The sequence below is a fragment of the Auritidibacter sp. NML100628 genome (assembly GCF_003185985.1).
Taxonomy (GTDB): Bacteria; Actinomycetota; Actinomycetes; order Actinomycetales; family Micrococcaceae; genus Auritidibacter; species Auritidibacter ignavus.
On the sequence record NZ_QHLP01000003.1, the window covers coordinates 56960 to 172302 of the forward strand.

General features: G+C 58.5%; 93 protein-coding genes, 2 tRNA genes and 1 other RNA gene (2 of these 96 running past the window's edge). 62 read left to right on the forward strand and 34 right to left on the reverse strand.

What is annotated here, in order from left to right; translation table 11 throughout:
• Together DCC24_RS03660 and DCC24_RS03665 are read left to right on the forward strand one after the other, a co-directional pair.
• A protein-coding gene (locus DCC24_RS03660) for an ATP-dependent DNA helicase (RefSeq protein ID WP_158524585.1) crosses the window boundary here: on the forward strand, positions 1-246 show its 3' portion. It extends 3135 nt beyond the left edge of the window; only the last 246 of its 3381 coding nucleotides appear in the window; its start codon lies off the left edge, out of view; it ends in the stop codon at positions 244-246.
• Positions 234-3818, forward strand: a complete 3585-nt coding sequence (locus DCC24_RS03665; RefSeq protein WP_110098573.1) for an ATP-dependent DNA helicase — start codon at positions 234-236, stop codon at positions 3816-3818. Before DCC24_RS03660 ends, DCC24_RS03665 begins: the two co-directional genes overlap by 13 nt.
• A gap of 50 nt (positions 3819-3868) precedes the next feature.
• On the opposite strand, the gene DCC24_RS03670 is transcribed toward DCC24_RS03665, so the two are convergent.
• Positions 3869-5239, reverse strand: coding sequence for a phosphotransferase (locus tag DCC24_RS03670; RefSeq protein WP_146206272.1), 1371 nt, complete (start codon positions 5237-5239; stop codon positions 3869-3871).
• 157 nt (positions 5240-5396) lie between these two features.
• On the opposite strand from DCC24_RS03670, the gene nudC reads away from it, so the two are divergent.
• Positions 5397-6407, forward strand: a complete 1011-nt coding sequence (nudC, locus tag DCC24_RS03675; protein WP_110098575.1) for an NAD(+) diphosphatase — start codon at positions 5397-5399, stop codon at positions 6405-6407.
• Between the two features lie 97 nt (positions 6408-6504).
• The gene (locus DCC24_RS03680) at positions 6505-8685 is read left to right on the forward strand and encodes an ATP-dependent DNA helicase UvrD2 (RefSeq protein ID WP_110098576.1); all 2181 of its coding nucleotides are present in this window, start codon (positions 6505-6507) and stop codon (positions 8683-8685) included.
• 7 nt (positions 8686-8692) lie between these two features.
• Here the strand turns inward: DCC24_RS03680 and DCC24_RS03685 are convergent, their stop codons facing one another.
• Positions 8693-9805, reverse strand: a complete 1113-nt coding sequence (locus DCC24_RS03685) for a ThiF family adenylyltransferase (RefSeq protein WP_110098577.1) — start codon at positions 9803-9805, stop codon at positions 8693-8695.
• Positions 9806-9992: 187 nt separating this feature from the next.
• On the opposite strand from DCC24_RS03685, the gene DCC24_RS03690 reads away from it, so the two are divergent.
• On the forward strand, positions 9993-10667 hold the full coding sequence (locus tag DCC24_RS03690) for a SprT-like domain-containing protein (RefSeq protein WP_158524586.1): 675 nt from the start codon (positions 9993-9995) through the stop codon (positions 10665-10667).
• Here the strand turns inward: DCC24_RS03690 and DCC24_RS03695 are convergent.
• Positions 10664-12088 carry a zinc-dependent metalloprotease gene (locus tag DCC24_RS03695; RefSeq protein ID WP_110098579.1) on the reverse strand — a complete coding sequence of 475 codons (1425 nt, stop codon included), beginning with the start codon at positions 12086-12088 and terminating at the stop codon, positions 10664-10666. The two genes, DCC24_RS03690 and DCC24_RS03695, sit on opposite strands and share 4 nt — an antisense overlap.
• A gap of 205 nt (positions 12089-12293) precedes the next feature.
• Between DCC24_RS03695 and DCC24_RS03700 the strand changes: the two genes are divergently transcribed.
• The 8 genes from DCC24_RS03700 to DCC24_RS03735 all read left to right on the forward strand — a co-directional run bounded on the left by DCC24_RS03700 (position 12294) and on the right by DCC24_RS03735 (position 24614).
• Complete coding sequence (locus DCC24_RS03700; protein ID WP_110098580.1) at positions 12294-13421, forward strand: PDZ domain-containing protein; 1128 nt, start codon at positions 12294-12296, stop codon at positions 13419-13421.
• A gap of 72 nt (positions 13422-13493) precedes the next feature.
• The gene (locus DCC24_RS03705; RefSeq protein WP_334228145.1) at positions 13494-16652 is read left to right on the forward strand and encodes a UPF0182 family protein; all 3159 of its coding nucleotides are present in this window, start codon (positions 13494-13496) and stop codon (positions 16650-16652) included.
• Positions 16653-16734: 82 nt separating this feature from the next.
• A tRNA-Met gene (locus DCC24_RS03710) sits at positions 16735-16808 on the forward strand.
• A gap of 529 nt (positions 16809-17337) precedes the next feature.
• Complete coding sequence (locus DCC24_RS03715) at positions 17338-20244, forward strand: TIGR03773 family transporter-associated surface protein (protein ID WP_110098581.1); 2907 nt, start codon at positions 17338-17340, stop codon at positions 20242-20244.
• Positions 20231-21790 (forward strand): anchored repeat ABC transporter, substrate-binding protein, encoded by a 1560-nt coding sequence (locus DCC24_RS03720; RefSeq protein WP_110098582.1) that lies wholly within the window; start codon positions 20231-20233, stop codon positions 21788-21790. The genes DCC24_RS03715 and DCC24_RS03720 overlap by 14 nt, the downstream gene beginning before the upstream one ends.
• Positions 21791-21827: 37 nt before the next feature.
• Complete coding sequence (locus DCC24_RS03725; protein ID WP_110098583.1) at positions 21828-22880, forward strand: choice-of-anchor M domain-containing protein; 1053 nt, start codon at positions 21828-21830, stop codon at positions 22878-22880.
• Positions 22877-23677 carry an anchored repeat-type ABC transporter ATP-binding subunit gene (locus DCC24_RS03730; RefSeq protein WP_110098584.1) on the forward strand — a complete coding sequence of 267 codons (801 nt, stop codon included), beginning with the start codon at positions 22877-22879 and terminating at the stop codon, positions 23675-23677. The genes DCC24_RS03725 and DCC24_RS03730 overlap by 4 nt, the downstream gene beginning before the upstream one ends.
• Positions 23678-23705: 28 nt before the next feature.
• Positions 23706-24614, forward strand: a complete 909-nt coding sequence (locus tag DCC24_RS03735) for an anchored repeat-type ABC transporter permease subunit (RefSeq protein ID WP_110098585.1) — start codon at positions 23706-23708, stop codon at positions 24612-24614.
• Between the two features lie 130 nt (positions 24615-24744).
• Here the strand turns inward: DCC24_RS03735 and DCC24_RS03740 are convergent, their stop codons facing one another.
• Together DCC24_RS03740 and DCC24_RS03745 are read right to left on the reverse strand one after the other, a co-directional pair.
• Positions 24745-25554 carry a PspA/IM30 family protein gene (locus DCC24_RS03740; protein ID WP_110098586.1) on the reverse strand — a complete coding sequence of 270 codons (810 nt, stop codon included), beginning with the start codon at positions 25552-25554 and terminating at the stop codon, positions 24745-24747.
• A gap of 117 nt (positions 25555-25671) precedes the next feature.
• The gene (locus tag DCC24_RS03745; RefSeq protein WP_146206273.1) at positions 25672-27162 is read right to left on the reverse strand and encodes a hypothetical protein; all 1491 of its coding nucleotides are present in this window, start codon (positions 27160-27162) and stop codon (positions 25672-25674) included.
• A gap of 241 nt (positions 27163-27403) precedes the next feature.
• On the opposite strand from DCC24_RS03745, the gene DCC24_RS03750 reads away from it, so the two are divergent.
• Together DCC24_RS03750 and DCC24_RS03755 are read left to right on the forward strand one after the other, a co-directional pair.
• Positions 27404-28966 (forward strand): S1C family serine protease, encoded by a 1563-nt coding sequence (locus DCC24_RS03750; protein ID WP_110098588.1) that lies wholly within the window; start codon positions 27404-27406, stop codon positions 28964-28966.
• Positions 28967-29027: 61 nt separating this feature from the next.
• Positions 29028-29795 (forward strand): PIG-L deacetylase family protein, encoded by a 768-nt coding sequence (locus DCC24_RS03755; protein ID WP_233491969.1) that lies wholly within the window; start codon positions 29028-29030, stop codon positions 29793-29795.
• Between the two features lie 6 nt (positions 29796-29801).
• Here DCC24_RS03755 and DCC24_RS03760 read toward each other — a convergent pair whose 3' ends face one another.
• The 3 genes from DCC24_RS03760 to DCC24_RS03770 all read right to left on the reverse strand — a co-directional run bounded on the left by DCC24_RS03760 (position 29802) and on the right by DCC24_RS03770 (position 32924).
• Positions 29802-31184, reverse strand: a complete 1383-nt coding sequence (locus DCC24_RS03760) for an anti-sigma factor domain-containing protein (protein ID WP_158524587.1) — start codon at positions 31182-31184, stop codon at positions 29802-29804.
• 76 nt (positions 31185-31260) lie between these two features.
• Positions 31261-31797 carry a tRNA (cytidine(34)-2'-O)-methyltransferase gene (locus DCC24_RS03765; protein WP_110098590.1) on the reverse strand — a complete coding sequence of 179 codons (537 nt, stop codon included), beginning with the start codon at positions 31795-31797 and terminating at the stop codon, positions 31261-31263.
• Between the two features lie 68 nt (positions 31798-31865).
• Complete coding sequence (locus DCC24_RS03770) at positions 31866-32924, reverse strand: J domain-containing protein (protein WP_158524588.1); 1059 nt, start codon at positions 32922-32924, stop codon at positions 31866-31868.
• 101 nt (positions 32925-33025) lie between these two features.
• Between DCC24_RS03770 and DCC24_RS03775 the strand changes: the two genes are divergently transcribed.
• The 4 genes from DCC24_RS03775 to DCC24_RS03790 all read left to right on the forward strand — a co-directional run bounded on the left by DCC24_RS03775 (position 33026) and on the right by DCC24_RS03790 (position 37073).
• Positions 33026-34288, forward strand: coding sequence for a cysteine desulfurase family protein (locus DCC24_RS03775; RefSeq protein WP_110098592.1), 1263 nt, complete (start codon positions 33026-33028; stop codon positions 34286-34288).
• A gap of 115 nt (positions 34289-34403) precedes the next feature.
• Complete coding sequence (mnmA, locus tag DCC24_RS03780) at positions 34404-35546, forward strand: tRNA 2-thiouridine(34) synthase MnmA (protein WP_110098593.1); 1143 nt, start codon at positions 34404-34406, stop codon at positions 35544-35546.
• Between the two features lie 44 nt (positions 35547-35590).
• On the forward strand, positions 35591-35965 hold the full coding sequence (locus DCC24_RS03785) for a chorismate mutase (RefSeq protein WP_110098594.1): 375 nt from the start codon (positions 35591-35593) through the stop codon (positions 35963-35965).
• Positions 35966-35972: 7 nt separating this feature from the next.
• The gene (locus DCC24_RS03790) at positions 35973-37073 is read left to right on the forward strand and encodes a hypothetical protein (RefSeq protein WP_110098595.1); all 1101 of its coding nucleotides are present in this window, start codon (positions 35973-35975) and stop codon (positions 37071-37073) included.
• A gap of 5 nt (positions 37074-37078) precedes the next feature.
• Here the strand turns inward: DCC24_RS03790 and DCC24_RS03795 are convergent, their stop codons facing one another.
• The 5 genes from DCC24_RS03795 to DCC24_RS03815 all read right to left on the reverse strand — a co-directional run bounded on the left by DCC24_RS03795 (position 37079) and on the right by DCC24_RS03815 (position 42715).
• A complete protein-coding gene (locus DCC24_RS03795; RefSeq protein ID WP_110098596.1) occupies positions 37079-38371 on the reverse strand; it encodes a DUF58 domain-containing protein in 1293 nt (430 codons plus the stop codon).
• A 63-nt stretch (positions 38372-38434) separates the two neighbouring features.
• Positions 38435-39466 (reverse strand): MoxR family ATPase, encoded by a 1032-nt coding sequence (locus tag DCC24_RS03800; RefSeq protein WP_110098597.1) that lies wholly within the window; start codon positions 39464-39466, stop codon positions 38435-38437.
• The gene (locus tag DCC24_RS03805) at positions 39466-40758 is read right to left on the reverse strand and encodes a DUF4350 domain-containing protein (RefSeq protein ID WP_110098598.1); all 1293 of its coding nucleotides are present in this window, start codon (positions 40756-40758) and stop codon (positions 39466-39468) included. Before DCC24_RS03805 ends, DCC24_RS03800 begins: the two co-directional genes overlap by 1 nt.
• Complete coding sequence (locus DCC24_RS03810; RefSeq protein ID WP_110098599.1) at positions 40755-41435, reverse strand: hypothetical protein; 681 nt, start codon at positions 41433-41435, stop codon at positions 40755-40757. Before DCC24_RS03810 ends, DCC24_RS03805 begins: the two co-directional genes overlap by 4 nt.
• Positions 41426-42715: a hypothetical protein gene (locus tag DCC24_RS03815; protein WP_110098600.1), complete on the reverse strand. Its 1290-nt coding sequence runs from the start codon at positions 42713-42715 to the stop codon at positions 41426-41428. The genes DCC24_RS03810 and DCC24_RS03815 overlap by 10 nt, the downstream gene beginning before the upstream one ends.
• Before the next feature lie 183 nt (positions 42716-42898).
• Between DCC24_RS03815 and mtrA the strand changes: the two genes are divergently transcribed.
• From mtrA to secA, 6 genes are all read left to right on the forward strand, one after another.
• A complete protein-coding gene (gene mtrA, locus DCC24_RS03820) occupies positions 42899-43579 on the forward strand; it encodes an MtrAB system response regulator MtrA (RefSeq protein ID WP_255410730.1) in 681 nt (226 codons plus the stop codon).
• A gap of 8 nt (positions 43580-43587) precedes the next feature.
• Positions 43588-45375: an MtrAB system histidine kinase MtrB gene (gene mtrB, locus DCC24_RS03825; RefSeq protein ID WP_233491971.1), complete on the forward strand. Its 1788-nt coding sequence runs from the start codon at positions 43588-43590 to the stop codon at positions 45373-45375.
• Positions 45368-47119 (forward strand): LpqB family beta-propeller domain-containing protein, encoded by a 1752-nt coding sequence (locus DCC24_RS03830; RefSeq protein WP_158524589.1) that lies wholly within the window; start codon positions 45368-45370, stop codon positions 47117-47119. The genes mtrB and DCC24_RS03830 overlap by 8 nt, the downstream gene beginning before the upstream one ends.
• A 169-nt stretch (positions 47120-47288) precedes the next feature.
• Entirely contained in the window at positions 47289-48056 is a 768-nt protein-coding gene (locus DCC24_RS03835; RefSeq protein WP_158524590.1) for a ComF family protein, read from the forward strand.
• Between the two features lie 125 nt (positions 48057-48181).
• Positions 48182-48880: a ribosome hibernation-promoting factor, HPF/YfiA family gene (hpf, locus tag DCC24_RS03840; RefSeq protein WP_110098603.1), complete on the forward strand. Its 699-nt coding sequence runs from the start codon at positions 48182-48184 to the stop codon at positions 48878-48880.
• Positions 48881-49116: 236 nt separating this feature from the next.
• A complete protein-coding gene (gene secA, locus DCC24_RS03845; RefSeq protein WP_110098604.1) occupies positions 49117-51879 on the forward strand; it encodes a preprotein translocase subunit SecA in 2763 nt (920 codons plus the stop codon).
• 139 nt (positions 51880-52018) lie between these two features.
• Here the strand turns inward: secA and DCC24_RS03850 are convergent, their stop codons facing one another.
• The 4 genes from DCC24_RS03850 to DCC24_RS03865 form a co-directional block, all read right to left on the reverse strand.
• On the reverse strand, positions 52019-52729 hold the full coding sequence (locus DCC24_RS03850; protein WP_110098605.1) for an Rv3235 family protein: 711 nt from the start codon (positions 52727-52729) through the stop codon (positions 52019-52021).
• A 65-nt stretch (positions 52730-52794) separates the two neighbouring features.
• Positions 52795-53583, reverse strand: a complete 789-nt coding sequence (locus DCC24_RS03855) for a LysM peptidoglycan-binding domain-containing protein (RefSeq protein WP_110098606.1) — start codon at positions 53581-53583, stop codon at positions 52795-52797.
• 46 nt (positions 53584-53629) lie between these two features.
• Positions 53630-53815 (reverse strand): hypothetical protein, encoded by a 186-nt coding sequence (locus tag DCC24_RS03860; protein ID WP_110098607.1) that lies wholly within the window; start codon positions 53813-53815, stop codon positions 53630-53632.
• Between the two features lie 504 nt (positions 53816-54319).
• Entirely contained in the window at positions 54320-54538 is a 219-nt protein-coding gene (locus tag DCC24_RS03865) for a helix-turn-helix domain-containing protein (protein ID WP_110098608.1), read from the reverse strand.
• Between the two features lie 270 nt (positions 54539-54808).
• Here DCC24_RS03865 and DCC24_RS03870 point away from each other — a divergent pair, with 270 nt between their 5' ends.
• From DCC24_RS03870 to DCC24_RS03885, 4 genes are all read left to right on the forward strand, one after another.
• Positions 54809-55456 carry a hypothetical protein gene (locus tag DCC24_RS03870; RefSeq protein ID WP_110098609.1) on the forward strand — a complete coding sequence of 216 codons (648 nt, stop codon included), beginning with the start codon at positions 54809-54811 and terminating at the stop codon, positions 55454-55456.
• Positions 55457-55463: 7 nt separating this feature from the next.
• A complete protein-coding gene (locus DCC24_RS03875) occupies positions 55464-57002 on the forward strand; it encodes a P-loop NTPase (protein WP_158524591.1) in 1539 nt (512 codons plus the stop codon).
• Positions 57003-57159: 157 nt separating this feature from the next.
• Complete coding sequence (locus DCC24_RS03880) at positions 57160-62070, forward strand: NAD-glutamate dehydrogenase (RefSeq protein ID WP_110098611.1); 4911 nt, start codon at positions 57160-57162, stop codon at positions 62068-62070.
• Positions 62071-62203: 133 nt separating this feature from the next.
• Positions 62204-63814 carry a sensor histidine kinase gene (locus DCC24_RS03885; RefSeq protein WP_110098612.1) on the forward strand — a complete coding sequence of 537 codons (1611 nt, stop codon included), beginning with the start codon at positions 62204-62206 and terminating at the stop codon, positions 63812-63814.
• 200 nt (positions 63815-64014) lie between these two features.
• On the opposite strand, the gene DCC24_RS03890 is transcribed toward DCC24_RS03885, so the two are convergent.
• Entirely contained in the window at positions 64015-64263 is a 249-nt protein-coding gene (locus DCC24_RS03890; RefSeq protein ID WP_110098613.1) for a WhiB family transcriptional regulator, read from the reverse strand.
• A gap of 443 nt (positions 64264-64706) precedes the next feature.
• Between DCC24_RS03890 and DCC24_RS03895 the strand changes: the two genes are divergently transcribed.
• Positions 64707-65093, forward strand: coding sequence for a hypothetical protein (locus DCC24_RS03895; RefSeq protein WP_146206275.1), 387 nt, complete (start codon positions 64707-64709; stop codon positions 65091-65093).
• A gap of 84 nt (positions 65094-65177) precedes the next feature.
• Here the strand turns inward: DCC24_RS03895 and DCC24_RS03900 are convergent, their stop codons facing one another.
• A complete protein-coding gene (locus DCC24_RS03900; RefSeq protein WP_110123387.1) occupies positions 65178-65573 on the reverse strand; it encodes a DUF1844 domain-containing protein in 396 nt (131 codons plus the stop codon).
• A 374-nt stretch (positions 65574-65947) separates the two neighbouring features.
• On the opposite strand from DCC24_RS03900, the gene infC reads away from it, so the two are divergent.
• From infC to DCC24_RS03920, 4 genes are all read left to right on the forward strand, one after another.
• Positions 65948-66664, forward strand: a complete 717-nt coding sequence (infC, locus tag DCC24_RS03905; protein WP_233491972.1) for a translation initiation factor IF-3 — start codon at positions 65948-65950, stop codon at positions 66662-66664.
• 129 nt (positions 66665-66793) lie between these two features.
• Entirely contained in the window at positions 66794-66988 is a 195-nt protein-coding gene (rpmI, locus tag DCC24_RS03910) for a 50S ribosomal protein L35 (RefSeq protein WP_110098615.1), read from the forward strand.
• A gap of 80 nt (positions 66989-67068) precedes the next feature.
• Positions 67069-67452, forward strand: a complete 384-nt coding sequence (rplT, locus tag DCC24_RS03915) for a 50S ribosomal protein L20 (RefSeq protein ID WP_110098616.1) — start codon at positions 67069-67071, stop codon at positions 67450-67452.
• 41 nt (positions 67453-67493) lie between these two features.
• A complete protein-coding gene (locus DCC24_RS03920) occupies positions 67494-68396 on the forward strand; it encodes an RNA methyltransferase (protein ID WP_110098617.1) in 903 nt (300 codons plus the stop codon).
• Here the strand turns inward: DCC24_RS03920 and DCC24_RS03925 are convergent.
• On the reverse strand, positions 68381-70903 hold the full coding sequence (locus tag DCC24_RS03925) for an FtsK/SpoIIIE domain-containing protein (protein WP_158524592.1): 2523 nt from the start codon (positions 70901-70903) through the stop codon (positions 68381-68383). The two genes, DCC24_RS03920 and DCC24_RS03925, sit on opposite strands and share 16 nt — an antisense overlap.
• Positions 70904-71131: 228 nt before the next feature.
• Between DCC24_RS03925 and DCC24_RS12025 the strand changes: the two genes are divergently transcribed.
• From DCC24_RS12025 to smpB, 13 genes are all read left to right on the forward strand, one after another.
• Entirely contained in the window at positions 71132-71443 is a 312-nt protein-coding gene (locus DCC24_RS12025) for a hypothetical protein (protein WP_158524593.1), read from the forward strand.
• 337 nt (positions 71444-71780) lie between these two features.
• A complete protein-coding gene (locus DCC24_RS03930) occupies positions 71781-73007 on the forward strand; it encodes a CpaF family protein (protein WP_110098619.1) in 1227 nt (408 codons plus the stop codon).
• Positions 73004-73858: a type II secretion system F family protein gene (locus tag DCC24_RS03935; protein WP_110098620.1), complete on the forward strand. Its 855-nt coding sequence runs from the start codon at positions 73004-73006 to the stop codon at positions 73856-73858. Before DCC24_RS03930 ends, DCC24_RS03935 begins: the two co-directional genes overlap by 4 nt.
• On the forward strand, positions 73855-74790 hold the full coding sequence (locus tag DCC24_RS03940; protein WP_110098621.1) for a type II secretion system F family protein: 936 nt from the start codon (positions 73855-73857) through the stop codon (positions 74788-74790). The genes DCC24_RS03935 and DCC24_RS03940 overlap by 4 nt, the downstream gene beginning before the upstream one ends.
• A 91-nt stretch (positions 74791-74881) precedes the next feature.
• Positions 74882-75079, forward strand: a complete 198-nt coding sequence (locus DCC24_RS03945; protein WP_110098622.1) for a hypothetical protein — start codon at positions 74882-74884, stop codon at positions 75077-75079.
• A gap of 1 nt (position 75080) precedes the next feature.
• Complete coding sequence (locus DCC24_RS03950) at positions 75081-75485, forward strand: TadE family protein (RefSeq protein ID WP_110098623.1); 405 nt, start codon at positions 75081-75083, stop codon at positions 75483-75485.
• Entirely contained in the window at positions 75463-75909 is a 447-nt protein-coding gene (locus tag DCC24_RS03955; protein WP_146206276.1) for a TadE/TadG family type IV pilus assembly protein, read from the forward strand. Before DCC24_RS03950 ends, DCC24_RS03955 begins: the two co-directional genes overlap by 23 nt.
• Positions 75910-75934: 25 nt before the next feature.
• Positions 75935-76384 (forward strand): hypothetical protein, encoded by a 450-nt coding sequence (locus DCC24_RS03960; RefSeq protein WP_110098625.1) that lies wholly within the window; start codon positions 75935-75937, stop codon positions 76382-76384.
• 45 nt (positions 76385-76429) lie between these two features.
• On the forward strand, positions 76430-77554 hold the full coding sequence (prfB, locus tag DCC24_RS03965) for a peptide chain release factor 2 (RefSeq protein WP_110098626.1): 1125 nt from the start codon (positions 76430-76432) through the stop codon (positions 77552-77554).
• Positions 77555-77698: 144 nt separating this feature from the next.
• Complete coding sequence (ftsE, locus tag DCC24_RS03970) at positions 77699-78502, forward strand: cell division ATP-binding protein FtsE (RefSeq protein ID WP_110098627.1); 804 nt, start codon at positions 77699-77701, stop codon at positions 78500-78502.
• Entirely contained in the window at positions 78499-79413 is a 915-nt protein-coding gene (gene ftsX / locus DCC24_RS03975) for a permease-like cell division protein FtsX (RefSeq protein WP_110098628.1), read from the forward strand. The genes ftsE and ftsX overlap by 4 nt, the downstream gene beginning before the upstream one ends.
• A 59-nt stretch (positions 79414-79472) precedes the next feature.
• Positions 79473-81083, forward strand: coding sequence for a M23 family metallopeptidase (locus tag DCC24_RS03980; RefSeq protein WP_110098629.1), 1611 nt, complete (start codon positions 79473-79475; stop codon positions 81081-81083).
• A gap of 133 nt (positions 81084-81216) precedes the next feature.
• Positions 81217-81732, forward strand: coding sequence for an SsrA-binding protein SmpB (smpB, locus tag DCC24_RS03985; protein ID WP_110098630.1), 516 nt, complete (start codon positions 81217-81219; stop codon positions 81730-81732).
• 120 nt (positions 81733-81852) lie between these two features.
• Here the strand turns inward: smpB and DCC24_RS03990 are convergent, their stop codons facing one another.
• The gene (locus DCC24_RS03990) at positions 81853-83121 is read right to left on the reverse strand and encodes a transposase family protein (protein ID WP_233491973.1); all 1269 of its coding nucleotides are present in this window, start codon (positions 83119-83121) and stop codon (positions 81853-81855) included.
• 195 nt (positions 83122-83316) lie between these two features.
• Between DCC24_RS03990 and ssrA the strand changes: the two genes are divergently transcribed.
• Positions 83317-83686, forward strand: a transfer-messenger RNA (tmRNA) gene (gene ssrA / locus DCC24_RS03995).
• 214 nt (positions 83687-83900) lie between these two features.
• Here ssrA and brnQ read toward each other — a convergent pair.
• A complete protein-coding gene (gene brnQ / locus DCC24_RS04000; protein WP_183145568.1) occupies positions 83901-85328 on the reverse strand; it encodes a branched-chain amino acid transport system II carrier protein in 1428 nt (475 codons plus the stop codon).
• Positions 85329-85614: 286 nt separating this feature from the next.
• Here brnQ and DCC24_RS04005 point away from each other — a divergent pair, with 286 nt between their 5' ends.
• The 3 genes from DCC24_RS04005 (at position 85615) to DCC24_RS04015 (ending at position 89060) form a co-directional block, all read left to right on the forward strand.
• Complete coding sequence (locus tag DCC24_RS04005) at positions 85615-86901, forward strand: helix-turn-helix domain-containing protein (RefSeq protein WP_110098633.1); 1287 nt, start codon at positions 85615-85617, stop codon at positions 86899-86901.
• Between the two features lie 69 nt (positions 86902-86970).
• Entirely contained in the window at positions 86971-88494 is a 1524-nt protein-coding gene (locus tag DCC24_RS04010; RefSeq protein WP_110098634.1) for an aldehyde dehydrogenase family protein, read from the forward strand.
• A 104-nt stretch (positions 88495-88598) separates the two neighbouring features.
• Entirely contained in the window at positions 88599-89060 is a 462-nt protein-coding gene (locus tag DCC24_RS04015; protein ID WP_110098635.1) for a DUF779 domain-containing protein, read from the forward strand.
• A 36-nt stretch (positions 89061-89096) separates the two neighbouring features.
• Here the strand turns inward: DCC24_RS04015 and DCC24_RS12030 are convergent, their stop codons facing one another.
• Genes DCC24_RS12030 through aroA form a run of 5 tightly spaced genes read right to left on the reverse strand, consistent with a single transcriptional unit; the run spans position 89097 to position 93357 of the window.
• Positions 89097-89453 carry a CrcB family protein gene (locus DCC24_RS12030; protein ID WP_158524594.1) on the reverse strand — a complete coding sequence of 119 codons (357 nt, stop codon included), beginning with the start codon at positions 89451-89453 and terminating at the stop codon, positions 89097-89099.
• Positions 89450-90013, reverse strand: coding sequence for a CrcB family protein (locus tag DCC24_RS04025; protein WP_110098637.1), 564 nt, complete (start codon positions 90011-90013; stop codon positions 89450-89452). The genes DCC24_RS12030 and DCC24_RS04025 overlap by 4 nt, the downstream gene beginning before the upstream one ends.
• Positions 90010-90837: a histidinol-phosphatase gene (hisN, locus tag DCC24_RS04030; protein ID WP_110098638.1), complete on the reverse strand. Its 828-nt coding sequence runs from the start codon at positions 90835-90837 to the stop codon at positions 90010-90012. The genes DCC24_RS04025 and hisN overlap by 4 nt, the downstream gene beginning before the upstream one ends.
• 10 nt (positions 90838-90847) lie before the next feature.
• Entirely contained in the window at positions 90848-91966 is a 1119-nt protein-coding gene (gene rsgA / locus DCC24_RS04035; RefSeq protein ID WP_110098639.1) for a ribosome small subunit-dependent GTPase A, read from the reverse strand.
• Positions 91963-93357, reverse strand: coding sequence for a 3-phosphoshikimate 1-carboxyvinyltransferase (aroA, locus tag DCC24_RS04040; protein WP_110098640.1), 1395 nt, complete (start codon positions 93355-93357; stop codon positions 91963-91965). Before aroA ends, rsgA begins: the two co-directional genes overlap by 4 nt.
• A 268-nt stretch (positions 93358-93625) precedes the next feature.
• On the opposite strand from aroA, the gene DCC24_RS04045 reads away from it, so the two are divergent.
• Together DCC24_RS04045 and rsrA are read left to right on the forward strand one after the other, a co-directional pair.
• Entirely contained in the window at positions 93626-94294 is a 669-nt protein-coding gene (locus tag DCC24_RS04045; RefSeq protein WP_199446191.1) for a sigma-70 family RNA polymerase sigma factor, read from the forward strand.
• A 49-nt stretch (positions 94295-94343) separates the two neighbouring features.
• Complete coding sequence (gene rsrA / locus DCC24_RS04050; protein WP_110098691.1) at positions 94344-94607, forward strand: mycothiol system anti-sigma-R factor; 264 nt, start codon at positions 94344-94346, stop codon at positions 94605-94607.
• A 75-nt stretch (positions 94608-94682) separates the two neighbouring features.
• Here rsrA and DCC24_RS12605 read toward each other — a convergent pair whose 3' ends face one another.
• The 4 genes from DCC24_RS12605 to DCC24_RS04065 form a co-directional block, all read right to left on the reverse strand.
• Positions 94683-94760, reverse strand: coding sequence for a 50S ribosomal protein bL37 (locus DCC24_RS12605; RefSeq protein ID WP_369859877.1), 78 nt, complete (start codon positions 94758-94760; stop codon positions 94683-94685).
• Positions 94761-94847: 87 nt separating this feature from the next.
• Positions 94848-95459 carry a GDSL-type esterase/lipase family protein gene (locus tag DCC24_RS04055; protein WP_110098642.1) on the reverse strand — a complete coding sequence of 204 codons (612 nt, stop codon included), beginning with the start codon at positions 95457-95459 and terminating at the stop codon, positions 94848-94850.
• 91 nt (positions 95460-95550) lie between these two features.
• A complete protein-coding gene (locus DCC24_RS04060) occupies positions 95551-96645 on the reverse strand; it encodes a nitronate monooxygenase family protein (RefSeq protein WP_110098643.1) in 1095 nt (364 codons plus the stop codon).
• Between the two features lie 118 nt (positions 96646-96763).
• Positions 96764-100543 carry a multifunctional oxoglutarate decarboxylase/oxoglutarate dehydrogenase thiamine pyrophosphate-binding subunit/dihydrolipoyllysine-residue succinyltransferase subunit gene (locus tag DCC24_RS04065; protein WP_110098644.1) on the reverse strand — a complete coding sequence of 1260 codons (3780 nt, stop codon included), beginning with the start codon at positions 100541-100543 and terminating at the stop codon, positions 96764-96766.
• Between the two features lie 370 nt (positions 100544-100913).
• Between DCC24_RS04065 and DCC24_RS04070 the strand changes: the two genes are divergently transcribed.
• The 6 genes from DCC24_RS04070 (at position 100914) to DCC24_RS04095 (ending at position 108241) form a co-directional block, all read left to right on the forward strand.
• Entirely contained in the window at positions 100914-102383 is a 1470-nt protein-coding gene (locus DCC24_RS04070; RefSeq protein WP_110098645.1) for a GuaB1 family IMP dehydrogenase-related protein, read from the forward strand.
• Positions 102384-102596: 213 nt separating this feature from the next.
• A complete protein-coding gene (locus DCC24_RS04075; protein ID WP_110098646.1) occupies positions 102597-103961 on the forward strand; it encodes a hemolysin family protein in 1365 nt (454 codons plus the stop codon).
• Between the two features lie 2 nt (positions 103962-103963).
• Positions 103964-105034: a hemolysin family protein gene (locus DCC24_RS04080; protein WP_110098647.1), complete on the forward strand. Its 1071-nt coding sequence runs from the start codon at positions 103964-103966 to the stop codon at positions 105032-105034.
• Between the two features lie 144 nt (positions 105035-105178).
• Positions 105179-106354 (forward strand): metal ABC transporter substrate-binding protein, encoded by a 1176-nt coding sequence (locus tag DCC24_RS04085; protein ID WP_110098648.1) that lies wholly within the window; start codon positions 105179-105181, stop codon positions 106352-106354.
• 61 nt (positions 106355-106415) lie between these two features.
• Positions 106416-107378, forward strand: coding sequence for a metal ABC transporter permease (locus DCC24_RS04090; RefSeq protein WP_110098692.1), 963 nt, complete (start codon positions 106416-106418; stop codon positions 107376-107378).
• On the forward strand, positions 107375-108241 hold the full coding sequence (locus DCC24_RS04095; protein ID WP_110098649.1) for a metal ABC transporter ATP-binding protein: 867 nt from the start codon (positions 107375-107377) through the stop codon (positions 108239-108241). Before DCC24_RS04090 ends, DCC24_RS04095 begins: the two co-directional genes overlap by 4 nt.
• A 2-nt stretch (positions 108242-108243) precedes the next feature.
• Here the strand turns inward: DCC24_RS04095 and DCC24_RS04100 are convergent, their stop codons facing one another.
• The gene (locus tag DCC24_RS04100; protein ID WP_110098650.1) at positions 108244-108693 is read right to left on the reverse strand and encodes a Fur family transcriptional regulator; all 450 of its coding nucleotides are present in this window, start codon (positions 108691-108693) and stop codon (positions 108244-108246) included.
• Between the two features lie 163 nt (positions 108694-108856).
• Between DCC24_RS04100 and DCC24_RS04105 the strand changes: the two genes are divergently transcribed.
• The 3 genes from DCC24_RS04105 to DCC24_RS04115 all read left to right on the forward strand — a co-directional run bounded on the left by DCC24_RS04105 (position 108857) and on the right by DCC24_RS04115 (position 111040).
• Positions 108857-109531, forward strand: a complete 675-nt coding sequence (locus DCC24_RS04105) for an MBL fold metallo-hydrolase (protein WP_110098651.1) — start codon at positions 108857-108859, stop codon at positions 109529-109531.
• Positions 109528-110487, forward strand: a complete 960-nt coding sequence (locus tag DCC24_RS04110; protein WP_110098693.1) for a sulfurtransferase — start codon at positions 109528-109530, stop codon at positions 110485-110487. The genes DCC24_RS04105 and DCC24_RS04110 overlap by 4 nt, the downstream gene beginning before the upstream one ends.
• 124 nt (positions 110488-110611) lie before the next feature.
• Complete coding sequence (locus tag DCC24_RS04115; RefSeq protein WP_110098652.1) at positions 110612-111040, forward strand: HIT family protein; 429 nt, start codon at positions 110612-110614, stop codon at positions 111038-111040.
• 45 nt (positions 111041-111085) lie between these two features.
• Here DCC24_RS04115 and hrpA read toward each other — a convergent pair whose 3' ends face one another.
• On the reverse strand, positions 111086-115219 hold the full coding sequence (gene hrpA / locus DCC24_RS04120; protein ID WP_110098653.1) for an ATP-dependent RNA helicase HrpA: 4134 nt from the start codon (positions 115217-115219) through the stop codon (positions 111086-111088).
• Positions 115220-115318: 99 nt separating this feature from the next.
• Positions 115319-115343: transfer RNA gene (locus DCC24_RS04125), tRNA-Arg, on the reverse strand; it runs 51 nt beyond the window's last position.

Here is a 115343-nt window from a genome sequence, read left to right on the forward strand (position 1 = left end):
ATGCTAGTCCAGCTGGGCACCACCAACCAGAACCTAAAAGTCCAACACCAACAGCCGGTTGTTCCCGAGGATCCCAAGCACCCGGAAGAAAACTGGGCTAGCCAACAGATCCGGGACGCGGCGCGACGCGTCTCTGGAGCGAGCTATCTGACCTGGTGGGACCCTGGGGAGTTCCAGAAATCGTCCTACCAGATCCTCTCACCCATCACACGGCAAGGAAGGCAGATCACAGAGTGGAACCTTTAGCAGCTCAACCGCAACGAAACACCTGGGGAGACGTTCGGTTTAGCGCTGAAGAACTGGCCGATATCCTTCAGTCCGCGAAGCCACCCCAACAGCGGATGTATCCCACGAAACAACAGCGCGCCGTCATCGAATACGGTCCAGACCCCCTCCTGGTGGTCGCTGGTGCTGGCTCGGGCAAAACGCGCACCATGACAGACCGAGTCATCTGGCTGATTGCCAACGGTTTTGTGCGTCCCGAAGAAATTCTTGGCGTCACTTTTACTCGCAAAGCCGCTGGTGAATTAGCAGCACGCGTGAACGCCGCCATTGAAAACCTCGCGAGCCACGAGTCACTAGGCTTGACTCTCGACCGCCACGACCCGGGACAAGCCAGCGTTTCCACCTACCACTCCTATGCGAATGCGCTGGTAGCAGACTACGGGCTACGCATTGGTGTCGAACCCGATTCAGAAATGATCGGAGAGGCCCGATCATTCCAGATCATCGCCGAGATCGTGGCAAACTGGGAAGCTGATGTGTCCGAACTGGACTTTACCGAGAGTTCGTTGATCTCGGCGGTCAAAAAACTCGCCGCGGAAGCCAACGAACATCTTGTGAAACCACACGAGATCAAAGAGCACGTGATCGAAATTTTGGAGTCCGGCCAGCGTCTAGACACCGGGGCAAAACGGCCCAAATACGCCACGGAGATCTTTAACAGCCTCCGCGTGAAAATGACCATGGCCGATATCGTTGCACGTTACGCCCAGGTGAAAAAGGACCATAACCTCATGGATTATGGGGACCTGGTTTATTATGCCCAACTGATCGCCTCCACGATTCCCGAAGCTGCCGCCAGCGAACGCGAGAAGTATAAGGTCGTCCTCCTCGACGAATTCCAAGACACCTCGCACGCCCAAATGATGCTGTTCTCTTCGCTGTTCGGCCCCCAATCCTCCCAGGGAGCAGGTCACTGTGTCACAGCTGTGGGGGACCCCAACCAGTCGATCTATGGATTCCGAGGTGCCTCCGCCGGTCAGCTGGGTCTTTTTCCCGAATATTTCCCAGCCGTTAGGCGTGCCGATGACGACCGTGTTGACACACGGGCTCCAGCCGATATCTTGCCCCTGAGCGTGGCATGGCGAAATAGAGAGCGCATTTTGCGCGGTGCCAATGCCATTATCGGGCAACTGGATGGAGAACCGACCACCGGCAGGCCCGTCCCGGTCCAAGAACTCTCGGCAGGAGTGACCGGTGAACCCGGACGCGTGGTTATCAATTGGTTCAAAGACTCCGAAGACGAAGCACGCACGCTGGCCGACACCGTCGCAGACTGCCTGGGGATTACCGATCCCGGCTCGAACCAGCCACATCACACCGAGAAGTCGGCTGCCATTCTTTGTCGTCGCAAGGCAGACTTCCTGCCTCTGGTTGAAGCACTCGAAGCGCGAGGAGTCCCCTATGAAATCCTGGGGATGACGGGGCTTGTCGAGGTTCCCGCCGTCGTCGAGGTGCTGTCGTTAGCTCGTGTGGTTGCCGCTCCGCAGGAAAACGAAGCTCTAGTACGTATCTTGAGTAATGCGCGCTGGAGAATCGGAACAGCCGACTTGTGGGCACTTAACCGTTATGCCCGAGGACTCGTGCGTCATGGACGTGACGCTCAACCTCCGTCGGAACTCCGGTCTGATGACCCAGAACAGATCTGGAATGCTGAGAAGCTCGCCGAGGCACTCGTCTCCGAAGACGCTGAAGAAGTGTCACTGATCGAAGCACTGTATAAGTTACCGCCGATTGAGGAGGCAGCCCATTACGGATTCACCGAGGAAGGGCTCCAACGACTGCACCGTGTTGCGGACCTATTAGTCTCGCTCCAAGAGTTGCGTTCACTGGATCTTCCGGAATTCTTCCGGATGATTGCCCGCCGTAGTGGGATTGAGGCAGAAGTTCTGGCACATCCAGGAACCGAACTCTCCGAGGCACTGCAACACCTGGAAGCCCTTTACGATGTCGTCGACGAGTTCTCACAAGGGTTGAACGGCTCCCTGACGTCTGATTTGTCGGGCTTTCTGGCATGGATAGAAACTGCTGAGGCAGAAGAAAAAGGGCTGGCACTACCCGCCGTTCAACCACGCCCCGGAGCCGTCCAGTTGCTCACCGTCCATTCTTCCAAAGGATTGGAGTGGGACGCCGTGTTCGTTCCCGGACTGAGCGCAGGAAAATTCCCGTCGGAGAAACCCGAGAGATGGACTTCCACCTCCAGCGGGGCATTACCCTGGGGGCTTCGCCACGATATTCCAGACGAGTATCAGTGGCCTTTCGACCAGGCCGAAACCCTAAAAGAGTGGAGTGCAGGAGCAGGCAACACCACGTTCTCCACGAAAGATCAGGATCGGGTGACCTATCATCGGTTGTCTGAGAACGTGAAGATCCGCAATGGATTCGAAGAAAAACGACTAGCTTATGTTGCCTTCACCCGCCCCAAGCACTTGTTGTGGCTCTCAGGAAGCCACTGGGTGGGAACAAAGAAGAAAGCCGTTGAACAGTCCGAGTTCTTGACCATTTTTCAGGGACTAGACGGGGTCGAAACTGGACACTGGGTTGATTCAACAGACCCCGAAGTCGTCGGAGATAAGAACCCGCGGGCTGAGAAGATCCTGGTCTCCACCTGGCCTGTCGATCCTCTCGATGGCGCATCGATTTACCAAATCAATGCAACGGACTTCTATGACGGCGTTTACTGGATCGATGACCGGGCCGGAAAACCTCTGGTTCGCCACTACCCACGTCGCCAAGCGGTGACACAAGCGGCACAATGGGTGACCGATGCGCGTGAAACATCTGTCACGGATATTGAAGACCACGAGCTGGCTCAACGCGTGCAGTGGGCCCAACCCGACGAAGATATGACGCAGAGCAGTGAGGTTCACTTGCCAAGTCACCTCTCGGCCTCAGCATTTATAAGTTTGGTAGACGACCCGCACACCGTAGCGAAGTCACTGAAACGTCCGATGCCACGTCGACCGATCAAAGCAGCCCGAACAGGTACGCTCGTCCACCAATGGATTGAGGAACATTTCGCCAGTCAGCGTTCTGGCATCACGGGCATGCTCGACTTCGAGGACCCGGTCGAGGATGCCGACCAGGTCTGGGACGAACAAACCGGTGTGACGACCCTGCGAGAGAACTTCCTGAACACCAGATGGGCGCAACGCTCACCAGCGTTCATCGAAGCCGGGGTGGAAACGACAGTCGGGTCGGTGACCATTCGTGGCCGTATTGACGCTGTTTTTCGGAACGGGGGAGACCACCCGGATCAGGAATTCGACCCCACCGCGCAGTGGGAGCTCGTTGACTGGAAAACGGGTATGGTGCCGTCGACCCCAGACGACTTGGAACATAAAGGACTTCAGCTGGCGCTGTACCGTTTGGCCTGGTCACGGCTACATGATATTCCCCTGGCGAATATCTCGGGACGTTTTGTGTACCTTGCACATGGCGAAGAACGAACTCCGGTCAACCTTGCTGACGCCGAGCAACTGGAAGCGTTGCTGGCTCAAGTGCTGGAAGCCACCGAACCCCACGGAGCAGATTGAGTGGCTATCGTCGCGGTGATAGGGAACACTGCCAATGCGACGGAGGAGGACTAGTTGCGAGATGATGAATCCTCGGCCTGCGACGCGGAGTCTGACTCGCGGTCCTCTGTCATCTGACGAATGGCGTCTAACGACACCGGTTCGGTGACAACGCCGGCATCGTCATCGACCTGATCACCGTCGTCTGCGTTGTCTGCTTCCGGTGGCGAGGCCTCAGATGCTTTGGGATCATCTCGGACTGGATTCTCGTCTTCGGTCGCGTCATCGTCGTCAGCATCGACATCGGCGTCGGTCACCACGGCACCATCCTCAGCGTTGAGGTTAGCGTTGATGGTGCTGATAGGGGCAGTGACCTCTTCTGGCTCGTTGACCTGCTGGACCTGTTCAGCAGAGGTGCCGTCGTCCGCTTTGGCCGTGGAATGTGCCGGATTAGTTTCATCGGGCGCCGCGACCGAGGAGTGATGAGGCTTTGACAGCTCCGAGCCCACGTCCTGGCCACCGGTTTCTGCAACGTCGGCGGCCAAATCGTCCAGCATCGACACCGCATCATCGATCATACGCTGATCATGACTGTTGATGCCACGCATCAGCCATTGGGCCAGAGCAAATTCAGCGCTCAATGATGCCCGTCGCATCAGGTGGAAATCCCGCTCATCGGCGGCAGCGCCCAGATATCGGTAATAGGCATCGATGATCTGTTCACCGAAGACTGGATCCTCGACTGAAGCTAACCAGGAAAAATCGACCGCAGGATCCCCAATATGAAGGTCAGTCCAGCCGATCAAACCCACTGCTCGACCACGGTCGAACAACAAGTGTTCTTCGTGCAGATCTCCGTGAACAACCGTGGGAGTGAACCCCCACATTTGGGTTTCTTCCAGAGCATTTTCCCACCGTCGCAAGAGTATCGAGGGGATTTTTCCGGTCAGCGCGACTTGGTCCAATTCGTTGAGACGACGGGTTCTATGTTCCTCAGCGGTATACACCGGCAGATCGGCAATTTCCACAACCGAACGTGGTAATTCGTGGATTGCTGCGGTGATCCGTCCGAGGTCATCCCGAACGATATCGGGCAGGCAGACAATGGTGTCGAGGTCCAGTTCCTCGCCGGGGATCTGGTGATAGACAAAAGTTCGACGACGATCCAGTTGCACAGCTCCGGCAACAGAAGGCACGCGGAAAGGTAACTTCGCCCGAATCGTGGGAGTAAAACCAGACAGCACCTCCAATTCGGTTTCCAACCTCATGCCGGCTTGGTCAGTGCGCGGCGAGCGGACCCGCCAGATGGTGTTATCTCGGTCGGTCACCAGGGCATTGTCGAACTCTGGGGATTGTTCGCCGGTGGAAGCTACACCCACAATATCTAGTCCCGGCATAGCTGCGGAGGCGAGGGCGGCGAGTTCCATGGGTGTGCGTTTCACAGCATCCAGCCTACTGAATATCCACCTTTACCGGCCCGCTTGTGATTTGGCGAGTCCACAATTTGGCTGGAATACTCAGCCAGCGTTCAGCGACGCACCGTTATGCCCTGAGGAATGACTCCCCAGAAGCGAGCGCGTTTCCAGTACCGTAGAAACCATGAGCAATCAGCAGACTTTCCCTCCTCTTGGTGCTTTGCCACTAGCTCGTGAAGACCTGGACCGAGGGTGCCTGCAACGGGAGGACCCTGCCTGGTTGCCAACCCTCTGGTCAGCTCCTGAAACCAAAGTCCTCAGACTTCACGCCCGTCAGGTTCCGGTCTATCGGGGCGCACTCGTGTTCGACCACCCCCAAGGCCCGCTTCCAGAAGAAGCGGTCTATCTGGGACGCGGTGAACGAGTAGTAGACCTGTCCCCCGAGGACCTAGACGGGATCAGCCCCAACGACATTGTCCTGGTGCCTTCCGGGTCAAAAGATACTGCACCACAGTTACTCAACCCGCACCGCTGGGATGGGGCGGAGGTTAATCCGGCGCGAGTGCAATGGCTCTCGGTTCGAGAAGTCGCAGCGGGGCTTTCTGGCAAAGAAGCCGGCCTTTTCGTGGAGGCGGTGGCGATTGCCAACTGGCACTCCCGGACCCGGTTCTGCTCGCATTGTGGACACCGGCTGGTCACTGAGCAATCCGGCTGGGTTAAAACCTGCCCCGCTGAAGGAATTGAGCACTTCCCCCGCACCGATCCGGCCATCATCGTGGCCATCACCGATGACGATGACAGAATACTGCTGGGAAATAATACGGCATGGGCCCCGAACCGGTACTCCACACTGGCGGGGTTCGTTGAGCCCGGAGAATCCCTCGAGGCAGCGGTGATCCGAGAAGTCTACGAAGAAGCCGGGGCGCACGTGGCTGACCCACAGTATCTCGGTTCGCAACCGTGGCCGTTCCCGCAATCGTTAATGCTAGGTTTTCGGGCGCGTGCCACCAACGTGGAGACAATTCGAGCGGATAACAAGGAGATGCGGTCGGTGACGTGGTTTACCAAAGCCGAGATGTGGTCTCAGGCTGAGCGTGGCGAGATCTACCTACCCGGGTCCGCATCGATCGCACGAATGCTGATCGAGCACTGGTATGGCGGGCCTCTTCCGGACCCACACGTACTGCAAAACTGAGCGCCTTAGCGTGCTACGTTTCTGAGGTGACCGCTGAAGCCACGTAGCGACGTTGGGCCGGACGTTGCACAATCTATCGAGTCAAGGAGGTGCCACGGTGAGTTTACCCGAGGAGATACTTGAAGGCCTCGACGTGGAGCAACGCCGGGCAGCCACCGCCTTGCACGGACCCGTGTGCATTCTGGCCGGGGCCGGGACCGGGAAAACTCGAGCCATTACCCACCGGATTGCTTACGGAGTGGCCACCGGAGCCTATAGTCCGTTTCACACGTTGGCGCTGACCTTCACCAGCAAAGCCGCTGCGGAAATGCGAGCTCGTCTCCGGGTGCTAGGCGCTGGGGGAGTACAAGCACGCACATTTCACGCCGCGGCGTTGAAGCAGCTGAGTTATTTCTGGCCCCAAGCAATTGGTGGACCAATGTTTGGGCTATTAGAGCATAAGATCCGACTGATTATTGATGCGGCTAACCGGCTGCGGATGAGTACCGATCGAGCCACGGTCCGAGATCTTGCCGGAGAAATCGAATGGGCCAAGATCTCGATGCTCACCCCGGAGACTTACCAACATCAGGCAGGTCACCGCCCGTTGCCTAGCGGGTGGGACCCGTTGTTGTTCTCTCGGCTCTTTCAAGCCTATGAAGATCTCAAAGCCGACCAGCGATTGATGGACTTCCACGATGTGTTGCTGTTGATGGTTGGGATCCTCGAATCTGAGCCAGCTATTGCAGCCGAAGTACGTCGTCAGTACCGGGTCTTTATCGTCGATGAGTATCAGGACGTCTCCCCGCTCCAACAGCGGTTGCTAGAGGCCTGGCTGGGCGACAGCCATGAATTATGCGTGGTGGGTGATGCCTCGCAGACCATCTACTCTTTTACCGGGGCCACGTCACGGTTCTTGTTGGAGTTCACAACGACCTATCCGCAGGCTCAACGTATCGAGCTGATCCGGGATTATCGGTCCACCCCGCACATTGTGGCCTTGGCCAATCGACTCTTGGAACAACGGACCCAACAGGGCCAACAAGCCGGAGGAAGAATGCCTCCCTGGCCTCGTCCGCTCGAGTTGGTCTCTCAGCGAGATAATGGTCCGGCGCCGGTGTTTTGGGAATGTGAGGATGAACAGACCGAAGCAGACCAGATCGCCAGCCATATCCATCAGCAAATCACCGACGGAAAACTCCCGGAAAATATTGCGGTACTGTTCCGTACCAACGCCCAATCGGTGCATTTCGAACAGGCTCTGACCCGACACAGCGTTCCCTACCAGCTCCGAGGCGCCGAAGGGTTCTTCCAACGCACTGAAGTTCGGGAAGCTGTCTTGCAACTACGCTCCGCCGCTCAGGCCTCACCTGCGGTGCGGGCCGAACAGGTGGTGGAGCTGATGGAAGCGATCCTGACCTCATTGGGATACAGCACTGATCCGCCCCAAGCCACCGGTGCAGTGCGACAGAAGTGGGAGTCCCTTGACGCACTAATTACCTTGGGTCGCCGAATGCTGGATGATCACGGTGCACAGCTCAGTCTCGACCAGGTGGTCCAGGAACTACAGCACCGAGACACCGATGAGCATCCGCCCACCGTTTCGGGGGTGACCTTGGCGTCGTTGCACTCAGCTAAAGGATTGGAATGGGACGCGGTTTACTTGGCCGGACTCACCGAGGGAATGGTCCCGATTGGTTTTGCTCAAACCCAGAGCGAGATTGATGAAGAACGACGACTGTTCTATGTGGGTATTACGCGTGCACGGAATGAAATTTTTTTCAGCTGGCCGCGTCACCGCAACGGAAGAACTGGCAACAAGTCCAAGCCCTCACGGTTCCTCTCGGCCCTGATCCCGCAAGCGTCATCGACGCAGACGATTCCTTCACCGCACACGGGTGTGTCGGCATCGAACCAGGCCCAGCGGTCCTCTCCGGGTGACTTCCACGGTAAGCGTCGCGGGCGCTCACAGGTGGCACAGTGTCGGGTCTGTGGCCAGCCACTGGAAACACCGGTGGCCCGGAAACTGGGCCGCTGTCAAAACTGTCCAGCCACCTATGACCAGCACCTTCTGGACACACTCAAAGAGTGGCGCTCCACCACCGCCAAGTCAGAAAAGTTGCCGGCGATGATGGTGTTTACAGACGCGACCTTGGTGGCCATCGCTGAAAAGGTGCCACAGACAGCGAGCGCATTACGCCAGGTCCCCGGAATCGGGGATGCCAAATTGTCGAAATACGGGGATGCGGTGCTCCACCTCGTCAGTTCCGCCCCCAGGGAGGAAGACCAGAATGGCTAGCTGCGTGTCAGGAGTAGGCGACCGCGCCACAACAGCGGGGATGCTCACTGATCGTGAAGCTTGATACGGCACCGGTTCGGGCCGAGACGCTGAGTACTTGACCGGGTACAGCGCCGGGGACTTCGCCGGCATCGGTCAGCGTCAGGACATCTCGAAGCGGTGTGGCATCGATCCAATTCAGCACTTGAATGCCCACTAATCCAGCGACAGCGTAGGCCAAACCTAGAGGTTCACGACCTGCTGCTTGCGCTCGCAACGCATGCTGTCGATCCGCGTAAGAGGGATCGAGCTCCGCTTCGCGTGCCATCCAGCAGTGAGGGCACGGCGAGGTTTGGGGCAAAAGCCAGGGGCCGATGACGACGCGATCGTCGTGAAGGGTGACTGGTAGCACTGGTTGAGCTCGACGTTGGGCCTGGGCGAGAAACTCCGTGGCCAGTCCGCCTCGTGTGATGCAGACAGACAGGTCACCGCACGGTTGGGGCGCGACGGGGTGTGACTGGGGCAAAATCTCGATGTCAGGAAACTGGTGACGTAACTGTTCGGCGGTGGCGACACCCCGGCACCGTGAAAGATCTTCGGGCAGGAACCCGGTGCCGAGATCACTGACTGTGACAGGTTGGGGATCCCACACCCACATCCTTGCGACGCCGGCGTTGGCAAGCAGGAGTGCCAAGGCGCGCCCACTGCGACCAGTCCCCAGTATCTGCACGGAGGACTGAGCGCGTCGAGTGTGCAAAGTGGGTGCATCAACTGGACAAACCTGCACCGAAGTCTTCTCGTCAGCGTCATGCTGCGAGCTGGGCTCCACGGTTACCGCCTGCAGGGTGGCCGTGGCCGTGGCAACGTCACAGTCGGTGCTTGGTTCTGGGGACGGCTCGGCCGGGGAGTTCAACAAGACTGGGTCGAGGGTTGAGATCAGTCGCCAGGTTTCCTGAGTGCTGAGCCCGGCCTGTTTGCCGTGACGTGGTTCGCTACCATCCGGAATTCCGCGACGCAGTTTCTCCAGTAGCGCGGTGATTTGCGGTGTGGCGCCAGAGATCTGCAGAGATCGTTCACCTGAACCGATTTGGACCAGGCCAGCTGAAATTTTCACGAAAGACAGGCCGGGGTTGATTTGCATGAAGTAGCTCCTGGGACGACGATGATTCGGGCCAGTACCGGCTGACCGGAAGGGTCCGGACTGCCATCATCGCAAAGACCGTGAGCTCGTGCAGACGGTTGTCCACAACTGGTTTGCTCAGGTGTTGTTGTCCACAGTCCAACACGCCTTGTTGGGGTAGGGTTGCCGTGACCGAAGAATGGACACCATGACATCACTACCACAGCACAGCACCCAGCATTCGCCCTCAACATTACACGGCTTTCGGCACCTAGACGGTCCCTTCCGGTTGGGTCGTGGCCGCGTCGCCGAAGTCTATGAGTATCACGGTCGAACCGTACGAATTATTCGTTCGCTCCGGCGCACGAGAAGCTTCCAAGCCTCTTACGAAGACGGAATGCTGCACATCGGTGCACCGGGCCGGCTGAGTCAGGAAGCAATCTTTCATGCCAGCGCTGACCTGATCCAGCGTCTGGAGAAAAAACGCGACAACCGCATGAAAACCAGCGACCAGGACCTCTACGACCGGGCGGTGTTTTTAGCCAAAACATGGTTGAATTCCGAGGTTGTGCCGGCGAGTGTCAGGTGGTCGAGCCGGCAGACCAAAGTCTGGGGGTCGTGCACCTCGGCTACCGGAGAGATTCGGTTGTCCACCCAGCTGAAAGGTATGCCTCAGTGGGTCATTGACGGTGTGCTGGTCCACGAATTGGTTCATTTAGCCCACGGCGGTCATGACGCAGATTTTCACCGGATGGCTGCTCGCTATTCTCGGATGGATGAAGCGATGGCCTATCTGGAGGGTTTCAGCCATGCACGACGTTTCGCAAGTGCGTGCTCACCGCAACTGGGTTGGACGACTGGGGACGACGGTGACGAGGATTAACGATCCTTTCCCGGTGTTTGGCCGTCGTCGTTGAAGCCACCATCGAGTAGCTTGCGGAGCTCCTCATCCATCTGTTCGGTCTGCTCGGCCTGAGCCTGGCGACGTGCTTCGTATCCGTCGGGATCGTCAAGATCTTCAGCGGTCGGAATCCACAGCTGTTCTTCCCAGATCGAATCGCGGTATTCCGTGCCCTTCTCGTCGGTAATCTTCTGCCAGAATGCAGCAGCCTCCCGCAATCGACGAGGACGAAGGTCCAGGCCGACCAACGAGCCAAAAGCATGTTCTGCTGGCCCACCGGTGGCACGGCGACGATTAATCATCTCGCGCAGTGCAGCTTCTGATTCCAGTGCCTGAGCTGCCTGAGTGGTGACGACATCGACCCAACCCTCGATGACGGCCAAGGTGGTTTCCAGCTGTTCCAGGGCAGCCTTCTGGGTCCCGGTGGGTTCAGGGACCAACATTCGGCCGGAGAAGACCTCTTGCATAGACTCGGGGTTCATGGGGTCAACCGACTGGGCAGCATCTTCAATGGAGCTCAAATCAATGGTTAAACCGGCCGCGTACTGTTGCACGGCGGCCATCAAATCACGCTCCAGCCACGGTGAATGGACAAACAGACGCATTCGGGCCGCTTCCCGCAAGGCGAGATAAATTCGGATTTGATCTTCTGGAACCTGCAGGCCATCACCGAATTCTTCGACGTTGACCGGAAGCATGACCAGCCGGTGGCCGGCCACCGGGAAACCGGAATCGGTTCCCGAAAGAACTTCGCGGGAGAGCTCGCCCAAGGCTTGGCCGAGTTGCAGACCGAAGATGGTGCCACCCATGTTCTTCATCATCGGACCGATGTCGCCCATGGCAGCTCGCATCTCTTCGGGAAGCTGGCCGGGAAGCTGTTCGGACAAAGCCCGAGACAGGGCCTGTGAGACCGAGGTGGCAACCGGCTCAGTCATCTCTTTCCACTGGTCAAGAGTCTTCTCGACCCATTCGGCTCGGGACCACGCCACGCCGGAATATCCGGTGGATTCCATAGTGGTGGCCTGATCCAACCATAGCTCCGCCAGGCGCAAGGCATCTTCGATTTCCCGTCGTGCGAAGGTGCCCACCGATGGGTCGTCGCCGGCGGCAGCCTGCCGGGCGGTTTGGCGTACCAGCGCCCAGTTCACCGGTTCATCAGAATTACCCGAGGACATCATGGCCTGGAATTGCGACATCATCTGTTGCATCATGGCGGGGTTAAACATGGCCGGATCCAACGGCATCGCGGACTGGTCGGACATCTGTTGCATGGCTCGACGAATTTCTTCGGGGTTAGGAGCCTGCTCGCCAAACATGCGACGCAACATCTCGGAAAACGGATCGTTATTGTCCGATCCGTCGTCGCCGTGGTCATTCCGTGGTCCATCCGGGGGAGTAGTCATGAGTTATAGACTACCGATTCCGGTCGCACCATGACAGCTTCGCGCGGTAGTTGCCGTTGAGGTTCGCTGAAGGCACACCGGTGTCTCGTGCCGATGTCACGACGCTCAACGCTGTCGTACAGATGTTATTTCTTCTTCTAGAATAGAAGGGATTGGGAGACCTCTCTTCTCCGCCAGCGCGCACTGTCAGGAAGGCTCGGACAACATGTCTTTATCACCGGATGATCTCACCCCCTTGCGGGTGAATGACTCAGCCGACGTGCGCCCTGAATCGCCACGCGAGGTGAAGCGACGCCGCATGGTGTGGATTTCAGGTCTTCTGCTGGCTGCAGCACTGTTGGCTGGGGTCGTATTTCCGGTGTCCTACGTTGCCGAACACCCCGGCCCGACCGTCAACACCATCGGGGACGTTGATCTTGGTGAGGGGGAAGAACCGGTTTTGTCGATTGAGGGTACCGAGACTTATCCCGTCGACGGTGCGCTGGATATGACAACCGTGTCGGTTCAAGGTCCGCCCACCGGAGCGACTTTTGCTATCGACGTGTTGTTTGGCTGGATGTTCCCCCACGTTTCTCTGACTCCTTCGGCCACAGTTTATCCCTCGAACGTGTCATCCTCTGAGGTTCAAGAGACCAACACGGTGGCGATGAATACTTCTCAGTCGTGGGCGATGGCTGCGGCGTTGGAGTATCTGGAGATCGATTACACCCAGCATCTGTTCGTCCACGACTTTGCAGAAGGCGCTGAGGCCACTGACCTGTTGCGTCGAGGAGATCAGGTGATTGCTGCCAACGGTCACCCCATTACCGGTCTGCAAGGACTCAAGGATGCTGTTGACGACTCCGCGCCGGAGCCGGTGACGCTCACCATTGAGCGGGACGGCGAGCAACACAAGATCGACGTACCCGTCACTGAGGCTGAGGACGGTAGCTACCAGATCGGGATCTACTTAGATTCCGAGTTCGACTTCCCCTACGACTTTGAAGTGTCCCTCGGTGATGTTGGCGGTGCCAGCGCGGGGATGATGTTTGCGCTGGGCATTATTGAAAAACTCACCGAGGAGAACCTGGTCGACGGTGACCATATTGCCGGCACCGGTACCATCGACCCCGATGGTACTGTCGGCCCCATTGGCGGAATTCTCCAAAAAGTCTATGGTGCTCAACGCTCTGGAGCCACCGTGTTTCTGGCCCCAGAGGCTAACTGTCCAGAACTTGACGATAAGGTCCCCGACGGGATCACCGTGTATTCGGTGTCGAGCCTGGAACAGGCTGTGGAGATCGTGAAATCTCACGACACACCAGAGGCAGAAAACGTCACCACCTGCGGATAGCAGGACTACTCAACACATCACCCAACATTCGACACAAGTCGGGCGTCCAACGCCTGCAGATAAGGAACAAACGTGAGTTTCGGGCAAAGTTTTGGCGACCTGTTCTCAGGCCGTTCCTCGGGCTCGGGTTCATCCGGTGGCTCGTCGGGGAATAACAATTCCTCCTCGGGTTCTTCGGGTGGACCGGGTGGCTCGTCGAACCGACAGCAACAGAACAATTCACGTCGTCCCGGTGCGCTGATCATTACGATCATTATTCTCGCTGCCCTGGTGGCGCTGTTCGTACTGTTTGCGATGATCTACACCGAAGTGCTGTGGTTCAGCCAGCTCGATTTCACCTCGGTGTTTTGGATCGAACACCTGACGCGCGGTGTACTATTTGTCATCGCCGGGGGTGTGATGGCATTCGTCACCTGGCTGGCAATGTGGCTTGCCTGGCGGAAGCGCCCCGATGCGGACGCAACCTCGATGCGCGATGGCGTCTACCAGTTTCGAAAGCAGATTGAATCGGTCCGCCGGCTCGTGCTCATCGGTGTTCCGCTCTTGATTGGTTTCTTCGCCGGAGCGGCGGCGATGAACTCCTGGCAACAAGTCCTATTGTTCCTCAACCAAGAGCCGTATGGTGAAACTGATCCAGAGTTCGGCCTGGATCTGACCTTCTATATGGCCACTCTGCCGATGCTCGGCACGATTGTCAGCTTTGCGACGTCGGTGGTCTTGGTGGCTGGCATTGTCGGACTGGTGGTGCACTACCTCTTCGGTGCGATCACCATCCAAGAACGCGGTGGTATTCAGATCTCGCGCACCGCACGCTGGCACATCGTGATCTTCGCGTCGCTGTTTATGCTCTTGCAGGGTGTCAACTACTGGCTGGATCGGTACCGCACTTTGCAGAACCAAGAAGGCAACTGGGCCGGTGCGATGTACACCGATGTCAACGCGGTGATTCCGACCTCTACCATTTTGGCTGTGGCTGCCGTTTTGGTGATCGCGCTGTTCATTCTTACCGGGCTACGCGGTCGGTGGCGGTTCGGCATCATTGGTGCAGCCGCGTTCATTGTGGCGGCTCTGGTGGCCGGGGTGGCCTACCCCTACCTGATCCAGCAGTATCGGGTGCAACCGACCGAGCGGGCCTTGGAAAGCGAGTTCATTGAGCGCAACATCAACTACACCCGTGAGGCCTATGGGCTCTCCGATATGGAATACACCAACTATGCCGGTGAGACCGAAGCGAGCGCGGGAGCGCTGGCTGGCGAATCGGCCACCACGGCCAATATTCGTTTGATGGACCCAAACCTGCTGTCCCGGACCTTCGGACAGTTGCAACAGTTCCGTCCGTACTATTCGTTCCCCAATACGTTGCACGTGGACCGTTATGAGGTTGACGGCGAAGTGCGCGACACCATCATTGCACCCCGTGAGGTCAACGTGAACCCGGACTCCTCCTGGGTGAACCAGCACATTACCTATACCCACGGGTATGGCCTCACCGCCGCGGACAGTTCGGAGGTAGGAGGCGGTGGACGCCCGGCTTTCTTGCTCTCGGGTATTCCCACCGACGGTGAGCTGGCATCTGACCAGGATTACGAGCCACGCATTTACTTCGGGATGAACTCACCGCAGTACTCCATCGTGGGTAAGGAAGATGGCGATCCGGACCAGGAACTGGACCGTCCCCAGGATGCCGAATCGGAAGAAGACACTACCTACACCTTCTCCGGTGATGGTGGCCCCTCGGTGGGTAATATCTTCAATCGGTTATCGTATGCGATCCGCTTCGGTTCCACCGAAATCATGTTCTCGCAGAACGTGACCTCGAATTCCCAGATCCTCTACGACCGCCACCCAGTCGATCGTGTGGAGAAGGTTGCCCCGTACCTGGAGGTTGACTCCAACGCGTTCCCGGCCATTGTGAACGGGAGGGTCAAGTGGATTGTCGATGCCTACACCACCTCGGATGCCTTCCCGTACTCAGATTCTCAGGACTTCGACTCGGTGACCGTCGACTCGCTGAACACCAACCCGAATACCAACCCATCGGGACAGGTGAACTACATTCGCAACTCAGTCAAGGCCACCGTGGACGCCTATGACGGTTCGGTCGACCTCTATGCATGGGAGCCCGAGGACCCGTTGCTTCAGGCCTGGCAGAAGGTCTACGGCGGTCACATCAAGCCATACTCTGACATGAGTGCGGAATTGATGGATCACGTGCGTTACCCCTCGGATATGTTCAAGGTTCAGCGTGAGCTGTTGGGTCGCTACCATGTGACCGACCCGGATGACTTCTACGAAAACAACGACGCCTGGTCGGTGCCGGTCGACCCCACGATCTCGACTAACGCTGAGAATAACGATCAGCAGACGGGTGCTCAGGATGTTTCCATCCCGCCGTATTACATGTCGATGCAGCTGCCGGGCAAGGAAGAACCCGCCTTCCAACTGACTACACCGTTCATCCCGCAGGTCACCGAAGGTGCCGCACAGCGCAACGTGCTGTATGGCTTCTTGGCAGCCAACGGTGATGCCGGTACTGGCGAGGATGGCCAGAAGGCCGAGGACTACGGTCACCTCCAGTTGCTGGAGTTGCCACGTCAAACCACGACACCGGGTCCCGGTCAAGCCCAGGCTAACTTCGACTCCAATGACACCGTGTCGCAGGAGCTGAACCTGCTCCGTCAGGGTGCTTCGGATGTGATCAACGGCAATATGATCACCCTGCCTGCTGCGGACGGTATCCTGTACGTCCAGCCGGTCTACGTTCAGTCCACCGGTGAAACCTCCTACCCGGTCTTGCGGAAGGTCCTGGTGGCCTTCGGTGACGAGGTTGGCTTCGCCGATACCTTGGCTGAAGCGCTCGACCAGATCTTCGGTGGAGATTCCGGCGCTGAAACCTCTGCGGAAGGTCAGGCCGGTGCCGGAGATACTCCGCCACCTGAAGCCGGTGATGAAGAAGGAACCGAACCTTCCGACCAGCCACAGCCACCTGAAGCAACCAGCCCGCAACAGCAGTTAGAAAAGGCCCTGCAAGACGCACGGGATGCGATGCAGGCTTCAGAAGAGGCTATGGCGGATGGTGACTGGGCTGCCTACGGCGAAGCACAGGACCAGCTCAACGACGCATTGAGCCGGGCTCTAGAGGCTGAAGGCGTGGATTCGGATTCCAACGCCGACGATGCTGAGGACTCGGATGAGAACACCGCAGAGGAGGACAACTCCGAGGCAGAGTAAGCATCACACCACCGTGTGGTGAACGGTACACCACGCTAATTTGAACTGCTCCACCCTCCGGCGTATAGTAGATACCTGTCGCCGCGGGGTGGAGCAGTTCGGTAGCTCGCCGGGCTCATAACCCGGAGGTCACAGGTTCAAATCCTGTCCCCGCAACGAGAAAACGGCACCTGACTAGGCACTATCCTAGGCAGGTGCCGTTTGTGTATCCACGCAAAGACGGCCATGCGGTGAGTGGCCGGCCGGTACGGTGAGCTTTTGCGAGCCTCCCGTCGCAATGGGCGTTATTCTTCGTGTTGTTTTTTCGGTAGAAGGCGAACACCGCCTGTGTCTGTTGGTCTGGCGGTATTGGCCAGAATGGGGCGACGCCGGTCAACTGATCTCTACCAGGCAGTTTCCTGGCTACAGGGAGTCCAACCCTCAGGACAGGTAGTACGGTCCGATTCAAACGGGGATGAAATCCACGACATACCTGCGCACAACGTACCTGCATGTGGCGCCCTGTGAGCCCTTCCACTGTATTCAGTTCGTGCTCCAAGTGACGTGATTTGTGCGGCTGGGGACCACACCTTGGGGCGTGAGGATGTCATGTATCAGTCATAATGAATGGTAATGATTCGCATTAGCTATACTGACAGAGTACTCATGATCACCGAGGCGTTTAACGCTAGAAAAGAATGAGACTATGCAAAATCACTCATTACAGGCTCGGCCCCAGGCCGGGCGCTCGCACCGAGCACTCACGACAACCGCCGTTGTGAGCGTGCTAGGTCTGTTGATGGCGCTGCTGGGACTCACCAGTCTCCCGGTTTCGGCAGCGACCGCTGCTCCCTCACAGCCTGAGGAAACATCTCGTCCAGTCGTGCTCGATAAAGGGCACGTGGACGCGTTCTATCTCCACGCCAAAGATGGCAAACCCACACTCTCGTTGAAAGAAGACGTGACCGGTCATGGCGTGATGCATGACCCGGAGACAGTCCAGTTGGACGTTGTGGAACAGGCGAAGATGACTCTCCCCGCCGTTCCAGCTGTGCCGGAGGCCCTCCATGAAGCCGAGGTGTACTACCTGCCGTTGAACCAGAACCCCCAGATTGTATGGCCGGGCTGGGACAACCAAGGGCTGCGCGGAACGGGCTACGACCAGTCTGATATCGAAATTCTCGACGTGTCGGGACCCGGCGAGGTTTACCTGTGGACCCAAAAAGGCCTGGGCGAACTGGATTCGTTACTGACCGACGATGGGTATAAACTTCCCGGTACCATTCACCAGGACTATCACGCCCACGTGCATGCGAACTGGGCGTTCACCGAGGCTGGCTACTATGACTTGACGGTCCGCGGCGTTGCGATCAACTCCGAGACTGGCGAGCGGGCCCCCACCGAGGAAAAAACCTACCGTTTCCGCGTCGGGGACTTCCAGGAGTCTACCCCTGAACCAACCCCTGAACCGGAAAACACCGCCACGGTGGAACCGACGACCCAGGCGCCTACTCAGCCGGAAACACCGTCGCAACCTACAGACTCGCAGACTCCGGGCGATGACGGTACCCCCGGCCAGGACACCTCCCCATCGCAACAGCCGAGCGAGTCACAGCAGCCCTCACCGTCTGCATCGGACAAACCCAAGCCCTCACCGAGTCAGGGTAAGCCCGCTGACGACGATATCTGCTGGGATGGACTCAAACTGGACCACGGCCACGTCGATATGTTCAATTTGGAAATGATCGACAAGAAGCCGACCTTGACGCTGAAAGAAGATGTCACTGGGTCGGGTGTGATCCATGACCCAGCAGATGTCGAACTCAACGTCAAGGACAAGGCTCAGACCACCTTGCCCAAGTCTGATGGCATCCCCGCTGAACTTGCCGGCAAATCCGGATACTACCTGCCTCTTCTTCAGGACGATTCGTTGATCTGGCCCGGCTGGGATAGCCAAGGGCTCAATGGTACCGACTACAGCTCAGTGGACTTCAAGATTGAACAGGTCACCGGTCCTGGCGAGGTTTACTTGTGGAGCTCGGGGGGCCTGGGAGGAGTCCAGTCGCTTCTGACCGGGGATTCCTACAAGCTGCCGGGTACGATCCACCAGGATTACCTTGCGCACGTTCACGCCAATTGGTTCTTTACCAAGCCCGGGGCCTACTTCCTCCGCGTCTCAGCTGAGGCCCACAACGAAAAAACTGGTCAGTCCGAAAAGACCAATGCCGCTACCTATCTGGTGACCGTTGGCGCGGACCTTCCGGAGGGTTATAACAAGTGCCCGAAGCACCGTGACGACAAGGTGGGTACCACTCCTGACAACAAGCCGGCAGACCAGGGCAACGACAGCTCGAAGAAGCCCGGAAACGGTTCCGGCGGCGGCTCCGGAGAGGATTCCGGCCCAGCCGGAGGTAGCGACGGTGACCATGGTGGCTCCAACGGGGCTGGCTCTGGCGATGCCGGCGAGCAGGACTCTTCCGGAACCGGTGCTGACGGCGCCGGAACCGGTACTGGCGGTGGAGCTAGTGCCGGTAACGGTGGAGGATCGGGCGGTGCTGGGGCAGGTTCGGCCCAGCAACAGGCTCCTCAGTGCTTGCCGGTTGACGAATGGAACCGCCAATACGGTCAGGGCCGCGAGGTCGTGCCTCCGGGTAGTGCCAGTGGCAGTCAGGATGGCACTGCGAAGGACGGTGCTACCAGGGCCGAACAGGGTGAGCAGGCTACTGGTCTGAGCGCCGGCGAAGGACACTTCGATCTGGGCCCGGTTGTCGAAGATGGCAAGTTTGTTGCCAAGATGAAGGACGATCGGACGGCTCCGCCGGTATGGCGCAATGCTGAGGACCTCACGTTTGTTCTCGGTGATGCTGCGTTGCGTTCAGCTGATAGTCTTCCGGGCGATCTGGAATATGTGGCAGAGTCTGGCAAGGACGTCTACATGATTCAGCAGGTTCAAGAACCCGGCGTGCCGTGGGTGGGATGGAATACTCAGCACGAATCTGTGGTCAATGGTCCTGGCTCTCAGGGTGTGACCATGAGTTTGGAGAATGTGGAGGGCCCTGGTGAGCTGGCGGTGTTCCTAAACGGGAACTTCGGGCAGCTGGTTGGTGAGAAGGTGTTCGACACTGTTGGTGGCCCCAAGAGCTACCAGATTCCGGCCAACACCCACCAACATGGCAACTGGGTGTTCACCGAACCGGGTACCTATAAGGTCTCGCTGAAATTCGAGGCCAATGGCCAGTCTGCTACCGGCACCTACACCTTCCAGGTGGGAGCTGAGACCGCTCGCAGTGCGTCGGTAGCTACCCCGAAGGACGAGAATACCGACCAGGATCTCGCCCAGGGTGACCAACAGGACGCCGAGCAGAAGAGCGACGAGAGCTCCGCGCCGGCTACCTCTGTGGCTCCTAACGGTCAGGAATTGACCGCCGGTCAGGGGCTGACTCCGGAGGGAACTCCGTGCACCTTGGCGAAGACTGGTGCTGACGAACAGGTATTGAGCATGGTCGGGATCGGTGCGGGTGTTGTGGCACTCGGAACCGCCGCGTTGCTCTACGCGCGTCGACGCGCAACACTGAACGCTGTCGGTACCGTGGACGAGCATGCCCAGAGCTAAAGCCTGGGTTGCCACGGCGATCACCGCCGCACTCGCACTGACCGGGTGCGGCGGTGTATCGACCGGCAGTTTGTCCACGCCCGAAAAGCCTTCGGTTGTGACCACGACCGGTATCCTGGCTGATCTGACCCGCAATGTGGTCGGTGACCGGATGGATGTGGAACAAATCGTGCCTGAAGGTGCCGATCCGCATAGCTACGAGCCCACGCTACGAGACGTGCGTCAGATTGCCTACGCTGATGTGGCGTTTTCGAACTACATGTTGCTTGAGGACCAATCGGTGATCCGCACCTTGGACGCCACGATCCGAGAGGATGTCCCGAACGTGGCCCTGGCAGAATCGGCGATCAAATATTCCGCAGAGGTTATTCCGCTGGTGGAAAATGTCTCCTTGGACACCATCTGGCTGGGCATGCGCGCTCAAGGCGACGGCTTACAGAACTCCGAGCTGTCCGGGGTGACGCGCAGTTCCACTGTCGAACTAACGGCCACCGATTTCTCAGGACCAGGAGATCTCGTTGCCTATCTGACAGAGTCTTTCGGCAACCCGCGGTTTTACATCGACACCTCCGATGGAATTGACCACCAGGATCACGCCCAGCTTCCTCTCGATGCCCACACGCATATGTCGTGGGCGTTCAACGAGCCTGGCGTGTACCAGCTCACCGTCAACGCTACGGTGAACATCGACGACTCATCTGAGGCACAGCCCCTGGCGGAGGACAAGACCGTCACTTTTGCTGTCGGCGTCAATCCGCACGAGGTCGATGACAGCGCGCAGGTGTTGGACGAGGGACACGCTGATATATCCGCCAATGTCGACACCGGCGAGATTGAGGTGCTCTACGACCCCAGTGGGGGAGGCGAGCACGTACAACAAGCCTATGACCCCGAAGACGTGGTCATCAGTGTTCCCACTCAAGCGCTGGAAGAAATTCCACCGGACCCCTCCTTCCGATTCCTGGGGCGGACCGGAGAACAGATCTACCAGTTGCCCCAAGCCGTCCTGGGTGCTCACGTCCACGGTGAGATTGATCCGCACCTGTGGCATGACGTGTCCAACGCCATCGCCTACGTCAAGGTCATTCGCGATACCGTGGTCGAGATCGATCCGGACAACGCTGAGTACTATCGCGCTCACGCCGCAGAGTACATTGCCGAGCTCGAAGAGCTTGACGAACAGGTAGCAACCACGATCGAGGAGATCCCGGAAGCTCAACGTCATCTGGTGACCACACACGACGCGTTCGGATACCTCGGACATGCCTATGACGTAGACATCGCGGGATTTGTCACCCCTCAGCCCTCGACCGAGCCTTCTATTCAGCAACGTCGCCGGCTGGTGGAAACCATCCAGAACCTTCAAATTCCGGCGGTATTCCTCGAGCCCGGCCTCATTTCACGGTCCAACGTGCTGGTCCAAACAGCGCATGAGTTGGATGTGGAGATCTGCACGATCTACGGTGACGCCTTCGACGAGGAAGTGAACACCTACGTGGACATGATGCGCTTCAACGCCCACTCACTGAAAGACTGCCTGGGCTAAACCGGGCTCCACCGCACGAGACGAAAGAACACGACCAGTGATAACCCTTCCGACCCCTGCTAGCCCGCACGACGGGAACCTCACTTTTTCTCATGCCCTCCACGCGGTCCGTGGCATCAGCCGATCCCTGGCGACAGTGGTGCTGGGATTGTGCACCCTGGTGTCTTTCGGTGCAGTACCGGCTGTCCCGGCGCATGGGGCCACCGAAGATGCGGCGTTGGAACAGCATGTGGACGCCGATGAAAATATTGGCGAGGACCAAACCGTCATCACCTCCGGCCACGTGGACGTCGGCCCCCGGGTGATCGATGGGCAGTGGCAGTTGATGGCCCGTGACGATACCGCCCAACCGGCCACCTGGCGGTACTTCGACGATATCGTCTATCACCTCCCAGACGACGCAAGGCAACCGGCGCCCGAGGACGAGAACTATAGCTTCGTCCCCGCAGAGCCCGGCCAAGATGTATACCTGATTCCTCAAACCGAGAACCACCAGGTGCCCTGGCTGGGCTGGAACACCCAAGATCCGGCGGCCGTGGCACAGATGGCCCGTGGCATGACCTTGCGACTGACCGGTGTGGAGGGTCCCGGGGATTTCGTCTTGTTCCTGCAGAACGGTAATTTCGATCCACCGCAGAAGCTATGGGACTCCACCACGATTGGCGAGGAAGAACAAGAGATCTGGGCCGATACCAATACCCACGTGCATGCCAACTGGGTCTTCACTGAGCCCGGCGTCTACCTGTTGCACGCTGAGATTGACGTCCCCTTAACCGACGGAGAGACCGTGACCACCGCAGGAACGTTGCGCTTCGCTGTCGGCAGTCAGACCAATCCCCAAGAGGCCTTTGATGCCCAGCCAGCGACCACATCTGACGGTGAGGGTCAGCAGGCAGCAGAACAGTCCGAAGCCGATGGGGAGACTGCCGCCGGCGCTCATGCCTCCGAGGAGGGTAAGGGTGATCAGACCACACTTATTGCCATCGTGGTTGGCGTGGTGGTGTTGGTGCTGATCGTAACCATCATCCTCACCGTCGTTCGCACCTCCCGGGCACGGCGCCAGGCTGAGCGACAGGACGCTGAGGCATGACCGAGGCAAAACAGAAGGCTGACGCAACGCGACTCACCGTCGAGAATCTTTGGGTGGATCTCGGTTCACGTTCGGTGTTGAACAACATCTCGATGCGTGTCGAGGGCGGGGAGCAGGTCGGTCTCATTGGCCCCAACGGGGCCGGTAAGACCACCCTGATGCGCTCGATCCTCGGCCTGGTTCCCACACGCCAAGGGCAGGTGAACTACACCGACTCACACGGCAACACGACACTGCGCAACCGGGTGGGGTATGTGCCACAACGTCATGAATTTTCCTGGGACTTCCCGCTGAGCATTCAGGACGTGGTGCTGTCCGGACGAGTCGGGACCATCGGGTGGTTCAAACGCCCCACAGTCAACGATTTTCGGGCGGTCAACCGGGCTATCGCCCGGGTTGATCTTAGCGATCTGGCCCACCGCCCCGTCGGAGCGCTCTCGGGCGGTCAACGACAGCGCGTGCTAGTGGCCAGAGCTCTCGCGCTGGAACCCGAGCTGTTGTTATTGGATGAGCCCTTCACCGGCCTGGACATCCCCACTCAGGAACTCCTCCTGGACTTGTTTAGCGAGCTCGCCCAAGAAGGCAGAGCGTTGTTGATGACCACCCACGACCTCGCGAGCGCATTGCATACGTTTGATCGTCTCTACCTGATTAACCGCACGGTGACCGCCTCGGGTACTCCGGCACAGCTCAGGGATGAGAACATCTGGCGCTGCACGTTCGGGTTCAGCGAGAATTCGCAATTGCTGCAAGCCCTCGGCCTCAACTCCGAGGCCTCTGCCCGTTTTGCCGTGTAGCACACCGTCTTGAAGGACCCTTCATCATATGGACTTTCTCAGCTTTCCGGAGTTTCTACAGGACCTCACCAACCCCCTGTTGTCATTTCTTCCCAAAGCCCTACTCGTCGCGGTTCTCTCCGCGCTGGTCTGTGGGATTGTCGGGAACTACGTGGTGTTACGTGGCATGGTCTTTATCGGGCACGCCGTGGCTCACTCGGTGTTCCCCGGACTGGCCATCGCCTTTATCCTGCAGGGATCACTGGTCTTGGGAGGCATGATCGCTGCGGTGATCACCGCGATCCTGGTGGCCGTGTTCTCACAGAACCGGCGGTTGAAAGAAGATTCGGTGATCGGTATCTTTTTCGTGGCCGCTTTCGCCCTGGGGATTGTGATCATCTCGTTCTCACCGGCGTACTCGGGCTCCCTGGAATCATTCCTCTTTGGCTCGATTACCGGTATCCCGACTTCTGATATCTACGTGGTCGCCGGAGCCGCCGTGCTGATTCTGGGTACCCTATTCCTCTTGCATAAAGAATTGGTCGCGGTATCCCTAGACCGGGAAATGGCTGCGGCAGCAGGCTTGCCTGTGCTGGTACTCGACGTGATTCTCTATGTGCTGGTCTCGGTTGCTGTGGTGGTCTCAGTCCAGGTGATCGGCAATATTCTCGTGGTCGCTCTGCTCGTGATCCCGGCCGCCAGCTCACGACTGGTGACCGACCGTCTCGTGGTGATGATGGTGCTTTCCCCGGTGATCGGGGCAGTCTGTGCCTTTCTGGGACTCTATCTGTCCTGGGCCGCCGATTTGCCTACCGGGGGAACGATCGTCTTGGTGGCCACCGCCGTCTTCCTCTTGCTGTGGCTCGTGGCTCCACACCATGGACTACTGGGCCGATTGCTGGCCTCTCGTAAGCCCACAGCACGCAGTGTCGAATCCAGCACTGCTGCCACGGTTTAAGAGCACGACCCAGGCGTGCTTCGGAGTCGGGCTCAGTTCCTGAGCTCGCCACGCCACGGCCCCGAGAACAGTACCAGCGCTGTTCTCGGGGCCGAAGCGTGAGAAAAGGATGAGATCAGATAAGAGAACCTTAGGCGTTCTTCGTCTCTGAGTCCGGGGTGTATTCCAACTGAGCGAAGAGTTCCTCTTCGGATTCCCCACCCTGCAACGCCTGAGAACCATTGGAGGACTGACCGGCCTTCAACGCTGCCAGCCGGGCTTCCACCTCGCTCTTCTCACCTAAATCCTCCAAGGCTTCAAACTGGGCGTCCAGACTGGAGGAATTCAGTTCCTCCATGCCTCGTACGCGGGCTTCTTCGCGCCGGATCTTCTCTTCGAAGCGATCCACCTCACTGGTGGCATCATAGGAGCTCAGCGAACCAATGGCTTCCTGGACCTTGGACTGGGCCTGCGCCGACTTCGCACGAGCCACCAGCTCATCACGCTTGGAGGTGATCTCGCTGAGCTTCTTATTCATCTGCTGCAGACCGGACTTGAGCCGATCAACGACTTCACGCTGAGACTCAATAGCCGGCTCCGAGCGTTTGGCCGCTTTCTCAGCGTGCATCTGACGTTCCAGAGCGATCTTGGCGAGGTCATCGAATTTATCCGCTGAGGAGCCATCGCTGTCTTGACGGAACTGATCAGCTCGTTGCGAGGCAGCCAGTGCCTTCTGTCCCCAGGATTTTGCCTGCTCAATCTCTTCCCGGTGGTCATCTTCCAGCATCCGCAGGTTGCCGATGGTCTGGGCCACGGCGGCTTCAGCTTCTTTAATGGAGGCGGTGTAGTCACGCACCATCTGGTCCAACATCTTTTGCGGGTCCTCTGCTCGGTCGAGTAACGCATTGATGTTAGCCTTCGCTAGGGTCGCGATACGGCCGAAAATTGATTGCTGTGCCACAGGAAACCTCTCTAGGGTATCGGGGTCAGGGATACGATATTGATGATTGCTTTAACTCTACGAAGCCAGACGACAAAGGACCAGAACCAATCTCGTGGTTTAGCTGAGGGCCTCAGCCTAGCGACGACGTCGCGACGCTCGACGACTCCGTGAACCCGCCCGATGTTTCATGGGGAAGGGGATGCCACGGCTGATAGACCCGGTGGAGCTTCGGTCCCATCTCGTGCGCCCCATCCCGATCGGGTACCTAGGACCGAAGCCATCATCGGGCTCGTGGTGAGCGATCTCGGCGGCCTGATCAGCTAATTGAGAAGCGCGGCGGGCGTTGTTCAAGGCATCGATGGGATCTGTCTCGGCCCGTTGCTCGGCGGTTTGGAGTGCGGACTGGGCTTCATTGAATTTGGCACGAGCGCTATAGCCGATATATCGACCACGCCTGCCAATGTAGTCAGAGCTACCGCGCACTTTGGCTCGAGCTTGTTGCAACTCTTTACCCAGCGCGGTCCGGGCGCGGGCCAGTTTATCGTGGTAGTTCTGGATAAGCTCGAGTCGCTCAGCGAGCCGCTGGTGGGCCTGGGACAACCGGTCCAAGAGCTTCTCCGGATCGATCTTGTCCTGCTGGAGCCCAGCTTTCACTTCATCGATCGCCTGACGTAGGTCTGTCGTCGGGGGGCGCAAATTGCTGTAGTCGCCCTGCTCCATCAGCGCCTCAGCAGCCAAGATATCTTGTTCTGAGTCGACAAGTCCGGCGTTGAGATTCTCCACCGCGGTGGAAAGTTGGACCTCTTTGTGCAGGATCCCTTCGGCAAGCGAACGGAGATTCACGGCACGGTCCCAGCCCTGCCGAATAGCCAGTGTTGCTTGAGACCGATCCCCGGCGTTCAACAATTCGGCGGCCTGATCGATCGTGCCACGCAGTTCAGCGATCCCGCTGATGAGATGACGATGATTATTGGAGACCTCTTCTAAACTCGGCCCCTGATACTGCTCGGTCAGTCGCTCTAATACCAGGCGCCCTGGTTCAATCTTCAGGTCAATATCGTCGGCCTCGTAGCGGAGCTTGCGTAGCCCCTCTTCGGCAGAATCCTCTAGACCCCGCAACTTGTCGAAGAACGCCTCTTGCTGTTCCAAGACCTCATCAACTCGGTTGGCGGTGGCCAGAACTTCTTCGAGTTGCTGACGGGCTTGGTGCTCTGGCATCTCCGTGAGCTGATGTTCCACCTGTTGACTGGTCCGAAACGCTTGCAAGAGTGATTCTTTGGCCTGTTGGACCTTCAGATGGAATTCCTCGACCGCCTCTTCACCATAGGAAGCCATCGCGAAACCGACCTCTTCTTCAGCACGATGGATATTGTGATCGGCCTCGAGTAGCTCGAGATTGGCCTGCTGAAAAAGGTCGTCTAGTGGGATCCGAGCTTTACTCTCTGGGCGAGTGCGCTCATGCGACCGCTGGCCGGATCTAGCCTGGCCGAAACGTTGATCCGACCACAATTTCGGGCGGCGAAGGATTCGCACCAAGCCTCCCACCACGACGATCAGAAATACCGCCACAACGATCAGGCTAAACATCGACACGGTGAAGGAAGCCAGGGGCATTACTGGAGTCACATTACTCACTCCTTCGGACCGGACAGGTTACCTGACGTCACCTGGCCTACTGTGACATCAGGGTGGACTGGTGACCCTTTAGAGTGTACGGGGTAGCGCTGTTAAAGTGCACGCTCCACGGTATCGAGACAGCATCCAGCTAACGTCCAGTTGCTACTCTCAGAACCTCCAGAGACGTAGGGGAGAATGATCTCCAGCTCACCTGAGTCAAGGCCCTGAAATGGAAGGACATCAACAACCCATGAGCGAGTCTGGCAATCTGAATAACTCTCAGAACCCGGAAAACAGTTCCTCCCAGCCTGGTGGCAACATGCCACCGTTTCCGTCGCAACGACCTGCGGGTGCCCCGGCCACGCCATCCGAGGCCGATGAATCCACCGGCCCGGTCTTTCCACCGGCTGGTGCTGAGCAGAACGCTCAGTCCCCGGGACAGCTACCGTATGCGACTGCACCCCTCGACGGGGCTTCGGCGCTTGGCCCATCCGACCAGACTGGCTCAGCTCAACACGGTCACGACGCGCCCGAGCAACAGCACAAAAAAAGTTTCGGTTTGCCGGCAGTGCTGACCATTGCGTTACTGGCCGGCTTACTCGGCGGCGGGATCGGCGCAGGCGCACTGTACGGGTTTTCTGCGCTCAACGATGATTCCTCAGGCGTGTTTAGCGCTGAGGACCGCAGCGGGGATCGCTCCGGGAACACCGGCGGGGTCAACCGTGAAGAAAACACCACTCTGGTCACGGACGCGGCAGCGACGGCATCGCCTTCGGTGGTGACGATTTCGGCGTCGTCTTCCTCCGGGTCGGGGAGTGGCTCCGGGGTGATATTGGATGATCAAGGCCATATTCTGACCAATACCCACGTGGTCACCCTCGGGGGTGCCACCGGTGATGCCGAGCTCAGTGTGCAAACCGCAGACTCCCGTGTTTACACCGCAGAAGTCGTGGGCACCGACCCGCTCAGCGACCTGGCTGTCATCAAGATCGATGCTGAGGGACTCACGCCGATTGAGATGGGATCCTCCTCCGATCTCAACGTCGGAGATCAAACCATCGCGATCGGTGCTCCGCTGGGTCTTTCGGGGACCGTCACTGATGGTATCGTCTCCCAAATGGATCGCACCATCGCGGTCCAGTCTTCGGCGGCTCCGGAACCAGACAGTGGGCCGGGATCCGGAGGTGACGACGATGGGCTGTTCGAGTTCCATTTTCCTGGACAGCAAGAACAGTCGCAGTCCTCGGGCGTCATCCACATCAACGTGATTCAGTCCGATGCTGCCATTAACCCGGGTAACTCCGGTGGCGCGCTGGTGGATTCTCAAGGACGGTTGATCGGTATTAACGTCGCCATCGCCTCGGCCGGTGGCTCATCCGGTGGTGAACAAGGCAATATCGGTTTGGGCTTTGCTATTCCGGTCGATTACGCCCAGCGTGTGGCCGGTGAACTGATCGAAAACGGTGAAGCCACTCACGGTGCCCTCGGTGTGTCGGTCACCCCTGAGGCTGCACGCACCGACGGGTCAGAATCCGCCGGTCCGTTGGCCCCCGGATCTGGCGGTGGGGGAGCCTTCGCCGCTGGCGCTCGCGTGGTGGATGTCGCCGACGGATCGCCGGCCGATGAAGCCGGTATTCAAGAAGGTGATGTCATTACCTCCGCCGACGGTAAACCCACCGCGGATTCTCAGGCGCTGACTGCCACGGTTCGTGAGCACGCCGCCGGGTCGGAAATTACCTTGGGTGTTACCCGTGACGGCGAACAGCAAGAAGTTCAGGTGACCCTCGGTGATGAATCCCAGCTGGGCAACTAAGCTAGTCTGAGATCTGCGCTGAGACGGCGCACCGGAACACACGAGTAGAAGACAGGCCACTGTGAGCGCAGATTTGTTGACACTTGATCCCGCCACGTTCGTGCAACAGCACACGATTAGATCGGTGTTGGCCATTGGAGCTCATCCCGACGACCTGGATTTCGGGGCAGCCGGAACCCTAGCGGGTTTGGTAGCCTGCGGGGTCCAGGTTCGTTATGGGATTGTCACCGACGGCGACGCCGGGGGCTTCCACGACCAGGAACGCAGTGCCCTGGCAACTCAACGCCAACACGAACAACGAGTGGCTGCCGAGACGATCGGGGTCAGCACGGTGGACTATTTAGGGTATCGGGACGGGGCAGTGGTCCCGGGCCCGGACCTGGAAGAAGATCTGGTGCATCTGATGCGTGAGATGAGACCGGATCTGGTGCTGGCCCCGCACCCGGAGCGCGACTGGTCGTCCCTGCAGAAGTCTCATCCGGATCATCTGGCCACCGGAGAAGCGGTCACTCGTGCCATCTATCCGGCGGTCGAAAACCCCTTCGCATTTCCGCGTTTGGCTCAGCAGGGGTGGGACACGGTCAAGATCCGTTATCTCATGCTCTACGGTGCACCCGCTACACGACATACCGTGCGCATGGATGTCACCGATTTTGTGGGGCAAAAATTGGCGGCCTTGGACTGCCACGCATCACAGCATCCGGATCCGGAGTGGATGCATCAGCGGGTCGCCGACCAACTCCAGGCAAATCACCCAAGTCCGTCGCGAGCCGCTGAACTCTTTCACCTGGTGACCGTCAATGGGGAGCTGACCTTCGCTGGCTTTTAGCGACTACTAATGCAAATCGATCTGGACCAGTGGCTCGGTGGTGGGGTAGTCTGAGCCGTTCTCAGGCTCAATGGTGACCCAGAGCTGCTCGTAGCCGTTGACCCCACGGAATTGGACATGGCGGTCTTCCATTTGGGTGGCATCGTACTGGCCGAGCGAAGAGGGAGAGTCGCCGGCAGATGCAAAGAGCCAGACCTGATAGGTTTGGTCAGCTCCCAGATCTGGCACCGAGGAGAAGGACAGGTATGCCACGTCTTCATCCCGGGAGAGGTGGGCTTGCACGGTACCGCCGGCGTTGAGATCTTGAGGCGAGGTCAGCTGGGTATCGTGGGCGTCATCGACGGTGGAAACGATATCGTCGCTGGAGGCCAGAAGCGTCGAGATGGCAATGACGGCAGCCAGCAAGAGGGCAATGACCACCGCCCAGATGATTTTACGCTTAGTACCGCTGGCCGGCTCAGGTTCGGGTTCGTGCGTATCAAACTGCTCGACGAAGCCGACCCCAAGATTCTGCTCTGGCAAGGATTCCAGTAGCTGATCGAGCATCCAAGACTCCGGTTCGGTAGTCAGTCGGCGGAACCCCCACGCTAGGCTGCGTTGCAAAAGGCTGATGCGTAGTTGCCACTGTTCTTTTTTTTCCCGGCCCAGCCGGTGAACGTGGCTATCAATGGCGATGCGCTCGTCTTCATCGATTGAGTTGGTGGCCACCAGAGCAGCCAATTCGTCGACCAGGCCAGACTCCAAATCGGTGGTAATCGATTGTGAAAAGGTGGGACTCTGGCCGGTGCGTGCGGTGACCTCCGGGGTAACCGGTTTTGCCAGAATCGGATCTTGAGTGGTGTCAGAGACCCCGGTGACCGCTGCAATATAGCGTTGTGACAACCGCGAACAGGTATCGCGTAACCGTGATTTTAGGGTGGGAACTCCCACTCCTAGCTCCCGAGCTGCTTCCGGGTAGGAGCGGGCTCCTAGCCAGATGATGGTCAACGCGCGCAACTGGGCCTCAGACAGTCCGTGCAACTCCGGCAGTTCGGCGGCCAGGGGGAGCAACCCGGCTTCGTCGTTGATCTCGGTGAAATGCCCGGCATAAATGAGCTCAGCGAAGGTGCGCTGGGCGAGTGAAATAATCCAGGTGGCAGCAGTACGGTTCCGGGCGGTTTCATCGCTAGCGTCCAGAGTGAAATCGAGATTAAAGTGGGGCGCTTGCTCCCATAAGGTGGTGAACACCGAGACGGTAGCTTCGCCGGCCTGTTCTTGGGTGGTCAGCAGAGCGCGAGCAAAACCATAAACCGAGGGTGCGGAGGTATCAAAAAGTGCTGCGAAGGCCGCACGGTCGCCTTCACCGGAAAGCTGGAGGAGTCGGGCAATACCCGGTGTTTCAGTCTGCATCGTCATTCCAGCATAGAAAGATTTCGCCACCTGCGTCGCTAGGCCACGCCCTGAAACCTTAATTCATTCGTGATGTTTAGGCTCCACCGGCGAAGCCGAACTGGCGCCAGGCCTCATAGGTGACAATGGAGGCCGAATTGGCCAAATTCAGGGAGCGTCGTCCCGACTGCATCGGGATCCGGACCCGATCGGTGATGCCAGGATGTTGCAGTGTTGTTTCGGTCAGTCCAGTGGATTCTTTGCCAAAGAGTAAGACATCCCCGCGACGGTATTGAATCTCGGTGTACAGACAGGTGGCGTGGGAGGTGAAGGCAAAGACCCGCTCGGGGGCCAGTGCGTGGAAGGCGGTGTCCACATCCGGATGGATCGTGACGACCGCCAAGTCGTGGTAATCCAGGCCTGCCCGGCGGAGATGGGCATCGGCGAAGTTGAATCCCAGTGGTTCGATCAGGTGCAACTCGGCACCGGTAATGGCCGCTAACCGGATGGCATTACCGGTATTACCGGGAATTTCGGGGGCTTCGAATACGATCCGGAATCCCGGGTTGGCGGTGTCGGGATGCAGACTGGCCTGGGTGTGCGGGTTGGTGTCGTGCCGGTCGGGAGCGGACATGGCGGGTGTTTCTTCTTCCTATGGAGTCATGACTACTGTGTCATGTCGACGGAGTCTGGTGTCGCTGTCTAGCGCGCGGGATGGGAGCGGTCTTTCGGGAACGGCGACATGGCCACCAGCGATCCCAACAGGTTCCGATCGAGCACATGGTGTTGGTGGTCGACGCCGAGGAACATTTTCAGATGCCGGATGGTGTTATTCAGATTTGCCGGCACATCTTCGAGCCCGCAGGAAGTCTGGTGCGGCCCGGTACTGGTGACGTCCGGGGCAAACGGGTGCTGATCCGATGGGATGAGTGCGACAAAATGACCCACGGTCAATTCCGGGAACAAGGTGACGAGCCCAGCCAGGGCAGAAGGGGACCGGGTGGCATCACCTGGCAGAGAGACCGGTCGATTCTCGGCGAATAATCGTTCCCCGTCCCACTGATAGACTCCCGGCGATGCTTTCATCAGCCACACACAGGCCAGCCGATAACCGCACAACACTACCATGGGGATCTGCGTCGACGGGGGCGGGTTTGTTCCGAGCAAGGACCTAGCTTTATCGCGACGGTGGTTTTTCAAATGACGGGTGAGTTCCTTGGTTTTCAGTCCCAGCACGATGCGGGCCGCCGGTAGTGCTTGACGTAGCGAGGGGGCCACGGTGCTGGCGACCTGCGCGTAGGCACCGCTGCGACCAGAGGAAAATAAACCGGTAGGAACACGGCCGATCACCGAGGATTCGACCAGGGTGGCATCGACGATCACGCTGGTCTTTCCCAGCTGAACCGTCACCGGCCCCTGAGCCAAAGACGGTACGACGGTGACCGGTTTCGGGGTCTGGCGGGAGGACTGTTGCCTCGTGGTGGACGATGTCGCCGAGGTGCCTGTGGCCCGTGAGGAACCCGCTGACCGTGGCGAGCGCGTCCGGGCATCGCGGTGAAACTCTGCCCGGGCTTCGGCGGTTCCGATCAGTTCCCAGGCACGGGTGACGAGGTCGAACTGTGCCGGATCACCGCCCAGATCCGGGTGGGCCTGACGTTGCGCCTTGCGGTACCCGGCCTTAATTTCGTCCTGACTTGCGTCAGCACACACCCCGAGTACCTCATAAGGGTTGGGGGAATTCGGGAAATCAGAGGTTGACACGGTGAGAATCATACCGAAACCCGGTGCGCTATCCCGCTAGGTTGCTCTGTTGCACACCACGGCAATCGAGGGTGATGGTCCAGGAGTTTTAGACTGGAGCTGTGAATACTTCCGCAGATCGTGTCTACCTTGACCATGCCGCCACCTCGCCCACCCGGCCCGAGGCGATCGAGGCGTTTGTGGATCAATCCCAACGGATCGGCAATGCCTCGTCACTGCATACCGCTGGGCGTGGCACCAAGCTTCGGGTTGAAGACGCCCGAGACCGCCTGGCCGCCGTGTTGGGAGCTCACCCCACCGAGGTCATCTACACTTCCGGCGGCACCGAATCGGACAACCTGGGCCTGCAGGGCCTTTATCATGCTCGCCACCGCCGAGATCCCCGACGCCATCAGATTCTGTTTACCGGGATTGAGCACGCCGCCGTGATCGACACACTCGAAGCCCTGGAGGCCCACCACGGCGCCGAGCTGATTCAAGTCCCCGTCGATGCCACCGGCCGGGTAGAGGTCGAGGCATGGAAGGACGCCATTGATCAGCATGCCGATCAGCTGGCGCTGGCAACCATGATGTATGCCAATAACGAGATCGGTACCGTCCAACCGATTGCCGAATTGGCCGAGGCCACCGCAGCCGCGGAGCTACCCTTCCATGTGGATGCGGTGCAGGCGTTTGGTGCCCTGGAGTTACATTTCGACCACCCGGGGGTGACCACCATGGCTATTTCCGGACACAAAATTGGGGCGCCCATCGGTATCGGCGCGCTTCTGGTGCGTCGCGACGCCCAGGTAGCGCCAGTACTTTTTGGCGGGGGCCAAGAGCGCGATATCCGCTCCGGAACCATGGCCTCGGCACTGATCGTTTCCTTCACCGCAGCCGCCGAAGCTGCCACCGCCAACCAACAGGTCGAGCGCGAACGACTCAGCGGACTTCGGGATCGGTTGATCGCCGGAATCCAGCAGGCCATTCCAGAGGCACAGTTGCAAGGTGACCAGGACCGGGACCCGGAGACCGGGCAGCACGTGCCGGTGGGGACTCGTCGTCTGCCCGGCAACGTGCATTTTTGTTTCCCCGGTTGTGAGGGAGACTCGTTGCTGTTTGGACTGGATATGGCCGGCATTGAGTCCTCGACTGGTTCGGCCTGTACCGCTGGTGTGTCCCGTCCCTCTCATGTTGTGTCCGCCACAGGAGCCGATGAGCAGATGGCACGCTCAACCCAGCGGTTTTCGCTCGGCTACACCACCACCGAGGCTGATATTCAGGCCGTGCTCTCCGTCCTACCGGGCGTCTACGCCTCCGCTCAGCGGGCCGGAATGGCCGGGCAGGATTCTCATATTGTGACCGCCAACTCCCATCGGGGCTGACCGGGAATAGGTAGGGTGCTGGTGGTGTTACATCGAGCTGTTATGGTAGAGGCCCGGTGCCACACCAGACGTAAGATCCGCACCATTCCACCACGGGAGAGAAAGGGCAAGAATCGTGAAAGTGCTTGCAGCCATGAGTGGCGGTGTCGACTCCTCAGTCGCTGCTGCCCGGGCGGTCGATGCCGGTCACGAGGTGGTCGGCGTACACCTGGCACTGTCAAGAATGCCAGGCACCCTCAGAACGGGGTCTCGCGGTTGTTGCACGATTGAAGACTCCCGTGACGCCTGGCGTGCCTGTGAGAAGCTGGGTATTCCGTACTACACGTGGGATTTTTCCGAGCGGTTCAAAGAGGATGTGGTCGATGATTTCATCGCCGAATATGCCGCCGGACGAACCCCAAACCCGTGCATGCGGTGCAATGAACGCATCAAATTCGCTGCCCTGTTAGAAAAGGCCCTCGCCCTGGGATTTGATGCGGTGTGTACCGGACACTACGCCAAGGTGATCGAAAACGACCAAGGCCACCTGGAGCTACACCGTGCCGCTGACGATGCCAAGGACCAGTCATATGTGCTCGGTGTGCTCACCGCAGAACAGCTCGAACACTGTCTGTTCCCCCTGGGGGATACCCCCTCGAAGTCGTTGGTGCGCGCTGAAGCCGCCGACCGCGGACTGTCGGTGGCGCAGAAACCAGACTCCTATGACATCTGCTTCATTCCCGAAGGTGATACCCGCGAGTGGCTCGAAGAGCACATTGAGATGCGTCCGGGGCAGATTGTCGACACCGCTGGGACTGCGCTAGGCCAGCATCGCGGTGCGCAGGCCTTTACGGTTGGACAGCGCAAAGGCCTGGGAATTGGCACGCCGGCCCCGGACGGCAAGCCACGGTTCGTCCTTGAAGTCCGGCCGAAAGAAAATGAGGTTGTGGTTGGTCCCCGCGCGATGCTCAACATCGACCGGATTACCGGAATCCGGCCATCCTGGGCGGGACAACCGCTCGACGAAGAGGCCACCGGTGAGTGGTTCGACTGCCAGGTGCAGGTCCGTGCTCACGCTGACCCGGTGCCTGGACGCGTCCGCGTCGCCAGCGATGAGGTCGATGGCGCTGAAGCCACGGTATGGCAGATGGAACTGGATGAGACCATCTCCGGGGTAGCCCCAGGTCAGACGGCGGTGGTGTATCAAGGCACCCGCGTGGTGGGACAAACCACCATCCACCGTGCGGTCAATGCCGAGCGTATGGGTGCTTGGGTATAACCTGTCGGCGACAGATCCGCGATACGTTGACTACAGTGAGTGATATGAGCACATCCGAGCATGCCTCACCTCACGAGCTGGCCGAACCCGCAGTTCTCGAGCAACTCCTGGCCATTCGTGGCAGTATCGATAACTTCGATGCTGCTCTGGTTTATTTACTGGCCGAGCGGTTCAAATGCACCCAGCGGGTCGGCAAACTCAAAGCTGAGAATAATCTGCCACCCTCTGATCCGGAGCGGGAAAAAGCCCAGATTGCCCGGTTGCGTCGGCTGGCTGAGGACGCGGATCTGGACCCGGCATTTGCCGAGAAGTTTTTGAACTTCATCGTCTCCGAAGTGATCTGGCACCATCAGGCCATCGCCGATGACCAAAAGAGCGACACTGCCCAGGGCGCGGAGGACCATGAGACGACCAGGTGAGGCGACCGTGTCCAGTGAGGCACAGAAACCCGATCTCCCTGCTCTGCGCGTTAGTCTCAGCACCCCGGACCCTGGCCCCGGGGGTCCAACCGCGTGGGGTGAGACTCTGGGCATCCTGCTTGATGAGTTGCCCGGTCCCCACCTGCCTCAGTTGCCGTACTGGCAACCACTGTCCGAACTTGCTGTCGGATTACCCGGGTTTCTGGTGGCCAATCGTCGCAGCTACGGCTGGCAAGTACAAGCCACCGAAGCGACCCCGGGCAAAGAACAACGCCGATATGCTACAGCCCTGCGTGAGCAGTTCCAGCTGGTGGCCGATTACCAGCAAGAGCGTCCCCTGCCAGAGTTGATGCTCGAGGTTCCCGGCCCGGTGACCCTGTTCTCCGTGCTGATGGGCCCCGGCGGTCAGAAGATCATCCGAGATCACGGCGCTCGTCGCGATGTTGCCCACGTGTTGGCAGAGGCACTGGCCGAGCTCGTCCAGATCAGTGCCCGTATTCTGCCGGAGACTACCTTGCGTTTGGTGGTTCGAGACACCGATGTTGTTGCCGGCCTACGAGGAGCGATCGCCACGGCCTCGGGGTATTTGACCGAACGGAGCCTCGATATCGCCGAGCTCGAGACGTACTGGGCACTACTTGCCGACCAGCTTTGTCCCACCGGGTCCGAGCTGGTTTTCCAGGTCGATCTAGACCCCCACCACCTCGGGAAAGACGACAGGCTACTCACCTCATTGCACACCCTGGCCACCAACGACCAAGACAGTCCACCACTTGGCGTCAGCATCAGCTTTCCGGCCCTGGAAACCGATCCGGTGGGACGTTGGGCCAGCTGGCGGTGGGAATGGATTGAACGGTTCCGCCACTCCCAAATCCCCTTACACCTGGAATGCGACCTCGAGCGACTCGACGGCATTGACCCGCCCCGGGCTGGAGTAGAGCTGGTGGAAACCACTGAACGCGTCGGGTTGGACCCCCGGGACCTGGCCTCGAGCGTACTGGTAGCCCGAGCGACCAGGCCGATGACGGGAGTAGGACTGGGACGTTGCATCGAAGCATTACGCGGTGTGGCCGATGAGTTCTCCCAGCGGGTGCCCGGCCCATCATGACGCGACTACAACCGTCCGGCAGCTTTGAGATGCAGATAGGTATCGGCTAACCGGGGCGGGAGATCCTGCGGATCGGCTTCGACCACTTCGGCGCCAAACCGTCGTAGCTGGGCAATCAGACCGGCTCGACGATGTTCGTCTTGTTCTGCCGAGGCGGCCTGAAAGACCGTCTCGAGGTCTTCGCGTTCGGCCGCCATGGCCTCGAGCTCCGGATCGGTGACCGAGGCCAGCACCACCTGATGTTTGCGCGCAATCGTCGGTAACACCGGGAGCAAACCTTGCTGAATGGCTGCGGTGTCCAGGGCCGTAATGAGTACCACCAGTGCTCGTTGTTTCACGGTCTGAGAGATGAGCGAGGACACCTGGGTGAAATCGGCAGCCACCAGCCGCGGGAATACATCGGTCAGCGCCGTGACAATCTGGTGCAAGAGTTTCCCACGCCGGGTGGAAGAGGCCCGGGCCTGAACTTTCTGGTCCAGGGCGATAACTTCGACACGGTCACCGCCAGCATCAGCCAGTGCCGCTAAAAGTAGCGCGGCCTCAATGCCGGTATCCAGTCGGGTGCCGTCTTCGCTCCGCACGGCCGAGGTGCGGGAGGTATCGATGAGGATCAACACCCGACGGTCCCGTTCCGGTCGCCAGGTGCGTACCACCAGTTCTTGGGCGCGGGCAGTAGCCCGCCAATCAATATCGCGGACGTCATCGCCACGGACATATTCGCGCAAAGAATCAAATTCGTGCCCGGCCCCGCGGGTCAAGACCGCCGACCTCCCGGCCATTTCCCGCAGCGAGACTAGCTTCGAGGGCAGGTGACGCCGGGAGTTGAACGGTGGAATTACCGTGATCGCACCCTCGGCGCGATGCGTGTATTGTTTGCCCGCCAGCCCCAACCAGCCCCAGCTACGGACCGTGACGATTCGGGAGCGCAGTGTGCCGCGCCTAGTGGGGGTCAGGTGCATGGAAAGCCGGCGGGACTCCTGGCCCGGAATCGTGACCGGTTGTTCCGGGCTGTCGGCCTGAGCGGTGGGTTGCCACCCATCCCGGACCGAACCGCGCAATGTCCGGGAGCTCTGATTGGTCACCACCAGCTGAACGGTAGTCGTTTCACCCAGCCGAATACTGCCCTGCGCGGAACGGGAGAAGGACACCCGGCGAGGCGAAACGGCGGTCAGTGCGTCCGCACACAGCACCACGATCAGCCCGAGCACACACAACCCCAGCGTTGACCAGCGCGGAAACAACAGGATGGGAAACAGGCCGATAATAGCCAGAATCATCGCGCGCCAGGAGATGACCATAACTCGTAGCTACCTGCCTTTGGTGTGTCGAGGATGGTGGGAGAGGACGGAAAGAGACGGTGTTTAGCGGGGGACCGGCACACTGGAGAGTAGTCCGGTCAAGACTTGGTCGGTATCGACACCGTCCAATTCGGCCTCCGGGCGCAGCAACACCCGGTGGCGTAGGGTCGGTAGCAACAGCGACTGCACGTCGTCGGGGGTGACGAAGTTGCGGCCCGATAGCCAAGCCCAAGCCTTGGCACAGTGCATCAGAGCGGTACCACCGCGCGGGGAAGCACCCAACTGGAAAGAGGGGGATTGCCGCGTGGCGCGGACAATGTCCGTGATGTAGCTGAGCACCTCTGGACCGGTGGCGACTTGTTGCACCGAGGCGCGGGCTTTGAGCAAGGTCGTTTCCTCGGCCACCGGCTGGATGCCCACGGCGTCGAGATCTGCGGCCGAGAAACCCGCCGCATGACGGCGCAGGATCTCTCGTTCCTGATCGCGCTCGGGAAGATCCATCACCACCTTGAGCAAAAACCGATCCAGTTGGGCTTCCGGAAGGGGATAGGTTCCCTCGTGCTCGACCGGATTTTGAGTGGCTGCCACCATAAACGGGTCCGGCAACCGCCGGGTTACCCCGTCGGTAGAGACTTGGTATTCGGCCATGGCTTCCAACAAGGCAGCTTGGGTTTTCGGTGGGGTGCGGTTGATTTCGTCGGCGAGCAGCACGTGGGTAAACACCGGGCCCTTGCGGAATTCAAACTCCCCGGTTTTGGAATCATAGACCAGCGAGCCGGTGACGTCGCCGGGCATCAAATCCGGGGTGAATTGCACTCGGTGGGAGTCTAGTTGCACCGATTTGGCCACTGACCGGACCAAAAGCGTCTTGGCTACACCGGGGACCCCTTCGAGCAACACATGCCCCCGACACAAAATACCGATGAGCAATGCAGTCACGGCCTGGTCCTGGCCCACGACGGCTTTAGCCACTTCGCCACGCACCTGGTTGAGTGCCTCCCGCAGGTCGTCTGCCGACTGTGCCCGCGCAGACTGGTCCTGTGGGGGGTGACCCTGGGGTGGCTGGGATGGCGGAAAAGCCGGTGGCTGGTGCATCATGACGTGCTCCTCCCGTGATCGGGGCGTAGTACCTGGTCGATGAGATGTTCAAAATCTGTGAGTTCTTGGGCAGTGGTCACCATCTCCTCGGGGGAAATGTTGTGGCTACCGTGGGCTGGGACGAGTCCGGAGCTGATCTTGAAGAGCTGCTGGATGTCCTGGACCGGCTGGTTGGTGTGGAGTGCAGCCTGGCGCATGATGGTCTGCGGGTCGGTGTTGCGCCCTAATCGCATGCTGTGGGCGATGCGACGCAACGTCGCCTGTTCCAAGGCCTCGAGAGCTTGAAGGTGGTGTCCGGCACGTCGGTGCATGCGGGCTCGGCCCACCGTGGTTTCGGCTGGCTTGACGACCGAGGGCAATGGCTCGCGCACGATCGGGCCGTGGCGACGTCCTAACCAGAACATGGCCAGCACGGCCAGCACGACCGCCCACCAGATTCCAAAGACCACGAAACGAGGCAGTTGCGCCTCAGACAGCGGAGCATCGGAGTCCAAGAGCTCGGTGAAGTCCGGGGTATACCAGATCAGGTCCTCGCGCGAGCCGGCCAGGCGTAAGGCCAAGGCGGCATTGCCTCGCTCGTCGATCCGTTCATTGGTGAAGATCTTCGGAGAGGTCAGTACCGTGATCCCGGTTGCTGTTTCGGCCAGGAGCGCCGTGGCTTGGTCGGAGGATGCGTTCTCGGGTACGGGAAAACACGTGGAGATCTGGCCGGACTCACGCTGCGTGCGGGGGACCGATACCGCCCAGGAAGAGCTATCAATCTCACCGGCGACCCGCCCGTGCTCCAGCTGGCAGTCCTCGGTCGTGCCCGCAGTGATCCCGCCGTCGTGACTGGACACGGTGGCGTAGTCCCGCGAGAACTCGTCGGTGAAGTGTTCGAGTAGCTCCGGGGATGAGGTTGAAATCACCAGCTGGGATGGTGGAATGGCCTCCGCGGCGCGTTGCCGTGAATCATGGGGCGCCGAAGCCAGGTTGTTGTTCTCATCGATCAATACCACCGTGGCGTCCGGATGCTGGTTGAGTTGACCTTCCAACTGATCAACCGTTGCAGCGGTGTGGACCGAGACACCGCGATCTTCCAGGATGCGTGTCATGGCCTGGGAACCATAACGGCCGGGATTGTCGGTGGAATAGGGGATCCCCTGAGTGGTGCTGGGGAGCAAGGCATAAAACACCACGCCGGCGAGCACCAGAATTCCGGCGATGACCGACACCACGATGATACCGGTTTTACGGGAACCGGTCTGTGAGGTACGTGCCGAAGACTGTAGAGAGGATGCTGCGGTCATCGGGGCACCAGATCCTTGGCGTGCTGAGCGGGGACGCTGTCATCGCGGGGTGTGGCAGGGGCCGGCTTGGCTTGGTGGAGCTTTTCCGCCAACTCGATCATCTGCGTGGCATCTGTGGCGCTGGGGGATTGGTGGGCGTAGAACGTGGTATTGAAGCGAACGGCGGCTTGTTCCAATTGTTCGGTGAATGGGGGGAAGGCCTCGGCGAGTTCCGTCGTGGCAAACGTCGCGGTGAGGGAAGGACGTTCTGAGACCAGATCCCGTTGTTGCCCGTCGCGGATCATCGACCGTAACGCATCGGCCAGTGCGTGGGCATAGTCCTGCTCGGCCACATGTCGGCGGGCCCGGTCGAGATACTCCGTGGCCGTAACGTCAGCGGCGACCTCAACCTCGTCGGTTGATGTTGTCTTGACCCGACCGGTACGGCCCGGCCGTAACCACAACACTAAGGCAATCAGCAGGGCGACTAACGCCAGGGCTAGCACGATCACACCCAGTTCGCCGCTACCGGAGAATTCGACGGCGGCCAGGTCTTGAAACCACTCAACCAGGTTATCGATCAGCTCAATGATCGGGCCGGGATCTGCCTCCGCGTATTCGGGTTTGGACAGCTCCTCTTCGGCCCACTGGCGGGCTTGCTCAGCGTCTGGGGTCAGTGGCGGGGACATCATGACCATGTCGGCGGCCCCATGGGTGGGTTAGATGGATTGGGCGGATGTGGCGGATAGTAGGGAGCATTCGGTCCCGCCGGTCCGGTGAATGGTGCACCTGCCGGTGGCGGTGTGGGCTGCCAATGCACGTCGCGACCCGGCACGAGATCGGCCGACTGAGAATCGCTACGGCGTTTGGTCGGATCAATACTGAACTCATCGATGGGACCCGAGATGGATTCAGCATCGTGGGCTAGCTGGGCACCAATGCCTTCACGTCGGATCCTCAAGTCAGTGTAGAGCAACGCAATGAAGATGGTGAACAGCGCATACAGTACCCCGGAGACCACACTGCTGACCCCGACGATGACCACCTGAGCCAGCAGGAAGCCGGTCAGCGCTTCCGCTTCGTTTCCGGCCGAAGCCAGAAAGAGTGGAGCCAGCATAGCCAACGGAATAGAAATCACCCATCTGGCGATAACGATGCAGACAGTGACCAATAAGGTCATCCCCAAAGAACGCCAAAAATTATTATTGGTCAGCACCCAAGAACGACGAAGCGCGGTCAACGGGCCTACTTGTTCGACCGCGATCACCGTCGGGGCCAGCATCAGCTTGATCGTCAGCCAGACTATGGGAATCCCCCCGGTGAGGATGACAATAATCATGATCACGGCAAAGAGCTCCGCAGGGATCTCCAGGACGGCAACAGCGAAAACGATCAAGAGGAACGCGAGCACCGACAGCGCGATGACGGCAATATTGATCAGTACCGACAAAGCAATGAGCTTCCAGTAGCTACCGTGCAACAGGCGGAAGGATTGAAAGAATCCGGTCCAGGTACCGATCGTACCGCGCATGGTGACGATGGCTACCAGCCCCGGGAAAAATACCGACGCGAGGAACAGCAACACCAATGCCAGCATTGGAAGGACGATTATCGCCACACTTCCGGATGCGATCTGTTCCGAGGTGGGTAGGCCCCCATCAAGCACCGTGGTGAACGCGACGTACATGGTGACGAAAGCCGGGGCGACTGCCATCAGGTACAAAAGAAACGTGACGAGACCGTAGCCGAGCCCATGCAACAACACGGCCCCAGGTGCGGTGCGCCACGTTGCGAAAACCCCGCTAAACAAATCGCCGATGCTCAACGGAGTCAGCGGGATCGCGCCGGGACGGGACACCGTGAGCATCAATTGTGGTTGCGGTGTGGCGTATGGTCCCCACCCCGAGGGTTGCTGGTGTTGTGGGTACCCTCCATAGGGTGTGCCGGGGCCTTGGCCCGGGGGTGGATAGAAGCTCACGATCTCTCCATTTCTGGGGACTCAGCCCGCTCAGACTCGGACTAGTTCATATGTTATAGGACAACTTTGCGGTGCAAACAGGGTGAGTTGCGGGGCGCGCGCATGCAACACGCCGCGGCGAAATTGGCCGGCTCGGTTATGCTGGTGGTCTGGGATCATATAGTCCGAGCCGGGAGGGAAGCGGTGGCTACACCCAAGATTTTGGTCGTCGATGATGACGAAGCCCTAGCCGAAATGATTGGTATTGTTTTGCGCAACGACGGGTTTGAACCGTATTTCTGCGCTGATGGCAACCAAGCTAACGAGATGTTTCGTCAGATCCGCCCGGAGCTGGTGCTGTTGGACCTGATGCTTCCCGGCAAGGACGGCATTGACATTCTGCGCGAGATCCGCATGGAATCAGACGTGCCGGTGGTGATGTTGACCGCTAAATCTGAGACCGCCGACGTGGTTCGTGGGCTAGAAGCTGGAGCCGACGACTATGTGCCCAAGCCCTTTAAGCCCGCCGAGTTGGTGGCCCGTGTCCGTGCCCGGTTGCGCGAAACCGACCACCGTGCTCAGGAGAGCCTCACTATTGGCGATCTGACAATTGATATTTCTGGTCATGAGGTTTCCCGCAACGGTGAACGCATTTCGCTGACACCGCTGGAATTCGATCTTTTGGCCGCGTTAGCCCGTCGCCCCGGGCAAGTGCTGACCCGCGAAACGTTGTTGGAGGAAATCTGGGGATACCGGCATCAAGGCGATGCCCGGTTGGTCAACGTCCACGTGCAACGCTTGCGCTCCAAGGTCGAAAAGGATCCCGATAATCCCGAAGTTGTTCTCACTGTTCGTGGCGTGGGCTATAAAGCCGGCCAGATTTGAGCGCAGCCTTGTCCGTCGAGTCAGAAGAAACGACCTCCGAAGCAAACACCGCCCGACCGGCAGCGCCTGAGGCCCAGCGGGCAGAAAAACCGCGCAAGAATCGCTTCCTTTCTCGGCCGTTCAAAACTTTTTGGCGACGTTGGCAGTCCTCGTTGCAGCTACGCACGGTGATGATTACCGCTTTGCTCTCGGTGATTGCCGTGCTGATCCTGGCGCTGTTCTTGACTCATCAGGTGACCACGGGTCTGTTCCAGTCCCGGTTTAATCAAGTGCAGGCCGAGGCTAATCACGGGCTGAGCCAAGCACGAGAAGTCTTTGACTCCGCGGCAACCGCTGACGAAGAATCCACGGCCTCTTTGGTCAACGACACCCTGGCAGCGTTAAGTGGCAATACCTCGGGGGCCATTGCCCGCGATTTCGTGTTGGTTCCCCTCGATGATGACGAGAACCAATTCGTTGGCTCGATGTCCTCAGCCGGCGTGAGTGAAGACGTCATCACCGATGACTTGGCGAGCCAAGTCGAACAAGGCGATGGGATCTACTGGCAGTCGGTGGCCATTCCCTCTGACACCGGCGGGGCAACAGATCCGGGGCTGGCCTTCGGTACTCAGGTAGTGTTACCGCCAGGTAACTACTATGCGTTGTATTTCATTTACGACATCTCTGAAGTACAAGGCACGCTGGATTACGTGATGAGCGTGCTCCTCATTGCCGGTGCGATTTTGATCTTGCTCAATGTCGTGATTGCCGTGGTGACGACCCGCTCGGTGGTACGCCCCATCCAGCAGGCGGCCGAAACCGCCCAGTGGTTGTCGTCGGGTGACCTCTCGGTGCGCATGAATGTCAACCGGGAAGATGAAGTCGCGACGTTGTCTCGGTCGTTCAACTCGATGGCCGACAATATTCAGGACCAGATCACCCAGCTGGCGCATCTGTCTCAGATTCAACAGCGGTTCGTCTCCGATGTGTCTCACGAGTTACGGACACCGCTGACCACGGTGCGGATGGCAGCAGAAGTGCTCTATGACTCACGTGATGATTTCGATGCTGTTAATCGTCGCTCCACCGAGTTGCTCTATCACCAAGTGGAGCGCTTCCAAGCGTTGCTCGCTGATCTTTTGGAGATCTCGCGATTCGATGCCGGGGCAGCCCAGGTGGCCAGTGAGTCCACCGACCTGTTGCATTTGGTCGCCGACGTACTACTGACTGCCCAGCCGCTGGCCGATAATAACCAGACCGAACTATCCATTGTGCCCCAAGGGGACCAATTCACCGCAGAAGTCGATTCCCGTCGCATCGAACGCATTCTGCGCAATCTCATCAATAACGCCATTGAACACGGCGAATCGAAACCGGTCGATGTCATCGTGGCCGGAAATAAGACAGAGATTGCGATCGTGGTGCGTGACCACGGGCTGGGCTTGAGCGAAGATGAACTCGAGCGTGTTTTCGACCGGTTCTGGCGTGCTGACCCGGCCCGGACACGCACCACCGGAGGCTCCGGTCTGGGCCTGGCCATTGCCGTGGAAGATACGCGCTTGCACCACGGCGAACTCGATGTTTGGGGCGAACCCCACCGCGGCGCTGCCTTCCGTCTTGTCTTACCCCGCCAGGTTGGTGGAGAACTCGTCAAGCCCTACCCGCTACAACTGCCTCCCGAATATGAGTGCTCGGAGCGTCGTAGCGCTTTCGATATCGGCCCCGGCCCAGACGAACCTGCGAACGGCCACGAAATGCCAGACCGGGTGAATGAGCAAGCCTTGGTGCCACGATCTCGGAGGGGGCCTGATGACTAGAACACTCAGAGCACTGGTCGTGCTGGTGGCGTGTGCGCTGGTGCTGGCTGGGTGTTCCCGATTGCCGCAGTCTGGTCCGGTCGGAGAATCTGAAGACTTGGGTACGACAGGGGAATCGGTCATCCACACCTTTAACCCTGCCGGACCGGCCGAGGATGCCTCACCCGAGTCCATCATTAATGGGTTCATTGTGGCAGCGACCGGGGTTCAAGATGACTTCGCTGTGGCGCGGAGCTACCTGACAGACTCGGCGGCTGAGCAATGGGACCCGCTGGCCCGTACCCTGGTGTATCAAGGATCTCCGGCGGTGGTCTCGACTGAAGACACCGATACCTACACGGTGCAGCTTGAGGTTGATTCGGCGGTGGATGCACAGGGGGTGATGTCCCCGCTCCCATCGGAGACGACTGAAGCCCTGGAAATCAAGCTGACTGAGGTCGACGGCCAGTGGCGGATTTCTGAGCTACCCGACGGCATTGCCTTAGACAGCGCACAGTTCTCGGCACTGTTTGTCTCCCAAACTCTGTACTTCTACGACTTCGACTACCACAATGCCGTGCCGGATACCCGGTGGTTCCTTGACCGTCCCGGTCAAGCCACGGCCATCGTCGAGGCCTTGATTACCGGTCCAGCCAGCTATCTGGAGGGTGCTGTGGCCAACCCAATGGAGCAGGTCGAACTTGCTCGCCCATCGGTACCGATCAGTTCCGGCACAGCCTCGATCGATGTGAAGGCCGATTCGCTGGCGGGCACCAGCGCCCTACAGCGTCAACGCATTGAGCATCAATTGCAGATGACCTTGGGCACCCGGCCACGGATTTCGGATGTGAAACTTACCGTGGGGCTGGAAGATGTGGATACAGGAGAGCCTGATCCGCAGTTCCGGGAGACCCCCACGACGTATTCCGTTGGAGCTCGTCAAATTGCCATCAACCATGACACCAACCAACTGGTCTATTACCAGGGCTCCAACATCACCGAGATCCCTGGCGTTGCAGACGTCAGTAGTCTGGGGCCCCACGAGCCGACGATGAACGTGGAAGGCAACCGCTTTGTGTTCTTGAATGAGGACTCCACCCAGATGGTTGGGGCCACCAACGGGTCGGCGGTTCAGGAACTGGCGTCTGGAACCGATCTGTTGGCTCCTTCACTTGACAACAGGGGATGGGCCTGGACTGTCTCCAGCGTTGAAGATGAGCATTCCGAGGATGCTGGGGAGTCAGAGAACGCCGAAGCCGCTGTCTCAGGTGGCGAACAGACATTGCTCGCCAGCGAATTCGACGGCGAACAGGTTCAGGAAATCAGTGTCCCGTGGTTGATGGATGGGGAGATTAAAGCCGTACGGGTTTCTCCTGAAGGATCTCGGATCGCGATGATTTTAGAGCGGGACAACTCCCAGCAACTCTTTATTTCCGGTATCGTCCGCGATGATTCGGGTAAGCCGTTGGGTTTGGTGGAACCCCTCGTGGTTGAAACCGCAGCCCCGGCCAACCGGGTGCAGTGGTACTCCATGAACGAGGTCCTGATCGGCGAGGTCTCCAGTAGCGAACGCGTCGAGCTGGAAATGATTGGATTGGCTGGCACCAGCGTGACCTTTAAACCCATGCTCGGTATGCGTGGCTTTTCGACCGGGGCCGGCAACGCCACGGTGTACGCCGAAACCGACGACGAGGTGTATATCCGCGTCGGGACCAATTGGCGTGCCCAAGAGGATAACGCCGACGACTTGTCCTACCCCGGCTAACATTCTCCACAGTCTCTGAGTGTAGCTGGGGTTGCAACCAGCAAAGCGCGAGACTGGGAAGATGAGATCTTTCAGGCACGAACCACCCAGGCCACCGGCGCCGAGGCCTCGTCTGACGCGATGGGCAGGCCGTCTTGATCGACTTCGCGAACACCCTGGCGCGCGCTGGGTGAGCACTGCAGGCCGTGAATTGGCCGGAATCCTCATGCCTCGCATCTGCGTCGTCTGTCAGCGCCGCGACGCCACCGCCGAGCACCTCTGTCACCACTGTCGGCAGACCGTGATGCCACAACTCCTTCATCCGGAACGTGCTGAGTCCTGGGCACCATCCCTTCCCTTTATACCCGGCACCGACCGCCCCTTGCCGGTGGTGGCAACAGGACAATACACCCGTGAGTTAGCCCGCATGATCCTGGCGTTCAAAGACCACTCCCGGACCGGGTTGCATCGGCTTCTTGCACCCGCACTGGCTAGGTCGATGCTGGTAGCCCGGGACCTGGTGTGGGACGCTGTGGCACAACAATATGGCACCAGCGCAACGCAGCTGCCGGTCGTGGCGGTGCCGATCCCGAGCTCTGCGGCTAGTTGGCGCCGTCGGGGTTTCGACCCGCTTGACACACTGGTGACCAGAGCGCCCGTGCCCGGCATCATACGCCAGCGACAGTTTTTACGACATCGTTGGAGATTAAACGCCCGCACATCGCACGCTGGTCGCACCGCGGCCCAACGAGTCACCGCGGCAGAACGAAAATTCTGGGTCAGACGCGGAATTGCGCAACAACTCACCGGGTATCCGGTGATGATCGTTGATGATGTGCTCACCACCGGGGCGACGCTGGCCGGGGCCACACGAGTTCTGGAAGCCGCGGGATGGGAGGTGCTCGCAGCAGCGGTGATCGCTACGGTTGAGAAACATTCGCACGACGATTTGAGCTAAACCGGAGATGGCAACGTGAACAGCTGGCAATCAATGGGTAGACTCGGCATTACCAACAGAGCACGGTGGTGAAGGGAGGTTAAACTTCTCTTACCACCGTGCTTGTTTTAGCTAAGGAGGACATTATGGCCATCGACATCTCCTATGTAGCCCGCGGCGCTTCCATTAAGGAATCGTTCCGCGATTATGTTGAAGAACGCCTCGAGAAAATCGAGTCCCTACTTCAAGAAGCCCAACGGGTCGAAATCAAGCTCGGTGCTCAGCCATCTCACACCGGCGCCTCCGGGTCGATGACCGTGGAACTAACCGTACATAGCCCCAAAAACGTAGTGCGTGCTGAAGCTTCCGACGACGACCAAATGGTGGCCTTCGATAAGGTATTCCATAAGATTCAGGAACGACTGCGCCGGCTACGGGAACGGCGCAAGTCTCACCGCAAACGTGTTTCGGTCCGCGAAATCACCGCCGATTCGGTGCTCGTGGACAACTCTGTGTCGTTGGTGGAACAGGTGCTAGAAGCCCAGCGCGAGGAAGCTGAGCGTGAAGAACAGGAACGGCACCTGGCAGAAAACGGTGAGGCACCGGTGACCATCCGTCAGAAGGTTTTTCCGCCAGAAAGCATGTCGCTCGACGATGCCGTGGACAACATGGAGCTACTGGGCCACGACTTCTACTTGTTCATTGATGCAGAGTCGGGACGTCCCTCTGTGGCCTACCGGCGACGTGGCTGGTCCTACGGCGTGATCAGCCTGGGTGAAGACACTGAACCTGAAGGTTCCGACGAACAAATCCGGGCTTACCGAGATCAGCAAGCTAGCGCTTAAACGTCTTGGCCCACTGAGGGTCTGTGATAGACCTCGAAGTGGCCTTGTTGCACACGCAACAAGGCCACTTTTTCATCCCTGAACTGTAGATCTTGGTCACTCATGGACAAAGCCCATACTAAGGATTCTTCCAGGTTAAACCACGTAGACTAGTCTGGTTGAATGCTTTGTTCCTGGACCTGTGACGACTTCGTCGTTGAGGGTCTGAGACGATTTGTGAATTTGGAGTCAACACTGTGGTCTCTTTCATCGAGAAGATCCTCAAGACCGGTGAGAAGAAAGTTCTCAAACGGTTGAGGGCCTATACCGATGCTGTCAACCAGCTCGAAGATGACTATCGGGACATGTCTGATGCCGAACTTCGGGCAGAAACCGATCGCTTCCGTGCTGAAATCGAAGACGGTACATCGCTGGATGCACTTTTACCCGAAGCATTTGCCACGGTGCGTGAAGCATCGTCCCGTACCTTGGGACTTCGCCACTTTGACGTGCAACTCATGGGTGCTGCTGCCTTGCACCTGGGAAACATCGCTGAGATGAAAACCGGTGAAGGTAAAACTCTAGTCGCCACAGCTCCCAGCTACCTGAACGCGTTGAGTGGTCAAGGCGTCCACGTGGTGACGGTTAACGACTACCTGGCCGAGTACCAATCAGACTTGATGGGACGGGTTTTCCGGTTCCTTGGGATGGAAACCGGCGTCATTCTGTCCAACCAGCGTCCTGCGCAACGGGCAAAACAGTATGCAGCTGACATCACCTACGGGACTAACAACGAATTTGGGTTCGACTATCTGCGCGACAATATGGCCTGGTCGCTCGACGATTTGGTGCAACGCGGACACAACTTCGCCATCGTCGACGAAGTCGACTCAATCCTCATCGACGAGGCACGTACTCCGTTGATTATCTCCGGACCGGCTCAGGGCGACGCCTCGAAGTGGTATTTACAATTCGCCAAATTGGCTCCGCGGCTGAAGCGCAATACTGACTACGAAGTGGACGAGAAAAAGAGGACCGTTTCGATCTCCGAAGAAGGTATCGATAAGGTCGAAGACTGGCTCGGAATCGACAACCTGTACGAATCGGCCAACACCCCGCTGATTCAGTACCTGAATAACGCGCTGAAAGCCAAGGAACTCTTTACCCGCGATAAGGACTATGTGGTTCTCAAAGGCGAGGTTCAAATCGTCGATGAGCATACCGGACGCGTGTTGGCAGGACGCCGTTACTCCGAGGGAGTTCACCAGGCGATTGAGGCCAAAGAAGGTGTGAAGATCAAGGCTGAGAACCAGACTTTGGCCACGGTGACGTTGCAGAACTATTTCCGCCTCTACGACAAGCTGTCGGGGATGACCGGTACGGCTGAGACTGAAGCTGCAGAGTTTATGAGCACCTATAAACTCGGCGTTGTCCCGATTCCGACAAATAAAGATGTTCAGCGCATCGATAAAAAAGACATTGTCTACGCCAGCGAGAAGGCGAAGTTTAATGCTGTCGTGGATGATATCGAGGCCCGTCATAAATCTGGTCAGCCGGTTTTGGTCGGGACCACCTCGGTTGAAAAAACTGAATATTTGTCGAAGCTGTTGGCCAAAAAAGGCGTACGTCACGAAGTGCTTAACGCGAAAAACAATGCGCGAGAAGCTGCCATTGTTGCTCAAGCCGGTCGTAAAGGTGCGGTGACGGTGGCAACGAACATGGCCGGACGTGGTACCGACATCATGCTCGGTGGTAACGCCGAATTTAATGCGGTCGCGGAGATGCAGGCACGCGGGCTCGACCCCGAAGAAAATGCTGAAGAATACGAGCAAATCTGGGACGAAGTCTTTGCTGAGCAAAAGGTGAAGACCCAGGCGGAGCGCGAAGAAGTTGTGGAGGCCGGTGGCTTATATGTGCTGGGAACTGAACGCCACGAATCCCGACGGATTGATAACCAGCTACGAGGTCGTTCCGGACGTCAAGGGGACCCCGGCGAGTCTCGGTTCTACTTGTCCCTGACCGATGATCTGATGCGACTGTTCAACCCGGGTATGGCGCGGAAGATTCTGCAACGCACCGGTGATGACGACCAGTTTGCCCTGGAATCCGGTCTGGTGACGAAGGCGATTCAGAATGCGCAGTCCAACGTGGAATCGCGCAACACCGAACAGCGCAAGAATGTCCTTAAATACGACGACGTGATGAACCGTCAGCGTGAGGCCATCTACGCTGACCGTCGTCAGATTTTGGAAGGCCAAGATCTGGCCGAAAAGGTCGAGCACTTCATCGAGGACTCCATTAGCGATGCCGTTGATGAAGCCACGGCCGGGGAACGAAGTTCCGAATGGTCCCCAGAGACGTTGTGGGAAGATCTGCGCTTGATCTATCCGGTCGAGTTGACCCCCGAAGAACTCGAGGAACAGCTCGGTGAATTGCACCGGGCGAAGCCTGCGGATTTGAAGCGTGAGTTTGTCTCCGATGCAAAAGTGCTGTATCAGGACCGCGAAGAAGAGATCGGCTCCGATAATATGCGTGAACTAGAGCGCAAGGTGGTGCTCAATTCCATCGGGCGAAAATGGCAAGAGCACCTCTACGAGATGGACTACCTTAAAGAAGGTATTGGGTTGCGCGCCATGGCCCAACGTGATCCTCTGGTCGAATACCAGCGTGAGGGCTACACGATGTTTGAAGCCATGATGCAGGCAATTCGCCAGGAATCGGTCCACAATCTGTTCACTCTCGACGTCAAAACCCAGCCACAGAAGGCTAGCCTTCCAGGCGTCACCGATTCTCGTGAGGTGACCATGGCGCCACAGCTGAAAATTAAAGGTCTGGACACTGACACACAGCCCGGCAAGTTGCAGTACACGGCCCCGTCCTCAGAAGGAACCGGGACTGCGAAAACCGAGGTTCGTCGCACAGACGACGGTAGTGAGAGGACGCAATCTCGAGCGGAGCGCAAAGCTGCCGAACGAGAGAAAAAGAAGGCCGCGAAGAAAGCCCGCGCCCAGAAAAAATAACATGTGTCGCCTCTGACGGCTTGGCTGAGGCCCGCGATCCGGTAGGGTTGCGGGCCTCAGCATGTGAGAAGTTTCGGCACTGGCGCATTTGGGATGAGTAGCTAGGTTTGGGCAACGGTGTCTGTTACCCAGGTGAGGGTTACCCCAACTCGAAATCACACACTTTCCACCTGTCGCGGTGCTTCTCAAAACGAAGTGCCATCGCCCGCAATCGGTTGCCAACAATAATGGTGGCACTGGATTCGTAGCACTGCGAAGGGGTTCGCTGTAGTCGCATTCGGTGTACCCGAACATTCATCGGTTTTTGACCGTCCGATTCCTGGGGTCGACCCTGCTGGGCGAGTTGGGCCCGAAACCTCATCTTCTCGATCATCTCCAGCGACATCCACCCTTGAAGTTGGTGGTAGCTTCGCAACCCATATTCAATCTCCACACAAGCTTGGCCGAGCACTCGGGTCATGGTTTGCAGGTGGCGTTCGGTGGCTCGACGCTGTTCTGCCAGGGCCCGTTGGGCTATCTGCCGTTGGCGGTTGGCGACCGGATCGTCCTGGGGAGTGGCGTCGGGCAACTGAGCGGGAGTCCGGTGCGAAACAGGCTCCGTGTCTGCAGGAGTTTGGTCTGGTGTGCTAATGGCCGGGGTGGACACCGTACCGGGTTTGAAGTGAATGAGCGGAGAGCGGGTGTTGGTCCACGCCGCTAGTTTCTCGTCGTGAAATCCCGTCAGCGCTGACGGGACGGGACTGACGGAGACTGAAGCTGGTTTACTGACCGGAGAATTGGACTGTCGGGGGAGTGCGCGCTGTTGGACGGACTGAGGGCCAGCAGTCGCAGAGACGGAGGGGAGCGTCATGATGGGGTTATCTCCTCATAAGGATAGGCGGTGGGAAGAACAGATCGTGGGCGGACAAAACGGGTTTAGGAGCGAAAAGGTGGGGAGGACAAAACCGTTCCTGGACTAACAGTGTGGGGGTCGGATCCGAGCACATCTTGGTTGTGGGACCACCACTGGCGCCAACGGAGATCAATTTCATGTATGGTCGCATCTGCCCCGAGCTCTTCATGGGCGATATCCCACAAACACTCACCGGTACCGACGATGACGGTTTTGCCGGGGACATCAGGGACTGCATCGGAGCTAGCGTCGTCTCCCGACGTGTCGTAGTTGAGATTGGGAATCCAGCCAGGAACAACGTCAGTCGGAGTGTGCAGTCCGGTGTGTTCACGGTCGGGAGAGACACGGGCGCTCACGTCCCAGCCGGCAATGTGCTCTCGTTGAGAAGATTCAATTGCTCTTGTATCAGACAAGGCTAAACCGTCGTGGGTAGTCTCGCCGGCGATGGCCGGCGAGGCGATGAGGAGATTGATCCCACATAACGTCGCGATGAGTCGCCGACCAGCCACGGGCACGACCTGCAAGGTCGCGACACCTTGAATGCGGTGACCGCAACGGTAGAGGGTGACTCCAAGAAGACTCACCACAGCATAGATGACGCAGAGCGCACAGATGCCGATCCCAATCACCGAGCATGCTGTGGCGATGAGGTATTCCAGGGTGGACAATGCGGTCTGCGCCGAGGTGGGGCTGATCGCAGTACTGAACCACCACAACAGCGGGCCGGAGATCACGCTCATCAGCACCAAGCAAACATCGGAGGCGCGAAGACCCGATTGACCGGAGGACGATGAGCTTTTCACCACTGCCATGGGCTCTCCTTAGGGCTTGAAAACTGTCTAAGTACCCAAAAAATTATCAAACATCATCAAACGCGGTCAATGGTGCTGAAAGGAAAATGGTGATGATTGCCACGAAAGAGGTAAGCAGGAATAATGAGGCACCATGCGCTGGGACGAATTTTTTGCTGATCTCGAACACCAAATGAGCGTGGAACTGCGGCAGGTTCGTGATGCTGAGGCCGCTGATTTTACGCGCGGTCACTGGGCGGAAACCTCTTTTGCGGACCGGTTGAGAGGACACCGGGGAGAGACAGTGCAGATGACATTTGCCGATGGAGAACATCAGCGGCTGTTGGTCTCTTCAGTTGGTCCAGACTGGATTGGTGGTCGGACGCAGTCCGGTGCAGTCGTTATACCGCAACGCGCCATAGCGGGCCTGGAAGCAGAAACGCGAACAGCTCGACCGCCGGAATCGACCTTACGAAGCGGACCGCGACTCACGAGCGTGTTGCGTCAACTAGCGCGTCGACGTGAGCCGGTGTCTATCACGGCCGGGTGGGGAAGAATTTATGTGGAAGGAACGGTCGATCGGGTGGGACAGGACTACTGCGAGGTAGCCATACATGCCCGAGACGAATTCCGCAGGCGACCTGCAGTGCGGGGACTACGGCTGATTCCCGTGGACCAGATACAAATGATCGCCACGTCTGCTGTGGCTCTCGACGACCGATAGTGGCCGAGGACAATTACGTACTGCCTCAGACAGTTAGTTCTGGTGAGCTGACTTTTGTTCTTCGATCTTGGCGTGCTGTTCGTCGTGTAACCGCTGGATGAACGCTTCAAAACGTTCTGAATCCACCCGCCATTGTCCGCGGCCCCCAATTTGAAATGCCTCGAGTTCCCCACTCTGGACGAGGTTGCGAGCGGCACCGACAGAAATCTGCAACTCTTCAGCGACATCTGGGAGGGTCAGAAAGCGTGGCATGTCACGTCCTTTCCAGCGAAGTCGTTTTAGAGGTTTAAGACCCTAAACAGGATCGCTCTCTGTTGCTCCTATTGTGACACGTTGCGTCATAGACGAGGCGAATTGTCCACATTTTTCCCTCATTGAGTGCATTCGGTCACATAAATCCCTACGGTGGACAGGGGGCCGGCACCGGCATGATCGTTTTTCGTACTCGTAGATGCCAATGGTTCTTTGCTCCCACCAACTCATGACTCAGCACCGAAAGAGACGAGACACAGAAAGACCCCCATGACCACAGACCCTCGCCCCATCGCAGCGCGGATCCGACGTCCCGGATTCAAAGACCCCAAACTGGTGATTGGCATCCTCTTGGTGGTGTTATCAGTTGTCGCCATGGTGTTTGTGGTGCAGGCGACAGACTCTCGGCAGGGGTACTGGGCCGCCTCGGCTGACGCAGCACCCGGTGAACCGATCACCGCTGAGAATTTTACCGTGGTGCAGGCGCATTTGTCGGAAGCAGATGGATACTACTGGTCGGCCGATGAGCCGTTACCGGAGACTTTTGCAGTAACCTCCACGATTCGTCAGGGCGAGTTCTTACCCCGTGCTACGGTCTCGGAACACGACCCGGAAGATCGCCAGCAGTTCGCTATTCGGACTGCGGAAGATGTCCCCGATGCCGTGCAACCTGGCTCCCGAGTCGACTTATGGGTGTCCCAGCCAGACGACCAACGCCAAGGGTATACCAACGCCGAGCTCACCGCTGAGTCCGCCGAGGTTGTCGCTGTCGAGGACCAACGCAGTGGGTTAGGTGCCTCTTCCACGCTGACGGTCTATGTCTTGCTCACTCCTGAGCAATTACCAGCCATCATTGATGCCCAGGCAGCTTCAGCCAAGATCAGCATCGTCCCGGCTAGCCCAGGTAACGAACGGTAGGAACACGATGACTGCTGTGCGTGTTGCCACGACTTTTTCAGCCCGTTTCGATCACATCGCCGCGATTGAGTCAATGCAATCTGAGGTGATGGTCTCTCACCGGTGCCGATCGGTGGCCGAACTGATTGCCCTGGCCCGTAGTGGGATGATCGATGTGGCACTGATCGCCGAGGATTATCACGAGGTGGGTCTGGAAACCACCGACGCTTTCGCCGAGTCGGGGATGGAACATCTGCGCTGGGGAGTGGTTTGCGATATGCCCGCCGAGCGTCACCGGCTCCAAGCCTTAGACATTCAGGTCATCAGGGCCGAAACCACCGGTGAAGAACTGATCGAATGGATTCAGAACCTCCAGCCCACCTTGCCACGGGCACGCGATACCGAACCCTTGAGACCTCATGAATCCCGCGATGCCACCGACCACGCATTGCGAGCCTTATTGCAAACGGATCCCACCAGTGGTGTAACGCACCAGACGGATCCAGGCCAGCAGGAGCACCCAGAGGACCTGGTTCACGGAACGATGCGTCAGGCCGGGAACGTCATCGCCGTGTGGGGGCCACACGGTGGCGTGGGACGTAGCACGGTTGCGGTCAACCTGGCCGTAGAACTGATGACATGGGGCAAACACGTGCTGCTGATCGATGCCGACACCCACGGCGCCAGTGTGGCCACCATGCTGGGGTTATTAGACGACTCGGCCGGAATTGCTCAGGCCTCGCGAGCGGCTGAGCATCACCGGCTGAGCGTCGAGGAACTCAGATCGCATTGCCACAGGGTCGGTGTGGGCGGTCAGTATCTCGACGTGTTAACCGGCCTGACACGACCGGACCGGTGGGCAGAGTTGCGCCCCAGCTCCTTGCAGACAATCTTTGCCCAGGCCCGAAGCGACTGGGACCTGGTAGTGATCGATGCCGGATTCGGGCTGGAAGAAGATGAGGAGCTCAGCTTCGACATTCCGGCCCCACAACGTCATGCAGCCACGCTGAGTGCCATCCACGCCGCCGACACCGTCGTCGCGGTCGGGACCGCCGACCCAATTGGACTACCGCGCTTGATCGGCGGGATTGAGCAGATCGGCGAGAAGCAGATTTCCGGGGAGGTGATTCCAGTGCTCAACCAGGTCAGTTCGGCCAGTTCTGGATTCAACCCGAAACGAGGCATCACCGAGGTGTGGCAACGTTTTGGGCCGCAGCTGAAGCTGGAGGTTTTCTTGCCGGATCAACCCCAGCAGTGTCGTACCGCCTTATTGCGGGGGCAGGCACTGATCGAAGTCGCTCCGAAGTCGCCGTTGCGACGCGCGGTAAACGAACTCGCGCGTCGGCTGTCGCCACAACCGCCTGACTCGCGCTCGCGACAACACACTCACCATCAAGCTCAGCATCGGCAACAGCAGTTCTCGCCGGAAGCGGGGAGACACCATGTACTGTTTGCCTCGGACTCCCACGCTCCCGAAGCGGGGCAGTGCAGACAGCAGGAGAACCAGGACCATGTAGACCAACCCCGGACCCGTCGGCAACTCCGGCGGGCCCGTCATCGCCGTTAGCTGAGAAATCTTTCTCATCCGGGATATGCCTTCCATGGAGTCTTTCATCGGCTGAGAGAACTCTCTAGGGTGGAAGATGGTTGCAAAGGCGTGACCATCTTTCTCGACCGGTCAGAGCCGGTGAAAGACCAGACCCGTTCTATTGATAGAGGACTGAATGACTCGGACACAACCGCTGTGGACAAAGGAGTCCACCGGAACGGAAGAACTCGCACAAGCCTATTTTCATGATCTCTCAGCAGAGGACCGAGAGAAACTGGGCGATGCTGATGCCCGCTCGATTCTGGACCACCACCTCGAGCTCGCTATGGCTCGTCCCGCGCACGAGGCCAGCGTTGACATTCACAATGCGGGACACGTCACCACAGTGTACGTGGTCCAACAGGATATGCAGTTCCTGGTGGATTCGGTGACCGCGGTGCTCAGTGGCTCCGGCCACGGGATTGAGCTGATCAACCACCCAATGTTCATCGTGCACCGTGACGCTGAGACAGCTGAGTTGCAGTCCGTGTTCCCGGTTCCTAGCACCGGTCCCCGCCTCAGCGGTGAAACAGCCGAAAACATCGCATCCGACGCATTGCTGGGTCCGAAAGGAACCACGGTCAGTATCGAGTCCTGGATGAGCATCCGGCTTTACGAAAAGGTTGACGAACAGGAAGTTGCAGAGCTGGAGCAACAGTTGTCGGACAGTCTGGAAGACGTCTCGCTGGTCGCTCGGGACCAGGAAAAAATGCGGACCCAGGCGCTACAGGTTGCTGACCAACTCCGTCAGCAGGCACCGACTTCAACAAGTGGTGTCGATGAGACGGCAGCACTGCTGGAATGGATGGTCAAGGGCGGATTCATTTTCCAGGGATACCGTCGCTACGATCTGGAACACACCGCCGATGGCGACGTGGTGCTGGCCGGGGAGAGTGCCAACAGCCTCGGTGTCCTGTCGCGACGTCAAGGAACGGGAAGGCGGCCGCTGACCCAGTCCGGTCAGCAACAGATCCAGGTACCCAATCCGCTGATCGTGACGAAAACGAACGCCGTCTCGCGGGTGCAGAACCAGGTTCCGATGGACTACGTGGCCATCAAGACCTACGACGAGAACGGTAAGGTGACCGGAGAGAACCGGTTTATTGGTTTGTTCACCGCGAAAATTCGTACCACCCCGGTTCAGGAGCTACCTGTCGCTCGTGAAACAGCGCGGGCAGTGGTGCGGCTTTCAGGATTCGGTCCCCACTCCCACTCGGAACAGCAATTGCTGGACCATCTGGAGACCTACCCTCGCGAAGAGCTCTTGCAGTCCGGGTCAGAACAGGTTTGGGCAACTTTGGAATCTGTTCTGCATATCGGCCAGCGACGTCGTAGTGCCGTTTATGTCCATCAGGATCCTTTCGGACGCTACGCCCGGGCTATGGTGTATTTGCCCAAAGACCGCTACAACACCTCAGTGCGCAAGCGCATCCAGAACATCTTGATGGATGTCCTGCACGGTGAATCCCTTGAATACCAGGTGCTCCTCGGCGAGGCAGTATTGGCTCGGGTCACCTTCCGAATCAAAATTGCCAGCCAGTACCAGGACACTGGCGTCGTGGAATCGCTGGACATGAGCCAATTGCGCCACGACTTGGCTCAGGCCATCCGGTCGTGGAAAGAAGGCATTGATATAGAAGCCGTGGCCGTCTTCGGCGAAGAGAGCGGCGTTGATGCAGCTCAGATCTGGGACGAGGCCTTCCCTCCCGGATACCGAGTCCGCTACGAGGTCGAAGACGCACTGGAGGACATCTCCCGGTTCACCGCCCTGAACGATAACGAACCCACGGTCTATGCCATCCCGGATGCTTCCGATAGCTCGCAGGCGCGGGTGAAGATCTACTCCAAAGAGTCTAAAGACCTCTCGGATGTGCTCCCGGTCTTCCGCGATATGGGGCTACGCGTCATTGACGAATACCCGTTCATGATCAGCCCGAGTGATCAACGCGAGTTCTTCCTCTACGACTTGGGGGTCCAGGCCGAACACGAACTCGACCTGACCGTGGTGGCCAGCCTGCTGGAAGAAACCGCAGCGGCCACGCTGATCGGCACCAACTCTTCCGATGGGTTCAACCGACTGGGTATTGAACTCGGACTGCCACTGGGCCAAGTCGCCATCCTGCGCGCCTACGCCCACTACCTGCGTCAGCTGTCATTCCCCTCCTCGCTCGAGTTGGTGGCCACCACCCTGCTGAACAACCCGGTGGCAACCAGCGGTCTGGTGGAACTATTCGCCACCAAGTTCGACCCGCAAGCAACCGAAGCTGAAGGCGAAGAAAGCGACGGGGAGGCCAGTCAGGCCCGGGTGGAGGCCACCGAGCAGGCCCGGGACAAGGTCTTAGCATCCCTGGACGATGTCGCCAGTCTGGACGCCGACCGTATTTTGCGGGCCTTCATCACCGTGATCGACGCTACCGTTCGGACCAATGCCTACTTGGATCCCCACAACTCCTCGGCGGCTCGTGGTGGCCCTCGCTTGAGCTTTAAGATCCTGCCGCAACGGATCAACTTCGCTCCACAACCGCGCCCGGCCTTCGAGATCTGGGTCCACAGCCCCCAGGTTTCTGGTACCCACCTGCGCTACGACAAGATTGCCCGCGGTGGTCTGCGCTGGTCGGACCGCGCTGAAGATTTCCGCACCGAAGTCCTCGGCCTGGTGCAAACTCAGCAGGTCAAAAACGGCGTGATCGTCCCGGCTGGCGCCAAGGGCGGGTTCTTTGCCCACGGTCTGCCGGATCCGTCCCAAAACCGTAATGCCTGGTTCGAAGCCGGTCGTGATGCCTATCAGACCTTCATCCGCGGTCTGCTGGATCTTACCGATAACCAGCAGTTGGGCGCCGAAGAGACCACGGTGATCACCCCAGAGCGGGTGATCCGCCACGACGGCACCGACCCATACCTGGTGGTGGCTGCCGATAAGGGCACCGCATCCTTCTCCGATACCGCGAACGCCATTTCGGCGGAATACGGATTCTGGCTGGCCGATGCCTTTGCCTCCGGCGGGTCGGTCGGCTACGACCACAAGCAAATGGGTATCACCGCCCGTGGCGCCTGGGAGTCCGTACGCTCCCATGCTGCTGCTCTGGAGCTAGATGCCGATCACGACCCGATCACCGTGGTCGGAATCGGTGATATGTCCGGTGACGTGTTCGGTAACGGACTGCTACGATCGCAGCATCTGAAGCTCATCGCAGCGTTCAACCACCTGCACATCTTTATTGACCCCAACCCGGACCCCGAGGCGTCCTACACTGAGCGTCGCCGGCTGTATGACACCCCTCGTTCGACGTGGGCTGATTACGATCGCGACCTGATTTCCGCCGGTGGTGGCGTCTTCGACCGCGGGTCGAAGTCCATTGAGATTACTGAGCAGATGCGTGAAGCCCTGGGCCTGGAGGAATCGGTGACCTCGGCGTCTGGAGAGGAGTTGATTCACTATATCCTCCAGGCACCGGTTGACCTGCTCTACAACGGCGGTATCGGAACCTACATCAAGGCCGAGTCCGAAACCAGTGAGGACGTCGGGGACCGTGCCAATGACGTGATCCGTATCAACGGTTCCCAGGTTCGGGCACGCATCATCGGTGAAGGCGGAAACCTGGGTGCAACCCAGGCCGGCCGCGTGGAAGCTGCCGCCCACGGCGTGCGCGTCAACACTGACGCGGTAGACAACTCCGCGGGTGTGGATGCCTCCGATCACGAGGTGAACATCAAGATCCTGCTGGAGAACATGATCGCCTCCGGGGATTTGAAAGTTGAGGATCGCGAGGAGTTGCTGGCCTCGATGACTGATGAGGTCGGGCACCTGGTGCTAGACACCAACGCCAGCCAGAACCGGTTGCTTCGCGTGGAAGAATCGCTCAGCCTGAACTGGATGCCAGCACTGATCCGGTATGTGAGCTGGTTGGAAGAGCACGGTGGGCTCAACCGCGAGCTGGAATCAATCCCCTCCCATGCCACACTGAACCAGCGGTTGAAGGACGGCAAACCGGTCTACACTCCAGAACTGTCCATCCTGCTGGCGTACGCCAAGAACACCCTGGCACGGCAGCTACAGGAAACCGATATCGTCACCGATCCCTGGTTCAGCCGGTGGCTGGTGCGCTATTTCCCCGAACGGCTACAAGAAACCGGTGAGAATGCGATCCTGCAACACCCGCTGGGTGCCCAGATCATCGCCACCCGCCTAGCCAACCACGTCATCGATTCCGGCGGCATCACCGTCATCTTCCGGGCCGAGGAAGAAACCGCCGCGGACCTGTCGACCCTGGTACGCGCCTTCATCGTCGCCGAAGAAATCTACCAGCTACCGGCCCTGCAACAACAGATCAATGATCTTCCCGCCACGCTGGACCACCGGGTGCGGATGCAGATGTTGCAAGATGTCCGCCGGCTCACCGACCGGCTGATGCGTTGGCTGATCCACCACCAGCTCACCACCGAGCCGATGCACTCCCGTATTGAACGGTTCCAGGACACCGTGGCAGCCGTCCAACCAAAGATCGGGCAGTTGCTCACCGGCGATATGCATCAGGCGGCCACCAGCCGTGCTACGAAACTCCGCGAGGCTGGCGTCGGCGACGAATTGGCAGAGACCGTGGCAACCCTGTTCGAATCCTACAGTTTGTTGGATATCGCCGGCATTGCCGACCGGTTCGATCAGGATCCTGCCGGTATCGCACGGGTCTACTTCCACGGTCAGGATTACTTCGACGCTGAGAAGCTACTGGAGTTGATCACCGATCTGTCCCGCCGGACCCGCTGGGATGCCCTAGCCCGCGTCTCCATCCGTGAAGACCTCTACGGGTGGCTGTCAGATTTGGCCTCGGTCATCGTGGAACAGACCGCCGAGGCGTTCACCTACGACACCCACGAAGAGGTCTCAGCTGCCGTGGAAGACTGGCGGGCCCACCACAAGCGGCGTGTGCACCGTGTCAAGGGCTTCTTCGACGAAATCAGAGCGCAGTTGCAACCCGAAGAAGGCGAGCACACCGACCTGGCGATGCTCACGGTGGTTCTGCACCGTTTGCGGACCCTGATCGTCTAGGAGTACTCCCCGAGTCCGCCCCGGTTCGGTGTGACACGCCACCACTGGTCAGCCCCGCCCGTCGGTGGGGCTGACCAGTGTGCGTTTCGGTCTTGGTTCCCGGGGCGTCGTCACGTCAGGCTAGGCTGGCATCATGCACCACGAACGGTACCCCGACCGATCTGATCGTGCCCAGCCACCGGCCTCGGCTGGCCCGGATACGGCGGCTCTGCGACTGCCACCCGCGGTCAGCCGGCTACCTCGGGACTGGCAGATCCTCTCCGATCTCGCCTTCTCTGACCTGGTCCTCTGGCTCCCGAGTATTAACAGCCGGGATGCGACGGGAAAACCCGACCAAGCAGACTTTGTGGCAGCAGCCCAAGCCCGCCCCTTCACCGCCCAAACCACGCTGATCCGCGATCTGATCGGCTCCGCCCCACGCACCGGACTTCAGCCGTTGCTGATGCAGGTGCTGCGCACCGGCATCCCCGTCAACGGATCCGAACAACTGCAAGGCTCGGCAGCTCTTGGCGTCACGGTCTGGCCGGTGGTCGACGGCGACGAGGTACTGGCCGTGCTGTCGGTGCACAAGAACCTCGCGCGACAACGTCATTCTTCCCGGCTGGAACAGGCCTACCACCGGTCGGCCCAAGATTTATTAATGATGATCTCCAGGGGACTGTGGCCAGAACCCGACCAACGCCATGGGCCATCGTTGTCAGATCTCAGGGTCGGTGACGGGATGATTCGATTAGACGCCCAAGGCCTCGTTAACTTCATCTCGCCGAACGCAGTGTCCGGGCTCCGGAAACTCGGAATCCGGCAACCGCTGGAAGGCCGACAACTTTCCCGGGTCGTGACCGACTACCTGCCCCCGCGAGGCCACACCGACCACCTGCTACCTAGCGTTCTTTATGGTGTCAGCACGGAGACCACAGAGATCGAAACTCGAAAAGTGTCTCTGTCGATACGGTCGATCCCGCTACGAGATCGACACCGAGAGCGTTATGCCGCCGTATTACTCATTCGAGACGTCACCGAACTGCGCCATCGTGATCGACAGCTGATCGGTAAGGACGCGACCATTAAGGAAATCCACCACCGGGTGAAGAATAATCTGCAGACCGTCGGGTCGCTGTTACGCATGCAATCACGTCGCATGACCTCCCCGGAAGCCAAACATGAGTTGCTACTAGCCATGGGGCGGGTTGATACCATTGCCCGGGTTCACGAAACCCTGTCACAATCGGTGGATCGTCGCATCGACATGGACGAGTTGCTCTCCCAACAATTCACGATGGCGGTAGACATCGCTAACACCGGGCGGGAAATCCACACCGAAATCTCCACGGCCTTCGGGCAACTCTCGAGTGAACTGGCCACCCCGCTGGCATTGATCGTCAACGAGCTTGCCACCAATGCGGTGGAACACGGCCTCGACTCCGAACTGGGGGGAACGGTATGGTTCCGGGCCTACTACAGCACCCAAATCCCGGAAAATTTGCCCGGAACCGAGCTCACATCACGACCCGTTGAGCACCTGATCGTCGAGATTGAAGACTCGGGTCGTCCTGGCCGGCCCGGCTACCAGGGCACGCGCGGTCCAGATCGTCCGGAGCATACCTCAGCGACGAGTGCCGGAGGGCTGGGCACACAAATTATCCGCACGTTGGTGGCCTCGGACCTGCACGGAACAATCTCATGGCAACTGGCAACCCCCGGCGGTCGTGGCACCTTGGCTCGGGTTAGTATCCCGGTTGAGTAGGAGTGAGAAAGACCGAAGTGGGCCAACAGGGCTCCGGAGCCCTGTCCTACGTGGCCTTCGTGTACTGCAGACAAACACCGGTCGTTTCAGGCTCTGGCAGATTGCTCAGGGCGGTGAAACGACCGGTCAAAGATCAGTCTCGGTGGCACTGATTCAAAAGTGTGGTCTGGGCCTTTTCTCAAGGGTGCTGGCTCTTCGGCTTAGGAAGCCCGGCGGGCACGAGCCTTACGGCGCTTCAGTGCGCGACGCTCGTCCTCGCTCATACCGCCCCAGACACCGTAATCCTGACCGGTGCTGATGGCCCACTGCAAACACTGTTCCATGACAGGGCACTGGTTGCAGATTGCCTTAGCTTCTTCGATCTGCAACAACGCGGGACCGGTGTTGCCCACCGGGAAGAAGAGCTCTGGATCCTTATCCAGGCACGCTGCCTTACTACGCCAATCCATAATGAATTGCTCCTTTTCGCTGCTGGTATGGCTCGCGACCGCTGTCCGTAAGAAACAGTTCAGCTTGTCAGAGGAGACAATGAGAAGAACTCGCGAGAAAACGGAGAGGGTGCGACGCTGTGAGCCCGGCCTGTACCGGCTCGTCGACTGTTGTTAATAATGTTTTCATGTGGTTTTGCTCCGTGCAAGAGACTAAAGTCACCGAAATGTCAAATTTGAAGAGATATTTGTCACAACAGCACTCTCAATTTGCGTCCACTGTGGCATGGGGCATAACATTCCGTCTTTTTAGTGAGCGCTCTTGACAGTGCGCCTTTTAGCCTGTTAGTTCACCTGAAGTTTGCCTACGTGGGGTGGAGAGTAGGCCGGTGGGCCCGTGATGGTATGAGACAATGATCCGGAAAGGGGCACAATCAGGGGTGGTCATCATCGAAGACAATCGCGTGGATAGTCGTGCACCACTGGTGTGGTTGCTCAGCCTCATTGTGGGTTGCCAAGGGCTTGTCCTTACGGTCTCGGCTGTGCTGGCCGTACTGAACATCGGAGATGGCACCTTAGGCCTGGGGGCAGAGCTATTCCTCGCCTTTCTCTTAGCCATCGGAGCGATCTGGTTGATCGTAGCAGCCTATGGCGTCGTAAAAGGTAAAGCCTGGACCAGGGCAGCGGTCATGGTGATTGAGCTGTTCGCCATTGTCCTGTCTTTTAACTACTTCTCCACGGCTGACTGGTGGTATGGCATCGCGTTCCTTGTCCCTGCGGCCGTAGCGTTAGTCATATTGTTTAGCCCGGCAGTGAATGCCCACATCACCCGACGAGAACCTGAACGGTAGCCAAGTTGACGCTAGCTCAAGCCCACTACCGGCCTGGTATATACCGGGTAGGTAGCGGGGATGAGAATAGATTCGTAGCGTGAGTCAACCGTAGACGGGGCCGGTAAACTTCTCGCCAGGGCCTTTGCCGTGTTCATCTGGGACGGTTGAGGCCTCGCGGAAAGCGAGTTGCAGGGTGCGCAGTCCATCACGTAGGGGAGCCGCGTGTGCCCCACCGATTTCCGGGGCAGCTGCCGTGACCAGACCGGCCAAGGCCGTGATGAGCTTGCGGGCCTCATCGAGGTCAGTTTGTTCTGCGGCATCGGGCAGGTCCGCCAGTCCGCATTTCACCGCTGCTGCGGTCATCAGGTGGATTGCGGTGGTATTAATGAGTTCCACGGCAGGAACGTCCTGAATTTCGCGAACCTGATCCTCGACCCCGTGCTGGAGGTCGTCGAGTTGCTCGTCGGACAGGTGGTCGTGGGAGTGTGGTTCTGTCATAGGTCTAAGCTTGGCATAGCTCTATGGATATTGCTCAAGGTTTACCCCGCGGGTCGCCGGGACTGCGTTGGATATCGAGGCGAGACCTGCTACCATAGGTCGGTAGACAAGTGGAGGTTTGCTCCCACCCGCGCTAGCAGGAAGTATCGCGACGATACCGAGTTTCCGGGTTATGCCAAGGGTATTGCTGAGCAGTCCCTTGAAGAGACGTCACGCTTTCAACATCTCAGAGTGACGTTTTAGCCTCCACTGTCTGACAGGGAGGCATTTTTTGTGTCACGATTCCGCGAGGTAACGCGGTGGCCCTGTGCCGTTGCGACAGACTATTTGAGGAGAACAGCATTAACGAGCCTAGAATCAATGAACGCATTCGCGTGCCAGAGGTCCGCCTTGTCGGCCCGCAGGGTGAACAAGTCGGAATCGTGCGTGTTGAAGACGCCTTGCGTCTGGCGGTCGAAGCGGATCTGGATCTTGTTGAGGTTGCTCCTAAAGCCAAACCCCCTGTGGCTAAACTCATGGACTTTGGCAAATGGAAATACGAAGCTGCGGTCAAGGCCCGTCAATCGAAGAAGAAGCAAGCCTCAACAACACTCAAAGAGGTGCGGTTCCGTCTGAAGATTGATACTCACGACTATGAGACCAAGACTGGCCGGGCCAAAAAGTTCCTGAAATCTGGGGACAAGGTCAAGGCGATGATTCAGTTCCGTGGCCGTGAACAACAGCGCCCAGAGTTGGGGATCCAGCTCTTGGAGAAGTTTGCTGAAGACGTAGCTGAGTATGGCGAAGTTGAATCTGCTCCGCGACAGGACGGTCGCAACATGGTGATGGTTGTGGGTCCGTTGCGTAACCGCAGAGATAAGAAAGACGCGAAGAAGCCGTCGTCACCGCAACGCTCTGGCGGTGGCTCTCGTCGCGACCGGGCTGCTGCTGCAGCGAAGGCCGCCAGAGAGCAACAGGCCAAGGACCGCGAGGTCAAGAATTCGGTGGGAGACGCCATGCCCGAGGAACTGAAGAAGATGGGTTCCTCAGCAACGTCTTCCTCCCAGGCTCCGAAGCCGGGGCCCAAGCCGCGGGCACCTCGGAAGAGCTAGCTCAGCGGTCACGATGAACCCGTACCCGCATCGATCACGCGATGAAGGGCAACAGAGTTTGGTGGAGGGCACCGAGCTCAGTCTGACTTCCTGGGGGAGTCAGCACAACCACGAAGGAGAACGGCAACTATGCCGAAGATGAAAACTCACAAGGGTGCCGCAAAGCGCTTCCGCGTGTCCGGTACCGGAAAGCTGATGCGTCAGCGTGCCAACCGTCGCCACTACCTGGAACACAAGTCGTCGCGACTGACTCGTCGTTTGAAGGGCGATGTCGCGGTGACCAAGGGTGACACTCGTCGTATCCGGAAAATGCTGGGTATCTAAGCATTCTTTTTACACACAACTTTGTGGTGGGGCCGTGTAGCTAAGACCCCGCCGATCATCGACTACTGAAGGAGATACGCGTGGCACGTGTGAAGCGGGCGGTTAACGCCCAGAAGAAACGCCGGACCGTCTTGGAGCGGGCTTCCGGCTACCGCGGACAGCGCTCTCGCCTGTACCGCAAGGCCAAAGAACAGCTGTTGCACTCGTATGTATACAACTACCAACACCGGCACAAGCGTAAGGGTGACTTCCGCCGTCTATGGATTACCCGTATTAATGCTGCTGCTCGAGCAAACGGAATGACCTACAACCGTTTCATCCAGGGCGTACGCTTGGCGGGCCTTGAGCTGGACCGTCGTATGCTGGCTGAGATTGCTGTTTCTGATGCAGCTACTTTCGCCAAAATCGTCGAGCAGGCTAAGAACGCTCTGCCTGAGGACGTCAACGCCCCGGCTGCCAGCTAGTCCGTTGGTATTCTGCGTCTACCGTAACGACCTGCATACCGATGAGCACTGAACGCCCCGTCCCGTTCCTGGACAACGCTCGATCCGATCGAGTTAAACACGTCGCAGGTTTGGGGGGGCGTTCTGCTGTGCGTCGTCGCCAAGGGCTGTTTCTGGCTGAAGGACCGCAAACCGTCCGGGAAGCGCTCAAAGCAGAAACCGGGCAACTTCAGGCAAAGACACCGTCGGCATCACAGCGTCGTGCGAGCTGGAGACCGGGATGTGTGATTGATCAACTTTACTGGACCTCGGAGCTCGAATCCTCTGATCCGGCATTATTTGGTCTTGTCCAGGACGTCGTCCGGCGACGTAATGTCTATGCTGCAGAGATTTCTCAGGACGTCTTAGAAGCCATGTCCGATACTCAGTCACCGCAATCGATCTTGGCTGTTTGCGCAATACCTGAACAGCCAGAGCAGCTTGACTTAGCCGGGTTGCATTTGGTCGCGGTGCTGTGCCGAGTACAGGATCCTGGAAATGTCGGCACGATTATCCGTGTGGCCGATGCGGTGGGTGCTGATGGGGTGTTTCTGACTAGCGGTAGCGTGGACCCCTTCAGTCCGAAGGTCGTCCGCTCCACGGCTGGTTCTTTATTTCATCTCCCCGTCTTGTCTCGCCTTGATATCGGAGAACTGGCACCCGAACTGTCCGCGACCGGAATGAAATTATTGGCGGCTGACGGGTACGGACAGACCACACTAGACATGCTGAGCGAGGCACAATTGGCCGACCCGACGGCCTGGATGTTTGGTAATGAGGCACAAGGGCTTAGCGATGATGAGCGACACCTGGCCGTCCAGTCGATCGCGGTGCCGATGTATGGCCAGGCTGAGTCTCTAAATGTTGCTACCGCCGCCACCGTGTGCATGTATGCCTCGGCCATGCAATATCATTCAGCAAGCTGAATTTCCAGGCCTTGTACAGGCCATCCTCGTCCCACGAGGACACCACGATATGGAATATGTGGGGCTTGACGTATCCGTGGCCAGACCATACGGTGTTCCTCGGTTGAGCCGAACCCCAGATATATCCGGTCGGTAATCAGCCCCACGGTGCGCCCCGCGGCCAATTCTCGGCCACCATGTATCAGGATTTTCAGTGTGTTGGGGAAGTCGCGGATCAGCGTCATTAAACGGTCTTCAAAACTCTCGAAGCCTCGACCAGGGATTCTTGAGGCCCACGCCGAAAAATGTCGAATAATGATGGTGAGCTGTTGGCCAGCTTGAAGGATTTCTCTCAAGGTCGCTAGAGCCTCTTCGAGTTCTTCACCGGTGCACTCAGCATGGAACGACCATCTGTTCTGAGAACTCTCCGTTATGTGGATTGCTCGTTCCACTGAGGATTCTTCTCGATGGGGGCGACCATCAAAGAGGGCCACCTTGTTGGCAATCCTTGGCGAAGGGTCCCCTTGGTGGTGCTGGGTGAAGAACGTCGTGACTGCCCGATCTAGCAGTTTTTCGGCACCAGATCCGCTGGCGCCGATGACGGCTAAAGAACCGGTTAGGATCCAGGGTTTTCGTCCGCTCTGAGGCGTTGCCTCGGAAGAAGTTGTCTTGGGGTTCCACCATATCGGAGCTTGCATCCGTTCGGTTGGGTGGTCGACGAGCCCTAGGATCATGCCTGATGTCGGTGTTAACGGGTCTGTGCTCTGAGTGCTAGGATTCCAGTGCTCGGGTAGCGAAGGCAAGACAATGGGGTCAGGACATAACAGACCGGCCTGTTCATGGGCTTGGGTAATCATGGATACCACCCGTGGCCACTTCGTGGTGGCGACAGTCTTTGTCGACACCGGGCGATCGGCGGAGACTGGGGTGAGCGTGACCGGTTCAGAAGGTAGTCGCATAATAGGAGTCTGAAAGATCTCGGAATCGGCCGGTCCGCGACGCAGAATCCCATGTCCTGGCTGAGAAGCGCTGATGCGATAGGCCGAGGCATCACCGATCAGGTCCCAGGAATCTTGTTCTGTTGCTGTGCGAAGACAGAGTACCGAGCCCAGATTCGCCCGCACGTCAGAGGTCACGGTCCCCTGAGCCCGCTGTGTTGCCAACACCAAATGGAATCCCAGTGAGCGTCCCGTGGAGGCGAGGCGGATCAGAACATCTTGGGCTTGACGGTGGTCTTCGATTAGCATTTTCAGTTCATCGATGGCCACCACAAGCCGTGGCAAGACGACATGGGGCACGTTCTGTCGGAACGATGAGTAATCGGGGACCCGATACTCAGCAAAGAGCTTCTCTCTGCGGTGTAATTCGGCTTCGATAGCTCCCAAAGATCGCAAAGATAGTCCGGCGCTGAGGTTGGTTTCCACCGCCATCACATGTGGCAGGTCCTCGAGGACCGCGAAGGAGGAACCACCTTTAAAATCGAGGAGTACCATCGATAGCTGGTCCGCAGGGTAGTTCATCGCTAGTTGGGCTAGAACAGTCAGTAAGAGCTCAGATTTTCCCGATCCGGTCGTGCCGGTAATCAACACATGTGGTCCGTCTGCGACCAGATCTAAAGCGTCGGCGCTATCTCTGGCATCGATCTCCACCCGCAGATCTCCCGCGCTATGAGCGGTAAAAAATGTAGACGGAAGGCTCAACAGCGGGCTATGACTCCTGGTTGCCGGTAATTGGCTGAGTAGGCGTGAAGTAACCAAATCTAAAGTGGTGACACTTATCCCAAAGAAGTTGATCTGCGAGATATCTTGGCCCAGACCTGATACTGAGCCATCGCTAACATCAAACACCACCTCTTGGCTGGCCGGAGGTCTGGGACAGTTCTCGTCTACCTGTTCAATCCGTACCAGGGGAGTACGGGCGAATTTTTGGTCCAGGTCGTCCCGAGTGAGCGTACCGGTCGTATCAATGATTGTTGATGGTAGGACGGAATCGATCAGTTCCTTGTCCCGTTCGGAATTCGTATGGACCCAGACACGTTGTTGGGTGGCCGCTGCGTGATGGTGGCACTGTGCCAGCAGCCAGTGTGTGACCGAGGCAAGCTGTTCGGGTAGCCCGCGGACCACGGTGGTTGAGCCTGGAGCCAGATGTTGGGCGATAGCGGTATGAACTTGGGTATGCTGCGCCCATTTCTCGTCGGCGTCACTCCGCACAAGCTTGACCGCGAGGATCCCGTCTCCCCAGCGGATGGTTGGAGTTGCTAAATGCGGTCGGAGCAGCCCGAGCGGATCTGGGGCGATAGATCGCAGAGCGAAACGCAGTTGGTCTGGAGTGTATGTTTCATTCAGTCGGTGTTGTCCCTGTTCGGTAGATAGTCGGGTGATCGTTGCGATAAACTTCCGGCGTTTCGCGCGATATTGACTGATCATGACCACGGCGACGATCACCGAAATCGCGCTGAAGAGCAGGAAATACCACATTCCTGTGACAACCATCATCACCAGTCCGATGATCATCGGACTGGCTGCCATTACCAGTTGAAGCACAACATTCGGCGGCTGAGGCTCCGGGCCCGGATCAATCTCCAGTACGGCTGGGGCCCTTAACTCTGGCAGCCGGGGATAGTGCGGGGAGACGAGACGAAAACTTGTCTGCCCTCTGGACAGAGTCTCTTGTGCCGGCCACTGCGATGAAACCGATCTCTCGTGCGACGTTTCGGCAGGTTGTGTTAGCGGGCTGTAGGTTGTCAACTGGGTGGTGTGCTGCGTCAGATGCACGCTAAAATCACGATCGAGCAGATACGGATCGTTGATTTGATAGTGCGCGTGCTGTCGGCCCACGGACAATGGTTCTCGTGTGACCGGCACAAGACGCCCGGCGTCAGGTCCGGTAGTAGTCACGAGATTCAACCCAGGATGATCTATCCGTTCCTTTGGTATTGCGTGGTCAGGCCGGGCAATCAGCCGCAGGACATGACCGGCCGAGGGCACATGCTCGCAGCACTGGGTGAGCTGAGTGTGATCGAGGTCCGCCAAGCGACGTTGCTCGAACCACAACTGGTAGTCCCGTAGCTGGGCTTCTGCGTGCTGTCTGATCAGCTGTTCCAATTCAGCACCGCCACCCGCGGGAAGGTTTTCAAGCACCCATCGGGGCGGTTGCGGAGTTGCTAGTCCGAAGAGCTCAAGAAGCATCGTCAATCCGGTGTGTCATGGGTTTCTGGTCGGTTCTATCTTCGTCGCCGGGTACGAATGCGTCGAGAGTATTTGTAAGACCTGTGGATAATATAAATTATCCAGAAATTTCAGGAACCACTGTTTTCTCAGCTCAATTTATTGTTTACAGTGAGTGGGGTCACAGTTTTGTGATGTCAGACGACAGTTTTGGTTGCTGAAGGGGAGCAATGATTCGATGGACGCTTTGCGCATACTGGAAACAGAAGTTCGCGAAGAGATACGCCGATCCAATATTGACCCTTCTAAAGATCTCACTGCAGTTCGAGACCTCGTCTACCACGTCACACAGAACTATGATGCGCGTTCACTGACAGGTAGCGTGCCGGTTTTGGCCGATCGTGAGGTTGCTCAAAAAGCCGTGCTAGACGCTGTCGCTGGTTTCGGACCGCTGCAACGGCTGCTGGACGATGATTCTGTCGAAGAAATCTGGATCAACTCTCCCGACCAAGTTTTCTGCGCTCGCGGTGGCACCACAGAGTTGACCAATGTCTCGTTGAGTGCGCAACAGGTTCGAGACTTGGTCGAGAAGATGCTGAAAAGTTCGGGGCGTCGACTCGACCTGTCCTCACCGTTCGTTGACGCTGCCTTACCCGACGGATCACGGCTCCACGTGGTTATTCCGGAGATTACGGCACAACACTGGGCCGTTAACATTCGAAAATTCGTTGTTCGAGCGCACAACCTTCAGGATTTGGTCCGTACCCGCTCGCTAACCGCTCAAGCCGCCATGTTTTTAGAGGCTGCCGTGACTGCCGGGCTGAACATTCTGGTGTCCGGTGCCACTCAAGCCGGGAAAACCACTCTGTTGAATTGTCTATCCGCTGCCATCGGGGCCAGAGAGCGAGTGATTACCGTTGAGGAGATCTTTGAACTGCAGATACCGGTTCGTGACGTGGTGAGCATGCAGTGTCGGCAGGCCAATCTGGAAGGTTATGGTGAGATTTCGTTGCGTCGCCTGGTAAAAGAAGCCCTGCGGATGCGTCCGGACCGGATTATTGTCGGAGAGGTCCGTGAGGCCGAAAGCTTGGACATGCTCATTGCGATGAACGCCGGACTGTCGGGAATGTGCTCGGTGCACGCCAACAGTGCCCAGGATGCACTCACCAAAATCTGCACGCTACCTTTATTGGCAGGGGACAATATCACCTCACAATTCGTGGTCCCGACGGTGACCAGTTGTTTTGACCTGGTGGTGCACTGTGAAAAAGACCGCCGAGGACAGCGACGGATAGCTGAGATCCGTGCGGTCGGGCAACGTGTCGAAGCCGGTGTGATCGAATCGGCTCCAGTCTTTCATCGACCAGAGCACGAACTAGTTTTTAACCCCAGCGGTTTGGTGGATAGCAAAAAGTTTCGTGACCACGGTATGGACGTCCGCGCTTTGATGGGCGCGAACGCATGAGCGTGTTGCTCGGGCTCATCCTAGGGGTCGGGCTACTCCTGATTTGGCTGTCATGGTGGGCCCAGCCTGCCCAGGAGAGTCGCAAGCCCTCTCGCGTGTCAGGACTTCAGAACCTGGTTATTCGTTCTGGGATCGAACGCATTACCGTCCCCACTGTCGTGGCTAGTTCGGCCATTTTGGCTTTGGTGGTGGGGCTGGTCATGATTGCCCTGACGAGAGCGGTTCCGTTGGGGATCTGCTTTGGACTCTTCGCAGCTCTGCTTCCATTTGGCATCTTGAAATCGTCAGCCAGAAAACGGCAAGCGACGATGCGCGAGGTATGGCCCGAGGCGGTAGACCATTTACGGTCCGCGATTCGTGCCGGATTGACGTTGCCCGAGGCGTTGTCACAATTGGCGATTCACGGTCCCGAAGAACTCAGACCCGCGTTGGAAGATTTCACCGCAGATTATCGGGCCGGAATGCGGTTCTCTGATGCCCTAACACGCCTTAAGGAGCGTCTGGCCGATCCAGTAGCCGATCGGCTGGCGGCATCGTTGATGATGACCCGGGATGTCGGTAGCGCAGATATTGGTGCAGTACTGGAGACCTTGGCGGACTTTTTGCGTGAAGAGGCACAAACTCGAGCTGAACTGGAAGCGCGACAGTCTTGGACTATCAACGGGGCGCGTCTGGCTGTGGTCGCGCCGTGGGTCGTGCTACTACTTTTGGCAACACAACCGCAGGCGTTGGCTGCTTATCAAACGATGGCAGGCATGCTCGTGTTGCTGTTCGGCGTGGTGGTTAGTGCCTTGTGCTATTGGCTAATGCGCAGGATTGGGGCTCTTCCGGCTGAGAGGAGAGTTTTATGAGCGTGCCAAGTTGGTTGGCCTTAGGGTGCGGGGCACTTTTAGGTACCGGTCTTGTATTGATCATGTTGGTCGTGTGGACAGGTGGGTCGCCCTCGCTAGTCCAGCGCGTCCAACCTCAGCTCCGGGGATTTGCTCCTGCGACGGCACCGGTGACGGCTCGGCCCAGTGGGGTCCTCGGTACGATCTACAAGTTGGCCGCCCCGTTGCTGGGTCGAGTGGCCAGACTGCTGGATATGATGAACCTCGGTTCTGACCAATTACAGAGAAAACTGTGGAGTGCTGGCCTCGAGATGACCGTGGCACAGTATCGCACAGAGCAACTCATGTATGCCCTACTTGGAGCATCCGCCGGAATGGTGGTCAGTATCGGGCTTGCCGTGAACTACTCACTCACGCCCCTGCTAGGCGTCATCGTGGTTCTTGGTCTTGGCGTCCTGGGTTTCTTCTTGCGGGATAATGTTCTCAGCTCCCAGGTATCTCGTCGCAAAGCCCGTATCTTGGCGGAGTTTCCCACCGTGACCGAACTAGTTGCTTTGTCAGTATCGGCCGGAGACACTGCACAGGGTGCCATCGAACGGGTGGCCAACTCCGCTGAGGGAGAGCTGGCTACCGAATTTGATCGCGTGATGCGAGATCTCCATGCCGGTTGCAGCTTCGCTACTGCCCTGCGGTCCTGTGACCACCGGGTCCAGATACCGGCCGTCGAACGATTCATCTCTGGGCTCTTGGTGGCCTTGGAACGCGGTACTCCGCTGTCGCAGGTCTTAAGGGCACAAGCCCATGATGTCCGTGAGATGTCGAAACGAAACTTGATGGAAGTCGCGGGCAAGAAAGAGATCGGCATGATGGCCCCATTGATCTTCGGCATCCTGCCTCTGACAGTCCTCTTTGCCGTCTATCCGGGCCTCTCGCTATTGAACCTCGGTGTTTGAGAGTTTCGAGCAATACAGACTAGATCACCCCCCAAAAAAGGAATGACCAGAAATCCACGACGAGTAAGTCACGACAAGAAGGAGACACACTATGAAGAGCCTGATTACGTTGATGATCTGGATGTCCAATTCACTCCAGCGCCTGGGACGAGATGAACGAGGAGATGTTCCAGGCTGGGTGATGATTACCCTGATGTCGGCTGTGCTGGTGGCTGGCCTGCTGGCACTTGCCGGCCCGGCTCTGGCAGACCTCTTCAACCAGGCGATCGATCAAGTTTCAACAAACTAAGATGTGGGAATCCACCGGTTCGTTGCGAGGTGAGCGTGGCTCCGCCGTGGCGGAATCAACCATGATCATCGCCGTCATTGCGGTGCTGATGGTTTCGATCATGCAACTAGCGGTCATTATTCACACGCGCAATACGATGATTGACGCGGCCTCAGCAGGCGCCCGTTATGCGGGGCTAGCTGATAAGTCCGTCAGCGACGGCGTGGAGCGGGCCGAGACGCTACTGACCGAGTCGATACCGGGGGCTTCGCAGGCTCAGGTGAGTGCTCAGGTTTCCGCAGTACCCGGTGGTGATGGAGCGGAGTTGATTACCATCACCGTCGAGCACGGCATCCCCATGGTCGGGTTCGTCGCCGCTCCTGTCACGTGGGAGGTGAGTGGCCATGCGTATAGCTTCACCCAATAGATGCGACCATCGCGCCGATGAGGGGTCTTCGACCGTGGAATTCACGGTACTTGCTGCCGTACTACTGGTGCCGGTGATCTATTTCTTAGTACTCATCGCCCAGATCCAATCCGCCGGCTACGCCACCGTTGCAGCGGCTGATCAGGGCGTGAGAATGCTTGCGCAGGCTTCGGACGATGAACAGGGCGAGCAACGAGCCAGAGCCAGCATTGAGCGAACCGTGGAGGATTACGGCGTTGATCCAGACCAAATTACCGTCGCCATTCACTGCTCACCTGACAGTTGCACCGCTCCGGGCTCACTAGCGCAGATCGAAATATCCACTAGTGTGGGTCTTCCGCTGGTTCCCAGTATCTTGGGTAACCCGACCAGCGTGGCCACGTTGAACTCAGTCGCTGACTATCAAGTGGGTGAATTTGAGTAAGATACTAGCTCGATGGCGTGTCCGAATGTGCGAAGATTCAGGACAGACCAGCATTTTGCTGATGGGGATATGCGCCGTCTTGTTGTCCTGTGCGGTCACGATCTTGGCAATCACGCAGGTCAATCTCCAGTCGCGCAAGCTCCTATCGACCGCCGACACTGTGGCATCCGTGGCGGCCGCCGACTTTCGTCTTGATACACCTGCCATCTCAGAACCCAATAGCAACAGCGTGGTAACCCAAACGCCAAGACTCAATGCCCGGTCGGCCCGGGGTCGGGTTGAAGACTATCTCAATTCTTCGGGGGCCTACCAGCGGTTCGGCGACCTTGACGTCGTCGATGTCCGAGTCCTTGGCGGGGATACAGTGGTGGTGGAGTTGACCGCACGGGCGGAGGTCCCGGTGGTGAGTTGGTTTCTTCCCGATGGGGTAGAGGTGCACGCAGAGTCCAGCGCTCGCACCAGTCTGCAACGCTGAGCCGTTTTCTGCCCTCCGGCTCAGATGACGTAGGCTTGGAGGGTCATGGCTGAAATTGATTTCCCCGCCGAGATCGCGGGTCTACGTTCTACCTATGCCTCGATTGCGGAAGTCTCCGACTTGCCGCAGATTCGCGCTGACGTCGAGGAGCTATCCCGTCAGGCCGCGGCACCTGATCTATGGGACAACCCTGATGAGGCTCAAAAAATCACCTCCAAGCTCTCGCGGCGTCAGCACGAACTGGAACGGTTGACCACCATGGAATCACGCATTGACGATCTCGAAGTCATGGTGGAATTGGCCAGGGAAGAGTCAGAACCGGCCATTTTGGATGACGCGGCCAGTGAACTCTCCAGCATCCGCGATGCACTTAGCCAGCTAGAAACTGTCACGCTACTCAACGGTGAATATGATGAGCGCGAGGCGGTGGTGACTGTTCGTTCCGGTGCCGGTGGTGTGGATGCTGCCGACTTCGCCGAGATGCTGATGCGAATGTATTTGCGCTGGGCCGAACGCCACGGGTACCCGACCAAGGTGATGGACACCTCTTATGCCGAAGAAGCTGGGATGAAGTCGGCAACTTTTGAGGTCAATGCTGAATACGCATATGGAACGTTATCGGTTGAAGCCGGAACGCACCGTTTGGTCCGTATTTCTCCTTTCGACAACCAGGGACGTCGACAGACCTCCTTCGCCGCGGTTGAAGTCGTGCCGGTGATTGAATCCGATGACTCGCTGGAGATTCCCGAGACAGAGCTGAAGATCGATGTGTTCCGTTCCTCAGGCCCTGGTGGTCAGTCGGTCAACACCACCGACTCTGCGGTGCGTATGACCCATATTCCCACCGGGATCGTGGTGTCGATGCAGAACGAGAAGTCTCAGATTCAAAACCGCGCTGCTGCCCTGCGGGTCTTGCAGTCGCGGTTGCTGTTGCTACGCCAGCAGGAAGAAGATGCCAAGAAGAAAGAACTCGCCGGTGACGTAAAAGCCAGCTGGGGTGATCAAATGCGCTCTTATGTGCTCAATCCCTATCAGATGGTGAAAGATCTGCGGACCGGGCACGAGGAAGGTAACCCCGATAAGGTCTTCAACGGCGAAATTGATGACTTCATCGATGCTGGCATCCGGTGGCGTGCCGGTGACCGGCATGACGGCGAGGACGAGAACTAGTCGACTTCGGCGACACAGCATCTCTCATGGCTCAGCCTCCCACAACGGTTACCAATTCGTGACTATTCTTGAAGGGCCGGCGCTGGAAGACTTCCCCGATTAGGCCACACCGCCGGCGGGTATTCTGCCCGGTCGGAGTAGAACATGATTCGATTCGAAGATGTCACGAAGGTTTATCACCGTACCTCGCGACCAGCACTCGAAGACGTGACCGTTGAAATAGAACGCGGTGAGTTCGTCTTCTTAGTTGGTGCCTCCGGATCCGGTAAATCAACTTTTATCCGACTGGTCCAGCGAGAAGAACGTGCAAGCTCCGGTTCCGTCTACGTCTCAGGAAAAAACGTCGCCAAACTGCCGAGCTGGCGGGTTCCTCACCTGCGACGCGGTTTGGGCGTGGTCTTTCAGGACTTTCGGTTGTTGCCGAACAAAACCGTGTTTGCCAACGTGGCCTTTGCAATGCAAGTGTTAGGCAAACGTAATGCCTTGATCAGCCAAAACGTGCCCGATGTGCTCGAGACCGTGGGGTTGGCGGGGAAAGAGAAGCGGATGCCACACGAGCTATCCGGTGGTGAGCAACAGCGCGTGGCGATTGCTCGTGCGGTTGTGAACCGCCCGGCGATTCTGTTGGCCGATGAGCCCACCGGTAACCTCGACCCCGAAACGTCCTGGGGAATTATGGAAGTTCTGGACAAGATCAACCAGAACGGCACTACCGTGGTGATGGCGACCCACGATCACGACATCGTTAACTCGATGAAAAAGCGTGTGGTGGAACTTGTGGATGGTCGTATTGTGCGTGATGAAGCCGAAGGCGGTTACTCTCCCTCCATTAGTCCTGAACACGAGCGCCAGCTGCAGGCCTATGGAGATGACCAGCCGATGCCACGTCGTGCCACACGGCGCGGTGAGGCAGTTCAGGAACAGGTCGTCCAGGAGGGTCAGCAGTGAGAGTTAGGTTTATTTTCGGCGAGACTTTCTCTGGTATTCGCCGAAACCTCTCGATGGTCATCTCGGTCATTCTGGTGACTTTTGTGTCCCTGACCTTCGTCGGAGCCGCCGGTCTCCTTCAGCAACAAATTAACCAGATGAAGGGCTATTGGTACGACCGGGTTGAAGTGGCGATCTTCTTGTGTACCGAAAATTCCCTGTCGGCGGCCTGTTCGGCGGGCGCGGTGACCGATGAACAACGCCAGGCCATTGAAGACCAGCTCGAATCGCCGCAAGCAGCAGAGTATGTCGACAGCTACGAGTACGAGTCTCAAGAGATGGCGTTGGAGATTTTCCAAGAGCAGTTTGCCAACTCCGAAATGGCTGAGGTAGTCACGGCTGACCAGCTCCCGGAATCATTCCGGGTGAAATTGGTAGACCCCGAACAATACGAAGTGATCAACGAGATGTTCGCCAATATGCCGGGCGTTGAGGAGGTCTCAGATCAGCGAGAATTGCTGGAGTCGTTATTTGCAATCATGAACATCGCCTCAGTCGTTGCGGTCGGACTGGCCGTGGTGATGTTGGTGACAGCAACGCTTTTGATCGCGACCACCATCCGGCTCTCCGCCTTCTCCCGCCGACGCGAGACCGGGATTATGCGCTTGGTCGGCGCCTCCAAATCCATGATCCAACTCCCGTTTCTGGCAGAAGGTGTGTTGGCGGCGGTCCTTGGCGCGGTGCTGGCATCGGTGACGACGTGGGCACTGGCAGAGTTCTTTGTTGGTAACTGGTTGGCCACCCAATATCCAGACACTGGCTTTATATCCGGGCAAGATGCCCTCGTTCTCATACCATTGTTGATAGTGATTGCCGTGGTTCTGGCTGCGGTCTCGTCCTGGTTGACATTGCGGCGATACCTCAAGGTCTAGCTCGGCAGTGGCCTGCTTGAGTCCTTCGTCTTCCCCCGTTCCGTGAAGGAGTACTTTTCATGAGCCGTAACCGGCTACCTCTGTGTGTTATTGCGACTGGCTTGATGGCGGTGCTGACAGTCAGCAGTATCGCGCCAGCCCATGCGCAGGACAAGGTCGATGAGTTGCAACAGCAGCTGGACGAATCGCGTCAGCAGGAATCAGACTTGTCTGATTCCTTGTCGGATTTGGAAAGCCAAAAGCAAAAACTGGAGTCTGACCGGGGCGACTTGAATGCCAACCTGGAAGGGCTCGATGAGGACATCCGGAAAAAGGTCACGGAGCTCAACGAGTTGCAAGAGCAGTTGCCCGGTGCGCAACAGGCTGTTGAAGACGCAGAGTCTCGAGTGCAAGCTGCCGTGGATGAAGTGCAGTCGCTCAAGAGTCGATTGACCTCAGCCCAGCAACGTCGTCAGGAAATTCAGGCCGAGATCGATGACTCGGAACAACAGGTTGCACAAGCGCGCGAGGAAGTTGGCCAGATTGCCCACCAGGCCTACCGGCGTGGCGGGGTCTCGCAAGATCTGTCGTTTATGCTCGGTGTTTCTGATTCCTCCCTGCCCGAGACTATGGGACTGACTCAGCAGGCGCTACGCATCCAATCCTCACGGTCTTCCCAGGCCTCCCAGCAGGCAGCCACCGACCGTAATACGGACGCACGTCTCGCCGGTGTGGAACAAGAAATCGAAGAGCTACAGGCACAGGCCGAGGAAGCTCTCGAAGCTGAAGAAAAAGCCCGTGACGAGGCTCGAGCCGCAAAGAAGGAGTTGGACACGATGGTGTCCGACACCGAGCGGCTCACGGAAGAACTGAAGGCCGAACGTCCGAAGATTCAGAAGCAGATCGACGAGAACCGCGCCGAGCAATCTTCGGTGAACGAAGACATCGCTCAGCGTCAGCGTGAGTTGCTCGATCAAGAATCAGCAACCTCGGACTTAGAAGGCCAATACCAAGAGGCAGTCGAAGAGGCTGAACGCAAACGCAAGGAAGCAGAAGAAGCGGAACGTAAGGCTCGTGAAGCAGAGGAACGAGCAGCGGCCGCTAAGGCGTCGGAACGTCAGCGCAAGGAGGCTGAAGAAGCACGGAAAAAGGCCGAAGAAGCCTCTAAGGCCTCGCGTGACGCAGACCAAAAAGTCACAGAAGAGGCTGCGGCCAACGAGTCGTCCAAATCATCGGGCTCCTCGGGATCCTCGAAACCTTCCAGCAGTTCCTCGGCGTGGGGTCTGGTTCCTCCCCTCAATACCTACCAGACTTCTGGATTTGGGTGGCGTCCCACCCCAGCCGGAACTTTTGACTATGGAGGAGCTGGCGGATACGTTCACACCGGAATCGACTATGGCGGTGGCTGTGGTCTACCGATCAAGGCCGCCGCGTCCGGCACGGTCATGAACGCTGACTGGGCCGTGTGGACCTCGGGTCGTCGCGTCGTCATTTCGCACGGGCAGGTTAACGGTCGGCTATTGGCCACAAAGTACCATCACATGACCCGTTACGTCGTCAGTCCAGGTCAGAAGGTCAACCAGGGTGACGTCATCGGTTATACCGGCACAACCGGTAACTCCACCGGGTGCCATTTGCACTTTGAAACGCTGTTAGACGGGACCGCGGTTGACCCCGAGGGCTTGCTCTAACTATTTCCACGTCGCGACCCTCTCTGACCCGTTAGATGACTTCGGAGAGGGCCGACGTGTATAATTTTTGGGTTGATCGACAAGATGTGCCCGGTATGTTCAACGAGATCTTGGGGAAGAGGTGAGGCTGACGATGGCGAAGAAATCGAACGGGAAAAAAACACCTGACCCCAATAGCCAGGTTGTTGCCTCGAACCGGAAAGCTCGTCACAACTACACGATCAAAGATACCTATGAAGCCGGGCTGTCTCTGATGGGAACTGAGGTTAAATCACTACGCGAGGGACAAGCCTCGATTGGTGATGGGTTCGCCCAGTTTACCAATGGTGAGCTCTACCTCGAACAGGTCTACATTCCTGAATACCTCAACGGTTCTTGGACGAACCATGCATCGCGACGCCGGAGAAAATTGCTACTACACCGTGCAGAATTGAATCGGCTTGAGCGCGCTGTCCAGGACAAAGGCGTTACCATTGTGCCACTTAAGCTCTATTTTAAGAATGGTATCGCCAAGGTAGAGATCGCCGTTGCCGAGGGTAAGCGTGACTTTGACAAGCGCCAAGCACTTCGTGAGCAGCAAGATGCGCGTGAGGCACAACGAGCGATGCGGCAAGCCAACCGGCGCGGGGTCTCCGCGTTGGAGTTTTAGCTCTTTGCAGAAGAACACAGCTCCCGGGCAATCAGGGAGCTCGCGTGACCGGGGTGCCTCATGTCAAGATCCCCGCGAAAGGTAGGCCGTGCCTCAGACAAATAATCCCCGGATGTTCGATTAGCTGGCGCGGCGGTGGATCTTGATGCCAGCAGGGTGTGGTGGCCGATCAGCGGCGTCAAGTTCGCGTTGGAGTTGGCGGGTTTTAGCAGCAGCTAAGCGGATGAGTTGCTGCTGGATGGCATCAATTTCGGTGGCCATTGCCGCAGGGTCCAGACTGGCCTTGTAAGCAGCGAGTTGTTGGTGTTGTGCCGGGCTGAGGATCCCCGACGCCACAAGGCGCTGATAGGGCGAGGTGGGCTGATCATAGACTCGTTGGCGGCGGCCCACCGCGTCGGTGGTCCAGCCGGTGGGTTTTTTGGTTGGCGTGAAGAAATTCAGTCGATCATTGACCAGTGGCCATAACCGCTGTAACAGCGCCAGTTCCTCGGCGGTGTCGTAGCGGTAGTAGAACCCGTATTTGCGCACCGCGTGATGGTTCTTGGATTCGATGGTGGCTTGGTCGTTTTTCTGATAGGGCCGGCCACGGGTGAAAAACACTTTGTGGTCGGCGGACCAGTCCAACAGGTCGTAGTTCATGAATTCACTGCCGTTGTCGAAGTCCATGGCGGTGACCAGGTACGGGATCGCGTCTACAAAGTTGGTGCAGGCGGCCACAACGTGTTTCGCAGCGTTATTGCGGATCGCGGTGGTGTAGACCCAGCCGATGCGCACATCGGTGAAATTGACACTGCGCACAAATTCGCCTTTGAGCGTGGGCCCGCAGTGGGCCACCGTGTCGACTTCAAACAGTCCGGGTTCGTCGTCGAGCTCGTCACCGGCTTTACGAATCGTGATCGAATTGCGCAACAGGCTATCGGGTTTGGTAGCGGCTTTGCCTCGGATCGGATCCTTGGCCCGCACCGGTTGCAAATACCGGTCAATCGTGGCAGCACTCATCGCCAATAACTCTGCTCGTACTGTGGCGCTGTAGCGGTTGTGACCGGCCACCAGCCCACCGTAGGCCTCCAGGCCTTCGAGCCAATCAGCCATCGAGGCAGCCAAATATTTGCCCGATAACCCACCCGAGACCGACCACACCGACTGCAAGACTTTCACGGCGTCATAGGAGTATTTGCGGGCCTTGGTCTTGCGCCGATCGATGACCGCCACCGTCGCGGTGGCCCGACCCTTAGGCTGAGCTAATCGGCGCTTGAGCTGCTGACGGGCATGATCCCGGTGCCAGCCAGTCAGCTCCACCACCGTATCCAGAATCTGACCCTTGACCTTCTTGGAAGCCGCAGCATACCTGGCCGCATAGTGCTTGGTGACTTCAATCCGAGTCTGCATCGAAACATCCTTATGCGTCATACCCCATCGTCGCCCCACCCCAGCCCACCGGTAAAGACATTTCGCGGGGAAAACTACCTGAGGCACGGCCCCTGCCTACGCGGGGACTTTCTATGAGTCTCGTCGGTGACTTGCGGGCGGACTTTCGACGGGTTATTCTGGTGTATCCACGATTTCGTGGAACATAATCGAAGAGGGGACGATCGGTTTCGACGATGTGAGTTGAGGTAAGGGAAGCGTGCCGAGGACGCAAAGTCATCTCGTAAACGCCCTTTGCAATCAATTAAGTGCCGAATCTAAGCGCACTGACTTCGCTCTCGCTGCCTAATCAGTGATCGAGTCCGTCAGCCCGGGAATGCTATCGGCCCGGTGTCTGGCGTCGATTAGATAGCCACTGTTCGTTGACCCTGTCGGGGGAATCAACGAAGACCTGAAGCCGACTAGACCTGAATGATCGCCTGTCTGTGGGACGATCGAGGTCGATAAAACTTCAGAACAGACTGCGCACGGAGAAGCCTACTGAAGTTCACATCGGACCCGGGTTCGATTCCCGGCGTCTCCACCCTAGGCCCGCTAACTCGTTGAGTTGGCGGGCTTTTTCGTTGCACATAAAGGGAAGTAGCGGAATCACGCTCATCCTCAAACAAAGGGTCCACGTTCGACATGTCACGGATTGCAGGGAAGAACTCGGCAGGATGGGGGCTAACTGGGAATAAGACGACCGAGCCCCGCTCATGTCATCGATTTGTGAACAGGGTCTTTGCGTCAAAGGCGAGCCTCTAGGAGCGATTCAGTGCCTGGCTCGTGTCGGACGATGGCGTCTCATCTCTTTGGAGAGGGTCGCGGATTTCTCCTGAGACGAGGTCATCATCTCGGGTCAGGCCGCGCTGCATATCGAAGATGAAGGCAATGGTTGCTGCCACGACGGTGGGGACCATCCATCCCAGTCCCGCTGAGAACAACGGGATGATCGCCAGTGGCTCGGCCAGGACCTCAGCACCGAACAGATTGTTGGACACGATCAGATCAAGGGCCGAGAAGATCAGCGCGACATAGACACCGGTGCGGTAGGTCAGTGGTAACTGGCGACGCGGGACCAGCAGGTGGACCAAGCTGGTGACGATTAAGGCTATTGCGGGTGGGTAGATCAGTCCGATGATGGGTGTCGAGAACGTCAGGATGCGTTCCAGGCCGAGATTAGCAAGAGTGAATGCGATCACGGTGAAGATCATTGCCCAGCTACGGTAGGACAGCTGGGGGAGTAGTTCTTCAAAGAACGACGCTGAGGCAGCAATCAGACCAACCGCGGTGGTCAGGCATGCCAGCAGAACCACAGCGGAGAAGATGATGTCTCCGGTCAATCCCAAAGTCAGCTTCGACGCGCTGGACAGAATTTCTGCGCCATCGGAATAACTTTCTTTATTCGGCATGCGCGTGCCCATAAAGCCCAGACCGAGGTAAACCAGCATGAGGAAGAAGCCGGCGATACAGGCCGAGATTGCGCTGAGCTTTACCACTCTCTTGTGGTTGGTTATGCCAGCAGCGCCGAAGCTGGAGACCACCACGATGGCGAATGCCAGAGCGGCAATGGAATCCATGGTGAAGTAGCCCTGAAGAATTCCGGCGATCAGCGGGCTGGAAGCGTATTCCTCGGTGGGAGCTACCGGGGGATTATTCATGGACGCAATAACGGCGATGGTCATCACGGTCAACAGAATGAGCAGGGCGGGGGTGAGGACTTTACCCAAGGAGTCGGCCACCTTGCCTGGGAATAGCACAATGACGAACGCGACGGCAAAGAAGAGCCCGGTAAAGAACACGCGCCAGCCTGTACCGGATAGTCCAAAGGTGGATTCAATGCCGAGTTCGTAACCGATCGCTGCCACGCGTGGCATGGCGTAAAACGAACCGATGGAGAGATAGACAACCACTGAGAAGATGACACCGAAAATGACGCCAGCTCGAGAGGCCATATCCCTGACGCCGGAACCAGACACTGCGACAGCAATGATCGTGATGACCGGTAGGACCACGCCGGCCACCAGGAAGCCGGTGATTGCAGGCGCAAACCGATCGCCGGACTCGATACCGAGCATGGGAGGGAAGATCAGGTTCCCGGCCCCAAAAAACATCGAGAACAACATCAAACCAACGGCGAATACTGTTGTGACGGTTTTCTTCGACGACAATGTGGTCGGTGAAGCCATAGATGGGGCCATCCTTGAGCGTCTGAGGTGCAGTGACTCACCTTAGGATAATGTCTGGTGGCTCACGCTACTGATATTGGTAGCTAGATTTCCCGACGTCTCGAATTGGTTAGAGGGTCAGTGGAGCAGTTGGCCTACGTGTCCATCGAATAATGTGTCCGGTCAGTACAGCTAACTAGCTTCACCTGTCTCGATCTGGGAGTCGGTCTTGTCAAGGGGTATTTGACTCACCTAGAGTATGTGATGATGATCACATTCAAGCGCTCTTCTTTGAGGTGGGTCTCAGATGAGAGAAGGACTGGTCGCAAACGGTGGTCTGAGTTACCGCGGACTACCTCCGGAGTTGGAAGCCTCGTGGCGTCGCTCTCGCGCTCATTCTCTTGACGCCGAGTCGACTGACGCCCCGTTGTTCTACGACGGGCTGAAGTTGGATGACTATCGAAGAAACCACCCCCTTGCTGCTCTGTTACCAATGGTGCGGAGTGTGTTGACGGACTCCGTGGCTGAGTCAGGGTTAATTGTGGCCGTCGTCGATTACGCCGGCACCTTACTCTGGGTGGAGGGCGACCACCACACGCGGACTCTCGCGGAGGATCTATCCTTCGGTCCTGGCGCTAATTGGGCGGAGCAAAGCATGGGCACGTCCGCCCCTGCGGTTGCTTTAGTCACCGGACGTCCCGTTCAAGTGGCACGAACACAACATTTTGCCCTCCATATCCAATGCTTCTCGTGCACAGCAGTCCCTGTTCGCGACCCGATTACCGGAAAGATCTTAGGGGCCCTGGACATTACGGGCGGTGATCGTGCCGTTGCCGGGCATGCGCTGGCGTTGATGAAAGCCACCGGATTAGCTTGCGAAGGATACCTGCGAGAGCTCTACGCGGACCGCATGCCAACGTGTCTCTATCACGGTGGGGTGCAGGCGGGGCTTGGGCCCACGACACTAAGTGCGGTCGGTCGAGCCAAGCCCTTGCTGGTCGATGGTGCGGGAAATGCCGTAGAGCTGAGCCAACGTCATGCGGAAATTCTTTTCTTGTTGTGCTGGGAGGCACATCAGCGCGGTCGAGGCATGAGCGCGGAAGAGCTGAGTGAGCAACTTTTCGGCTCTGGTGAGCACGTGGTCACGGTGCGCGCTGAAATGACCCGCTTGCGAAAATTCCTAGCTGCGCGACCGGCGCTTGCTGTTGAAGTCGAGTCTCGACCCTATCGGCTTGTGGCGTCGCTGGAGCTTGATGTCGTGGAACTATGGAACGCCTTGCGCTCTGGTGATCTTGACCAGGCGTTGGGTTTCGGCAGTCAATCGTTCTTGCCAGAGAGTGGCGCGCCGGGGGTATTTGAGGTGCGCCATCGAGTGGCGACGTGGTTACGAGAGCTCGTTCTGGAGAGAGCCAATGCCGAGCAAGTGCTGAAGTATCTCGATACGTGTCACGACGAGGAAGACGAGCAAGTCATGATGCTTGCACTCAAAATTCTGCCCGAGCAGCATCCGCGCCGAACGGAAATTGTCTTGAACCTCGAGCGCACTGGTGAAATCGACGGGATGCGTTGCAACCCGCCTGCAACCGGCATGTGATTAGGATCATATTCAAGGAGTCTCTGAAGAGTAACCGTAACAACGGACTCCCGTTTTTAGGAGGTCAGGATGACACAATATGCACACCCCGGCCAGCCTGGCGCGCTGGTGGAATTTAAATCACGATACGACCATTACATCGGTGGCGAGTGGGTTGCACCAGTCAAAGGTCAGTACTTCGAGAATATTACTCCAGTGACCGGCAAAGTCTTCACCGAGGTCGCTCGCGGAACCGCGGAGGACATTGACGTCGCGATCGATGCGGCACAAGCTGCAGCATCAGCGTGGGGCAAAGCCTCGGCGGCCGAACGGGCCGGAGTTCTGTTGAAGATCGCGGACCGGATGGAGCAACATCTTGAAGAGCTTGCGGTGGCTGAGACCTGGGATAATGGTAAAGCCATCCGAGAACCCCTAAACGCAGATCTTCCCTTGGCGATTGACCACTTCCGCTATTACGCAGGGGCGATACGCGCTCAAGAGGGTCGGCTGTCCCAAATTGACGATGACACCACCGCGTATCATTTTCACGAACCGCTGGGCGTTGTCGGGCAAATCATTCCCTGGAACTTCCCGCTGTTGATGGCGGTGTGGAAACTGGCTCCAGCGCTGGCAGCAGGAAACGCTGTCGTGCTCAAGCCAGCTGAGCAAACTCCGGCTTCGATTCTGGTGCTGTTGGAGTTAATTGGGGACCTGCTGCCTGCGGGGGTCGTCAACGTGGTCAATGGATTTGGGCTGGAAGCCGGTAAGCCATTGGCTTCGAATCCGCGGATTCGAAAGATTGCTTTTACCGGCGAGACCACCACAGGTCGACTCATCATGCAGTATGCGTCAGAAAACATTATCCCCGTAACCCTGGAGCTAGGTGGTAAGTCCCCAAATATTTTCTTCGAGGACGTGATGGCTGCCGATGATGCGTTCTTCGACAAAGCACAAGAAGGGTTTGTGCTCTTTGCACTCAATCAGGGCGAAGTCTGCACCTGCCCGTCTCGAGCGCTCGTGCAGGAATCGATCGCCGATGACTTCTTGGAGCAGGCGGTAGCTCGCACTCAGCGCATTAGTCACGGTGACCCGCTCAATTCGGACACGGTCATTGGTGCACAGGCTTCCAATGATCAGCTCGAGAAGATCCTGTCTTACCTGGACATTGGAGTTAAGGAAGGCGCGGAAGTCCTGACGGGCGGTGGCCGTGCTGAACTGGACGGAGACCTCGCGGAGGGGTTCTATGTCCAACCCACTATCTTTAAAGGGAAGAATGATATGCGTGTCTTCCAGGAAGAGATCTTCGGTCCTGTCGTCGCTGTCACGACCTTCGCGGATTACGACGAGGCAATCTCGATTGCAAATAACACGCTCTACGGTTTGGGCGCTGGCGTGTGGTCGCGGAATGGTACGAGAGCCTATCGGGCTGGTCGAGATATTCAAGCGGGCCGTGTGTGGGTGAATAATTATCACAGTTATCCGGCCCACTCGGCCTTTGGCGGGTATAAGTCCTCCGGTATTGGACGCGAAACGCACCTGATGATGTTGGAGCATTACCAACAAACGAAGAACCTATTGGTGTCCTATTCCGATTCCGCTTTAGGTTTCTTCTAAACGCGAGCGAAAGCAACTGAGTGAACAAGACCGGGCCTGCGGATGCTGTGGCGTTCTGGGCCCGGTCAACGCTTCTGTGAAGCATACCCTGAAAGGAGGGCACCATGTCGTCACATAGCGACACTGCCGAGAAGAACGCGGACCCAGAGATATTTTTGGTCGCCCGCCCAGAAATAAGCGGAGAAGATTTTTCCCGGGTATCGATGACTCGATCTGCCTTTGAGCTGTTGCAAAAGCTTTGGGCTTTTCATGGTCCCCTGCTGTTTCACCAGTCAGGCGGATGTTGTGATGGCTCCTCGCCGATGTGTTTCCCGATCGGAGATTTTAAGACGGGCGCCTCAGACGTTTTACTGGGCACGTTCGAGATGTCCGGCCCGCCAGGTGAAGGCCACCGACCTGACCGCGAAGGTCAGACGCTACCGTTCTGGATATCCGCTGAACAGTTTCAGGTCTGGAAACATACTCGGCTGTGTTTAGATGTTGTCGACGGCCGTGGCGCAGGCTTCTCGGTGGAAGCCCCGGAAGGCAAACGGTTCTTGATCCGTTCGAATTTATTGGATCAGTAGCGCTTGGCAACGTTGCGAATCTTTGGGGGTGCGAAATCAGCTAAACGACGTGATAGCCAGGGTGAACCCCAGAGTGGCCACGGCCAGACTGGCGACGATGTGAAGAGTCCAGGTGCCGACCGCTCGCCCAAGGTTTCCAGCCATGACGTGGTGGGCGGTGGACATGGAGACCGTGGAGAATGTGGTGAGCGAACCTGCTAACGCCGTAATCCAAATCAGCCTGGCCTGTTCGGCCAGATCCGCATAACCGAGTATCAAACCACCGACCACACCGGCGATGGCCGACCCAGCGATGTTAGCGAGCAAAATACCGTAGCGCGGAAGCAAAACATCCGCCACGTAGCGGGTAACGGCTCCGAAAAAAGCGGCTACCACGAACGCGATGGCGATCACGCCGACTCCTCTGTGCTGGGCGCCGGGTGACTTGGCCTTGAAGCACAGTGGCGGGAACCCAGCCGGTAGCCCCACAGCGCGACTGCGGTGCCGGCCACGAGCACACCGGCTAGCAGTAGCGCGCCACTGAGCATCGCGATGACAACAGTGGTGGCAGGTGAGGGCCCGACGACTGAGCCTAATACCCAGACTCCGGTGGTGTAGGAGACCATCATGGCGGAGACAGTGGTGAAGGACCCGAGAAAACCGGTGGTGAGTGCTGGTGGTAGCCAGCTGGGCAGGTGTTGGCGTTGCACTCGGGGTGAGGTCGCCAGCCTGCCGCTGACGATGCCGAGGAGAAAAGATCCGATGAGGTTAATGACGATCAGTTCCCAGATGGTCGAGGAAAACCCGAGTCCATGGGGGACTGTGGTCAGGCCACCGGGGGTGAGACTGGGGTTGGGGAAGACCACGGTGACCAGCCAGCGCACCACGGCTCCGGTCACACCGGCTAGCCCCACGGCCAAGAGGACGGCGGGGTGTAGTCGAGCTCGGACCCTGGTGCCGATAGTTTTCGTCATTGGGCTCGTTGTTGTCCGCGCAGGCTGGGGTTGAGACGCTCCAGGACCTCATCGTGCAGCAGGTCATTGGTGGCCAGTGCATGTCCGCCGTAGGGTCCGGGTTCTCCGTCGAGTGAGGTGAACCGCCCACCGGCTTCGGTCACGATCGGCACGAGCGCGGCCATGTCGTAGAGTTCGAGTTCTGGCTCGCAGGCGATGTCGACTGCGCCTTCGGCCACGAGCATGTAGGACCAAAAATCCCCGTAGGCCCGCACCCGCCAGACTGTTGAGGTCAATTCCAAAAATTCGCGAATATTACCGCGGTGGCGCCAGCCCTCCAGCGAGGAGAAAGACAGCGACGCGTCATCAATCACGCTCACGTTGGAGGCATGAAGCTGGGTTGCTCGAGCCAGCGAGCGACCGGTGAAGGCACCACTTCCTTGAGCGGCCCACCAGCGCCGGTGTAGTGCCGGGGCCGAGACGACGCCGACGACAGGGATCCCGTCTTCGACCAGGGCGATGAGCGTGGCCCACACGGGCACCCCTCGCACAAAGTTCTTGGTTCCGTCGATCGGATCGATGATCCAGCGTCGGGAGGAATTGCCCTCGGTACCGAATTCTTCACCCAAGATCGCATCGCGGGGGCGGGCACGGGCTAGCTGGTTGCGAATGTGCTGCTCGGCGGCTCGATCGGCATCGGTGACCGGGGTGAGGTCTGGCTTGGTGGAGACCTGAAGGTCTTGAGCGTGAAAGCGAGCGGTCGTGACGGCGTCTACGCTATCGGCAATGGTCAGCGCGAGATTCAGGTCATCACGGTAGCCTTGCCAGCTGTTGTCGAGTGCCATGCTCATTAGATTACCCTCTTGCTACCTCGTCGCCGGGGCTGGAAACACGGTTGGCGAGTAATCGGCGCAACGAGGCCAGCCGGGCCGGCCCAGAACTTCCAGCGTGACCGGAGTCCACCCAGTCATCCAGGGCACACTCGCGGGCTTGCTCACGGTGGGTGCACCCGCGCGGGCAATCGGCAATAGCAGGCAGAAGTTCCTCGAATCCGGCCACCACGTCATCAGGGTCGACCAGTCCGAGCCCAAAGGAACGGATTCCGGGGGTATCGATGAGCCAGGACGGTTCGGTGTCATCGGTGTGCTCGCCACGCAATGGGACCGCTACCGCCGAGGAGGAGGTGTGTCGGCCACGTCCGGTGGTGGGATTGATGTGACCGGTGGCGCGGTCGGCGCCGGTCAGCGCGTTGAGCAAGGTGGACTTGCCGACGCCGGAGGGCCCCACAAGTGCGCTACGGTGTCCGGTGAGACGCTCAGCGAGCCGGTGGACGTCCTCGGCATTCAGCTCAGTGTGATCGGCAGTGTGTGGATCCCCTGAGGTGGTAATGATCTCCAGATCAACATCGGCGTAGTGGTCGACGAGGGGTTGGGCAGAAGCCACATCGGTTTTGGTCACACACAACAGGGGTGTAATGCCGGCATCAAAGGCTGCAACCAGGGCGCGATCGATAAAACCGGTGCGCGGTTCCGGATCAGCGGCGGCGACGACGATCACGAGCAGATCCACGTTGGCGACCACGATGCGCTCATAGGTGTCGGAGTCATCGGCCGAGCGGCGCAGTACGCTCTGGCGGTCTGCTAGGCGCACGATGCGGGCCAGGGTTCCGTCGGCTCCGGAGAGATCGCCGACCACAGCCACCCGGTCACCAACCACGATCGCGGTTCGGCGCATCTCTTTGGCGCGCATCGCGACCACAGTACGTGGCTGATGCAAGGCGGAGGAAGGTCCTCCGGGTTGTTGTGCGGGCAGGTAGACCGTATAGCGACCGCGATCTACGGCGATGACTCGTCCCAACGCGGCGTCGTGGTGCTCAGGGCGTTGCTTAGTGCGCGGCCGGGAGCCCCGCTTGGATGGGCGAGTGCGGGCCGACGACTCGTCAAAATCGGAGTAATCAATGGTGAACCGGCTCATCCTTGTACCGTCGTCCTCTCTGCGGTGGCCTCGAGGCCGAAGAGCTCCGACCAAGCCAGCGGGAACCGTGGCATGGTTTTGGAGGTGGTGGTGATATCACGGACGCTGACCCCGGGGATGTGCAAACCGGCCAGCGCGCCGAAGGTTGCCATCCGGTGGTCGGCCCAGGAATCCAAGGTCGCCGGGCGCAACTGCTCCGTCGGGCTGAAGCACAGGGCGGTGTCGGTGGCATGAACCCGGGCGCCGAGTTTCGTGGCCTCGGTGACGATGGCGTGCAATCGGTCGGTTTCGTGGCCGCGTAGATGACCGATCCCGGTCAGTGCGGTCTCGGAATCTGCGACAAGGGCTAGGGCCGCAATGGTCGGCACCAACTCGGCGGCGCCGGCAATTTCCCCGGCACCGAGGATGATCGGTTTCCCAGCCGAATCTGTTTGACCGGTGACTGTCAGGGTGCCAGAGGCGTCATCCTCGGGGTTTGGAACCCACTGTACATCGGCGCCGAACCGTGGCAGGATCTGCTGCCACCGGTCACCAATCTGGGTGGTCTCCCGGGGCCAGTGGGGGATGGAGACCCTTCCACCGGTGATCACCGCGGCGGCCAAGTACACCCCAGCGTTAGACAGGTCGGGCTCGACTGCGGTGTTGCGGGCTCGGATGGGGCCAGGGGAGACGATCCAGTGCCCGGGCTCCGGGGACGCGGTCTCGACGCCGACCTCGGCGAGGACCTTGAGAGTCATGCCAACGTGTTCTGGGCTGGGAACCCTAGACCCGGTGTGACGGATCGACAGTCCGCGCTCGTAGTGGGCCGCGCAGAGCAAAAGTCCGGACACAAACTGGGAGGAACCGCTCGCGTCGATACAAACAGTGCCGCCGGGCACAGAGCCGGTGCCGTAGACCGTGAAAGGTAGATGAGCCATCGGGGCAGTCTCTGCGGTGATGCGCACTCCGGCCTGACGCAGCCCCTCCAGCAAGGGGCCCATCGGGCGGGCACTGGCTTCGGGGTCACCCACGCAGTGGACCTCAGCCTGCATCAGGGCGGCAACAGGGGGAATAAAGCGCATCACCGTCCCGGCCAGGCCCGTCTCAATGGTGAGCGGTTCCGCGAAGTGGGTGCCGGGTTTCAGCGGGGTGATGCGATAGCTTCCCGGTGCATCGCCGGGGGTGATGGTCGCACCCAGGGCTTCCAAGGCGTCCCTCATCAGCGCGGTATCGCGGGAGTCGAGTACCCCGGTCAATTCGCTCGGGCCGTTAGCCAGAGCCGCTAGCACCAGATAGCGATTGCTTAGTGATTTGGAGCCGGGGATCTCTACGGTGGCCCGTACGGGGCCCTTGGCGTGGGGGGCCTGCCAGAGCTTGTCGGCGGGATGATCAGCAAGGGAAGGTGAGGACACGAACGATATCTCGTTTCAGCCGGTGACGTCTGATGAACTACGTTCTAGCCTAGCGACTGTGGCATAGCGAACCGAATGCTGAGGAATATCTGAGACCGCCGGAGAGCTATATGGGTTAGTAGAGCAGTGTCGGTCACCGCTCGCTGGGCGTATCGGACCTGACGGACAGAGAATGTGGAGGAGAAGCTGGATGCCAACGGCAGTAGCGAAGACACCGGCACGGCCACATGGCACGGGACGGACTCAACAGCGCTTAGACTGGGCTGTAATGAGTACGACAGATCCTGCCCCGTCCGCAGACTCCTCGCCAGACACCGACCGCATCGATCCGAAAACCGAGTCTCTCGAACAGCGCAAAGAACGCTTCGAGCGGGACGCCATGCAGTACGTGGACCAGCTTTATGCTGGCGCCTTGCGCATGACGCGGAATCCCGCCGATGCTGAAGATCTCGTCCAGGAAGCCTTTACCAAGGCTTTTTCCTCGTTTCACCAGTACAAGCCGGGCACGAATTTGCGGGCCTGGTTGTACCGGATTCTGACCAATACCTACATCAACTTGTACCGCAAGCGTCAGCGTTCGCCTCAGGAGTCGGGCACCGAGGACGTCGAGGACTGGCATATGGTCCAAGCCGCCGAGCACTCCTCAACAGGGTTGCGGTCGGCGGAGACAGAGGCCCTGGATCGGTTGCCGGATGCTGATGTGAAAAAAGCTCTGCAACAGATTCCGGAAGAGTTCCGGCTGGCGGTGTATTTCGCCGATGTTGAGGGATTTGCCTATAAGGAAATTTCTGAGATCCTCGATGTTCCCATTGGAACGGTGATGTCGCGACTGCACCGGGGTCGGAAAATGTTGCGGGAACGGCTCACGGACTATGCCGCGGACCGGGGGATCCGAGCAGCAGTGGAAGACCAAACGAAACAGAAGACGAAAAAGTAAGGAGGAAGGTTCGCTCATGGGGCAGACACCAGACGATGCACACTGCAATGTGACAGGCTGCCGGGAGAGTGGTAATCCTTCCGATTCCCGTATCCAACGAATTTATGAATATCTTGATGGGGTGCTCTCCCACAGTGATATTGAAGATGTACAGGGGCACCTGAATGAGTGCGAAGAGTGTAGTGCAGAATATGACTTGGAATGCATTATTCGCTCGGTGGTCCGTCGGTCCTGTACTGAAAAGGCCCCGGATTCGCTGAAGTCGAAAATCATGGTGCGTATCAGTGAGATTCGGGCAGAAAGTTCACACTAACCCTTCGAAATACAACGAAGGTGGACGAAAAAATTCGTCCACCTTCGGGAAAATCTTGTGTGGCCTCACGCCACGTTAGCCAGCATTAGGGCGTTTTCCGCCATTGGCCTTATTCTTGCGACGATCCTTGCGCTTACGACCACGCTTACCCATGGCGCAACTCCTTTCTACCGCCTCAAGACGGTGGTGAATGAATTCTTGGTAAATTTTAGCACCCGTGCCTGTTGCGCTTTGACGCGATTAGGATTGCGATCCGAGGTTCTCGGGTAGATTCATCCAGCGATACCACCCCCGGTGTAGCACCAGCCACGCCACCAGCCCGTAGGCAGACTGGCCGGGCAGACCCTGGTTTGATGCGAGATCCTGCTGGTACTGGTTATGGTCGACCAATGCTTCAAAGACATCAACATAGAATACGTTGCGGCGCTGGGCCACATTCCGGTAGGCAGCGTTAAGTTCGCGTAACTTCTGGTTGGCATCCTGATCCAGACCGGGCAAGGGACCAACAACAAATACCTCGAGGCCTTGTTGAGTCGCTTTATCGATGATGTTGGCCAAGTTCAGCCGAGCTCGTGCCGAGGTAGGCACATACTTCGTGTCGGAACTATTCAACGCGATGAGCAACCGGTTTTCAGTGTCGTTGCTGAACCGGGGTAGTGCTTCTTCTTCCCAACGATAGGACATCGCCTCGATGGGCTCTTGGGGGGCGGCCAGGACGTAGCTTTCTACCAAAACGTCGGGGTGATGACTCTTGGCGAGGACTCTACCCAACCACCCCATGGCGCGTGGATCGCCCAGCCCGGCGAGGTGTTCTCCACCCACTGAGGCCAGTCGTATCTGCCGAAATTCCATGCTGTTGGTATCTTTCTGTCTCAATCCGTTATTGTCTCAACGCTACCGCGGATTCGCGCAGAATCGATGAGCACTGCTATGTGCCGCGTGATCAGCCTGATGAGCGCAAACCGGCCAGCCGCTGTGGATGGTCAGCGAGCGTGGACGCGCTCAGCAAATGTTCCACAATTTCGGCAGCGGGCAGATGCTGAATGTTGCGGAAACCAGTTCCTGCCCAGAGATTTAGGTGTTCGGGATTGTGTTGCTGATCAGCCTGCTTGCGAATCCCTGAGGTGAGGTAGTGCAACTGCGGGTATAGGTCGGGGGCCTGATCAGACAAAGCATCCGTGAATTGGTTGCGGATAGCCCGGGCTGGACGGCCGGTGAATGCCCGGGTGATCACGGTATCGCGATCGATCAGGTTGCGCAGTCCGAGACGGTGGGTCTGCTTGGTGCCAGCTTCTACTGCGTCCAAGAATAAGGTGCCAACCTGAACCGCTGTTGCGCCTTCGGCCAATAATTCGGCCACATCGTGGGGGCTGGCGATCCCACCTGCGGCGATAACGGGCACCCGGTGGTGTCGGGCCGCATAAGCGAGTAGTTCGCCGGTGCTGGGTGAGGCGTCGAAGTGATCGGCATCGGGGACACTGGCCCGATGCCCACCGGCATCACGACCTTGGACGATAAGCAGGTCGGCCCCGTGGCGCACAGCTGCATCAATACCAGCACAGCTGGTGGCATTGAGCGCCACCCAGCGCCTGGCCTGGTGGACACGATCGATGACCTGAGCTGTCGGGTAACCAAAGGTAAAGGAGATGACCGGGATCGAGGAGCTCAGCGTCACGTTGAGCTTGTCATTGAAAGCGTCATCGGAGTAGATCGGCGCTTCTGGCAGGAGTTGTGGGTCTAGCTTCAGTTTCGAGATGATCTGGTGGCGGTACTTGAGGTACACGTCTTCGTCGATCTCTTGGGCCGCGGGGTCGGGGACGAACAGGTTCACACCAGCGGGTGCATCGGTGGCCTCGGTGTAGGCGTCCACTTGCGCTTTAAGCGCCTCGGCACTGAGATAGCCACCGGCCAGGAACGGAAACCCTCCTGTTGCCGCCACGGCGATGGCAAGCTGGGCAGTGCTGGGGCCTCCAGCCATGGGGGCAACAACGAGCGGTCGTGTCAGGGTCAGCTCGGGCAACGATGGTATGGAGGGCATATCTTCGATGCTACGAATCAGGCCACGGTCACGGCAAGGGATACAGCTACGGCACGTGGCCCAATCAACCCGGTGATGGGAAGGTGAGACACGTGCCGTAGCTGGTCAGCAGGAGAACTTACTTTCCGAAGACCTCGTCGAGCAGTTCTTCCAGCTCCTGATCGTGCCGCGGCTTGCTGCCGGCTGCCGGGGAGGCTGAGGCTGGACGGGAGATGACGTTAATCTCGCGATCCAGTTCGGGGGCCAGGTTGACGGCCATGAACGGCCACGGCCCCTGGTTCTCCGGCTCATCCTGAACCCAGGTGAGATTTGCCTCGGGATATTTCTTCAGTTCTTCCTGGATCTCCTGGGTCGGCAACGGGTACAGCTGCTCGACGCGGACGATCGCGGTGGAATAATCCTCGTTCTTGGTGCGACGATCCAGCAGATCGTAGTAGAGACGACCCGAGACCAGCAGAACGCGTTGGGCGTTGGAGCCAATCTTGTCGTCTCCCATGACCGGACGGAAACCGTGCTGAGTGAAGTCGGCGATCTCCGAGCTGGCTTCACGGCGACGTAGTAGCTGCTTCGGGGTGAACACGATCAGCGGACGCCGTGGCGTGGAGTAAGCCTGCTCACGTAACAGGTGGAAGTGGTTGGCACCAAAGGAAGGCTGGACCACACGCATGTTGTGCTGTGCGCACAGCTGTAGGTAGCGCTCGATACGCGCCGAGGAGTGGTCAGGACCCTGTCCTTCGTAGCCGTGTGGTAGCAACATCACCAAGGAGGAGTGCTGACTCCACTTCTGTTCGGACGAGGAGATGAACTCATCCACAACGGTTTGAGCACCGTTGGCGAAGTCACCGAACTGGGCTTCCCACGCCACCAGCGCGTCGGGACGCTCCACGGAGTAGCCATATTCAAAACCAACGCAGGCAAACTCGCTCAGTGGCGAGTTGTAGATCCAGAACTTCGCCTGGTCCTCAGACAGGTTGGCCAGCGGGGTCCATTCGTCGTTGGTTTCGCGGTCGTAGAACACGGCATGGCGCTGTACGAATGTACCGCGTCGGGTGTCCTGACCGGTCACGCGCACCGGTGTACCTTCCATGAGGAGAGAACCGAAGGCCAGCAGTTCGGCAAAGCCCCAGTCGATGTCGCCGTCGACCGACATCTTCGCGCGCTTTTCCAGCATCGACTTGAGTTTCTTGTGAACGGTGAATCCTTCGGGGTACTCCGTGTGGGCTTCTCCGATCCGGCGCAACACTTCTTCGGAAATAGCGGTCTTTTCCGGAACGTATTCTTCGCTGGTTTCGTGAGAACCGTGCGCTGAACCCAAGATCGGGATCGGGGAGGTTTCGGCTTCGCCAATTTCGGCGAAGGCCCGCTCCAGACGATCCTTATAGTCCTGCATGGCCGAGTCGGCTTCTTCCTGAGTGATATCGCCACGACCGACCAGCGTCTCGACGTAGAGCTTACGGACCGAGCGCTTATTTTCGATCAGGTTGTACATCCGCGGCTGAGTCATCGAGGGGTCGTCACCCTCGTTGTGACCACGACGGCGGTAGCTGACCAGGTCGATCACAATGTCCTTGTGGAACCGCTCGCGGTAGTCGTAGGCCAGCTTGGCCACGTGCACCACGGATTCGGGATCGTCACCGTTGACGTGGAAGACCGGAGCGTTGACCGACTTGGCCACATCGGTGGCGTAGGTGGAGGAACGTCCTTGGGAGGGAGGAGTGGTGAAACCAACCTGGTTGTTGACGACCACGTGGATGGTACCCCCCGTACGGTATCCCCGCAATTGCGAGAGGGCGAAGGTTTCGTACACCACGCCCTGGCCGGCCATTGCGGCGTCACCGTGGACCAAAATCGGCATCACCGAGTAGGAAGTCGGTGAGTCAGAACCGCGGTCCAGACGATCCTGCTTGGCGCGCACGATACCTTCCAGTACCGGGTCAGCAGCCTCCAAGTGGGAGGGGTTAGCAGCCAGCGACACCTTGGTGGTGTTGCCGTTATAGGAGGTGAAGGTTCCTCCGGTACCGAGGTGATACTTCACGTCACCAGAGCCCTGCACGGTTTCCGGATCGATATTGCCGGTGAACTCGCGGAAGACCTGGGTGTAGGTCTTACCGGCGATATTGGTTAGCACGTTCAACCGGCCCCGGTGCGCCATAGCAATAGCGACCTCGTCGAGACCATCATCGGCGGCATCACCGATGGCAGCGTCCAACAGAGCGATCAGTGACTCACTGCCCTCCAAGGAGAACCGCTTCTGGCCGACGAATTTGGTCTGCAAGAAGGTTTCAAACGCTTCGGCGGCGTTAAGACGGCTGAGAATGTGTAGCTGCTCTTCCCGACTGGGCTTGGAGTAGGGGTGCTCCAGCTTGTCCTGGAACCACTCACGCTCTTCGGGGGAGTCAATGTGCATGTACTCCACACCGGTATTGCGACAATAAGCATCGCGCAAAACGCCCAGAATATCGCGTAACAGCATCGAGCTTTTGCCACCGAAGTTTCCGGTTGCCCAAGAACGATCTAGATCCCACAGCGTCAGTCCGTGCTGGATAATGTCCAAGTCCGGGTGGGTGCGCATCCGGTACTCGAGCGGGTCCACATCGGCCATCAAGTGACCGCGGGTCCGGTAAGCGGCGATCAGCTGCTGGATGCGGGCGACCTTGCCGATTTCGTCACCGGGGTTGACCTGCACGTCGGGCTTCCAACGCACTGGCTCGTACGGAATACGCAAGGTCTTGAAGATCTCGTCGTAGAAGCCATCGGCGCCCAGCAAGTACTGGTGCACGTCGTTGAGGAAGGCTCCAGAGGCAGCGCCCTGGATGACACGGTGATCGTAGGTCGAGGTCAAAGTCAAGGTCTTAGACACCGCCCACCTCGACAACACTTCCTGCGAGGTGCCCTGGAAGGCCGCCGGGTAGTTCAGAGCGCCAACACCAATGATGGCGGCCTGACCCTCCGACAGGCGGGGCACCGAGTGTACGGTTCCGATACCACCGGGGTTGGTTAGCGAGACGGTGGTCCCGGAGTGGTCGTCCAGCGTGAGCTTGTTGTTGCGAGCCTTGGAGACGAGCTCTTCATAAGCTTCCCAGAACTCGCGGAAGTTCATCGACTCGACCTTTTTGATGCTGGGCTGAACCAGCACGCGCGACCCGTCGTCCTGGGGCAGGTCGATGGCCAGGCCGAAATTGATGTGTGCGGGCTGGACTGCGTACTTCTTATTGCCTTCTTCGCGGTACAGCGTGTTCATGCCCGGGTTTTTGACCAGGGCCTTGATGACGGCATACCCGATCAGGTGGGTGAACGAGACCTTGCCACCGCGTGCACGCTTCAGGCTGTTGTTGATCACCACGCGGTTATCAATGAGCGCCTTAACCGGCACATCGCGCACGGTGGTTGCTGTCGGCATCGACAGCGAGGCGTTCATGTTGGAAGCAATGGCCTTGGTGGCACCTTTGAGCTGGGTCCACGTGTCCTCACCCTGGTGGGACTCCTCGTCCTTTTTCTGCTTGGACTTCGGGGGCTCAGACGGGATGGCCTTTTCGCTGGAGCCCTCAGCCCGACGAACCTTCGGGCCGGAAGACTTTGAGGAGGAAGGCGAAGACGAAGAAGAGGACGACGATGCGGAGGATTGAGAGTTCGATTCCTTCTTGGTCGTTGACGTTGCGCTCGACTTCGTCGACGCGTTTTTCTGCTGTGGTTGAGCAGAGCGTGAGGTGCCCTTATCGCTGTCACCACCATGCCGTTTCTGCTGTGTTGCTGCAGTTCCTTCAAGGCGAGCGAAGATCTCGGCCCACTTGGGGTCCACAGATGAACGATCGGCCTTGTACTTTTCGTATATATCCGCCACTAGCCACTCATTGCCGGGGAATTCTTCTGACAGCTGGGCCGATGTCAGTTCTGGCACGGTGAAAGCCTCTTCCGTAGTCAGTTTGTGTTGGGGCGAGACGCTCTCAACGGGTGGCTGAGAAACAGTCCGCCACGTGTATTGTTCAGCTCTCTGCGCAGGTGCCTGCGGACATGTCATCGTCCGCGACACCGTGCCGAAAGCACGTTCTTTCATCATAGCTGTGATCGCGTCACGTAAGCCACAGCCAGTAGGTACTGTCCGACGAAGAAGTCAGGCTGTTTGCCAACAGCGCAAGTTCTAGACAATGGCGGTTTCACGGGCCCGAATAGCGGGATAAACCGGGGCAGCTGAAAAACGTGGTGCTCGCCCCAGGGATTATCGGTGTGGTGAGGTGGAGAGATGATGTGCGGTAGATCATGATAGAGGTATGCAGTTTTTAACCCAACCTCGGACTGATCTGACTTATTCAGATGTTTTCCTTGTTCCCTCCCGGTCTGAGATTACGTCTCGGACCGCTGTTGATATCTCGGCCCAGGACGGCACGGGCTCGCAGATACCGGTGGTGGCAGCGAATATGAACGCGGTCACTGGTCGGCGGATGGCGGAGACGATTGCCCGGCGCGGCGGGCTCGGCGTGCTCCCACAGGATCTGCCCCTGGATGAGGTTGCCTCGGTGACGTCCTGGATCAAATCTCGCCACCCGATCTTCGAGACCCCATTGTGGGTCACCCCGCAGGATCGGGTGTTGGACGTGTTGCATTTGTCGGCCAAACGCAATCATCCGGCCGTTGCTGTCATTGATGACCCCGAGAGCCGGACCTTCCGTGGTGTGGTGCTGGTGACCGACGTCGAAGGTGTTGACCACTTCACCTCAGTATCTGAACTGATGCGTGCACCGGTGATGATCTTAGGCGCTGACGAGCTTCCTGCCATTAGCACTCCCATGGCGGAACGCGCTGACGTTCTCAGCGAGCTATATCAGCGGATGCACCAAGCCCAGGTCGACTACGCCCCGGTCCTGGATGGGGACCGGCTTGTCGGGGTGATGACACTGTCCGGTGTACTTCGCTCCAGCCTCTACGCTCCGGGCGTTGACGATCAGCAACGCCTTCACGTCGCTGCCGCCATCGGCGTCAATGGTGATGTTAAAGGCAAGGCCGAAGCATTGGTGGAATCCGGTGTTGATTGCCTTGTGGTGGACACCGCACATGGCCACCAACAGAAAATGCTTGATGCCTTGAGCCAGGTTTCGCACCTAAAGGTGCCCGTGGTCGCCGGAAACGTTGTCACCGCAGATGGGACCAATGACCTGATCGATGCTGGGGCCGATATTATTAAGGTTGGTGTGGGTCCCGGGGCGATGTGCACCACCCGGATGATGACCGCAGTGGGGCGTCCTCAGCTCTCGGCGGTACTGGAATGTGCAGCAGCCGCGCGGGCTCGCGGGGCCTCGGTCTGGGCCGATGGAGGAGTAAAGCATCCCCGTGATGTGGCTCTTGCTTTGGCGGCTGGCGCCTCGCAGGTCATGATCGGCTCCTGGTTTTCAGGTACCTACGAATCTCCGGGCGACATGGTAGTGGACTCCTCGGGGCGTAAATATAAGGAAAACTTCGGGATGGCCTCGTCCCGGGCCGTCTCGGCACGCACCCGGGAAGATTCCGCCTACGAGCGCGCTCGTAAAGCGTTGTTTGAAGAGGGTATTTCCGGGTCGAAAATGTACATTGATCCCGACCACCCTTCGGTGGAGGACCTGCTGGATAGGATCACCTCGGGTGTGCGATCTTCGATGACCTATGCCGGCGCCTCAACACTGGAAGAATTCCACGAGCGCGCGGTCTTTGGAGTGCAGTCGGCCTCCGGGTACGAAGAAGGACGGGCAGTGGCTCAATCTTGGTAGTCCCGGATGGTGGCCCTGTTGGTTGCGGGCAGGGCTACCGCAACCAGAATCAGTGCTTATACTGTACTTATCATGCATAGATCCCCGCGTAAAAACTCTCACCGGGCAACGCAGCAGTCCGCCCGCGGATCGGAGCCTTCTAGTTGGCCGTGCGTGCCTCATGCTCTGATCCTGTCGGTGACCACCGTCCTACATGGGTGGCGGTGATTTTTGATGGAATGGTTACTTTTCGGACTTGGTTTACTGCTGATCGGTGGTAACGGCTTTTTTGTGTCCGTGGAGTTCTCCATGATTTCCTTGGATGTTCCGACCGTGCAACGCATGGTCGATAACGGCAACCGCAAAGCCATTCCCCTGCTGAAATGCCTGAAGTCACTCTCCACCCAGTTGTCGAGTTGTCAGCTGGGGATCACGTTGACCACGCTATTGACCGGTTACGTTATGGAACCGGCGCTGGGCACCATTTTGGAAACCCCGATGCAGGCCTTGGGACTACCCGATGCGATCTCTTCCTCGGTCTCGCTGGTGATCTCTATGGTGATCGCGACAATCCTGTCGATGCTGATGGGAGAGCTGGTCCCCAAGAACCTGTCGATCGCGAAGGCTCTGGATGTCGGGATCACGGTGGCCCGGGCACAGCTGATTTTCACCGCGATTTTCAAGCCGGTGATTCTGCTACTCAACGGCTTTGCGAACCGCGTGCTCAAAACCCTGGGGCTGGAAGCTGAAGAGGAGATTTCCGGGGCTCGGACCCCCGAGGAACTATCCTCCTTGGTTCGTCGCTCCGCGGAGATGGGCACACTCGACGGGGACACCGCGCTCTTTGTGGACCGCACATTGCGTTTCGCTGACCGCACCGCCGCCGATGTGATGACACCGCGCATGAGAGTTGAAACTGTGGAGGTCGACCAATCGCTGTTGGAAGTCATCGATGCTGCCCGGCGAACCGGCGTCTCTCGGTTCCCGGTGATTGAGGATTCTGCCGACACGATTCGTGGCGTGTTGCACGTGAAGAAAGCAATCGCCGTTCCCAAAGACCAACGCGGTGACATGGTGGCTGCCGATATCATGACCGATTTGGCTAGGGTTCCAGAAACCATGCACCTCGATTCGCTGTTGACTGAACTGCGCGCGGTGAGTCTGCAGATGGTTGTCGTCGTTGATGAATACGGTGGCACCGCCGGTATCGTGACACTAGAAGACCTCGTGGAAGAAATCGTTGGAGAGGTTTCGGACGAACACGACAGAATTCGTCCGGGAGTGTTGCAGACAGCATCGGGGCACTGGTTTTTCCCTGCACTGTTGCGTCCCGACGAATTGGTGGCTCAGATTCCAGAATTAAAAGTTCCCGAAAACGGCGCCTATGAAACCGTTGGCGGGTTCATCATGGCCGCCCTGGGGCGTGTGCCCGATATCGGGGATCAGGTGACCCTCGATGACGGCACTGTAGAAGTCATCAAAATGGACGGTCGCCGAGTCGACCGTTTGAAATATATCCCGGCGGTTCCGGATACCTCTAAAACGAAGACGGGTACCTCAATGTCAGGCGCTCCTTCCGTAGAGGCGGGTGAGAGCTAACGATGGATGAGCACGTCTCAGGTATCGTCTGGCTCGTTGTTCTCTTGCTGGGCAACGCTTTCTTTGTCTCCGGTGAGTTTGCGGTCATGGGTGCCCGGCGCTCGCAGATTGAACCTAAGGCCGAAAACGGGTCAAAGCTGGCCAATACCGCCCTGTATGCGATGGAACACGTCACCCACATTCTGGCGGTCTGTCAGCTGGGCATTACGGTTTGTTCGCTGCTGATCCTCAATGTCTCCGAACCGGCTATCCACCATCTGTTTAGTATTCCGCTGCAGGCTACTGGACTCCCTGATCCGGTCGCCGATACCACCGCCTTTATCTTGGCGTTGTTGATCGTGACCTTCTTGCACGTGACTTTTGGTGAGATGGTGCCCAAAAATGCGGCTGTGACCCTGGCCGATCGGGCGATTCTGGTGCTTGCTGTACCGCTGGTGGCCCTGGACAAAGTATTACGTCCGCTGGTGTTGTTTTTGAACTTTGCGGCCAATGTCGTGCTGAAATTGTTCAAAGTCGAACCCCAAGACGAGGTCAACTCGACCTATACCTTGGAAGAGGTCCAATCCATCGTTGAAGAATCCACGCGTTCCGGGCTCTTAGACGACAACACCGGTTTACTCTCGGGCGCCCTGGAATTCTCTGACTACACCGCGGAACAAGTCATGCTTCCTTTGGACGATGTCATCACCCTGCCCCTGGGTTCCTCGGCGGAGGATTTCGACGACGCGGTGCGCCACACCGGGTTCTCTCGGTTCCTGATTGAAGACACCAACGACGGAGCCTATCTCGGCTACTTGCACCTGAAAGACGTGATGACCGTCCCAGAATTCCGCTACGAGGACCCGCTACCTCTATCAAAGATTCGATCGATGTCGAATGTGGCAGCCAGCGAAGAGATCGAAGATGCTCTGGAAGTGATGCAGCGCACCGGTTCGCACGTTGCGCGCGTGATTTCGCCGCAAGGAGAAACCATCGGTGTGCTGTTCCTTGAGGACGTCCTGGAAGTGCTGGTGGGTGAAATTCACGACGCTACTCAGCCCACGTCCGCCACTGACACGTCACAGTCCTCTTGAGGGCTTGACGAGGGTTGTTTTCTGATAATGAGAACTGTTTTCAATATGATAGTGTGTTCACGACTGGATACGAACCCCTCCATGAAGATGGTGCGGGGACTGTTTTATTTGTCAGATTGACGTGATTTCAGGAGGACACAGCATATGCGTCGCGATCACATTAACCTGCGCTCGCCTCATCGCCGGGCTGCTATGGCCCTCGGCTCACTGGGTATTATTGCTGCTCTCGGGTTGAGTGCCTGCTCCAACGACAACGCCGATTCCGAGGCCAACGCCGGGCAAGGAGAACAGAAAGAGGGACTGTCGGTCGTTGCTACCACGACCCAGGTTGGTTCCATTACCTCACAAATCACTGATTGCGCCGGTGGTGAAACCCAGGTCCTGATGGGCCCCGGTGATGACCCGCACCAGTTCTCGCTATCTTCCAAGCAGGTCACCGATGTTGTCGATGCAGACCTGGTGGTTTCCGTCGGCTTGGGCCTCGAAGCCGCTATGCAGGATTCTCTGGACAACGCGGAATCCGATGGTGCTGACATCTACGAGGTGGGTGAAGAGCTCGAGCCACTACCGATTGGCGATGATCATGTGCACAATGACGGCCACGATCATGATCATGGTGATGAAGATCATGACCATGATCACGATCACGACCATGGTGATGAAGACCATGACCATGATCACGATCACGACCATGGTGATGAAGAGCACGACCATGATCACGACCATGACCATGGTGATGAAGAGCATGGCCATGATCACGAACATGATCATGGTGATGAAGATCCGCACGTGTGGATGGACGTATCTCGGATGGCTACCGCAGCCGAGCTGATCGGTGATCAGCTGGCTGAGCACACTGACGATCAGGAGCTGGCCGAGCAGTACACCAGTTGCGCCAGCGATGTTAAGGCTGACCTTGAGGAAACCGATCAAGAGGTTCGCGATATCCTCGACGAGATCGAGACTGACGAGCCCTCATTGGTCACCGACCATGCAGCCTACCAGTACTTTGCTGATGCGTATGGTTTCGAGATTCGCGGTATCGTGATTCCTGGTGGTTCCACCGACGCGGAGCCTTCCAGCGCTGCATTGAGTGAACTTGCTCAGGTGCTAGAAGACGAAGACGCCGACGCCGCTGTGACCGATAAGCTTAGCCCCAATCCGACGTTGGAAGGACTGGCTGAAGACCACGGCGAGGTTCCGCTGATCCGCCTGTACGAAGGTGGACTGGGTGAGCCCGATTCGGAAGCATCGACCTATCAGGACGCCATGATCTACAACGCAGAACAGTTGCGTGATGGATTGAACGGCGAGCAGTAGCCTTCCTCGCGCAACGGCGTGCCGGTGTTCAGGTGGTAACTCAAGAGAGGTGATCGACGGCGTGGAATGGTTGTTAGACCCGTTTGCGCTCGGATTCCAGCAACGCGCTCTCATCGGTGGCATGCTGGCTGCGGTGATGAGTGCCGTGGTTGGCGTGTGGCTGGTCTTGCGCGGGATGAGTTTCTTCGGCGACGCGTTCGTCCACGCCGTCGTTCCCGGCATTGCCGCCTCGGTGATTTTCGGTTTTTCACCCTACCTGGGGGCCGGGATTGCCGCGGTGGTGATGGTCACCGGCATGGAGCTGGTCCACCGCACCACCAGCCTGAAAGAGGACACCTCCATCGGGTTGTTATTTGTCGGCATGTTGGGCCTCGGTGTGGTGATGATTTCTACGCTCGAGTCTTTCGCCGGCTCGTTGACCACCATTCTGTTTGGTGATGCCTTGGGCGTCAGTCGCCAAGACATTATCGCTCAGTCAGTATTCTTGGTGGTCGTCGTGCTGATGTCCCTCATGCTTTATCGACCCTTGTTAGCGTTGAGCTTCTCTCCGCTGAAAGCCAAGTCCTTGGGAATGCGACCACAGCTGACGCACTGGTTGTTGTTGATCATGATTGCCGGAGCTGTGATCGGCAGTTTCCAAGCGGTGGGAACGGTGCTGGTATTCGGTCTCCTCGTCGGACCGGCAGCCACTGCGGCATTGCTGACCCGTAGCGTGCCCCAAATGATGCTGGTCTCGGTGCTCATTGGGGTTACCTCGGTGGCTACCGGACTCATTATTAGCTACCACGCGGACACCGCTGCCTCTGCCACGATGGCAATGGTTCCCATCGTATTGTTCTTTGTGATCCTAGCAATTCGAGATATCGTTCGCCGGATCCGCTCCCGGGCGTTGCGTTCGGAGTACGGCCCCGAGGACCCCGATGCTCCCGAGGCGGAGCCGGCTTTGTTGGCAGCTCAACACCCGGTGGCCAATCAGACGAGCACCCAACCGACCATGGCCCACGTCAAAGGTCCGAACGCATGATTTCACCATCGACAACGCACGCTTCGACCGCGCCGGACCAACGACTCCTTGTCCAGGCCCGGGACATCAAACTGGCCTATGGTCAGTATGTCGCCGTGGACCGGTCGAGTTTTCACATACCCGCCGGAGCCATTACCGCGGTGATAGGACCAAACGGGTCTGGTAAATCCACCTTGTTGCAGGCGATCGCCGGTGTTTTGCCGGTGGCTGCCGGTGAACTAACGGTGATGGGCCGCTCACCTGAGAAAATGCGACCACACGTCTCCTTTGTGATGCAGTCGGTGGTCTTTCCGACCGGTACCCCAATTACGGTCAAGGACGTGGTGTCCATGGGGCGCTACCCCCAGACCGGCTGGTTTGGTCTCAGCACCGCGAAGGACCGGGTTGCCGTCGACCGGGCCATGGAGGTCATGGAGATCACCCACCTGAAGAAAAAGCATCTGGAAGAACTGTCCGGCGGTCAGCGTCAGCGCGTGTATGTGGCCCAGGGGATTGCCCAAGGTCATGAGATTCTCGTGCTCGATGAGCCGATGACCGGACTGGACGTCCGCTCGATGAAAGTCATCGACCAGGTGATTCACGAAGAGACCAAACACGGTCATTCCGTGGTGATGACGACGCACGATCTCGATGAGGCTGCTGTGGCCGATTATGTGGTGCTACTCAAAGGAAAGGTGCTGGCTTGCGGTATTCCCAGCGAGGTACTCACGCGCGAGAACCTGGAAACAGCCTACGGATTGGGTGCCCTGCATGACACAGCCAATCTCACCGAAGAGCTGAGTTCCCAGGGGATCGTGGCGTTGCCTCATACCGATAATGACAGCCACGGGCAAGAAAGAGCAGACGAGAATGACCACTCCTAACGCTAAGTTTCGGGTACTGATTCGTTAGTGAGGTTTTCTCGGCCCGCGAGCTGATCGCGCTGACAGTTCGGGCACAACCCGAATATTTCCAAGGTGTGATCCTGGGGGAGATATCCGAACCGACGTGCGGTCTCGTCGGCAACTTGTTCCAATTCGGGAGCCTCAAACTCTTCGGTGGCTTTGCACCGGGTGCACACGACGTGATGGTGGTGTTGAGGGCTAGTGCAGCGACGGTAGAAGGACTCTCCGTCATCACTGGTGAGCAGATCGACGGTTCCGGCTTCAACCTGGGCCTGGAGGACTCGGTAGACGGTCGCCAGCGAGACTTTTTGATCTTGACGCAATAAACCCTGGTGAATGTCTTGAGCCGAAACAAAATCGTCGGTTGCTGAGAGGAACTCCTGGATGGCTTGTTTCTGCCAGGTATTACGCGTTTTCGGCTGACTTGTCATGGCGATGCAACCTCGGGTTTAGGGTGGCGGTGAATATTGGCCGTGAGTAGGAATGATTCCGGGAAATGACAGCGGGTCGTGCCTGGACAGGCATCTGCACAAACACGGCTGTAACAGTTAGTGTAGGAGCGTGGACATTTCAGCTCAAAGTCGCCAGTCCGACATGAAACTCACAAAGTTTGGGCACTCGTGTGTTCGCCTGGATAGCACCGATCACCGCACCGTGATTGACCCCGGTGGTTTCACCGATGTGATCACCGCAGCTGCTGGAGCGGAGACCATTTTCATCACCCACGAACATCCCGATCATGTTGATGATGAGCTCGTCGTACAGTTGCTGGCCGGGCATTATTCGGTCCGGCTCTACGCGCCCGAAACGGTGATAGAGCGACTCTCACACCGCGTTGCAACCGAAAAGCGCGATATTTCCGAACACCGACTTAATGTGATCGCTGCCGGAGACGAGCTAGATTTACCTGGCTTTTACGTGCAAGCCGTGGGTGGTCAGCACGAGATCATTCACCCCCAGATCCCCCAAATCGACAACATCGGCTACGTGCTCAACGGGTCGGTATATCACCCCGGTGATAGCTTCATTGTTCCCGCCGGGGTCGAGATCGATACGCTGTGCCTACCGATTAACGCACCCTGGGCGTCGTTGGAAGATACCTTAGACTTCATGATTAGCGTTCGGCCCCGCCAAGCGGTGCCGATCCATGACGGACTGTTGTCAGACAACGGCCACACCATTTACGACAAACAGGTTCAGGCCTTTGCTGAACGCTACGGCATTGAGCTGAATCTCCTAGCCGAAGGCGAACACGCGTGGACTCGATGACATCTTTAGGCCATACTGCCACCGAACAGCGCCCCGCCGCGCTGATCGCAGATCAGGTGCTGTCGTACTGGTTACGCCACGACGACGAGCAACACGTTCAAGAGGACCCCGGAACACAACCGGAAGGATTTGTTGCTACCGACCAAGCCCCGCAGGCCGGGCACCTGGTGATTCTCGATGTGCGCTGGTCGGCAACCGAACCCGGTGAAGGCCATGAACGCTACCGACAAGGGCACATTCCCGGCGCTGTGTTCGTCTCGATGTCCGGGCAACTCTCCGGGCACGGCGCCCCCTCAGAGGGACGTCACCCGCTACCGGATGCTTCCCGCTTCACGGACGCAGTGCGTATGCTGGGCATCAATGACGGCGACACTGTGGTGGTCTACGACGATGTGGCCTCGACCTCTGCTCCCCGCGCCTGGTGGTTGCTCCGCTATGCGGGTATGGAACGTGTTTATGTGCTCGATGGAGGCCTCCATGCTTGGCGTGAGGCCGGTCTGCCGCTGCAGGCCGGAGAAGCGCTACCAGCGATCGGTAAGGCCCACATCAGCTGGGGCAAAATGCCGGTTGTTGGCACCGAGGAAGTCGAAGCACTAGCAGCTGATGACAACGGGGTGTTGCTCGATGCCCGCGATTACCGTCGGTACACCGGTGAAGAAGAGCCCATCGATCCGGTGGCCGGCCACATCCCCGGAGCCGTCTCAGCCCCCGTATCTGAGCTGACCGATGAGACCGGGCGCTTCTTGCCTGCCCAGAAACTCCGTGAGCATTTCGCCTCCCGCGGCGTCGCACCGGAACATGCAGTGGGTGTTTATTGTGGCTCGGGTGTCACTGCGAGCGCGGAAGTGCTGGCTCTATATATTGCCGGCATGGACGTTGCCCTCTACCCCGGGTCGTTTTCGGCCTGGATTAACGCCGGGGATCGCCCGGTTGCCACCGGTGAGCACCCGTACTGATCCTGGCTGGGTGATCTTGAACACCGTGGCCGAAACGACGAGACTGGACGTGAGAGAGTTCGAGCCCGTCTGGCGCTGAGGACCCAGTGGCCAGTTGGGATAGCACGAGACAGGAGTCAGGACAATGTCCACCGTTTTTACCCGCGTCATCAATGGTGAAATCCCCGGCAGGTTCGTGTGGAAAGACGAACGCTGTGTGGGCTTTTTATCCATCGGCCCTATGGCACCCGGGCACACCCTCGTGGTGCCACGAGAAGAAGTGGATGTCTGGACCGACGCTGATCCGGATCTGCTCCAGCACTTGATCACCGTGGCCCAAAATATCGGCGCTGTGATGCCCAAGACCTTCAATGCGGTACGGGCCGGATTGATGATTGCCGGCTATGAGATCCCGCACCTGCACCTGCACGTCTGGCCCTCCAGCTCGTTGGAGGACTTCGACCTCGATAAGGTCGACAACAACCCTGAGCCCGCCGAGATGGACCAGGCCGCCGAGAAACTACGTGCCGCCCTCGTGGAGGCCGGCCACCAGGAATTCATCCCCGAAGCATAAGCGGGGTCGACCACAGCCGGCACCATGCCGGGTGTGGCACAGACCTCAAGGTGAGGGCACGGCCCGTAGTGCAGCACGGACCTTCTTTTCCGACACCGACACGGCCGTGCCCAATTGCTGGGCAAAAAAGCTCACCCGTAGCTCTTGGAGGAGCCAAAACACCTGGCTGAGCTCAACGGGAATGAACCCGGCCTGTGCATAGTCATCCACTCGGCGCTGGTAGGCCTGCTCGAGATCGTGAATGACTTGCATCGACGCCGCGTCGGCCTGGAGACCGTGGGCTGAATTCTGCAATTTCTCAATCCGGACAGTGATGGCCTGGATATAGCGGGGTAGGTGCCGTAGCTGGCGCCACCCGGTTTTCGCCACGAAATGCTCGCCCAGTAACTCATCTAGTTGCGCGCGGATATCGGTCAGCACCGGCGCCATGGTCAAGGACTTAAGTGTCTTGGCATCACGGCGTACGTGGCGAGCTGCGTGCAGCGCCTCGGAGACTACCGCGGTGACCCGAAAGTTTTGGTCTATCACCTCGGCGCGAACCTGCTCGTGCAATCGCTCAAACTGCTGGGCTGAGCGGGGGAGTTGGCGGTGCGAGGCTGGAACCAGTGCATCGATGGACGCGGTGAGACTGTCGGAGACAATCTCTTGCAGATCCGAATGCGGGGCACTGGTGAAGGTTAGCTTCTCCTCGTTGCTGAGGTGGTCGGCAATATAGCGTTGGGTATCGGGTAGCCCAGCCCGGAGCAACGCTACGACGCCGTGACGGTGCACGGATTGTGCCTCGCCCAGCGTTCGCATGATCACCAAATCAGCCCCCACCCCAGTGGTAGCGGGCGATAGGGCCGGGTAACCGGTCACCAGCTGGTGACCGGACCCGGTGGCCACCGGGGTTTGCACCTGTTCGGGGAGCTCGGGGATATCCCAGCGGGTCAACCCTTGCCGTGGTGTGAAGGACTCGGTGACGGTCCGGTCCTGGTCCCGTCGAGGTGGTTGCTTGTCGCTGTTGGATGCTGGCTGCCGTCGGGTGGTGTCCTTCCCGGGGCCAGGGGTGGGGTGCTGAGTGGTCTGAGCGAGGTCCACGCCTTGAGCCTGAGCCGCGCGGGTCAGTGATTCGGCCAGGGCGGTGCGGTTTTCGCCGGCCAGGTCTCGTTGCAACTGCCCGAGGTCTTCACCGACCCCGATGACCGCGCCACGGTGATCCACCACGGAGAACGTCATCCGCAAATGTTCGGGCAGTGCCTCGGGGCGCCACTGGTCCCGGGGCACCTTGACGTGCTTGACATCCAGTAAGACCGCCGAGAGGGCATCGTAGAAGTCATCGGTGAGCGGGTCGTAGTCGCGGTGGAGTATGGCCAGCGCCCGACGTGCGGTATCTGGGGCGGGAACCAACTGCTTGCGTAAGGCCTTCGGCACGTTTTTGATCAGTGCCGTAATCAGCTCTTCGCGTAGCCCGGGAATCAGCCAAGCGAAACGGTCGGGGTTCATCCGGTGCAAGATTTCGACCGCGATGGTCACCGTCACGCCGTCAGTTGGCGGTGGCGTGCCGGCGGAGTTGTTCTCGCGACGGGTCTCCGCCAGCGTCGTCGGGGCAAAAGTGTAGTCTAGTGGGAGCTCGAGTTCACCGTGCTCGGTGGGGTGAATCAATACCGAGGGGTATTGTGCGGGATCCAGTTGCTCGGGCTCGACGCGGATCAGGTCCTCGACCGCGATATCGAGCTGGTATTCATCTGTGCGACGTGCTTTTTTCCACCAGCGGTCAAAGTGCCGGACGGAGACCACCGAGGCTGGGATTCGGGCGTCGTAGAAGGCGAAGAGGTCCTCATCGGAGACTTTCAGATCGTGGCGACGATGTCGGGTCTGCAACTGGTCGACCTCGGCCATCCGCTCCCGGTTGCGCGCAAAGAACCGGTGCCGGGTGTGCCAGTCACCGTCCACCAGCGCGTGGCGGATAAACATCTCACGAGCCAGTTCACGGTTGACCCGGTAGTACTTGATCGGACGATCGACGGCCACCGGCACACCATAGACGGTGACCCTTTCCCGGGCCATCGCCGAGCCCTGACGGGTGGACCAATAGGGGTCCGAGACGCTGGATTTTGCCAACGGTCCAGCAATCTCTTCGATCCACTCGGGCTCGACTTTGGCCACCTGGCGTGCCCAGAGTCGGGAGGTTTCCACCAGTTCGGCAGCCATGACATAGTTGTGGCGCTTTGTGAACAGTCCGGACCCGGGGAAGATCCGAAATTTGGTGTTACGAGCACCAAGATATTCTTTCGTGCGTTGCTGATAGGTGCCGATCTGACTGAGTAACCCGGTCAGCACCGCCTGGTGGACTGCCTCATGGGTGCCGACCGGATCGACCGGTCCGGCCGAGACTTTCAAGCCCACCCGGTGCGCCATTTCTCGCAACTGCTGAACCAGATCCTGCCATTCACGTACGCGTAGGTAGTTGATGAATTCTCGGCGACACATCTTCCGGAACTGATTGCCCGAGAGCTGTTTTTGTTGGGAGCGTAAATACACCCACAGATTTAGCATCGCCGAAAAATCGGAATTCTCATCGGTGAAGCGCGCGTGGGCCTGATCGGCGGCATCTCGTTGGTCGGCTGGGCGCTCGCGGGGGTCTTGGATGGTCATCCCGGCAGCCAGCACCATGACTTCGCGGGCTACCTTATGCTCGTCGGCTGCCAGAATCATCCGCCCCAGACGAGGGTCAATGGGTAATTGCGCTAGGCGACGGCCTAGGGGCGTGATGGTGCCACGGGTAAAGGTGCGGGTGCGCTTCGTGCCGGAGCGGTCGGTGACCTCCACCGGTGCACCGGAGTTCAACGCACCGAGCTCCAGCAATTGCTGAATACCGTCGGTAATCTGGCGGTGCTCGGGCGGTTGCAGGAAGGGGAACTCTTCCAGATCGGTGGGGGTTGTGGCTACGCCGGCGGCTAACATGTCCAGGATCACCGAGGCCAGCGAGGTTCGCAGAATCTCCGGGTCGGTAAATTCTGGGCGCTGGTTGAAATCGTCCTCGGAGTACAAGCGGATGGCCACCCCGGGGCTGGTGCGCCCGGCACGTCCGGCCCGCTGGTTCGCGGACGCCTGGGAAATGCGCTCGACCGGCAGCCGTTGCACCTTCGTGCGCTGGGAGTACCGTGAGATGCGGGCAGTACCGGTATCGATGACGGCCGTGATGCCCGGGACCGTCAGCGAGGTTTCGGCCACGTTGGTTGCCAAGACAATCCGCGGAGCCGAGGTGGAACTGCGCCGGAAGACGCGTTGCTGTTCAGCTAAGGACAACCGCCCGTAGAGGGGAAGAATGTCCGCGTGTTTGAGCCTCGGATGCGAGGAAATGGCAGCCTGGATCACTTCCTTGGCGTCACGGATCTCACGTTCTCCGGGAAAGAACACCAGGGTATCCCCACCGTGGTCGGTACCCAGCTCGAGCACCGCATCGGCCACCGCGTCCAACGGGTCCCGGGCGTCCTCGGCATCATCGGCGTCATCGTCGGGATCATCGGCGATGCGTGGATCGGTCAGTGGCCGGTAGCGGATCTCTACCGGATAGGTTCTGCCCGAGACTTCAATAATGGGGGCCGCTGCACCGGTGGGCGTGGAGAAATGTTCGGCAAAGGACTCCACATCGATGGTCGCTGAGGTGATGATCACCTTGAGATCCTGGCGTTGAGGCAGGATCTTCTTGAGGTAGCCCAGTAAGAAATCAATATTGAGCGATCGTTCGTGAGCTTCGTCGATGATCAGCATTGAGTAGCGGCGCAAGAGCGGATCGTGCTGAATTTCGGCCAGCAAAATGCCGTCGGTCATGACCTTGACTGATGTCTCAGCTGACACCTCAGAGGTGAATCGCACCTGGTAGCCCACGTGTTCACCAACGGTTTCGTTCAGCTCCTCGGCGATGCGTTCGGCCACTGATCGGGCGGCAATACGACGTGGCTGGGTGTGCCCAATCATCCCGTGCTGGTCCAGCCCCAGCTCCAGGCACATCTTTGGTAGCTGGGTGGTCTTACCGGACCCGGTTTCGCCGGCGACGATCACCACCTGGTGACCGGCCACCGCGTTCATGATCTGTTGTCGCTGGGAGCTCACCGGAAGATGTTCCGGATAGGTGATGCGCGCTGGAGGCAACAGGGCATCGCCCGTGGAGGACGAAGAAGTGAACGGCGTCATCGTAGTTGGTGATCTCACTCTCGACGATCGCGGGTGGGCAGAAAGGCGGGCATAAAAAAATGCCTACATCCCCGATTCCAGATATCGGGATGTAGGCGGTGGTACCCCCGATAGGATTCGAACC

Excerpts from the sequence above, each read along its gene's own strand:
- DCC24_RS04010 (WP_110098634.1), top strand. The coding sequence starts at position 86,971 with ATGACACAATATGCACACCCCGGCCAGCCTGGCGCGCTGGTGGAATTT.
- DCC24_RS03935 (WP_110098620.1), top strand. The coding sequence starts at position 73,004 with ATGAGCGTGTTGCTCGGGCTCATCCTAGGGGTCGGGCTACTCCTGATT.
- DCC24_RS03785 (WP_110098594.1), top strand. The coding sequence starts at position 35,591 with ATGAGCACATCCGAGCATGCCTCACCTCACGAGCTGGCCGAACCCGCA.
- DCC24_RS04060 (WP_110098643.1), bottom strand. The coding sequence starts at position 96,645 with ATGCCCTCCATACCATCGTTGCCCGAGCTGACCCTGACACGACCGCTC.
- DCC24_RS04115 (WP_110098652.1), top strand. The coding sequence starts at position 110,612 with ATGTCCACCGTTTTTACCCGCGTCATCAATGGTGAAATCCCCGGCAGG.
- DCC24_RS03765 (WP_110098590.1), bottom strand. The coding sequence starts at position 31,797 with ATGTCCGCTCCCGACCGGCACGACACCAACCCGCACACCCAGGCCAGT.
- DCC24_RS03945 (WP_110098622.1), top strand. The coding sequence starts at position 74,882 with ATGAAGAGCCTGATTACGTTGATGATCTGGATGTCCAATTCACTCCAG.
- DCC24_RS04080 (WP_110098647.1), top strand. The coding sequence starts at position 103,964 with ATGGATGAGCACGTCTCAGGTATCGTCTGGCTCGTTGTTCTCTTGCTG.
- DCC24_RS04045 (WP_199446191.1), top strand. The coding sequence starts at position 93,626 with ATGAGTACGACAGATCCTGCCCCGTCCGCAGACTCCTCGCCAGACACC.
- DCC24_RS03715 (WP_110098581.1), top strand. The coding sequence starts at position 17,338 with ATGCAAAATCACTCATTACAGGCTCGGCCCCAGGCCGGGCGCTCGCAC.
- DCC24_RS03920 (WP_110098617.1), top strand. The coding sequence starts at position 67,494 with ATGAGCACTGAACGCCCCGTCCCGTTCCTGGACAACGCTCGATCCGAT.
- DCC24_RS12605 (WP_369859877.1), bottom strand. The coding sequence starts at position 94,760 with ATGGGTAAGCGTGGTCGTAAGCGCAAGGATCGTCGCAAGAATAAGGCC.
- DCC24_RS03720 (WP_110098582.1), top strand. The coding sequence starts at position 20,231 with ATGCCCAGAGCTAAAGCCTGGGTTGCCACGGCGATCACCGCCGCACTC.
- DCC24_RS03885 (WP_110098612.1), top strand. The coding sequence starts at position 62,204 with ATGCACCACGAACGGTACCCCGACCGATCTGATCGTGCCCAGCCACCG.
- DCC24_RS04025 (WP_110098637.1), bottom strand. The coding sequence starts at position 90,013 with ATGACGAAAACTATCGGCACCAGGGTCCGAGCTCGACTACACCCCGCC.
- DCC24_RS04085 (WP_110098648.1), top strand. The coding sequence starts at position 105,179 with ATGCGTCGCGATCACATTAACCTGCGCTCGCCTCATCGCCGGGCTGCT.
- DCC24_RS03735 (WP_110098585.1), top strand. The coding sequence starts at position 23,706 with ATGGACTTTCTCAGCTTTCCGGAGTTTCTACAGGACCTCACCAACCCC.
- hrpA (WP_110098653.1), bottom strand. The coding sequence starts at position 115,219 with ATGACGCCGTTCACTTCTTCGTCCTCCACGGGCGATGCCCTGTTGCCT.
- DCC24_RS03850 (WP_110098605.1), bottom strand. The coding sequence starts at position 52,729 with ATGACGCTCCCCTCCGTCTCTGCGACTGCTGGCCCTCAGTCCGTCCAA.
- DCC24_RS03750 (WP_110098588.1), top strand. The coding sequence starts at position 27,404 with ATGAGCGAGTCTGGCAATCTGAATAACTCTCAGAACCCGGAAAACAGT.
- DCC24_RS03800 (WP_110098597.1), bottom strand. The coding sequence starts at position 39,466 with ATGCACCAGCCACCGGCTTTTCCGCCATCCCAGCCACCCCAGGGTCAC.
- DCC24_RS04105 (WP_110098651.1), top strand. The coding sequence starts at position 108,857 with ATGAAACTCACAAAGTTTGGGCACTCGTGTGTTCGCCTGGATAGCACC.
- DCC24_RS04095 (WP_110098649.1), top strand. The coding sequence starts at position 107,375 with ATGATTTCACCATCGACAACGCACGCTTCGACCGCGCCGGACCAACGA.
- DCC24_RS03890 (WP_110098613.1), bottom strand. The coding sequence starts at position 64,263 with ATGGATTGGCGTAGTAAGGCAGCGTGCCTGGATAAGGATCCAGAGCTC.
- hisN (WP_110098638.1), bottom strand. The coding sequence starts at position 90,837 with ATGGCACTCGACAACAGCTGGCAAGGCTACCGTGATGACCTGAATCTC.
- DCC24_RS03805 (WP_110098598.1), bottom strand. The coding sequence starts at position 40,758 with ATGACCGCAGCATCCTCTCTACAGTCTTCGGCACGTACCTCACAGACC.
- rpmI (WP_110098615.1), top strand. The coding sequence starts at position 66,794 with ATGCCGAAGATGAAAACTCACAAGGGTGCCGCAAAGCGCTTCCGCGTG.
- DCC24_RS03855 (WP_110098606.1), bottom strand. The coding sequence starts at position 53,583 with ATGGCAGTGGTGAAAAGCTCATCGTCCTCCGGTCAATCGGGTCTTCGC.
- nudC (WP_110098575.1), top strand. The coding sequence starts at position 5,397 with ATGAGCAATCAGCAGACTTTCCCTCCTCTTGGTGCTTTGCCACTAGCT.
- hpf (WP_110098603.1), top strand. The coding sequence starts at position 48,182 with ATGGCCATCGACATCTCCTATGTAGCCCGCGGCGCTTCCATTAAGGAA.
- DCC24_RS03960 (WP_110098625.1), top strand. The coding sequence starts at position 75,935 with ATGTGCGAAGATTCAGGACAGACCAGCATTTTGCTGATGGGGATATGC.
- rsgA (WP_110098639.1), bottom strand. The coding sequence starts at position 91,966 with ATGAGCCGGTTCACCATTGATTACTCCGATTTTGACGAGTCGTCGGCC.
- prfB (WP_110098626.1), top strand. The coding sequence starts at position 76,430 with ATGGCTGAAATTGATTTCCCCGCCGAGATCGCGGGTCTACGTTCTACC.
- ftsE (WP_110098627.1), top strand. The coding sequence starts at position 77,699 with ATGATTCGATTCGAAGATGTCACGAAGGTTTATCACCGTACCTCGCGA.
- DCC24_RS04070 (WP_110098645.1), top strand. The coding sequence starts at position 100,914 with ATGCAGTTTTTAACCCAACCTCGGACTGATCTGACTTATTCAGATGTT.
- DCC24_RS03695 (WP_110098579.1), bottom strand. The coding sequence starts at position 12,088 with ATGACTACTCCCCCGGATGGACCACGGAATGACCACGGCGACGACGGA.
- DCC24_RS04110 (WP_110098693.1), top strand. The coding sequence starts at position 109,528 with ATGACATCTTTAGGCCATACTGCCACCGAACAGCGCCCCGCCGCGCTG.
- DCC24_RS04055 (WP_110098642.1), bottom strand. The coding sequence starts at position 95,459 with ATGGAATTTCGGCAGATACGACTGGCCTCAGTGGGTGGAGAACACCTC.
- DCC24_RS04015 (WP_110098635.1), top strand. The coding sequence starts at position 88,599 with ATGTCGTCACATAGCGACACTGCCGAGAAGAACGCGGACCCAGAGATA.
- DCC24_RS03940 (WP_110098621.1), top strand. The coding sequence starts at position 73,855 with ATGAGCGTGCCAAGTTGGTTGGCCTTAGGGTGCGGGGCACTTTTAGGT.
- DCC24_RS03950 (WP_110098623.1), top strand. The coding sequence starts at position 75,081 with ATGTGGGAATCCACCGGTTCGTTGCGAGGTGAGCGTGGCTCCGCCGTG.
- DCC24_RS03700 (WP_110098580.1), top strand. The coding sequence starts at position 12,294 with ATGTCTTTATCACCGGATGATCTCACCCCCTTGCGGGTGAATGACTCA.
- DCC24_RS03955 (WP_146206276.1), top strand. The coding sequence starts at position 75,463 with ATGCGTATAGCTTCACCCAATAGATGCGACCATCGCGCCGATGAGGGG.
- DCC24_RS03865 (WP_110098608.1), bottom strand. The coding sequence starts at position 54,538 with ATGCCACGCTTTCTGACCCTCCCAGATGTCGCTGAAGAGTTGCAGATT.
- DCC24_RS03880 (WP_110098611.1), top strand. The coding sequence starts at position 57,160 with ATGACTCGGACACAACCGCTGTGGACAAAGGAGTCCACCGGAACGGAA.
- DCC24_RS03810 (WP_110098599.1), bottom strand. The coding sequence starts at position 41,435 with ATGGTCATGATGTCCCCGCCACTGACCCCAGACGCTGAGCAAGCCCGC.
- DCC24_RS03730 (WP_110098584.1), top strand. The coding sequence starts at position 22,877 with ATGACCGAGGCAAAACAGAAGGCTGACGCAACGCGACTCACCGTCGAG.
- DCC24_RS04075 (WP_110098646.1), top strand. The coding sequence starts at position 102,597 with ATGGAATGGTTACTTTTCGGACTTGGTTTACTGCTGATCGGTGGTAAC.
- DCC24_RS03760 (WP_158524587.1), bottom strand. The coding sequence starts at position 31,184 with ATGCAGACTGAAACACCGGGTATTGCCCGACTCCTCCAGCTTTCCGGT.
- DCC24_RS03690 (WP_158524586.1), top strand. The coding sequence starts at position 9,993 with ATGACATCACTACCACAGCACAGCACCCAGCATTCGCCCTCAACATTA.
- DCC24_RS04100 (WP_110098650.1), bottom strand. The coding sequence starts at position 108,693 with ATGACAAGTCAGCCGAAAACGCGTAATACCTGGCAGAAACAAGCCATC.
- DCC24_RS03830 (WP_158524589.1), top strand. The coding sequence starts at position 45,368 with ATGACTAGAACACTCAGAGCACTGGTCGTGCTGGTGGCGTGTGCGCTG.
- DCC24_RS03870 (WP_110098609.1), top strand. The coding sequence starts at position 54,809 with ATGACCACAGACCCTCGCCCCATCGCAGCGCGGATCCGACGTCCCGGA.
- DCC24_RS03875 (WP_158524591.1), top strand. The coding sequence starts at position 55,464 with ATGACTGCTGTGCGTGTTGCCACGACTTTTTCAGCCCGTTTCGATCAC.
- DCC24_RS03925 (WP_158524592.1), bottom strand. The coding sequence starts at position 70,903 with ATGGCAGCCAGTCCGATGATCATCGGACTGGTGATGATGGTTGTCACA.
- DCC24_RS04005 (WP_110098633.1), top strand. The coding sequence starts at position 85,615 with ATGAGAGAAGGACTGGTCGCAAACGGTGGTCTGAGTTACCGCGGACTA.
- DCC24_RS03980 (WP_110098629.1), top strand. The coding sequence starts at position 79,473 with ATGAGCCGTAACCGGCTACCTCTGTGTGTTATTGCGACTGGCTTGATG.
- DCC24_RS03990 (WP_233491973.1), bottom strand. The coding sequence starts at position 83,121 with ATGCAGACTCGGATTGAAGTCACCAAGCACTATGCGGCCAGGTATGCT.
- brnQ (WP_183145568.1), bottom strand. The coding sequence starts at position 85,328 with ATGGCTTCACCGACCACATTGTCGTCGAAGAAAACCGTCACAACAGTA.
- DCC24_RS03685 (WP_110098577.1), bottom strand. The coding sequence starts at position 9,805 with ATGCAAATCAACCCCGGCCTGTCTTTCGTGAAAATTTCAGCTGGCCTG.
- DCC24_RS03900 (WP_110123387.1), bottom strand. The coding sequence starts at position 65,573 with ATGACAGAACCACACTCCCACGACCACCTGTCCGACGAGCAACTCGAC.
- DCC24_RS03930 (WP_110098619.1), top strand. The coding sequence starts at position 71,781 with ATGGACGCTTTGCGCATACTGGAAACAGAAGTTCGCGAAGAGATACGC.
- smpB (WP_110098630.1), top strand. The coding sequence starts at position 81,217 with ATGGCGAAGAAATCGAACGGGAAAAAAACACCTGACCCCAATAGCCAG.
- DCC24_RS03795 (WP_110098596.1), bottom strand. The coding sequence starts at position 38,371 with ATGGTCATCTCCTGGCGCGCGATGATTCTGGCTATTATCGGCCTGTTT.